The sequence below is a fragment of the Pseudooceanicola sediminis genome (genome assembly GCF_003575965.1).
GTDB classification, from domain to species: domain Bacteria; phylum Pseudomonadota; class Alphaproteobacteria; order Rhodobacterales; family Rhodobacteraceae; genus Pseudooceanicola; species Pseudooceanicola sediminis.
The window spans coordinates 57,306-150,911 of sequence record NZ_QWJJ01000014.1 but is presented as its reverse complement, the minus strand read 5'-3'; the positions used below and the strand labels follow the sequence as shown (position 1 = coordinate 150,911).

At 63.5% G+C, this 93,606-nt stretch carries 83 protein-coding genes, 2 tRNA genes and 1 pseudogene (1 of these 86 cut by a window edge); 53 read left to right on the top strand and 33 right to left on the bottom strand.

The features are described 5' to 3' along the window. Positions 1-251: 251 nt before the first annotated feature. Together DL237_RS15775 and DL237_RS15770 are read left to right on the top strand one after the other, a co-directional pair. The gene (locus tag DL237_RS15775; protein ID WP_119400045.1) at positions 252-1,301 is read left to right on the top strand and encodes a phage minor head protein; all 1,050 of its coding nucleotides are present in this window, start codon (positions 252-254) and stop codon (positions 1,299-1,301) included. Between the two features lies 1 nt (position 1,302). Then, positions 1,303-1,605 (top strand): hypothetical protein, encoded by a 303-nt coding sequence (locus tag DL237_RS15770; protein ID WP_119400044.1) that lies wholly within the window; start codon positions 1,303-1,305, stop codon positions 1,603-1,605. A 226-nt stretch (positions 1,606-1,831) separates the two neighbouring features. Here the strand turns inward: DL237_RS15770 and DL237_RS20625 are convergent. The 5 genes and pseudogenes from DL237_RS20625 to DL237_RS15750 form a co-directional block, all read right to left on the bottom strand. Next, positions 1,832-3,138: pseudogene (locus DL237_RS20625) on the bottom strand (IS1182 family transposase). Then, complete coding sequence (locus DL237_RS21085; protein ID WP_119400043.1) at positions 3,047-3,271, bottom strand: glycosyl hydrolase 108 family protein; 225 nt, start codon at positions 3,269-3,271, stop codon at positions 3,047-3,049. Before DL237_RS21085 ends, DL237_RS20625 begins: the two are co-directional and overlap by 92 nt. A 74-nt stretch (positions 3,272-3,345) precedes the next feature. Further along, entirely contained in the window at positions 3,346-3,657 is a 312-nt protein-coding gene (locus DL237_RS15760; protein ID WP_147405366.1) for a hypothetical protein, read from the bottom strand. Positions 3,658-4,253: 596 nt separating this feature from the next. Next, on the bottom strand, positions 4,254-4,517 hold the full coding sequence (locus DL237_RS15755; RefSeq protein WP_119400041.1) for a hypothetical protein: 264 nt from the start codon (positions 4,515-4,517) through the stop codon (positions 4,254-4,256). Between the two features lie 91 nt (positions 4,518-4,608). Continuing rightward, entirely contained in the window at positions 4,609-5,112 is a 504-nt protein-coding gene (locus DL237_RS15750; protein WP_119400040.1) for a hypothetical protein, read from the bottom strand. A 140-nt stretch (positions 5,113-5,252) separates the two neighbouring features. Here DL237_RS15750 and DL237_RS15745 point away from each other — a divergent pair, with 140 nt between their 5' ends. Then, on the top strand, positions 5,253-6,020 hold the full coding sequence (locus DL237_RS15745) for a rhomboid family intramembrane serine protease (protein WP_119400039.1): 768 nt from the start codon (positions 5,253-5,255) through the stop codon (positions 6,018-6,020). 155 nt (positions 6,021-6,175) lie between these two features. On the opposite strand, the gene DL237_RS15740 is transcribed toward DL237_RS15745, so the two are convergent. Further along, on the bottom strand, positions 6,176-6,964 hold the full coding sequence (locus DL237_RS15740) for an inositol monophosphatase family protein (protein WP_119400038.1): 789 nt from the start codon (positions 6,962-6,964) through the stop codon (positions 6,176-6,178). A gap of 65 nt (positions 6,965-7,029) precedes the next feature. Beyond that, a complete protein-coding gene (locus DL237_RS15735) occupies positions 7,030-8,004 on the bottom strand; it encodes a LysR family transcriptional regulator (protein ID WP_119400037.1) in 975 nt (324 codons plus the stop codon). 93 nt (positions 8,005-8,097) lie between these two features. Between DL237_RS15735 and metF the strand changes: the two genes are divergently transcribed. Further along, positions 8,098-8,964, top strand: coding sequence for a methylenetetrahydrofolate reductase [NAD(P)H] (metF, locus tag DL237_RS15730; RefSeq protein WP_119400036.1), 867 nt, complete (start codon positions 8,098-8,100; stop codon positions 8,962-8,964). A 66-nt stretch (positions 8,965-9,030) separates the two neighbouring features. Beyond that, positions 9,031-9,477 carry a PaaI family thioesterase gene (locus tag DL237_RS15725; protein WP_119400035.1) on the top strand — a complete coding sequence of 149 codons (447 nt, stop codon included), beginning with the start codon at positions 9,031-9,033 and terminating at the stop codon, positions 9,475-9,477. Positions 9,478-9,704: 227 nt separating this feature from the next. Here the strand turns inward: DL237_RS15725 and DL237_RS15720 are convergent, their stop codons facing one another. Both DL237_RS15720 and DL237_RS15715 read right to left on the bottom strand, forming a co-directional pair. Further along, positions 9,705-10,766 carry a DUF2235 domain-containing protein gene (locus DL237_RS15720; protein WP_119400034.1) on the bottom strand — a complete coding sequence of 354 codons (1,062 nt, stop codon included), beginning with the start codon at positions 10,764-10,766 and terminating at the stop codon, positions 9,705-9,707. Further along, complete coding sequence (locus DL237_RS15715) at positions 10,747-13,056, bottom strand: xanthine dehydrogenase family protein molybdopterin-binding subunit (protein WP_119400033.1); 2,310 nt, start codon at positions 13,054-13,056, stop codon at positions 10,747-10,749. Before DL237_RS15715 ends, DL237_RS15720 begins: the two co-directional genes overlap by 20 nt. 383 nt (positions 13,057-13,439) lie before the next feature. Between DL237_RS15715 and DL237_RS15710 the strand changes: the two genes are divergently transcribed. After that, positions 13,440-16,367, top strand: coding sequence for a valine--tRNA ligase (locus DL237_RS15710; RefSeq protein ID WP_119400032.1), 2,928 nt, complete (start codon positions 13,440-13,442; stop codon positions 16,365-16,367). 127 nt (positions 16,368-16,494) lie between these two features. On the opposite strand, the gene DL237_RS15705 is transcribed toward DL237_RS15710, so the two are convergent. Continuing rightward, entirely contained in the window at positions 16,495-16,716 is a 222-nt protein-coding gene (locus tag DL237_RS15705; protein ID WP_119400031.1) for a DUF2842 domain-containing protein, read from the bottom strand. A gap of 94 nt (positions 16,717-16,810) precedes the next feature. Further along, positions 16,811-18,106, bottom strand: coding sequence for an adenylosuccinate synthase (locus DL237_RS15700; protein ID WP_119400030.1), 1,296 nt, complete (start codon positions 18,104-18,106; stop codon positions 16,811-16,813). Between the two features lie 343 nt (positions 18,107-18,449). Here DL237_RS15700 and secG point away from each other — a divergent pair, with 343 nt between their 5' ends. The 3 genes from secG to DL237_RS15680 all read left to right on the top strand — a co-directional run bounded on the left by secG (position 18,450) and on the right by DL237_RS15680 (position 22,837). After that, positions 18,450-18,827 (top strand): preprotein translocase subunit SecG, encoded by a 378-nt coding sequence (gene secG, locus DL237_RS15695; RefSeq protein ID WP_119400029.1) that lies wholly within the window; start codon positions 18,450-18,452, stop codon positions 18,825-18,827. A gap of 284 nt (positions 18,828-19,111) precedes the next feature. Next, positions 19,112-20,755: a CTP synthase gene (locus DL237_RS15690; RefSeq protein WP_119400028.1), complete on the top strand. Its 1,644-nt coding sequence runs from the start codon at positions 19,112-19,114 to the stop codon at positions 20,753-20,755. 1,047 nt (positions 20,756-21,802) lie between these two features. Then, the gene (locus tag DL237_RS15680; protein WP_119400026.1) at positions 21,803-22,837 is read left to right on the top strand and encodes an HWE histidine kinase domain-containing protein; all 1,035 of its coding nucleotides are present in this window, start codon (positions 21,803-21,805) and stop codon (positions 22,835-22,837) included. A gap of 447 nt (positions 22,838-23,284) precedes the next feature. Here the strand turns inward: DL237_RS15680 and DL237_RS15675 are convergent, their stop codons facing one another. Beyond that, positions 23,285-24,583, bottom strand: coding sequence for an MFS transporter (locus tag DL237_RS15675; RefSeq protein WP_119400025.1), 1,299 nt, complete (start codon positions 24,581-24,583; stop codon positions 23,285-23,287). Between the two features lie 308 nt (positions 24,584-24,891). On the opposite strand from DL237_RS15675, the gene ppk2 reads away from it, so the two are divergent. The 12 genes from ppk2 (at position 24,892) to DL237_RS15615 (ending at position 37,409) form a co-directional block, all read left to right on the top strand. Continuing rightward, positions 24,892-25,809, top strand: a complete 918-nt coding sequence (gene ppk2 / locus DL237_RS15670) for a polyphosphate kinase 2 (RefSeq protein WP_119400024.1) — start codon at positions 24,892-24,894, stop codon at positions 25,807-25,809. 173 nt (positions 25,810-25,982) lie between these two features. After that, on the top strand, positions 25,983-26,426 hold the full coding sequence (locus tag DL237_RS15665) for a tellurite resistance TerB family protein (protein ID WP_119400023.1): 444 nt from the start codon (positions 25,983-25,985) through the stop codon (positions 26,424-26,426). Positions 26,427-26,507: 81 nt separating this feature from the next. Continuing rightward, on the top strand, positions 26,508-27,254 hold the full coding sequence (locus DL237_RS15660; RefSeq protein WP_119400022.1) for a phosphate/phosphite/phosphonate ABC transporter substrate-binding protein: 747 nt from the start codon (positions 26,508-26,510) through the stop codon (positions 27,252-27,254). A gap of 96 nt (positions 27,255-27,350) precedes the next feature. Next, positions 27,351-28,127, top strand: coding sequence for an ABC transporter ATP-binding protein (locus DL237_RS15655; RefSeq protein ID WP_119400058.1), 777 nt, complete (start codon positions 27,351-27,353; stop codon positions 28,125-28,127). Between the two features lie 77 nt (positions 28,128-28,204). Next, complete coding sequence (locus DL237_RS15650) at positions 28,205-28,924, top strand: transporter substrate-binding domain-containing protein (protein WP_119400021.1); 720 nt, start codon at positions 28,205-28,207, stop codon at positions 28,922-28,924. A 296-nt stretch (positions 28,925-29,220) separates the two neighbouring features. Then, complete coding sequence (locus DL237_RS15645) at positions 29,221-30,096, top strand: ABC transporter permease (protein WP_119400020.1); 876 nt, start codon at positions 29,221-29,223, stop codon at positions 30,094-30,096. A gap of 13 nt (positions 30,097-30,109) precedes the next feature. After that, positions 30,110-30,949 carry an ABC transporter permease gene (locus tag DL237_RS15640; protein ID WP_119400019.1) on the top strand — a complete coding sequence of 280 codons (840 nt, stop codon included), beginning with the start codon at positions 30,110-30,112 and terminating at the stop codon, positions 30,947-30,949. 171 nt (positions 30,950-31,120) lie between these two features. After that, a complete protein-coding gene (locus DL237_RS15635) occupies positions 31,121-32,437 on the top strand; it encodes a glutamine synthetase family protein (protein ID WP_119400018.1) in 1,317 nt (438 codons plus the stop codon). Positions 32,438-32,562: 125 nt separating this feature from the next. Continuing rightward, positions 32,563-33,243 (top strand): type 1 glutamine amidotransferase, encoded by a 681-nt coding sequence (locus DL237_RS15630; RefSeq protein ID WP_119400017.1) that lies wholly within the window; start codon positions 32,563-32,565, stop codon positions 33,241-33,243. Beyond that, the gene (locus DL237_RS15625; protein WP_119400016.1) at positions 33,240-34,601 is read left to right on the top strand and encodes a glutamine synthetase family protein; all 1,362 of its coding nucleotides are present in this window, start codon (positions 33,240-33,242) and stop codon (positions 34,599-34,601) included. The genes DL237_RS15630 and DL237_RS15625 overlap by 4 nt, the downstream gene beginning before the upstream one ends. Positions 34,602-34,731: 130 nt before the next feature. Continuing rightward, the gene (locus DL237_RS15620; RefSeq protein WP_119400015.1) at positions 34,732-36,036 is read left to right on the top strand and encodes an NAD(P)/FAD-dependent oxidoreductase; all 1,305 of its coding nucleotides are present in this window, start codon (positions 34,732-34,734) and stop codon (positions 36,034-36,036) included. A gap of 155 nt (positions 36,037-36,191) precedes the next feature. After that, positions 36,192-37,409 (top strand): DegT/DnrJ/EryC1/StrS family aminotransferase, encoded by a 1,218-nt coding sequence (locus DL237_RS15615; protein WP_119400014.1) that lies wholly within the window; start codon positions 36,192-36,194, stop codon positions 37,407-37,409. 146 nt (positions 37,410-37,555) lie between these two features. Here the strand turns inward: DL237_RS15615 and truA are convergent, their stop codons facing one another. Continuing rightward, positions 37,556-38,338 carry a tRNA pseudouridine(38-40) synthase TruA gene (gene truA / locus DL237_RS15610; protein WP_119400057.1) on the bottom strand — a complete coding sequence of 261 codons (783 nt, stop codon included), beginning with the start codon at positions 38,336-38,338 and terminating at the stop codon, positions 37,556-37,558. A 123-nt stretch (positions 38,339-38,461) separates the two neighbouring features. Here truA and DL237_RS15605 point away from each other — a divergent pair, with 123 nt between their 5' ends. The 13 genes from DL237_RS15605 to DL237_RS15545 all read left to right on the top strand — a co-directional run bounded on the left by DL237_RS15605 (position 38,462) and on the right by DL237_RS15545 (position 52,602). Then, the gene (locus tag DL237_RS15605) at positions 38,462-39,880 is read left to right on the top strand and encodes a YcjX family GTP-binding protein (RefSeq protein WP_199672111.1); all 1,419 of its coding nucleotides are present in this window, start codon (positions 38,462-38,464) and stop codon (positions 39,878-39,880) included. Next, a complete protein-coding gene (locus DL237_RS15600; RefSeq protein ID WP_119400013.1) occupies positions 39,877-40,392 on the top strand; it encodes a GNAT family N-acetyltransferase in 516 nt (171 codons plus the stop codon). Before DL237_RS15605 ends, DL237_RS15600 begins: the two co-directional genes overlap by 4 nt. Next, positions 40,389-41,435 (top strand): YcjF family protein, encoded by a 1,047-nt coding sequence (locus DL237_RS15595; protein WP_119400012.1) that lies wholly within the window; start codon positions 40,389-40,391, stop codon positions 41,433-41,435. The genes DL237_RS15600 and DL237_RS15595 overlap by 4 nt, the downstream gene beginning before the upstream one ends. A gap of 680 nt (positions 41,436-42,115) precedes the next feature. Then, a complete protein-coding gene (locus tag DL237_RS15590; protein ID WP_119400011.1) occupies positions 42,116-42,865 on the top strand; it encodes a Crp/Fnr family transcriptional regulator in 750 nt (249 codons plus the stop codon). Between the two features lie 222 nt (positions 42,866-43,087). Beyond that, on the top strand, positions 43,088-44,539 hold the full coding sequence (locus DL237_RS15585; protein ID WP_119400010.1) for a glycosyltransferase family 2 protein: 1,452 nt from the start codon (positions 43,088-43,090) through the stop codon (positions 44,537-44,539). Next, complete coding sequence (locus DL237_RS15580) at positions 44,536-45,543, top strand: glycosyltransferase family A protein (protein WP_119400009.1); 1,008 nt, start codon at positions 44,536-44,538, stop codon at positions 45,541-45,543. The genes DL237_RS15585 and DL237_RS15580 overlap by 4 nt, the downstream gene beginning before the upstream one ends. Continuing rightward, positions 45,534-46,574, top strand: coding sequence for a glycosyltransferase family 4 protein (locus tag DL237_RS15575; protein ID WP_158585659.1), 1,041 nt, complete (start codon positions 45,534-45,536; stop codon positions 46,572-46,574). Before DL237_RS15580 ends, DL237_RS15575 begins: the two co-directional genes overlap by 10 nt. Continuing rightward, positions 46,571-47,647: an acyl-CoA dehydrogenase gene (locus DL237_RS15570; protein ID WP_147405363.1), complete on the top strand. Its 1,077-nt coding sequence runs from the start codon at positions 46,571-46,573 to the stop codon at positions 47,645-47,647. The genes DL237_RS15575 and DL237_RS15570 overlap by 4 nt, the downstream gene beginning before the upstream one ends. After that, a complete protein-coding gene (locus DL237_RS15565) occupies positions 47,644-48,390 on the top strand; it encodes a PIG-L deacetylase family protein (RefSeq protein ID WP_119400006.1) in 747 nt (248 codons plus the stop codon). Before DL237_RS15570 ends, DL237_RS15565 begins: the two co-directional genes overlap by 4 nt. Beyond that, complete coding sequence (locus DL237_RS15560) at positions 48,387-48,950, top strand: SAM-dependent methyltransferase (RefSeq protein WP_119400005.1); 564 nt, start codon at positions 48,387-48,389, stop codon at positions 48,948-48,950. The genes DL237_RS15565 and DL237_RS15560 overlap by 4 nt, the downstream gene beginning before the upstream one ends. Further along, positions 48,943-49,923, top strand: coding sequence for a glycosyltransferase (locus DL237_RS15555; RefSeq protein WP_119400004.1), 981 nt, complete (start codon positions 48,943-48,945; stop codon positions 49,921-49,923). The genes DL237_RS15560 and DL237_RS15555 overlap by 8 nt, the downstream gene beginning before the upstream one ends. Continuing rightward, positions 49,913-50,443: a sigma-70 family RNA polymerase sigma factor gene (locus DL237_RS15550; protein ID WP_119400003.1), complete on the top strand. Its 531-nt coding sequence runs from the start codon at positions 49,913-49,915 to the stop codon at positions 50,441-50,443. Before DL237_RS15555 ends, DL237_RS15550 begins: the two co-directional genes overlap by 11 nt. A gap of 95 nt (positions 50,444-50,538) precedes the next feature. After that, positions 50,539-52,602 carry a catalase gene (locus DL237_RS15545; protein WP_119400002.1) on the top strand — a complete coding sequence of 688 codons (2,064 nt, stop codon included), beginning with the start codon at positions 50,539-50,541 and terminating at the stop codon, positions 52,600-52,602. Between the two features lie 458 nt (positions 52,603-53,060). Here the strand turns inward: DL237_RS15545 and DL237_RS15540 are convergent, their stop codons facing one another. The 4 genes from DL237_RS15540 to DL237_RS15525 all read right to left on the bottom strand — a co-directional run bounded on the left by DL237_RS15540 (position 53,061) and on the right by DL237_RS15525 (position 56,328). Then, positions 53,061-53,348 (bottom strand): hypothetical protein, encoded by a 288-nt coding sequence (locus tag DL237_RS15540; protein WP_147405362.1) that lies wholly within the window; start codon positions 53,346-53,348, stop codon positions 53,061-53,063. A 683-nt stretch (positions 53,349-54,031) separates the two neighbouring features. After that, positions 54,032-54,107: transfer RNA gene (locus DL237_RS15535), tRNA-Thr, on the bottom strand. Between the two features lie 70 nt (positions 54,108-54,177). Further along, positions 54,178-55,851, bottom strand: a complete 1,674-nt coding sequence (locus DL237_RS15530) for an ABC transporter permease (protein WP_119400000.1) — start codon at positions 55,849-55,851, stop codon at positions 54,178-54,180. Between the two features lie 213 nt (positions 55,852-56,064). Next, a complete protein-coding gene (locus tag DL237_RS15525; RefSeq protein WP_119399999.1) occupies positions 56,065-56,328 on the bottom strand; it encodes a DUF2312 domain-containing protein in 264 nt (87 codons plus the stop codon). 165 nt (positions 56,329-56,493) lie between these two features. Between DL237_RS15525 and DL237_RS15520 the strand changes: the two genes are divergently transcribed. Then, complete coding sequence (locus DL237_RS15520) at positions 56,494-56,709, top strand: hypothetical protein (protein ID WP_119399998.1); 216 nt, start codon at positions 56,494-56,496, stop codon at positions 56,707-56,709. 262 nt (positions 56,710-56,971) lie between these two features. On the opposite strand, the gene DL237_RS15515 is transcribed toward DL237_RS15520, so the two are convergent. Further along, positions 56,972-57,196 carry a hypothetical protein gene (locus DL237_RS15515; protein ID WP_119399997.1) on the bottom strand — a complete coding sequence of 75 codons (225 nt, stop codon included), beginning with the start codon at positions 57,194-57,196 and terminating at the stop codon, positions 56,972-56,974. A gap of 243 nt (positions 57,197-57,439) precedes the next feature. Here DL237_RS15515 and DL237_RS15510 point away from each other — a divergent pair, with 243 nt between their 5' ends. Genes DL237_RS15510 through DL237_RS15495 form a run of 4 tightly spaced genes read left to right on the top strand, consistent with a single transcriptional unit; the run spans position 57,440 to position 59,617 of the window. Then, the gene (locus DL237_RS15510) at positions 57,440-58,336 is read left to right on the top strand and encodes an MBL fold metallo-hydrolase (protein ID WP_119399996.1); all 897 of its coding nucleotides are present in this window, start codon (positions 57,440-57,442) and stop codon (positions 58,334-58,336) included. Next, positions 58,326-58,751, top strand: coding sequence for a YeeE/YedE family protein (locus DL237_RS15505; RefSeq protein WP_119399995.1), 426 nt, complete (start codon positions 58,326-58,328; stop codon positions 58,749-58,751). The genes DL237_RS15510 and DL237_RS15505 overlap by 11 nt, the downstream gene beginning before the upstream one ends. Further along, positions 58,751-59,182: a YeeE/YedE family protein gene (locus DL237_RS15500; protein WP_119399994.1), complete on the top strand. Its 432-nt coding sequence runs from the start codon at positions 58,751-58,753 to the stop codon at positions 59,180-59,182. The genes DL237_RS15505 and DL237_RS15500 overlap by 1 nt, the downstream gene beginning before the upstream one ends. A gap of 9 nt (positions 59,183-59,191) precedes the next feature. Further along, a complete protein-coding gene (locus DL237_RS15495) occupies positions 59,192-59,617 on the top strand; it encodes a TIGR01244 family sulfur transferase (RefSeq protein ID WP_119399993.1) in 426 nt (141 codons plus the stop codon). Positions 59,618-60,128: 511 nt separating this feature from the next. Here DL237_RS15495 and DL237_RS15490 read toward each other — a convergent pair. The 5 genes from DL237_RS15490 to DL237_RS15470 all read right to left on the bottom strand — a co-directional run bounded on the left by DL237_RS15490 (position 60,129) and on the right by DL237_RS15470 (position 66,638). Next, complete coding sequence (locus DL237_RS15490; protein ID WP_158585658.1) at positions 60,129-61,325, bottom strand: FliM/FliN family flagellar motor C-terminal domain-containing protein; 1,197 nt, start codon at positions 61,323-61,325, stop codon at positions 60,129-60,131. A 120-nt stretch (positions 61,326-61,445) separates the two neighbouring features. Beyond that, positions 61,446-64,133: an ATP-binding protein gene (locus DL237_RS15485; RefSeq protein WP_119399991.1), complete on the bottom strand. Its 2,688-nt coding sequence runs from the start codon at positions 64,131-64,133 to the stop codon at positions 61,446-61,448. Further along, positions 64,133-64,777: a hypothetical protein gene (locus tag DL237_RS15480; protein WP_119399990.1), complete on the bottom strand. Its 645-nt coding sequence runs from the start codon at positions 64,775-64,777 to the stop codon at positions 64,133-64,135. The genes DL237_RS15485 and DL237_RS15480 overlap by 1 nt, the downstream gene beginning before the upstream one ends. Continuing rightward, on the bottom strand, positions 64,774-65,142 hold the full coding sequence (locus tag DL237_RS15475) for a response regulator transcription factor (RefSeq protein ID WP_119399989.1): 369 nt from the start codon (positions 65,140-65,142) through the stop codon (positions 64,774-64,776). The genes DL237_RS15480 and DL237_RS15475 overlap by 4 nt, the downstream gene beginning before the upstream one ends. Before the next feature lie 155 nt (positions 65,143-65,297). Next, a complete protein-coding gene (locus tag DL237_RS15470) occupies positions 65,298-66,638 on the bottom strand; it encodes a helix-turn-helix transcriptional regulator (RefSeq protein WP_119399988.1) in 1,341 nt (446 codons plus the stop codon). A 215-nt stretch (positions 66,639-66,853) separates the two neighbouring features. Between DL237_RS15470 and DL237_RS15465 the strand changes: the two genes are divergently transcribed. The 10 genes from DL237_RS15465 (at position 66,854) to aat (ending at position 78,192) form a co-directional block, all read left to right on the top strand. After that, entirely contained in the window at positions 66,854-68,197 is a 1,344-nt protein-coding gene (locus tag DL237_RS15465; protein ID WP_119399987.1) for a substrate-binding protein, read from the top strand. Positions 68,198-68,353: 156 nt separating this feature from the next. Then, positions 68,354-69,385, top strand: a complete 1,032-nt coding sequence (locus tag DL237_RS15460; protein ID WP_119399986.1) for a branched-chain amino acid ABC transporter permease — start codon at positions 68,354-68,356, stop codon at positions 69,383-69,385. Positions 69,386-69,388: 3 nt separating this feature from the next. Further along, a complete protein-coding gene (locus tag DL237_RS15455; protein WP_119399985.1) occupies positions 69,389-70,591 on the top strand; it encodes a branched-chain amino acid ABC transporter permease in 1,203 nt (400 codons plus the stop codon). 9 nt (positions 70,592-70,600) lie between these two features. After that, positions 70,601-71,362 (top strand): ABC transporter ATP-binding protein, encoded by a 762-nt coding sequence (locus tag DL237_RS15450; RefSeq protein ID WP_119399984.1) that lies wholly within the window; start codon positions 70,601-70,603, stop codon positions 71,360-71,362. Between the two features lie 57 nt (positions 71,363-71,419). Beyond that, positions 71,420-72,175 (top strand): ABC transporter ATP-binding protein, encoded by a 756-nt coding sequence (locus DL237_RS15445; RefSeq protein WP_119399983.1) that lies wholly within the window; start codon positions 71,420-71,422, stop codon positions 72,173-72,175. 120 nt (positions 72,176-72,295) lie between these two features. After that, a complete protein-coding gene (acs, locus tag DL237_RS15440) occupies positions 72,296-74,248 on the top strand; it encodes an acetate--CoA ligase (RefSeq protein WP_119399982.1) in 1,953 nt (650 codons plus the stop codon). A 218-nt stretch (positions 74,249-74,466) separates the two neighbouring features. Then, positions 74,467-75,105 (top strand): PRC-barrel domain-containing protein, encoded by a 639-nt coding sequence (locus DL237_RS15435; protein ID WP_119399981.1) that lies wholly within the window; start codon positions 74,467-74,469, stop codon positions 75,103-75,105. Between the two features lie 367 nt (positions 75,106-75,472). Further along, entirely contained in the window at positions 75,473-75,973 is a 501-nt protein-coding gene (gene accB, locus DL237_RS15430; protein ID WP_119400055.1) for an acetyl-CoA carboxylase biotin carboxyl carrier protein, read from the top strand. Positions 75,974-75,981: 8 nt separating this feature from the next. After that, on the top strand, positions 75,982-77,331 hold the full coding sequence (gene accC / locus DL237_RS15425) for an acetyl-CoA carboxylase biotin carboxylase subunit (RefSeq protein ID WP_119399980.1): 1,350 nt from the start codon (positions 75,982-75,984) through the stop codon (positions 77,329-77,331). 195 nt (positions 77,332-77,526) lie between these two features. Further along, positions 77,527-78,192, top strand: coding sequence for a leucyl/phenylalanyl-tRNA--protein transferase (gene aat, locus DL237_RS15420; protein WP_119399979.1), 666 nt, complete (start codon positions 77,527-77,529; stop codon positions 78,190-78,192). A gap of 60 nt (positions 78,193-78,252) precedes the next feature. On the opposite strand, the gene DL237_RS15415 is transcribed toward aat, so the two are convergent. The 5 genes from DL237_RS15415 to DL237_RS15395 all read right to left on the bottom strand — a co-directional run bounded on the left by DL237_RS15415 (position 78,253) and on the right by DL237_RS15395 (position 82,052). After that, complete coding sequence (locus tag DL237_RS15415) at positions 78,253-78,726, bottom strand: DUF2155 domain-containing protein (RefSeq protein ID WP_321186052.1); 474 nt, start codon at positions 78,724-78,726, stop codon at positions 78,253-78,255. Further along, positions 78,723-79,181, bottom strand: a complete 459-nt coding sequence (gene mlaD, locus DL237_RS15410; protein WP_119399978.1) for an outer membrane lipid asymmetry maintenance protein MlaD — start codon at positions 79,179-79,181, stop codon at positions 78,723-78,725. Before mlaD ends, DL237_RS15415 begins: the two co-directional genes overlap by 4 nt. A gap of 158 nt (positions 79,182-79,339) precedes the next feature. Beyond that, positions 79,340-79,723 carry an NADH:ubiquinone oxidoreductase subunit NDUFA12 gene (locus tag DL237_RS15405; RefSeq protein WP_119399977.1) on the bottom strand — a complete coding sequence of 128 codons (384 nt, stop codon included), beginning with the start codon at positions 79,721-79,723 and terminating at the stop codon, positions 79,340-79,342. A 269-nt stretch (positions 79,724-79,992) separates the two neighbouring features. Next, positions 79,993-81,258: an ATP-dependent Clp protease ATP-binding subunit ClpX gene (gene clpX, locus DL237_RS15400; RefSeq protein WP_119399976.1), complete on the bottom strand. Its 1,266-nt coding sequence runs from the start codon at positions 81,256-81,258 to the stop codon at positions 79,993-79,995. Positions 81,259-81,419: 161 nt separating this feature from the next. Then, positions 81,420-82,052 (bottom strand): ATP-dependent Clp protease proteolytic subunit, encoded by a 633-nt coding sequence (locus DL237_RS15395; protein ID WP_119399975.1) that lies wholly within the window; start codon positions 82,050-82,052, stop codon positions 81,420-81,422. 322 nt (positions 82,053-82,374) lie between these two features. On the opposite strand from DL237_RS15395, the gene DL237_RS15390 reads away from it, so the two are divergent. After that, positions 82,375-83,085, top strand: coding sequence for a DUF1045 domain-containing protein (locus DL237_RS15390; RefSeq protein WP_119399974.1), 711 nt, complete (start codon positions 82,375-82,377; stop codon positions 83,083-83,085). A 340-nt stretch (positions 83,086-83,425) separates the two neighbouring features. On the opposite strand, the gene DL237_RS15385 is transcribed toward DL237_RS15390, so the two are convergent. From DL237_RS15385 to DL237_RS15365, 5 genes are all read right to left on the bottom strand, one after another. Then, positions 83,426-84,310, bottom strand: a complete 885-nt coding sequence (locus DL237_RS15385; RefSeq protein ID WP_119399973.1) for an acyl-CoA thioesterase — start codon at positions 84,308-84,310, stop codon at positions 83,426-83,428. 244 nt (positions 84,311-84,554) lie between these two features. Continuing rightward, the gene (locus tag DL237_RS15380; protein WP_119399972.1) at positions 84,555-85,745 is read right to left on the bottom strand and encodes an MFS transporter; all 1,191 of its coding nucleotides are present in this window, start codon (positions 85,743-85,745) and stop codon (positions 84,555-84,557) included. A 557-nt stretch (positions 85,746-86,302) separates the two neighbouring features. Beyond that, entirely contained in the window at positions 86,303-86,986 is a 684-nt protein-coding gene (locus DL237_RS15375; protein WP_119399971.1) for a Fe2+-dependent dioxygenase, read from the bottom strand. Positions 86,987-87,135: 149 nt separating this feature from the next. Next, positions 87,136-89,379 (bottom strand): TonB-dependent receptor, encoded by a 2,244-nt coding sequence (locus DL237_RS15370; protein WP_158585657.1) that lies wholly within the window; start codon positions 89,377-89,379, stop codon positions 87,136-87,138. A gap of 415 nt (positions 89,380-89,794) precedes the next feature. Next, positions 89,795-89,881 (bottom strand) — tRNA-Leu (locus DL237_RS15365). A 532-nt stretch (positions 89,882-90,413) separates the two neighbouring features. Between DL237_RS15365 and lipB the strand changes: the two genes are divergently transcribed. From lipB to ctaD, 3 genes are all read left to right on the top strand, one after another. Then, entirely contained in the window at positions 90,414-91,067 is a 654-nt protein-coding gene (lipB, locus tag DL237_RS15360; protein ID WP_267897031.1) for a lipoyl(octanoyl) transferase LipB, read from the top strand. 329 nt (positions 91,068-91,396) lie between these two features. Beyond that, positions 91,397-91,804, top strand: coding sequence for a c-type cytochrome (locus DL237_RS15355; protein ID WP_199672117.1), 408 nt, complete (start codon positions 91,397-91,399; stop codon positions 91,802-91,804). A 736-nt stretch (positions 91,805-92,540) separates the two neighbouring features. Then, positions 92,541-93,606, top strand: the 5' portion of a protein-coding gene (gene ctaD, locus DL237_RS15350; RefSeq protein WP_119399967.1) for a cytochrome c oxidase subunit I. 605 nt of this gene lie beyond the right edge of the window; 1,066 of the gene's 1,671 nt are visible here — the first part of the coding sequence; the start codon lies at positions 92,541-92,543; its stop codon lies beyond the right edge, outside the window.

The window sequence follows — 93,606 nt, the reverse complement described above, 5'->3', positions numbered from 1 at the left end:
GTCTTCGGTAAATCTGCTGCGTTTCATCTCTGGTCCTTTCGGTGGGGCCAGAGTCTATCTCAAACTGGATTAGCTCCTGGAGGCAACGTCAGCGGCTTTGAGCCCGAGTAACCGATGCTGCGAAACGCATGAATGTCCGGTTCTGACGCGAGCGGAGTGAGTTGCTTTCCTCTAGAGCGTTGCGAACGGTGATGTTGGGCTTTCTTTACCAATTGTGAATAGAACCTGTTCCACACTTGCCGGGAGGTTTCATGCAACACAGTTTCAGCGACTTCCTTAGACACGGCGGCAACGGCTATTATGTTCTCGCACGGCGCGATGGCCGCATCGTTGGTCGCCGCGCGGGGCTATCGCTCAAATCGACTTTCCCAAACTATTCAGCTTTACGGGCCGATTTCAGCGAAAGCCTCGATCAGGCGATTTCCGAAAACACCCTGATGCTGCTGAGCACGCTGACGCCGCCTGACACAGTGCCAACTGTTTCGGCATCCGATTTGCGAGATGTGTCCGATGCAAAGGTGGAAGCGCTAAACGCATGGGACGCGCGGCTTGAGAGCATATTCAGCGAATATCAAAATCACCCGCAACGGCTTCGACCGCTTCGAATGGCTATGGAAGAACGCCTTTTGCGGGCCTTCGCCGGGCTGATCAATCCGCTCCGGCAAGAAGACCTTGGCATTGAGAGGTATATTTGGCGCTCGCAGGACGATGCCAAGGTGCGCGATAGTCATGCAGAATATGACGACCTAGTGTTTCGTTGGGATGATCCCCCGGCGAGCGGGCATCCTGGCGAAGCGCATAACTGTAGATGTTATGCGGAACCGATTGCGCCAGCACCTCAAAGCAACGTAATTCTAGCCGGTTCCGATGGCAGCATTCCTTCACAAGACCTTTCAGTCCATGAGGCGGGCGGTGGTCACACCATTGCCCTGCATGTCGGAAAAAGTGAAGCCTTCCTAATCGGATCGGTTAGCACCCCGCGCGGGAGAACGCTTTTCTTTAGCCTTTATCGTTGGCGGCACGGGACGTTTCCATCCCTTGAAGCGGCCCAAAAGCTTACGAATTCCAATCTTGCTCAGAACTCTGAAATCGTAAACGCTGTTGCACGTGGGGAGCTTCCAGATGCGTTTGTTACAAGCACATTCAATTCCGTTACAGGAACAGAGGCTTACAAGATAACTCAAAGGACTTCCTCACCGGTCCGGGTGCGTCGGACCTTTGATGTCGGAACGTTCATTCGGCACGCACCTGAAATGCCAGACGGTTTTGTCATTGTCACATCATATCCGAGGGTTGACTGATATGAAGCCCCCACAATCATTCTATGACTTCACCCTGCAATTTCATCAGGACCTTGATGTCGTTCATCCTGGTTGGGCCGACACCCCGCACGGGCGCAGGGAGCTCTATGAGAGTTTCGCCATGCGATACGGTGATCAAGCAGTGCGGGAATTAGTCACATACTGCGAGAAACTCTTAGCAAACAACGAGACTGATCTAGGCTCACTATGGTTTAAAGAGTCGAAGGGCGACTGGGTAATTCCAGACGAGGGCGTTCGTTTCCTCTTTGAGGATTTTTTGGGCTGGGCGGCCTCGCTGTCTTAGGCCGCTTCTGAACGAAGGAACTCTGAAAGCAGCCATTGGCTCAGCCGCAGCGAATTCACACTTCGTCCCGCATCTTACTAGTTCGCGACCCGCGCAGCGAAGGTCAGCTATCGCAAGTCGGCGTCTGGTGCCTTGGGTTCGTTCAGGGCTTATTTCGTTGAAAAACTCGCCCCAGCATCCCCGTTGATTGTTTTGCGAGATTAAGCGCGTCCAGATCTGTCCCCGGTCAGCACGCGGTTTGTGGTGGCGGCAGGAGCTTTGCGAGCTTCCGGAGGTTCTGGGCGGTGGCTGCGAGGTGGAAGTCGTCGCGCGCGCCGAGAGGGCCACGCAATCGAAGACGGTTCAGCCCAGGATCCGCTTCAGAAGGGCGAACAGCATCTCAACCTTCTTCCTCAGTTTGCAGGATATCGCGTATTCCGTGGTCTGAGCGATCGCACGGGCCCGATCGCGGGATGGCTCGTAGATCGACCGGAGCACCTTGCGTGCAGGCGCCTTCGGGCAGCAGCGTGTTTTCAGTTCGCAGACATCGCAGTCGGCCTTGATGGCCCGGTAGCGCAGCATCCCATTCTCGTCAGGCTTCTGCTCTCTGGCCGTCCTGAAGGCCCGGCGGTTTTGCTTCAGTACTTTGCCGCCCGGACAGGTGTAGGTGTCCTGCTCGGCATCGTAGGTGAAGTCAGCACGTTCGAATGTTCCATCTCGGCGCGCCGACTTGTCAAACACCGGGATATGAGGCGCGATCCCGCGTTGACGATCCAGCCAGTCCAGCATCTCACCCGTGCCGTAGGCAGTGTCGGCGATCAGGCGTTCTGGTTGTAGGGCGAAGGTATCGCTCACACGATCGATCATCGTCCGCACCGATCCAACCTCGGCCTGGCGGATCGAGCGTGTGGCCTCCACGACGAGGATCACGCCGCTGTCGGTATCGATCAAGTAATTGGTGGAATAGGCGAAATAGGCTGGACCACCCCGTGCCCCGCTCCATTGCGACGCAGGATCGGAATGCGAGGTGAACTTCGGCTCGACCGGGCTGGCCGCGCCGAACGCCGCATCATCGAGCGTTGCCAGGTATTCCCTTACCGCCCGCGGCGCTTCCTCGGGATCGATCTTGTCCGGTTTCCAATCCGCCTTTTGTGTCGAGTTCTGCCGGTTCGCGTCTGCTTGAATGATGCTGGCGTCTGCCGCAAATCGCTGGCCGCTTGCCAATCCCTCCGCGATGCAGCGGGCAACCACCGTCTCGAACAGATGGCGCAGCAGATCGCTGTCACGGAAGCGGCCGTGCCGGTTCTTGGAGAAGCTCGAATGGTCTGGCACCGGGTCGGTCAGATCGAGGCGGCAGAACCAACGGTAGGCGAGGTTAAGATGGACCTCTTCGCAAAGCCGACGTTCCGAACGGATACCCATGATGTAGCCAACCAGCAGCATCCGGATCATCAGCTCGGGGTCAACCGACGGTCGCCCGGTGGAGCTGTAAAACGGTGCCAGATGCTTCCGGATCCCGGCCAGATCGACAAACCGGTTCACCGCCCGGAGCATGTGGTCGGCCGGGACATGCGTCTCGATCGAGAACTCGTAGATTCGTCGCGCCGCCAGGATCGTCGGGATGATGCACATAGCCCCCCTCCGACAGGCCGATCCAGGATTGGATAAGCTGATAGTTCTTCCGCATTTCTGTCTCCTTCAAAGCAAAAGGCCCCGGAGTTTCCGGGGCCTTGGGTCAGGGTGTTGCGCGGGCCGGGTGTATCAGGGCGGTCGGTCCAGAAGCGTCGCTGCCGCCGCGACCAGACAGCCCGCGATCAGCCAGATCGCCTTGTCGAGCGCACGAAAGAAGATCCCGCGTCCGATGCTGAGACGTTCCAGCAGCACCACTTTCTCCGTCAGGAGCGCCTGCTCTTGCTCATGCTTGCGGGCCAGCAGGCCCTGGTCCCGGTCATAGCGCTCCATCCGCTTGAACAGCGTCACCAGCTGTTCCTGCATCCGGGCCTGCTGGACCACCACGTCAGACAGCTTGTCGAGCGTCTGTTCGATCCGTTCCAGCCTCTGCTGATCTGACATGCACATGCCCCCAAGTGTCTGCTGAGTGTCTGGGCGGTAAGGCTTGCGCCATCCTCACCGGTGAAGTGATACGCGGGTCGCGCGGCGACCTCCGTATAGGTCTGCCAATCCGCAGGCCGGGACTGCACACCGGCATGGAGAGCAAGAGACCTGACAGCCATGACGTCGCCCACTGGTGCGAGCGGGACCCGTGGCGGGATCGGGCTTCCTGCCACCCGTGATTGCGTTCTGCTTCTCCCCCGATTTCAACCGAAGGAAGAATTTTCTAGTGACAGTTCAGTGACAAACTGTGATGTTGCGGCCCAAGGGGAGAATATAATGCCAAAATTCACGATCAGACGCGCGCTTGACATGAGGGGGCACGCTGTCTCCCAATCGGACACACCTCAGTCACACTCTGACGCCGCGTGATCCGCCGTCTGATGGCCAGGTGGCAGGCCAAACGTTCACAATCTTATTCAGAATGGCATCCGCACATGTCGTGGTTCGGCACGAAGCGGATGCGACGCTGGCACAAGGGCGCATGGCAATATCGGCCGTTTCAGGGGGAGGAATATGACTCCCGCGACTTCGACGCGATGTGAGGTCAGGGGGTCTCAGACTGAGACCCCCTCTTCGGCCATGATCCCCTTGATCTGCTGATAGGCCTGCGCGACCTCTGCGTCGGTGAACAGGACGTCATGGATCTCGGCCAGCGCGACCTTGGCATTCGAGGTAATGACGCTGGAGGGTGTCGCCCCGACGATCAGCTTGTTGCTGGCATGAACCGCCATCGGATAGGCGGGCGTGTTGGAATAGCGCAGCCCCGCACCGCCAGCCGCCCCAAGAATATCAGCGGCGCGCCGGTGACCGTAAACCATTCAAACAGCGCCTGTGCACGCGGCGGAAAGGTGGCGGGATCGCCTTCGGAGGGCAAAAGGCCGGTGAAGGGGGTAAACTCGGGAACGGGCATCAGGCCACTCCTGTGATGGTGAAGGAATATTCGTACTCATCCGGCAGGTCCTCGCCCCACTTGACGGGGCCGAGGATGCCGAACTGCACGCTGGAGGCGCGCGTGGTGGAGCCGATGGCCGCCACCAGCGAGCCGGAGTTGCGATCCAGCTCGGGCTTGGTCTGGTCCCAGAGGCTCTTCGAGGCGACGACGCGATAATCCATCTCGACCCGCGTCGGGCCCTTGGCCAGGGTCAGACTGCCATAGTCGTTGAAGCTGTAGCGGCTGCCGCTGATCGAGCGCCCTTCGGTGCTGCCCACCTGGGCCGCGCCAATCGGGAAACTGGTGCCGAGGAAGATCTCGCCCAGGCGCACCTGCCCGCCCTGCAAGGCGATCAGGATGCGCCGCGTCGGCCCCGGAATGTCGAGCGCGATGAACTTGTCCGAGTAGGCCGAGAACGGCCCGAAGAACCACTCCCACCAATTACCTACCTGCCGACCAGAGATATTGCTCGTGCGGGCCACCGCTTGTCCCTGGCGCACCGCATGCGGCCCGCCAGGGACAAGCCACCGGACCATAGCCGCAAAACCCGCCGTGTAAAGACGGCCCGAAACCGTCCCCAAAGCCGCTTGACCTCGCGCGTCTTTGCCCCCAGCGTCGCGCGATGTTCCCCCTGCGCGATCACAACCCCTCCCTTGGCCGCCCCCTGGTCACCTACGCGCTGATTTTCCTCAATATTCTGGTGTTCTTTTACTATGTCGGCCCGTTTCAGGACCCGCGCAGCATCCAGACCATCTTTGCCCGCCATGCGATGATCCCGGCGAACATCACGGCCGGTGAGGCGCCGCTGACACTGATCACGTCGATGTTCCTGCACGGCGGGATGCTGCACCTGGCCGGAAACATGCTCTTTCTGTGGATTTTCGGTGACAACCTCGAAGATGAGATGGGCCACCTCGGGTTTCTCGGCTTCTATCTCGCCGCAGGCGTGGGCGCAGGCCTTGCCCAGGCTCTCGCCGCCCCCGCCTCCACGGTTCCCACCGTCGGAGCCTCGGGCGCCATCGCCGGCGTCCTCGGTGGCTACCTCTTGCTGTTCCCCCGCGCTCGGGTCGATATCCTGGTGATCCTGCTCGTCTTCTTCCGCAGTATCACGGTTCCGGCCTGGATCATGCTGGGGCTGTGGTTCGCGCTGCAACTCTTCAATGGACTAGGCTCCGACCCGACGACAGGCGGCGTCGCCTACTGGGCACATGCCGGCGGCTTCCTCCTCGGCCTGGTACTCACCCTGCCCCTGTTCGTGCGGCGCGGCGGGCCAAGGTTCTGGAGCCGCCATCACGGCAAGCCGCCACATCCCGACGCAGCCTATCGAGTATCCCGCAGCCACATCCCCTGCGTCCCCCGTAACAAGCAGGACCAACGCCGGCAGGACTGACGCAAACAAGACCGCAGCAAGCAGGACCACAGACCAGCCCCCACCACATCCCACGACCACAAACGCGAAACGGCCGCGCATATCGCGCGACCGGGCTCTCTCATCTGGCCTCAAATACCCCCGCCGGAGGCAACCTCGCCATGGCGGGCAAAGGCTCAGCTGTTGCGGATGATCTTGGAAAACTTGTCGAACAGCGGCTCGTTGGCACAGATCACTTCGCCATCGGCCAGGATGTCGCCCTCGGGGTTCAGCGGCTGGATGAACCCACCCGCCTCCCGCACGATGACGATGCCCGCGGCCATGTCCCATGGCTTCAGGCGGCGCTCCCAGAACCCGTCATAGCGACCCGCCGCGACATAGGCCATGTCCAGCGATGCCGCGCCCCAGCGGCGCACACCGGCACAGGCCGGCAGCAGCCGTGCCAGATCCTGCAGGGTCGCCGGCAGATCGGCACGTCCGGCAAAGGGCAGGCCTGTCGCATAGATCGACTCGATCATCTTGATCCGGCCCGAGGCGCGAATGCGGCTCTCGTTCATCCAGGCACCTTCGCCCTTCTCGGCCAGGAACATCTCGTCCTTCGCGGCGTCATAGACCACGCCGGCGATGATCTGGCCCTTGTGCTCCAGGCCGATCGACACCGCCCAATGGGGCAGACCGTGCAAAAAGTTCGTCGTGCCGTCCAACGGATCGACGATCCAGCGCCGTGTCGGATCTTCACCGGGTTCCTCGCCACCTTCCTCGGCCAGCCAGCCATAGGTCGGGCGGGCCCCCATCAGTTCCTCCTTGAGGATCTTTTCCGCCGCGAGATCGGCGCGGCTGACGAAATCGCCTGCCCCCTTCATCGAAACCTGAAGGTTCTCGACTTCGCGGAAGTCCTTCACAAGGCTGCGGCCAGCCTTGCGGGCGGCCTTGAGCATGATGTTGAGGTTGGCACTAAAGGGCATGTTGGGGCGGCTCCTTGATCCGAAGTTGCGCGTATAGACCGCAAGGCCCCGCTTGCCAAGGGGCGCTAGGGCGTGGTTTGGCCCCGCCCTGCCGTCGCTGTCAACAGCGGTGGCGGCGCGACGGCGACAGCCTGTCGTCCGCGTTGCAACTTGACCGCTTCGGTCCGCGCCAGCCGGGTGAAATGCGCCATGAACGGCTTGGCCGTATCCTCGGCGCGACAGGCCGCGAACATGCGCCGCGTCAGCCCCTTTTCGGTGATCGGCTTGGTGATGTAGTCGGAATGATATTTCACCTCTCGCAGCACCCAGTCGGGCAGCACCGTCACCCCCCGCCCCGAGGCCACCAGCAACAGGATCACCTCGGTCAGCTCGACCCTGCGGATCGCCGCAGGCTCGATCCCCGCAGGCTCCAGCAACATCGAGAACACGTCAAGGCGGCTGCGCTCCACCGGATAGGTCAGTAGCGTCTCGCCCAGGAAATCTTGTGGTTCCACAAAGGGTTTATCGGCCAGCGGATGCCCCGCCGCCGCCACGAAGACCGGCGAATAATCGAACAACGGCGCGAAGGTGATCCCCGGAATATCCTCGGGATCCGAGGTGATCACCACGTCCACCGTCTCGCGCTCCAGCGCCTCGATGGCGGTAAAGGCCAGGCCGGGGCGGATATCGACATCGACATCGGCCCAGGTGTGGCGGAACAGTTCCAGCACCGGCAGCAGCCATTCGAAACAGGCGTGGCACTCGATGGCGATGTGCAGCCGCCCCGCGCTGCCGTCGCGCAGGTTGTCGAATTCCACCTCCAGCGCCTCGATCTCGGGCAGCACCCGCTCGGCCACCCGCAACAGGCGCAATCCGGCAGCGGACAGGCGCATCGGCTTGGTGCGCCGCCCGAACAGCTCCATCCCGACCTGGTCTTCCAACCCCTTGATCTGGTGGCTCAAGGCGCTTTGCGTGATGCGCAACAGGTCGGCGGCCTTGGCCAGACCGCCTGCCTCGTGAATCGCACGGATCGTGCGCAGGTGGCGAAGCTCGATATGCATATCGTCTCGGACTCATGAAGATCGTGAATATTATGAAGTTGTCTCATGTCAGCGCCTTTGCGACAAGAGATCAACTGACATGAGGCTGTTCCAATGACCGTTCCCGCCGTTTCCTTTGAATTTTTCCCGCCGAAGAACCTCGAGGCTTCGTTCAAGCTCTGGGATACCGTGCAGGTTCTCTCCCCCCTCGCCCCGCGCTTCGTTTCCGTAACCTACGGCGCGGGCGGCACCACGCGCGACCTGACCCGCGATGCCGTGGCGACATTGCACAAGCACATGGGCCTGAACACCGCCGCGCATCTGACCTGTGTCAACGCCACGCGCGAAGAAACCCTTGCGGTGGCCGACAGCTTTGCCGCGGCCGGGGTGACCGAACTGGTCGCCCTGCGCGGCGATCCCCCCAAGGGCGCGGGCGCCTTTTCCGTTCACCCCGGCGGCTTTGCCAATTCGGTTGAGCTGGTCGAGGCGCTGGCCGACAAGGGCAAGTTCACCATCCGCGTCGGGGCCTACCCCGAACCGCACCCCGAATCCCCCGACACAGCCGCCGATGTGGCCTGGCTCAAGCGCAAGTTCCAGGCCGGTGCGGACGAGGCGATCACCCAGTTCTTCTTTGAAACCGAAACCTTCCTGCGCTTTCGCGATGACTGCGCCCGCGCGGGGATCGACAAGCCCGTCGTCCCCGGCATCATGCCGATCGAGAACTGGAAGGGCATGCGCAAGTTTGCCGCCGGATGCGGCGCGCATTTCCCCGACACGCTGGTCGACGCGTTTGAAAAGGCCGACCGCGACGGTCGCGCCGATCTTCTGGCGACCGCGCTGTGCACCGAAATGTGCGATCGTCTGCTGTCCGAAGGCGTCGAGAACCTGCATTTCTACACGCTGAACAAGCCTGAGCTGACGCGCGATGTCTGCCATGCCCTTGGCGTGACGCCGCAGGCGCGGTTCGAAAACGTGGCGTAAAAAGTCCGCATTGCGGTTGCCGATTTCACCCTGCGGGAATAGCCTTCCCCGCAGGGAGGATCATCGATGACCGAAACGACAGAAAAACCGCTCAGCGGGCTGGAATTGCTGCGTGCCATGATCGCAGGCAAAGGCCGCGCCCCCGCCATCTCTGCCACGCTGAATTTCAAGGCCGTCGCGGTCGAGGACGGCGTTGTCACCTTTGCCGGCACGCCGCTCGAAGGGTTCACCAACCCCATCGGTACAGTCCATGGTGGCTGGTACGGCGCGATTCTCGACAGTTGCATGGCCTGCGCAATTCTCAGCAAGCTGCCTGCCGACACCCATTACACGACGCTTGAATACAAGGTGAACGTCATCCGCCCGATCCCCCTGGGCACCGAGGTCACGGCCACCGGCACCGCCCAGCATGTCGGCCGCTCGACAGGGGTTGCCGTGGGCGAGATCCGCGACAGTGATGGCCGCCTGTATGCCACCGGCTCCACCACCTGCATCGTCATGCAGCAACGCTGACGGTCGCGCGCCCTGGCGCCGCGCCCGCTGGGGTTTCTTCGGCAAGGCGCGGCACCGGGCCTGTTCCTGCTGCCCTGTTCCTGCTGGCCGGTCATGCCGTACCTCGGCGCGCCTGTTCTTAGCTCAGGCCGCGCGCCAGGGCGCTCCGACCTCTCATTTTCTCTTCATTTGATATGGCCCTGCGCTGGCAATGCGCTGGCCCTGTTCAGGCCCTGCGCTTGCCCTGCTCAGGCCAATTGCCCCTGTGTCGGATAGGCGCCTCGGGCGATGGCACTGTCGTGCAGCCGCTCCGACGGGTCCGTGCCCACGTGGCGGGGCTTGCGCAGCAGGAACAGCTTGGAAATGCCCCGCCACTGCCCGACCGAGGGCGCGTCGACATCCATCACGAACCGGTCGCGCCACCCGACCGGCAGCGGCAGCTTGCGCATCTCGGCCTGCCCCAGCATCCAGACCAGCGGGATGTTGGCCAGCGGTCGCGCGGCCTCGAACCCGCCCAACTGTCCCCCCACATCGCCGTGCGTGCCCGCGAACCAGACCTGTTCCAGTCGACCGGCCCAGTCCGGATCGCTTTCCCACATCACCGGGGCATAGACCTGGCGCGTTTCCTCCAGCGCCAGCGCGTGAAACCCCGATTTGACGCAGGCCGACAGCGCGTGATTGTGAAAGCCATGCTTGTTCTCGGCCAGCCGCCACAGGAACGGCAACCGCAGGCCCAGCGATTTCACCGTATCAAAAGCGCCGATCATCTCGATCTCGACCGAGGGGTGGCAATATCCGCTGGCAAACCGGTCGATCAGCGTCTGGTCGTAACACTCCTGATACAGCCGGTAGGCCTGCCGCACATTGCGCTCGGTCGCCTGGGGCGCGCGCAACAGCCCGATCCGGTCGATCACCCCGGCCAGGGACCGCGCCGCATAGGCGCCGCGCGAATAGCCGAACAGAAAGATCCGGTCACCGGGACGATAGCGCGAGGCGAGATGGCCATAGGCCCGCTGGATCTGGCGGTTGATGCCGCGTCCCAGCAAAACATCCATGGTGCTGCGCCAGCTCGTCCACTGGATGCCCGCCTCGTAGTAGACGGTCATGCCCGCACCAGCCTTTTCGGCCACCAGCTTGTAGATCAGACCGGCGTTCGTCTCTTCTCCGATATCCAGTGACGACATGGTGCCGTCCAGGATGATCACGTGGTTTACACTGCCGCGTTGCGGGCGCGCAGGCACCCGTTTCGTGCGGCGCAGCCAATCTGGCCGCGCCTTCGCAAGGAACCGTTTAAGCCGCCCGGTCCGCATTTTCCCTGTCCGCCTCTTGCAGCAGCGCCCAGACGCGCGCGGGGGTAAAGGGCATATCGGCCCGACCCACACCGCGCGTCGCCAGCGCATCCATCACCGCGTTTGCCGCTGCGGCCATCGACCCGACGGTCCCGGCCTCGCCACAGCCCTTCATCCCCATCGGGTTGGCTGTCGAGGGGACGGGCGCGGTATCGAACCCGATCATCGGCACGTCGCTGGCGCGCGGCATCGCGTAATCCATGAACGACGCTGTCAGCAACTGGCCGTCCTCGTCATAGGTCACGTTTTCCATGAAGGCCTGACCGACCCCTTGAACGACACCGCCATGCACCTGACCTTCGGCCAGTACCGGGTTGATCATGTTGCCGAAATCATCAACGACCGTATAGCGTTCCAGCGTCACGCCGCCGGTCTCGGGGTCGACCTCGACCTCGGCGACATGGGCCCCGTTGGGATAGGACCGCCCGGGCAGCGTCGCCTTTTCTTCCTGCACCAGCAGTTCTAGACGCCCGGCTTCGCGCGCCATGTCGGCGACGTCCAGCATGGTTGGCGCGGCGTTGCTGCCCTTGATGCGGAAACTTTCGTCATCAAAGCTGACGTCCTCGACCTTGACGCCCATCTTCTCGGCGACAAAGCCCGTAAACACCTCGACCAGCGTCTTGACGACGGCCAGCGTCGCATTGCTCTGCGTCGTGACGGATCGCGACCCGCCGGTGCCGCCGCCGGTCGCGATGCGGTCGCTGTCGCCCTGGATGACCCGGATCATCTCCATCGGGATACCGGTCTGATCGGCCAGGAAACGGGCGTACACCGTTTCATGCCCCTGTCCGTTGGATTGTGTACCGACATAGATATTCACCGTGCCATCCGCATTGAATTCGACTTTCGCCGTTTCCGAAGGATCGCCGAGGATGCTTTCGATATAGTAACAAAGTCCGAGGCCGCGCAATTTTCCTGCCGCTTCCGACTCCGCGCGGCGCGCGGCAAAGCCGTCACGGTCTGCCGAAATCGCGACCTTGTCCAGCAAACCGTTGAAATCGCCCACATCGTACAACTCGCCCGAAACCGTCCTGTAAGGGAACGCATCCGCGGCGATAAAGTTCTTGCGCCGCAGATCCCAGGGATCGACATTCAGCGCCCGTGCGGCGTAATCCATCGTGCGTTCCAGCAGATAGATCGCCTCGGGGCGCCCGGCGCCGCGATAGGCATCTGTCGGCGTGGTGTTGGTATAGTACCCCTCCGCCTCCAGCAGTGCCGTCTTGATGTCGTAGACCCCGGTCAGGACCCGCGCGAACAGATGGCTCTGGATGATCTGCCCGAAGTTTGAGTTGAACGCCCCGAGGTTGTACCGCGTCTTGACGTGATAGCCGGTGATCTTCATGTCTTCGTCGAAACCCATGGCGACCTCGTGCACCAGATCCCGTGCGCCGTTGTCGCTCAGCATCGATTCCGTGCGATCCGCGATCCAGCGCACCGGGCGGCCCAATGCGCGCGCGGCAAAGGCACAAAGCGCATATTCCGGGTACAGCTTGGCCTTCATGCCGAATCCGCCACCGACATCGGGGTGCGTCACGCGCACGTCCTCGACCGGCAGATCCAGCAGACGCGCCAGTTCGGTGCGCGGACCCCAGACCCCCTGACCGCCAAAGGACAGGTGCATCCGCGCCCCGTCCCATTCCGCGAAACAGCCGCGCGGCTCCATCGCCACGACCATCACCCGGTTGTCCGTCACCTCGGTGCGCACGACATGCGCGGACCCCGCCAGCGCCTCTTGCAGCGCAGCGTCGTCGCCCAGCACGTAATCCACGCCGCGGTTGCCCGGCACATCGTCATGCAGATCCGCATTGCCGCTGCCGGGCACGACCTCGACCTCCAGGTCATCGTAGTCCAGTTCGATCATCTCGGCCGCGTCACGCGCCGCCGTCAGGCTTTCCGCCACGATCAGCGCGACGGCTTCCCCGACAAAGCGCAACTTGCCCTCGGCCAACAGCGGATAGCGCGGATTGGCCCCCTTGCCCCCGTCCCGCGTGGCCACCAGCGTCGCCGACAGACCCTCGGTCAGCCCGGCGGCCTTCAGATCGTCGATCCCCGCGACCAGGTGCACACCCTCGGCCGCCCGCGCCTCCTCAAGGTTCAGCGTGGTGATCGTCGCATGCGCCACGGGCGAGCGTAGAAGATAGGCGAACAGCGCGCCTGCGGGGGTGATATCATCCACGTACCCGCCCCGGCCCGACACCAGCCGTACATCCTCGACCCGTTTCACCGGCTGACTGCGTCCGAATTTTTCCATGACTGGTGCTCCCCTGGTTTCGCATCTGGCCGCGCCGCGCGCATGGCCGCTGTATCGCATCAGGGCGACACTACCCCCTGACCCGCCACTGTCCAGAGGGGCCGGTTCACTTCGCCTTGTCCCAAGCCGGTGCAATCGTTGCCCGAAGCTGGCCCGACCGTAGCCTGACCGTTGCAAGATCAGCCCCCGACACCCGCCAGCGCGCCACAATATAAGGCAGACAGGGGGCCGCTGCGCCCCCTCTTCCCCTTTGCGCCCCAATTCGCTATTTCCTCGCGCAAGGCCCGGCGTACGGGCAATTTCATCGCAAGGCCCGGCTTCACGGGTGCTTTCAAGTCAAAGACGGCGGCCCCTCGCGGGCCGCGAACACGGAAAGACCGACCATGGCCATGGAAAAGACGTTCAACGCCGCCGAGGCGGAAAGCCGCATCTACGCCGCATGGGAAACCTCTGGCGCCTTCAAGGCCGGGGCCAATGCGAAACCGGGTGCCGAAACTTTCAGCGTCATGATCCCGCCGCCCAACGTCACCGGGGCCCTGCACGTCGGCCATGCCTTCAACAACACGCTTCAGGACATCCTGACCCGCTGGCACCGGATGCAGGGGCACGACACCCTGTGGCAACCGGGGCAGGACCACGCCGGCATCGCCACGCAGCTTCAGGTCGAAAAAATGCTCGCCGCGCAGGGCCTGCCCGGCCGCCGCGACATGGGGCGCGAGAAATTCCTGGAAAAGGTCTGGGAATGGAAAGGCCAGTACGGCGGCACCATCGTCGAGCAGCTGAAACGCCTCGGCTCCTCCTGCGACTGGTCGCGCAACGCCTTCACCATGGCCGGGGCCGATGGTGACCCCCGCACCGGGCACGAGAATTCGCCCAACTTCCACGACGCGGTGATCCGCGTCTTTGTCGACATGTACAACAAGGGCCTGATCTATCGCGGCAAGCGCCTGGTCAACTGGGACCCCCACTTTGAAACCGCCATCTCGGATCTTGAGGTCGAGAACACCGAGACCCCCGGTTTCATGTGGCATTTCAAGTACAAGCTCGCCGGCGGCGAAACCTACACCTATGTCGAAAAGGACGAGGACGGCGAGGTTCTCTTCTCCGAGGATCGCGATTACATCTCGATCGCCACCACCCGGCCCGAAACGATGCTGGGCGACGGCGCCGTCGCCGTGCACCCCGATGACGCGCGCTATGCGCCCATCGTCGGCAAGATGGTGCACCTGCCGCTCTGCGACCGCCTGATCCCGATCGTCACGGATGAATACCCCGAAATGGACTTCGGCTCGGGGGCGGTAAAGATCACCGGCGCGCATGATTTCAACGACTACCAGGTCGCCAAACGCGCAAACCTGCCGATGTACCGCCTGCTCGACACCCGTGGCGCGATGCGCGCCGATGGCGAGGCTTACGAAACCTGCGTCCACCGTGCCCGCGAAATCGCCGCCGGGGCCGAGGCGAGCGAGATGGAAATCGACGCCCTCAACCTCGTGCCCGAAAAATACCGCGGCCTTGATCGCTACGAGGCCCGCAAGCTGGTGGTCGATGACATCACCGCCGCCGGCCTCGCCGTCATGGTGCCGCAGAACGACGAACGCCTCGGCCATAACGCCGTGCCCCCCATCGCCTCCGAAGAAGGCGGAGAGGAACCGGAATTGCAGCTGGTCCCGCTGGTCGAACCCAAGATGATCATGCAGCCCTTCGGCGACCGCTCCAAGGTGGTGATCGAGCCGATGCTGACCGACCAGTGGTTCGTCGACACCGTGAAAATCGTCGAACCCGCGCTGGACGCGGTGCGTTCCGGCCGCACCAGGATCATGCCCGAGTCGGGCGAGAAAACCTATTTCCACTGGCTCGAAAACATCGAACCCTGGTGCATCTCGCGCCAGCTCTGGTGGGGTCACCAGATCCCGGTGTGGTTCGACGAGGATGGCAAGCAATACTGCGCCGCCTCCGAGGCCGAGGCTCAGGCCCAGGCCCCCGGCAAGGTTCTGACCCGCGACCCCGACGTCCTCGACACCTGGTTCTCCTCCGGCCTCTGGCCGATCGGCACCCTCGGCTGGCCGAACTGGGACGAAAGCACCTCGAAATATTTCCCGACCTCGACCCTGATCACCGGCGAAGACATCCTGTTCTTCTGGGTCGCCCGGATGATGATGATGCAGCTTGCCGTCGTCGACAACATCCCCTTCGACACCGTCTACCTGCACCAGCTGGTGCGCGACGAGAAGGGCAAGAAGATGTCGAAAACCACCGGCAACGTCATCGACCCGCTCGAGATCGTCGATGAATACGGCGCCGACGCGCTGCGCATGACCAATGCCTCCATGGCGGCCATCGGCGGCGTGCTGAAACTGTCGGAAGAACGCATCAAGGGGTACCGCAACTTCGGCACCAAGCTCTGGAACGCCACCCGTTTTGCCGAAATGAACGGCGTCTACGAACATGGCGCCCCCTCGCCCGAGATCCCTGTCGCCACCGCCACCGTGAACAAGTGGATCATCGGCGAAACCGCCCGGATCCGCGAAACGGTGGATACCGCACTTGCAGCCTACAAGTTCAACGACGCCGCCCTCGGCCTCTATGCCTTCGTCTGGGGCAAGGTCTGCGACTGGTACGTCGAGCTCGCGAAACCCCTGCTGTTCGACGAAGCCTCCGAACGGGCCGAGACGCAAAAGGTCATGGGCTGGGTGATCGACCAATGCCTGATCATGCTGCACCCCATCATGCCCTTCATCACCGAAGAGCTTTGGGGCACCACAGCCGCGCGCGCCAAGATGCTGGTGCACGCAGACTGGCCGACCTACACGACCGACCTGATAGACACCGACGCAGACGCCGAGATGAACTGGGTCATCGCCCTGATCGAAGACATCCGCTCGGCCCGCGCGCAGATGCACGTGCCCGCCGGCCTTCAGGTGCCGCTGGTCGTGACCGGCATGAACGATACGGCGCAGGGCGCCTGGGATCGCAACGTCACGCTGATCACGAAACTGGCCCGGATCGACACGCTGACAGCGGTGACCGAAATGCCCAAGGGCACCATCACCATCCCAGCCGACGGCGCGACGTTCGGGCTACCGCTGGCAGAAATCATCGACGTCGCAGAAGAAAAAGCCCGGCTGGAAAAATCCCTCGCCAAACTCGCCAAGGAGATCGGCGGCTTGGCAGGTCGTCTCAAGAACCCCAAGTTCGTCGAAAGCGCGCCGGACGAGGTCGTCGAGGAAACCCGCGCCAACCTGGCCGCCCGGCAGGACGAAGAGGAAAAGCTCAAGGCCGCCCTCGCGCGAATGCAGGAACTCGGCTGAGGCAACCACCTCAAATGAATACGGGACGCGCGCATCTTGCGGGCGTCCCGAAGCCTCCGGCGGGGATATTTTGCACAGGGAAACATGTCATGGCGCGCACTTGTTCAATCGGGCGCCATGAGACGCGTCAGCTTTCCTCGTCCGGATCCGCCTGGCCGATGCCCTTGAAGACAAATTTGAACGGCACGGCCCAGATCACGCCGAGCGCGATATAAATCAACAGTTCCAGCCAGATCGGCGGCCGCCCCAGCATTCCCATGATCGTCACTGCCGCGACGATATACAGCGGCAGACCTATCACCAGAATGATCAACGACCAGCGCCTGCGCGCCTTGTAACTCAGCGCCATAACGGTCCCTCTCCCATGTTTCCCTGTACCCAAATATCCCGGGTGAATTGCGCCAGGGGCGCAAGAGGGCAGCGCCCTCCTGCACCGGGGCATCTCAATCCGCGAAGGGGTCGGTAACCAGGATGGTATCTTCCCGTTCCGGGCTGGTCGAGAGCAGGGCCACCGGACAGTCGATCAGTTCCTCGACCCGGCGCACGTACTTGATCGCGTTCGCGGGCAGCTCTGCCCAGCTGCGCGCGCCCTCGGTCGATTCGCTCCAGCCCGGCATCTCCTCGTAGATCGGGGTGCAGCGCGCCTGAAGTTCGGCCGCCGTCGGCAGGTAATCGAGGCGTTCGCCGTCAAGGTCATAGGCGACGCAGATCTTCAGCGTCTCGAAGCCGTCCAGCACGTCCAGCTTGGTCAGCGCGATGCCGTTCATGCCCGAGGTGGCGCAGGTCTGACGCAGCAGGGCCGCGTCGAACCAGCCACAGCGGCGCTTGCGCCCCGTGACCGTACCGAACTCATGCCCGCGTTCGCCCAGCCGCTGGCCGTCGTCGTCCAGCAGCTCGGTCGGGAACGGGCCTTCACCTACGCGTGTGGTATAGGCCTTGACGATGCCCAGCACGAAATCGATCGCGCCCGGCCCCATGCCGACCCCTGTCGCCGCCTGCCCTGCGATCACGTTCGACGACGTGACAAAGGGATAGGTGCCAAAGTCGATGTCCAGCAGCGCGCCCTGCGCCCCCTCGAACAGGATCCGCTTGCCCGCCTTGCGCTTTTCGTTCAGCACCTTCCAGACCGGCGCGGCATAGCTCAGGATCTCGGGCGCGATCTCTTTCAGCCGCGCCAGCAGCGCATCGCGGTCGACCTCGTCGATGCCCAGGCCCCGGCGCAGCGCATTGTGGTGCTCCAGCGCGCGGTCGACGCGGGTTTCCAGCGTCTTGTCATCCGCCAGATCGGCAACGCGGACGGACCGGCGGCCGACCTTGTCCTCATAGGCCGGGCCGATGCCACGACCTGTGGTGCCGATCTTGGTGCCCTTGCTGGCGGCGTCTTCGCGGGCGCGGTCCAGCTCTCCGTGGATCGGCAGGATCAGCGGCGTGTTCTCCGCGATCATCAGCGTCTCGGGCGTGATTTCGACGCCCTGTTCGCGGATCTTGGCGATCTCGCTGACCAGGTGCCAGGGGTCCAGCACGACGCCATTGCCGATCACCGACAGCTTGCCGCCGCGCACGACGCCTGAGGGCAGCGCGTTCAGCTTGTACACCTTGCCGTCGATGACAAGGGTATGGCCCGCATTATGGCCGCCCTGAAAGCGCGCGATGACATCAGCCCGTTCGCTGAGCCAATCCACGATCTTGCCTTTCCCCTCGTCGCCCCACTGGGCGCCGACAACGACGACATTGGCCATATCCGGTCCTTTCGGTTCTGGTCGGTATTGGTCTGTATCTCATGCCCCGCCTGAAAACGCCGCCGGTGGCGGTGTGACATGGCAGGGAAACCCGCGCCCGTATATCGAAGGGCACAACCATGCGAAACCACAATCTCGGGGCAATCGGGCCGACACGGACCGGTTTCACGGTCTTTTTGCGACCAGCCGTTGCCATCTCGGGCGCCATACCGGGCGGCCCTCAGGCCCGCGCGCCTGTCACGCGACGCCGCTGTGCGCCCTTTCGGCTTGCGACCTGTGCCAAGCTGTCTTAGAAACCGCCCATCCTGCGCCAAGCAGCCGCACAAGTTCGTATAGGTCCAAGATGGAAAACGTCGTCCTCATCATCCACCTGATCCTGGCGCTCGCGCTGATCGGCGTGGTCCTGCTGCAACGCTCCGAAGGCGGTGGCCTCGGCATGGGCGGCGGCGGCGGTGGCGGCGCGATCTCGGGTCGGGCGGCGGCAACGGCGCTGGCCAAGTTCACCTGGATCGTTGCGGGCCTGTTCATCTGCACCTCGCTGGCCCTGACCATCATCGCGGCGGAAAAATCCTCCGGGGCATCGGTTCTCGACCGGCTCGGCCCGGTCAGCGTGCCCGCCCCCAGCGAAACCGCCCCCGTCGACACCCCCGAGAGCGGCTCTCTCCTGCCGCCCCCCGCGGGCAGCTCGGACTCGGGCAACCTGACACCCTCCGCCGACTAAGCGGTCCCGACACAAGCGGAAAAGGCACGGCCCGGATCACCGGGCCGTCGGCCATTGCTCTTGCTTCCACCATCCGGGGCGCGCGCTCGGCCGCCCTTCCGGCAAAACCATATACCTACAACACCTTGAGGGAAGCCCACCCCCCAAGGGCAGCATCTTGCGGAGCCATTGCCGGATCGCTCCGAATCTGTTATCGGTCAAATCCCGTGATGCTGCGGCCTGATTGGCCGCTTTGGGCATTGTTATTTGCGCTTTCGCGCCGACCACTCACGGGAGCCTGATCCATGGCACGGTATATCTTCATCACGGGCGGCGTCGTGTCGTCCCTGGGTAAAGGCTTGGCATCCGCAGCCCTTGGCGCCCTGCTTCAGGCCCGCGGCTTTTCCGTCCGCCTGCGCAAGCTCGACCCCTACCTCAACGTCGATCCGGGCACGATGTCGCCTTTTGAGCATGGCGAGGTCTTCGTCACCGACGATGGCGCGGAAACCGATCTCGACCTCGGCCATTACGAACGCTTCACCGGCGTCGCGGCCCGCATGACCGATTCCATTTCCTCCGGCCGGGTCTATTCCAACGTGCTGGAAAAGGAACGCCGCGGCGACTACCTCGGCAAGACCATCCAGGTCGTCCCCCACGTCACCAACGAGATCAAGGATTTCCTGCACGTCGGGGATGACGAGGTCGATTTCATGCTTTGCGAGATCGGCGGCACCGTCGGCGACATCGAGGGCCTGCCCTTCTTTGAGGCGATCCGCCAGTTTTCCCACGACCGCCCCCGCGGCGAATGCATCTTCATGCACCTGACGCTGCTGCCCTACCTGGCGGCCAGCGGCGAGCTGAAGACAAAGCCGACCCAGCACTCGGTCAAGGAATTGCAGAGCATCGGCATCGCGCCCGATATCCTGGTCTGCCGTTCCGAACAGCCGATCCCGGAAAAGGAACGCGAAAAGATCGCGCTCTTCTGCAATGTCCGCAAAGAGGCCGTCGTCGCCGCCTATGACCTGAAGTCGATCTACGAGGCACCGCTGGCCTATCACCGCGAGGGCCTCGATCAGGCGGTTCTGGATGCCTTCCAGATTTCCCCCGCGCCCAAGCCGGACCTGACCATCTGGCAGGACGTGCAGGACCGCATCTATCACACCGACGGGGCGGTCAATATCGCCATCGTCGGCAAGTACACGCAGCTTGAAGACGCGTACAAGTCGATCAAGGAGGCGCTTATCCACGGCGGCATGGCCAACCGGATCAAGGTCAATGTCGAATGGGTCGATGCCGAAATCTTCGATCACGCGGATGCGGCGGACCACCTCGAAGGCTTCCATGCCATCCTGGTTCCCGGCGGTTTTGGCGAACGCGGCACCGAGGGCAAGATCAAGGCGGCCGAATTCGCCCGCACCCGCAAGATCCCCTATCTCGGGATCTGCCTCGGCATGCAGATGGCGGTGATCGAGGCCGCCCGCAACCTTGCCCATATCGAAACCGCAGGGTCCGAGGAATTCGACCACGAGGCGGGGCAGAAACGCTTTGAACCCGTCGTCTACCACCTCAAGGAATGGGTGCAGGGCAACCACGCCGTCAAACGCAAGGTTGGCGATGACAAGGGCGGCACCATGCGCCTCGGGTCCTACGACGCGACACTGAAAGACGGCTCCAGGGTGGCCGAGATCTATGGCAACACCGCGATCGAGGAACGCCACCGTCACCGCTATGAGGTCGACGTGAAATATCGCGAGCAGCTGGAAACCTGCGGGCTGACCTTCTCGGGCATGTCCCCCGATGGCAAACTCCCCGAGATCGTCGAGATAGACGACCACCCCTGGTTCATCGGCGTTCAGTTTCACCCCGAACTGAAATCGAAACCCTTCGCCCCACACCCCCTGTTCAAGGATTTCGTGCGCGCCGCCAAGGATGTCTCGCGTCTGGTCTGATCCGGCAATCGCCTGATTTTCCTGACCCGGCGGGCCGAAAACTGTCCCGAAGCTCAAGGCCCCGACCCGCTGGTCGGGGCTTTTTCACGTTTTGGTGACGGACGCGTGGAACTGAACGGCCCCGACCCTCGTTGAATGACTGACACAACGACAGAGCGGGGATGCCCCCCACTCCCGTCAAAGCAAACTTAGGAGAGCAGTTATGAACTCGATCATCTACCTCGTCGGCCTGGTTGTCATCGTCCTTGCAATCGTCGGCTTCGTGCTCTGATCAAGGTCGACAGACCGCACGGGCCCCCACGGCCCTGCCCTGACGGGCGCTGAGCGGTCGGACAAAAGATTTGCGGGCCTTCAGGCCCACACCAGAACCGGCACTGCGTCCCTCCCTGCGCAATTGCCGGTTCTGCTGTATCTGGCACCTGTCCCGCGCCCCGGTCGTTCGCGAAACCGCTTCCCCCTGAATTCTCTGAATTCTCCTCCGCACCGCACCCGGCAACCCAGACAAGAGACGTTGCGTTATAAACTCAACTCTTGGTTTTTGTCGCCTCCCGCTCCACATAATGTGCAGCAAACGCGATGTATGCGCCTGCCCCCCCTTGGGTTCGCGCATCACCGCTCCGCTATCGCAACCGCCCATCAGGATCACGGGCATACCAGTATCCCGCCTTTCAACGGTCCCGTCGAAACAGGCTCAGTCGAAACGGAAATTTGTCATGAACTCGATCATCTACCTCATCGGTCTCATCGTCATTGTTCTGGCCATCATGAATTTCGTTACCTGATCCGCGCCAGCGATACCGCCATCCAACGCCGCCCGCCACGCGCCAATCCGTTCGGTGCCGCGGCCCATGCGACCGCCCCCGCCCCGCGCGCCTGCGGCGGGATATGCGCCTGCCTGCACTCACCATGGGGTACTGACCATGGGGTCCACAAGGTTACTCCTCAGACAGCGAAATTTCAGTCGCCACATCGCCCCTGACCCGTTAACATTCGTAAATGTCAGACCCCTTATAGTGAGGGGCCGCGCCCTGCGGGGCCAGTCACAAGGTGACCGTTATTCGACCCACGGACGATTTGAAGTACGATCTGCTTTTCAAGAACCTCCCTGCCCCTTGCCTTGTGCTGGATCAGGACATGCGCATTGTTACCGCGACCGGGCGTTATCTGGCCACCGTCGAACGAACCCTCGACGATCTGGTCGGTCAATACGTCTTTGACGCCTTCCCCGAAACCGGAGAGCGGCTGGAACGGTTTCAAGACGCCTTTCGTCGGGCGCTGAACGGCGAAGAGAACACGCTGGTCAAGGTGCCCTACTCGCTGCCGGTCGTCGACGCCGACGGACACCCGGTGCTCGACGCCGATGGCCGTGAAAAAACGCGCGAGGTCTGGTGGACCTGCCATCATACGCCGGTCAAGGACAGCGATGGCACCGTGCTCTGCATGATCCAGAACGCCCAGGACATCACCCAGCAGGTCAAGGCCGAGACGCTGAAAGATGCCATCGCAGCCGAACTCCAGCATCGCGTCGGCAATATCCTCGGGCTGGTGTCGGTCATTGCGCGCCGCACCGCCGGCACCTCGGACAACCTGACCGATTTCCTGACCAAGTTCGATGGCCGGGTACAGGCGCTGTCACGCACGCATTCCTACCTGACCGGCACCAACTGGAACCGCATGACCATCGAAAAGATCGTCTCGCGGCAATTGTCCGACTACTTCGAACTGGACGGCGACCAGATCACCCTGGTGGGGGCCGATATCGCCCTCAACCCGAACGAAGCACAGATCCTGACGCTGGCGATCCACGAGCTGACCACCAACTCCGTCAAGTACGGTGCACTCAAGACCCCCGGCGGGCGTCTGAATGTCCAGTGGTCCCGCCTCGGCCCCACCGGCTATGACCTCGAATGGCGCGAAGGCGGCCTGACCGGGACCCCCACCACCACCGGAACGCGCGGTTTCGGCTCTCTCATCCTCGATGACATCGTGCCGATGCAATTGCAGGCCAAGGCGCGCCGCGACTTCGGGCAATCCACCTTCCTCTACCACCTGTCCGTGCCGGAACGCTCTGTTCCGGCCTGATCCTCACACTGCCACATTCTGCGCAGGGTGCCGGGCGGGCGGGCGGCTCGGCACCCTCACCCGCCCAACCGGTCACTGTCAGGGCGATGCACCAGCCGGCGGCCCGCCCCACTCTGCGCCCTGCCGCAACTTCTGCCTTGCCGCAAATTCCGCATGTTCGCCCCCGCCTTTGCGGGCCTCTCCCGCCCTGCCCCGTCCCGCCGTGCGCGGCGGTCGGTGCGTTAACCATGCCATACCACCGCTGCCAAACACCGCTCAGATACCGTACCGATACCGTTCGGATACCGACGTTGCGATTTGGCCGGTTTTCCCTGTTAACACTGGTGTGCGGGGGGCCGCGCCGGGTCAGCACACCGACACGGGGGGCGCGCCGGGTTTACCCATCGTTCACATGCAAAAAGGGCCGCCCATCGGGCGGCCCTTTCGCATCCGGCCTGGCGCAAGGTATCAGACCTTGTCGCGGCCCATCGCCAGCACGCACAGCAGCGTGATCCCCGAGGCGATCAACATGTAGTATCCCACGTAGGCCATGCCATAGCTCGCTTGCAGGTAGGTCGCGATATAAGGCGCCAGCGACGCGCCGACGATCCCGGCAAAGTTGAACGCCAGCGACGATCCGGTATAGCGCACTGCCGTCGGGAACGGGGCCGCCAGCGCCGCGCCGATCACGCCATAGGTGATCCCCATCAGCATCATCCCCACGGTGACAAAACCATAGACGCCCGCCAGGCTGCCCGACAACAGCGGGTCCAGCGCAAAGGAAAATGCGCCAATTCCGATGGTCACCCAGACCAGCAGCGTATAGCGGCTGATCCGGTCTGCCAGCTTGCCCGCCAGCGGGATGAACACGCCAAAGACGACCGCGCCCCACAGCTGTACATGCAGCGCCTCGGTCAGCGACATCTCAAGCACTTTTACGTTGTAGCTCAACAGGTAAGCCGACCCAATGTAGAACAGCACAAAGGTCGCCAACGCCACGAACGTGCCCAAGAACAGGCTGCGCTTGTGGGTGCGGAAAACTTCGACAAACGGCACCGAAACGCGCTCTTCCTTGTCGATGGCCTTCTGGAACGCGGTCGTTTCCGCCAGCGACAGACGTACCCAAAGGCCGATCACGATCAACAGGATCGACCCCAGGAACGGGATACGCCATCCCCAGGCCAGCAGGTCGTCGCGGCTCATGAACGTCAGCAGCAGGGTGAACAACCCCGACGACAGGAACAGGCCCAGCGGCGCGCCCAGTTGCGGGAACATGCCGTACCAGCTCTTCTTGCCCTCGGGGGCGTTTTCCGTCGCGATCAACACCGCGCCGCCCCATTCGCCCCCCAGGCCAAAGCCCTGGCCAAAACGGCACAACGCCAACAGCGCCGGGGCCGCCACGCCGATACTGGCATAGGTCGGCAGCAACCCGATGACGACGGTGGAAATGCCCATCGTCAGCAACGCCGCGACCAGCGTCACCTTGCGCCCGACCCGGTCGCCGAAGTGGCCAAAGACCACGGCACCCAGCGGTCGCGCGAAAAAGGCAATGGAAAAGGTCGCGAAACTTGCCAGCAGCGCCGTGGTGGCGTCCTCTCCCGGAAAGAACAGGCTGGGAAACACCAGAACGGCGGCGGTCGCGTAGACGTAAAAGTCAAAGAATTCAATGGTGGTGCCAATCAAACTGGCCAGCAGCACGCGGCTGGGCTTGTTCAATGGCGTCGTGGCTGCCGCCGGCATCGCGGCGGTCTGAGAGGTCTGTGTCATGTTATTCGTCCGGTTGATTTCGGCTGCGGTCAGGGGGCTGGCGCACGGGGTAAAAAGGCGCTCTGGCAGGCCCGGCCGCCGGGTTCGGCGGGCCTAACGCAACAAAGATGCGCCCGAAAGGTGATTATTGAAATTTTAGGTGACAACATGACGGGTTTGACGAAACTGCATGGCTTCCACTCCCGCCCCCTGTCAGTCTAGGCTGGCATAAAACCGTTACATGCCGATGCGATACACCGGATCCGACGTGTTGCGCGCCGCCGCGCGCGCCCGCTTTTGCACGCCCTTGCCAACCCGAAGGAGCCTTCATGCCCGACGACGATTACGCCCCCTCCGAAGACTGGCTCGAGGCCGAGCTGCGCGATACCCTGGACGAGGACTTCGAGATCGAGCTGGAAGATGCCATCCTGTCGATGAAGATCCGCGAGATCTACAACAAGGCCCATCCGCCATCGCTGCCAAGCGCGGATTACTTTCGCAATCTCCTGCGCTTGCAGGCCGAACTGATCAAGCTTCAGGATTGGGTCGTGCATCATCGCGAAAAGGTCGTGGTGATCTTCGAGGGGCGCGACAGTGCCGGCAAGGGCGGCGTGATCAAGCGCATTGCGCAGCGGCTTAATCCCCGCGTCGTGCGCACCGTCGCCCTGCCCGCGCCCTCGGACCGCGAAAAAACCCAGTGGTATTTCCAACGCTATGTGCCGCACCTGCCCGCCGGGGGCGAGATCGTCTTGTTCGACCGCTCATGGTACAACCGCGCCGGGGTGGAACGGGTGATGGGCTTTGCCACCGACTCTCAGGTAAATCAGTTCTTTGACGACGTTCCCGAGTTTGAACGGATGCTCGTGCGTTCCGGTATCCGGGTGGTGAAATACTGGTTCTCGATCACGGACGAGGAACAGCAGATGCGCTTTCTGATGCGCATACACGACCCCCTGAAGCAATGGAAACTCTCTCCGATGGACCTGCAAAGCCGCGTCCGCTGGGAGGATTATACGAAGGCCAAGGAAGAGATGTTTGCGCGCACCAACATCGAAGAGGCACCGTGGTACATCGTTCCCGGCAACGACAAGAAGCGCGCGCGCCTGAATTGCATGGACCACCTGCTGACGCTGTTCCCCTATGCCGATGTCCCTCACGAAGAGGTCGTCTTGCCCAGCCGCGTCTATAACGGCGATTACGAACGCGCGGTCCTGCCACCCGACCTTTACGTTCCCTCGAAATACTGACCCAATCGAACATTCGGGGATCACGCGCACATTTCACGGCTTGGCGGCCTGTTACACGGCACGATTTCACGGTCCTGATCGGTCAGGCGCAAAACCGGTCAGGCGCAAATACGTGAACGGCTGACGTATCTTCTGCATTGGCGGCGCGGCGTGCGCCGCCTATATACCTTTACATGTTTGCAGATTTCCTCAACCGCCTCATCGCGCCACAGCCCGATCCCCTTGACGACGGGGATGCCCGGCTGGCGCTTTCTGCCCTTCTGGTGCGCGTGGCGCGATCGGATGGCATCTATGACAAGGCCGAGCGGGCGATGATCGCGCGCATCTTGTCGCAGCGCTATGCCCTGTCCGTGCCGGAATGCGAGGCGCTGCTGCAAGATGCCGAAACGCTTGAAACCCAGGCCCCCGACACCGTGCGCTTTACCCGCGCGATCAAGGAGGCCATTCCCTACGAAAACCGCCTGGCCGTGGTCGAGGAACTGTGGAAGGTCGTTCTGGTCGACGGCGAACGCGAGGCCGAAGAAGACGCGGTGCTGCGTCTTGTCAGCAACCTGCTGGGCATCTCGGACCCCGACAGCGCGCGCGCCCGCCAGACCGCGCAGGGCACCGCACCGTGAACCTGCGGCGCCGCGCCCCTGTGACATGATCCCGCCATCTGCCCCCGTACCAGCCCCGCAGAAAAGGTACAACATACTGGAATGATTGTCTCTTTTCAGATGTACGATCGTCCCGAAACCGCGCCCGTCTATGATCGGCTGTGGCAGGCAACCCGTAACGCCCTGGGCTATGGTCCCGCCAAGGTGACGCGCGACAGTGACCTTTGGCACACCTGGCAGAACCCTGACCTGCTGATTGCGCAAACCTGCGGCCTGCCTTTTCGCTCACGCCTCAAGGATCGCGTCACCCTGATCGGCACGCCCGACCCCGGCCTTCCCGGCTTGCCGCCCGGCCAGTATCACAGCCTGATCGTGGTGCACCGCGATGCCCCTGCGCGCAGCTTTGCCGACCTGGCTGGCCTGCGTTTCGCTTATAACGAGGCCGGCTCGCAATCGGGCTGGGCCGCGCTTGCCGCCCATGCCGCGCTGCATGACATCCCCCTCGGCCCACTGCTGCCGACGGGCAGTCACGCCGCCTCGGCCCGTGCCGTGGCGGACGGGGGTGCCGACGCGGCCGCGCTTGATCGGCTGACATGGCACCTGCTTGAGGCTTTCGAGCCCTTCGCCGGGTCCCTGCGGGTGATCGCCCGTACGCAGCCCACGCCCGCCCTGCCCCTGATCACGGCCCTCGGGCGCGATCCCGCGCCGCTGCGAACGGCACTTTCTGCCGCGATTTCCGTGCTTTCGCCCGCCGAACGCACATTGATCGGGTTTCAACGGCTGGTGGCGATCCCCGACGCCGAATATTTCGCCATTCCTCTGCCGCCGGTCCCACCGACGGCCCGCTAACGTCAAGTCAGATTGCAAAGCGGTCGCGAAGCTGTTGATTTCCGCCCGATTCTGCGCCCTACTCTCGCGAAAGCAAAACCGGAAATGCACCCTGACGTGAGCCAGACCCCATCAGTCCTAGAGATCCGCGATCTGCACAAAGCCTACGGCGCCCTGGAAGTCCTCAAGGGTGTGTCCCTGCGTGCCCAGCGTGGCGATGTGATTTCCCTCATCGGTTCGTCGGGGTCGGGCAAATCCACCTTGCTGCGCTGTGCCAACCTTCTGGAAGACAGTCAGCAGGGTGAAATCCTGTTCAAGGGGGAAGCCGTCCATTGGAAGGGCCATGGCGGAATGCGCCGTCCGGGCAACGCCCGCCAGGTGCTGCGCATCCGCACGAACCTGTCGATGGTGTTTCAGCAGTTCAACCTGTGGTCGCACATGACCATCCTGCAAAACGTGATGGAGGCCCCTCTGACCGTGCTGGGCCGTGACCGTGCCGAGGTCGAACCCAAGGCCCGCGCCTATCTGGACAAGGTCGGCATCGCGGACAAGGCCGATGCCTGGCCTGCCCAGCTTTCGGGGGGTCAACAGCAACGCGCCGCCATCGCCCGTGCCCTCTGCATGGAACCCGAGGCCCTGCTTTTCGACGAACCGACCTCGGCACTGGATCCGGAGCTTGAGCAGGAAGTCGTCAAGGTAATCAAGGCCCTGGCAGCCGAAGGTCGCACCATGCTGCTGGTCACCCACGACATGCGCCTTGCCGCGGACGTGTCGGACAAGGTGGTCTTTCTGCATCAGGGGAACCTGATAGAGGAAGGCCCCCCGTCCGAGATTTTCGGCAACCCCAAGACCGAGCGCCTGCAACAATTTCTCAGCGCGACGCAAACTGCCTGACAACCTTTCGCCCTCCGAAACGGGGGCCAATCCGGGTGGGATCAACCCGCCCAAACTGAAGAAACGGGAGAAATTTCATGAACAAACTCATCCTCAGCACTGCCCTTCTGGCGCTGACCGCCGGCGGCGCGCTGGCGCAGGACACCATCCGCATGGGCACCGAGGGCGCATACCCTCCGTACAACTTCATCGACGACAACGGTGAAGTCGCCGGTTTCGAACGCGAGCTTGGCGATGAGCTCTGCACCCGCGCCGAACTGACCTGCACCTGGGTCACCAATGATTGGGATTCGATCATCCCCAACCTGGTTTCCGGCAACTACGACACCATCATGGCGGGCATGTCGATCACCGACGAGCGCGACGAAGTCATCGACTTCACCCAGGATTACTATCCGCCGACCGACTCGATCTACCTCGCGCCCGAAGGTGATATCGACCTCGAAGGCGCCGTCGTGGCGGCTCAAACCGGCACCATCCAGGCGGGTCACGTTGCAGAAACCGGCGCCACCCTGCTGGAATTCGCGACCGGCGACGAAACCATCGCGGCCGTCAAGAACGGCGAAGCCGATGCGGTTTTTGCTGACAAGGATTTCCTGCTTCCCTACACCGACGACGGTTCGCTGGTCGTCGTGGGTGATCCGGTCCCGCTGGGCGGCGGCATCGGTATGGGTCTGCGCGAAAGCGACACCGAGCTGAAAGCCAAGTTCGACACCGCAATCACCGCGATGAAGGAAGATGGAACGCTGAATACCCTGCTCAAGAAGTATTTCGGCGACGAAACCTCGACCTACTGAGGGAAACCTTGCAGGGCCTTCGGGCCCTGCATCCCAATAGCGAATGACCCGCACCCCAGTTCATAAAAGAGCCGCCCCCCGGACGGCCCACTCGGCCCGTTTGGCCGCGCCCGCCGCATTTGGCGGGATTGCCGGGCACGGGCACTGGTACGGGTATCGCAGCCTGCAATCATTGGCGTGCCGTTCCTGTCTCGTGCGTCCGTCTGGACGCAGGCTGCAAGCGCCGCAGCACCGCGGGCGCCCTGTCGGGCCGCGCCTGCCCAGCGTCCCCCCCATTTTGCGCGCCGAGGGCCCCGATGTTTGACTTCTGCGCCGACCCTGCCCTGCTCGATACCTTGCCGTGGATGGCCTGCTATCTGACGACGGCCAAGCAGGTCATGTTCTACCAAAGCTTTCTGGTCGTCATCGCCCTGCTTGCCGTCACGGCCCCCATTGCGCTTGCCGTCGGATTTTGCGGGGCGCTGGCACGCCGGTCGCATCTGGCTCCGCTGCGCTGGATCGGGGTCGGCTATACATCGATCGTGCGCGGCGTCCCCGACATCGCCTTCTTCCTGTTCGTGCCCCTCGCCCTTGACCAGGGCCTCGAATATCTGCGTCACAAGGTCAAATGCCCCGATTGGGACATGCCGATCCGCCAAGGCAACGATTTCGTGGTCTGCGCGGCAGCAAAGCTGCCGCAATCGGGCGCTGCGCCCCTGGTGCATGACCTTTATGCGATTGCGCTGGCCATCGCCGCCTACGCCTTTGTTTTCGGGGCCTTTGCCGCCTTTGTGCTGTCCGGCGCAATGAATGCGGTGCCCAAGGCCCAGCTTGAAACGGCCGAGGCTTATGGCCTGTCCCGCCGCCAGATCACCTGGCGCATTCTGGTGCCGCAGATGTGGGTCTATGCCCTGCCCGGCCTGTCGAACCTGTGGATGGTGCTTATCAAGGCAACGCCGCTGCTGTTCCTGCTGGGCATAACAGATATCGTGTACTGGGCCCGCGAACTGGGCGGGATGAAGACCACCGCCTATGCCTATCCGCACGGCGACTGGCGTCTTTGGTATTTCATGGCGCTGTTGGTGTTCTACCTGGGCATGACAAAACTGTCGGAAATCGCGTTCGAACGCCTCGGCCAGCGCCTCTCGCGCGGGCAGGCGACGCTGGCCGGCATGACGCAGGCAAAATCATGATCGGGGTCCACGGATGAGCTGCATCGACGTCATCCAGACCTATGGTCTGCGCTCCATCGGTCTGGGCGAACGCCTGTTGCCACGCAGCGATTTTACCCTGTGCGACCAGTTCGTGCTCATCGGATCGGGGATGGTGTGGAACCTCTATTTCGGCATTGCGGCGTTGTTCCTCGGCTTTTTTGCGTCGATCGCCCTGGCCTGCGCGCGCAACGTCTCAAACCGTTTCATCCGCAAACCTGCGGACTGGTTCATCTTTTTCTTTCGCGGCTCACCGCTGTTCATCCAGTTCTTCTTTTTCTACGAGGCTTTCACGCTATTGCCGCGCGAAGGTCTGTCGCTGAACCTCGGGCTGGTCACCCTGACCGCCGACACCAGCTGGCTGACCCGCGCCTGGGCGGGGGCGCTGATCGTGCTGTTCCTCAACACCACGGCCTACGCGGGCGAAATCTTTTACGGGGCGCTGCGGTCGGTCCCGAAGGGTGACCTGGAGGCCGCTGATGCCTATGGGTTTTCCGGCTGGAAAAAGTTTCGCCACATCACCTTTCCGACCATGCTGCGCCTCGGCTGGCCCGCCTACACGAACGAGGCCATCTTTCTGTTCCACGCCACGACATTGGTCTATTTCAGCTCGTTCCCCGCGCGCCAGCAAAAGGGCGATGCGCTGTATTACGCAAACTACTTTGCCGACAAGACCTTCAACCCCTTCATCCCCTATCCCATCCTGGCGATGTATTTCATCCTGCTGACGGTGGCGGTCGTGCTGATCTACGGTGCCGTCTATCGACGCCTCAATCGCCATTTACCCTCCAACGCGAGACGCAGGCTGCGCCCACGGCCAGCCATGCTAAGATAGGGTATGACTCAGGCGTATCTCTCACCGGACACCCCATCCTCTGCCAATCGGCAGGCCCGCCCTCCCTGGGCGTCCTGAGCGTTTGACACGATGTCCCGCCGCCCGCCAAGCCAGGGCTGCGAAAAGGTTTCCAGTGTGCCGGTCCATCGGCATGCGCAGACAGAGTCCCCTATGCAATTTGACCAGTTTCGCACCTTCCGCGTTGCCGCCGCTGACCTGAACGGCCAGATGCGCGGCAAGCGCGTGCCCCAAAGCGCCTACGCCAAGCTTGATACCGAAGGGTCGCGGATGCCGCTGTCCGTCCTCAACGTCGATATCTGGGGGGCCGACATCGAAGATTCCCCCCTCGTGTTCGAAACCGGTGACGAAGACGGCGTCCTGAAACCGACCGAGCATGGCCCGGTGCCGATGCCCTGGCTCGACAGCCCCTCGGCGTTGGTGCCGATGTGGATGTTCCACGACGACGGCCGCCCCTTCGCGGGCGATCCGCGCCACGCTCTGCGCCGCGTTCTGGATCGCTATGCGGAGCGCGGCTGGACCGTGCAGGCGGCGGTCGAGATGGAGTTCTACCTTGTCGACGATACCGGCCATCAACTCTCGGCGCCGCAGAACCCGATCTCGGGGCGGCCCGTGTTTGGCAATGCCATTCTGTCGATCCGCCAGCTCGATGCCTTCGACAGCTTCCTGACCGACCTCTACGAGGCCTGCGACGCGATGGACATCCCCGCCGATTCCGCCTCTTCCGAGGCAGGGTTGGGGCAGTTCGAAATCAACCTCGCACATCGCGACGCCATGGCTGCCGCCGACGACGCCTGGCTGTTCAAAAGCCTGGTGCGCGGCATGGCGCGGCGTCACGATATGGCGGCGACCTTCATGGCAAAGCCCTTTCCCAACGATTCCGGGAACGGCATGCACGTGCACTTTTCCGTGCTCGACGAGGATGGCAACAACGTCTTCGACGACGGCGGCCCAAGGGGCACAGACCTGTTGCGTCACGCCGTGGCCGGCTGCATCGCAGGGATGCCCGGCGGCACCCTGCTCTGGGCGCCTCACGGCAATTCCTACGCCCGTTTTGCCCCCGGTGCCCATGCGCCGACTGGCGCCTGCTGGGCCTACGAAAACCGAACAGCCGCCATTCGCATCCCTTCGGGCCCCCACAAGGCGCGGCGCATCGAACACCGCGTCGCCTGTGGCGACATCAACCCGTACCTGACGCTCTCGGCCATTCTCGGGTCGGCCCTCGCCGGGATCGAAGACGCCATGGTGCCCCCCGAACCGATCACCGGCAACGCCTACGAACTGGATCTGCCCGGTATCATGCCTGACTGGGCCTCTGCCATAGATCGCTTTGAAACCGATCCCCTGATGGCGCGTATCTTTACGCCGGACCTGATCCAGAACCTGACGATGACGAAACGTCAGGAGGTCCGCCGCCTGGCCGAACTGCCGCCCGAAGAACACTGGATGGTCTACCTCGAAACGGTCTGAGACGGATCGGCGCAACCGTCGCACGGCGCGATGGTCGCGCCGCCAAATGGCACGCAGCGCGAGGCGCGCCCCTTGCCGCCCCTCTTCCGCTCCACTACCCTCCGCAAGACAAGCATCGGTGTTTCATGAAAATCGGCATCCTCCAGACCGGCCATGCGCCAGACGACCTGCGCGCCACGATCGGTGACTATCCGAAACTGTTTGCCCAGCTTCTGGACGGGCATGGTTTCACCTTCGAAACCTACGCGGTGGTCGACGGGATCTTTCCCGACGGGCCGCTGGCCTGTGACGGCTGGCTGATCACCGGCTCGCGCCATGGCGCCTATGAGGACCACGACTGGATCCCCCCGCTCGAGGATCTGATCCGTGCCATCCGCGACACCGGGCGCCCGATGGTCGGGGTCTGTTTCGGGCACCAGATCATTGCAAAGGCGCTCGGCGGGAAAGTCGAAAAGTTTTCCGGTGGCTGGTCCGTCGGGTCGACCCGCTATAGTGGAGAGTTGGGCGAAGCCACGCTGAATGCCTGGCATCAGGATCAGGTGACACAGGTGCCGCAGGGCGCGCGCGTCGTTGCCTCGTCTCCGTTCTGCGAAAACGCGGCGTTGCTGTACGGCGACCAGATCTACACCGTACAGGCGCATCCCGAATTCACCGCTCCGGTCGTCGCCTCTCTGCTCGCGACCCGCGCGCCCGGCGTCGTGCCGCCCGATCTGATCGAGGCCGCTACCCGCGCCGTCGACACCCCTACAACGGCTCAGGCCGAGGCCGATCGCATGGCCGCCCTATTCAAAGGTACAGCAAAATGACTGACGACTGGACCACACAAATCCCGCAAAGCGCCCAGGAATACCTGGAGAACCGCCGCCTGGACGAGGTCGAGTGCATTATCTCGGACCTGCCCGGCATCGCGCGTGGCAAGGCCGTGCCGGCCACCAAGTTCACCCGGCAGAAATACTTTCATCTGCCCAACTCTATCTTCTTCCAGACGATCACCGGCGACTGGTCCGATGCCGCGGGGGCCGAAGGCTTCACCGAACCGGACATGATCCTCAAGCCTGATTACTCTACCGCGACGGCCGCCCCCTGGACCGGCGACTGGACCCTGCAGATCATTCACGACGCCTATGATCGCAAGGACCGCCCGATCCCCTTCAGCCCACGCAACGTCCTGAAACGGGTCTGCGACCTCTACGCCGCCCAAGGCTGGAAGCCCGTGGTTGCCCCCGAAATGGAATTCTACCTCGTCGCGCGCAACATCGACCCGGCCAAGCCGATCGAGCCGATGATGGGCCGCTCGGGTCGCCCCGCCGCCGCCCGACAGGCCTATTCCATGACGGCGGTCGACGAATTCGGCCCCGTCATCGACGACATCTACGACTTTGCCGAGGCCCAGGGGTTCGAGATCGACGGCATCACCCAGGAAGGCGGCGCCGGCCAGCTGGAAATCAACCTGCGCCACGGCAACCCGGTGAAACTCGCGGACGAGGTTTTCTATTTCAAGCGACTGATCCGCGAAGCTGCGCTGCGCCACGATTGCTTTGCCACCTTCATGGCGAAACCCATCGCGGGCGAACCCGGCTCGGCCATGCACATCCACCACTCGGTGATGGACATCGAAACCGGCAAGAACATCTTTACCGGCCCCGCAGGCGGCGAAACGGATGCGTTCTACACCTTCATCGGTGGCTTGCAGAAACATCTGCCCGAGGCGATCCCCCTGCTAGCACCCTACGTCAATTCCTACCGCCGCTACGTCAAGGATCACGCAGCACCGATCAACCTGGAATGGGGGCGTGACAACCGCACAACCGGCATCCGCGTCCCGATTTCCGCACCGGAGGCCCGGCGCGTCGAAAACCGCGTCGCCGGGATGGATTGCAACCCCTACCTCGGCATCGCCGCCTCGCTCGCCGCGGGTTATCTTGGTCTGATGAACGAGGAGCGGGCCGAGAAACAATTTCGCGGCGATGCCTACGAGGGAGAGGGAGACTTCCCCCGCACACTTGGCGAAGCCCTCGACGTGATGGATGGTGCCACAGCCCTGGGCGAGGTGCTGGGACCCGAATTCCTGCGCGTCTACTCGATCGTGAAGCGCACGGAGTACGAAGAATTCCTCAACGTGATTTCACCGTGGGAGCGCGAGCACCTGCTGCTGAATGCCTGAGCCACGCCAGATTTGAGCGGCCGCGGGATGGCCCATTTGCCATCCTGCGCGCACCGCCCTCAGAATTCCGTCACCGATACTTTTGCCGAAGTCGCCGCCCGTGAAGGCGGCCAGCAACCGGAGGCCGACAATGAAACTCCTTTATGCCAACGATGCCACAGGTGCCTACCCACCCAGCTGGTACGCGGCAACGGCGACGCTGCTGCCCCCCTTTCCACCGCTCGAAGGCGATGCGCGCGCGGATGTCGCAATCGTCGGCGGGGGGTATACCGGCCTCTCCGCCGCGCTCCATGCCGCCCAGGCCGGGCTTTCGGTTATTCTTCTCGAAGCACAGCGCGTCGGTTTCGGGGCCTCGGGTCGCAACGGGGGCCAGCTTGGATCGGGGCAACGTCCATATCAGGACGACCTCGAAAAATGGCTCGGCGCGGAGGATGCGGGCACGCTCTGGCAGCTGGGCGAAGATGCGAAGAACCTCGTCAAATCCCTGATCCGCGACCATGATATCGATGCGGATCTGAAGCCCGGCGTTGCCTGGGTCGGCTGTTCCGCCGGTGATGCCAAGCACCTGCACGACTACGCCGATCTGTTGCAGGACCGGTATGGCTATACCCAGATGGAACGTCTGGACGCCGCCGCGTCGCATGCACTTTGCCCGTCACCCGCCTATGCTGGCGGCATCCTTGATCACGGCGCAGCGCATCTGCATCCCCTCAGGTTCGCGCTCGGCCTCGCCCGCGCTGCTACCGCAGCAGGTGTGCGGATCTGCGAGGCATCCGAAGTTCTTTCCCTGGATGAGGGTCAGCCTGCCACGTTGCACACTGCCCAGGGCAGGGTAGTGGCGGATCATGTCATCCTTGCCGGGAACGGCTACATGACGCGGCTGCACAGGGAACCCTCGCGCCGGGTCATGCCGATCAACAATTTCATTGCGGTCACCGAGCCTCTTGGCGACGACGTCGACCGGGTGCTGACACGCGACGTTGCAGTTGCGGACAGCAAGTTCGTGGTCAACTACTTCCGCCTGACCCCAGACCATCGTCTGCTGTTCGGCGGCGGCGAAAGTTATGGATACCGTTTTCCTGACGATATCGCCGCCAAGGTGCGCGCGCCCATGACGCAGATATTTCCGCACCTCAAGGATGTCGCGATAGACTATGCGTGGGGCGGCACTCTCGGCATCACCATGAAGCGTGCTCCCTTCCTTGCCCGGCTTTCGCCCAATATCCTCACAGCTTCGGGATATTCGGGGCATGGCCTCGGCACGGCGACACATGCCGGGCAATTGATGGCCCTCGCCATCCAAGGTCAGGCCGCGGGTTTCGACACCATGTCGAAAATGCCAGCACCGCCCTTTCCAGGGGGCCCGGCCATGCGTTCACCGCTGCTGGTTCTCGCGATGACATGGTTTGCCATCCGCGACCGCCTCGGCCTCTGACCTCGCACACGGGATCGGGTCTATCCCGCCCGAACAGCACAAAATCGGTGACAAGCGGCGCGCAGCCTTTCCGCGCCGTTACACAGATTTCATTTTGCATCCCGGCGGGTTTCGTTTAACTTTCCCGAATACCACCTTCAGGAAAGCCGAACATAATGTCCCTGCCGCCGAACGTCTATGACGCCGAACCGATCCCAGAAGCCGCCCGCGCCGAGATCGAGCGGCTGCTGACCTCCGGCGACCTGTTTCGTTACACGGCTCCTGAAAACGCGCCCGTTACCCTGCTGGAAACCGAATTCGCCGAGATGATGGGCAGCCGTTTCGCGCTGGCTGTTTCCTCCTGCTCCGCTGCACTTTTCCTGTCGCTCAAGGCACTGAACCTGCCGCGCGGCGCGCGCGTGATGATCCCCGGCTTTACCTTTGCGGCAGTTCCTTCCGCGATCGTACATGCCGATTGCATTCCAGTGCTCTGCGAAGTCGGCGATAATTACCGGATCGATATCGATGATTTCACGATGCGCCTCGACGATGTTCAGGCGGTCATAATCTCTCATATGCGCGGCCATACCTCTGACATGGACGCAATCATGGCGCTTTGTGACGCGCGCGACATTCCGGTCATCGAAGACGCCGCACATTCCCTCGGCACCACCTGGGCAGGCCGGAATATCGGCACGATCGGGCGGATCGGCTGTTTCTCGTTTCAAAGCTACAAGATGATCAATTCCGGCGAAGGCGGGATCATGGTCACTGACGACGCCGACCTGGTGGCCCGCGCAATCATCATGTCGGGCGCCTATGAACACATGTGGAAAAAGCACCAGGCCCGCCGAGGCGAAAACTCTGACGAACTTGTGACGGCCCTGCAGCGCTGGCAGAACCAATTGCCACTCTACAATCTGCGCCTGTCGAACATGTCTGCCACCATTGCACGCGCCCAGCTGCCCGAGGTCGCCCGCCGCATCAGCGATGGCCGTCGCAACCACGACCACACGGCTGCGTGCATCTCGCAAAGTCCCTGGATCGACGTTCCCGCGAAACTTGCGCCCGAGGAACGCGCGCCTGACAGCCTGCAATTCAACCTGATCGGTATGAGCGACGAGGAAACCCTCGCCTTTCAGGCCGCCGCAGCCAGCTATGGGATCAAGGTTCAGGTCTTTGGCATGTCGACCGACAATGCTCGTGCCTTCTGGAACTGGCAATTCATCGAAAACCTGCCGGAGCTGCCGAAGACGCGTGCGATGTTGATGCGCGCCTGCGACTGCCGGTTGCCTGCCCGCCTGACACTTGCTGACTGCGACAGCATCGCAGCCGCCCTTGTCTCGGCGGCGGCAGACGTGATGCGACCGGCGGAAATCGCGTACGGGACCTGATCTCCACCTCGCGCGGGCAGAGCTTGCTGTCGAAGGGCAGCAAATGCCTCTGACGTGAGCGTATCAAGCAAGATGACGGCCAGCCAAAGGTCTGTCATCTTGCAGAACGCGATTGGCGACAGACAGCAGGCAGGAGACGGAGCGCCTTATTCCCCGGAGATCCCGGCAAACGGATCTTCGGGATACCGGACACTTTCGAGGTACAACCCGTGCGGCGGACTGACCGGTCCGCACGCCGCCCGATCCCGCGCCTCCAGTGCCCTCGAGACGTCCTCGGGGTCCCATGCCCCGACGCCGACCTTTTCAAGCGTGCCGACAATCGATCGAACCTGGTTGTGCAGAAAGCTGCGGGCGCGCACATAAAGGCGCATCTCCGGTCCGGACGCGCCGTCGAACTCCTCGATCCGAATTTCATCCAGCGTTTTACATGGGCTTTTCGCCTGGCATATCGTGCTGCGAAACGTCGTGAAATCGTGGTGCCCAATCAGTCGGGCCGCCCCGGCACGCATCCGTTCGATATCCAATGGCCTTTTGACCTGCCAAACCAACCCGGCCTCATGCGTCACCGGGGGGCGGCGCATGACGATGCGAAACATGTAATGACGCTCCTGCGCTGAAAAGCGCGCGTGCCAGTCCGGTGCGACCGGGGCGACATCGACCAGCGCAATCGGATGTGGCTTGAGGTGAAAGTTGACGGCCTCTTGCAGACGGAAGGGCGTCCATTCGCGCGTCGTGTCGCAATGAGCCACCTGACCAAGGGCATGCACTCCGGCGTCCGTTCGCCCCGCCGCCGCGATCTGGTGCTCGCCTGCCTCCAACCGGTCCAGAGCGGTCTCGATTGCCCTCTGGACTGAGGGCAACTCGGCCTGCTTCTGCCAACCGGCGAAGGGCGCTCCGTTATATTCGATTTTCAAGGCGTATCTGGGCATGTCCGGCAAATACTTAATCCGCGCGACACGGGCAATGCCTTCCTGCACAGCCACGCAACCTTGGAAACCGCGCGCACCCCGTCTATCTATGTAAAAACCCAACAGACTGGCAGGGCAACACGTTTGGCATTTGGCATTACCTCGCTGACCGATGGCATAACACGACAGATTGAAACTGTTGGTGACACGTTATCCGAGACGTTCTTTGAACCGGTCATTCGCCTGGGCGTGACGGGTATGGCACGTGCCGGCAAGACCGTGTTCATTACCTCTCTTGTCGCCAACCTGTTGAACCGTTCAAGAATGCCGCAGTTGCTGGCAGAGGCTGACAACCGCATCCTTGCCGCCTACCTGCAACCCCAACCTGACGACACCCTGCCCCGTTTCGACTATGAGGCTCACCTCGCCGCGCTGACCGGTCCTGCGCCACACTGGCCGGAAAGCACGCGCACCATTTCCGAATTGCGCCTGTCATTTCGCGTGCGTCCTGCGGGTCTGATCGCCGGTCTGTCCGGGCCGCGCACCGTGCACCTGGACATCATCGACTATCCCGGCGAATGGCTGCTGGATCTGCCCCTGATGGACAAGACCTACGCTGAGTGGTCCCGCGAAGTTCTGGCGCGCATGGACGCGCGCTCCTACGGCTCCGACTTTCTCGATGCTGCGCGGGCTGCTGCCGCCACCGGGACCTGGCAGGAACCAGACGCCCAGGCGCTTGCCCGCAGCTATACGGCCTACTTGCGTCAGGCGCGGCTTGAAGGCATGTCCGATGTGACCCCGGGTCGGTTCCTGCTGCCCGGTGAAATGGAGGGCTCGCCCGTGCTGACCTTCGCACCGCTGCCGCCACAGGACAGCGCGCCGCGCAAAAGCCTGTGGCGAGAGATGGAGCGTCGGTACGAGGCCTATAAATTCCGCGTCGTGAAGCCGTTCTTTCAGCAACACTTTGCGCGGATCGACCGTCAGGTCGTCCTGGTCGATGCGCTTTCGGCAATTCATGCGGGACCCGCAGCCGTCGATGACCTCAACAGGGGGCTGGAGGGGATCCTGTCGGCCTTCCGCCCCGGCCGCAACGCCTGGGCGTCACGTCTGCTGCTGGGTAAACGCGTTGAAAAGATCCTGTTCGCGGCCACCAAGGCAGATCATCTGCATCACACTCAGCACGCGCGCCTGACCGCAATCATGGAAGCCCTGGTCAGCAATGCGATCTCACGTGCCGATTTTGCCGGTGCCAGAACGCAGGCCATGTCCATCGCGTCGCTACGCGCCACAGTCGAGGAGACAATCCGGCATGAAGGTGCCGCCCTGCAGGCGGTTCGTGGCCGTCTGCTGGACACCGGGAAGCAGGCTGCCATGTATCCCGGCGCCTTGCCGGAGGATCCCAGCCGCATAACGCGCGGACATTTGTCCGGCGATCAGTGGCTGGACGAGGATTATTCCATCATGTCCTTTGCACCTGCCGATATATCGTTGAAGCCCGGCGAAGGGCCGCCACACATTCGCCTGGACCGTGCCGCCCAATTCCTGATCGGGGACAGGTTGTGATCGCGCGCGCGTTGCGTCCCTTCGCCGCTGCCACGGATCGTACCCGGCGCGACGTCGTGCCACGGCCCGCGCGCCTATACAATGTGCCCGCGCTTGCCCGCATCCTGTGGAGCTTTACCCGTGACACCGATTGGATGCCGCAGGTCCGCCATCGGGGGATGGATGTGCTTTTGCTGGTCCGGCTGGTACTGCGCGGCTCCGTCCGCCTGATCTGCGACGACGATGGCCCTTGCGCCTTTATCGCGCGCGAAGGCGATCTGATCCATGCTCTCTATGTCCATGCACGCGCGCGCCGCCGTGGACATGGCCGCGCCCTGTTGTCAGAGGCAAAGGCGACCCGCACGCTGCTCGCGCTCTGGACACCAGTAGAGAGCAACACGGCGCGACGTTTTTACGCCGCCGAAGGGTTTTCAACGGCCGCCTATGGCGATGGCAGCGGCAATGACGAAGCCTTGCCCGAAGTTTTGATGATCTGGCAGAAACCTCAGGTTCACAGGCAGGATACGGCATGAGCGATACCCCTTCGAAACAGACGGAACCACGCGCACGCGGACCCGTTTTGATCGAATATGGCAACGAGGACACCATTCCGGGTCCCGATGCGGCCCCGCCAGTGCCCGAGCACGAGCCAGGGTATGGGACACGCGGGAACGCAATGCGCTCGGCCGCCGTCCTGGCGAGCCGCAAGCCCTCGCGTCTGGCCCGATGGTTCTGGTCCCTGCTTGCTGCGCTGATCGGTGTTGTCATCTCCACCGCCGCCTGGAATTTCGTCATCGGCCTTGTCACCAGCACGCCCTGGCTCGGCTATGGTGTCGCCGCCCTCATCGCGGCATTCCTGCTCGTCGCGCTCGCTATCGTGGTAAAGGAACTGTCTGCCTTCGCGCGACTGGCGCGCATGGATCATCTGCATGTCCGCGCGACCGAAGCTGCGGCACTCGACGATCTTTCGAAGGCACGCGATTTTTCCAAGAGCCTTTCAGCGCTCTATGCCACGCGACCCGAGTTGAAGTGGCATGTCGAGCGTCTTTCGGAGCGGCGGGACGAACAATTCGATGCCACCGCGCTGCTGGCCCTGACGGAAACGGAGCTTCTTGCCCCTCTCGACCTTGCCGCGCGCCGCGAAGTCGAGGCGGCTGCCCGCCAGGTTGCCACTGTCACCGCGCTCGTGCCCCTGGCGTTTGCCGACGTCATTACCGCGCTCAGTTCTAATGTGCGCATGATCCGCCGCATTGCCGAAGTATATGGCGGGCGATCCGGGACGCTGGGCAGCTGGCGTCTGTTGCGGGCCGTGATGTCCCACCTCGTCGCGACGGGTGCTGTGGCCATGGGCGATGACATGCTGCATTCGGTCCTTGGGGGTAACCTGCTGGCACGCCTGTCGCGGCGGTTCGGCGAAGGCGTGGTCAACGGCGCCCTGACAGCCCGCGTCGGTGTCGCCGCCATGGAGGTTTGCCGTCCAATGCCGTTCTCACCGGGTCGACGCCCCCGTGTGACCTCGATCATCCAAACGGCCCTGACGGGCTTGTTTGCCAAGGCCGAGGAGACGGCCCCTTAACAAACGGACCAATGCGCCTTTCCAACGACGGTTGCGCCCGGGGTTTCGGTCGGGTCGGGCATCACCGTTCACCTGCTGCGCCATACCAGCATCAGCCTGGAAATCCGCGGGGTCCTTCGCAAGACAGCCGGCGATCGAGATGTCCAATCTCGGGCAACTCTCCTGCCAAAGCGCCGCCTTGACCACAACGGGCGTGGCCCGTCACCTTGCGAAATCCGCAGAACGAGGTGCTGCGGCGTGCATTCAAATGGCCAACGCAACAGTTACCCTCGCCGCGCCATGCACTTGGCGCGGCGGCCATTGGACCGAGGTTAAACGTCCCCCGCACCATCAATGGTTAACTGGAAGAGATGCGTCCGCGGCGTACGAAGGCCCCACTTGTTCGCGGCAGCGCGGCGCGAACCATGTCCCTCTTCTCAGCACAGCCGACTTGCGAAGTTCGCTTCCCTCGCGCATCCCTCTGCTGGGCGACCAGCCGGCCGCATCGATTATGGATGATGCCCCGCAGCACCGCCCTGACGCATTTGCCCACACATACATGCCAATTTGACCGACTGAACCGAATGCCCTCTCAGGGGTTTAACGTGCAGCTGAACATGCACCACTAGCCTTGGCATGGACACGACAGATCAGCCGCGCCTGCACAGTCCTCCGCAACCTGACACAGACTAGGAAGAAGAATGCAAAAGACATCAAGCTGCCTCGTCACCAAGCTGCAGCATTACGTCCCCCTCAGCGAAACCGACCGCGCCTTGTTGCGAGAGATCGAGAAGTCCGAGCGGAATTACCAGGCTGGGCAGGAAATCTATCAAGGCGGCGATACCAACAAGGAGCTGTTTGTCGTCAAGCGCGGCTGGCTTATCAGCTATGCCGACATGCCGGACGGCAGACGACAGATCGTGAAAATTCATCATCCCGGCGACATTGTCGGCTTTACCGATATCGCACTGAAGGATGTTTCAACCTCGTTGTGTGCCGTCGAAAATGTGGTCCTTTGCCCGTTCGCCAAGCAGGCGATGGACGAGGTCTTTCGTACGTCTCCGCGTCTGACTGCACTTCTGATGTCCCTCGCCCTGCGCGATCAGGTCGTTTTGATCGACCTGCTGCGTGCCATGGGCCGGATGAGCGCGCTCGAACGCATCGGCTACATGTTGCTGGATCTGATCGCGCGGCTGCGGATTACCAGCTCCGAGCTGACAGACAGATTCCGCCTGCCGCTGAACCAGACCCAGATTGCCCAATACCTCGGCCTGACGAATGTCTATATCAGCAAGACATTTTCGCGGATGGAGGTTGAAGGCTACATTCGCCGTGACGGTCTCCACATACAAATCCTTCGCGAAGACCGCCTTCGCGAGATGACTGACTTTCATAATCGGTACGACGACATCGATATTTCCTGGCTGCCGAGCGACGGCACGCAGGCGTGATACCGCGCATCGGTACCCAAATCATCATCCGCCTAAATCCAGTTTAAAGCGCGACCGTCCCCGACGGCATACCCTCTCAGCGACGAGCGTTCTGTTTCCCGCGACCATTGGTATGGCGCGGGAGACTGCACGCGTCGTCTGTTGCCTGAGGCGTGTGCCTGCCTCCTTTTCAAGAGTGATGCTGAGGTATTGCAGCGATAACAACACCTAAGGGGGTGGAGGATGTTCGTTGGCCTTGCCAGCTTTTCGGTGTTCATCTCGAACGCGGCGCTACTGATCACTTCACTTGTGTTCGCATTGCAAGTTGTCCTGATCGCGCTGCGTCTCGCTGGCGAAATCTGCAAGCCCGACCGCAGTGGTCGCACCCTGCCCACCTGGCAATCAGGTACCCCTGTCTTCTCGATTCACGTCGCGATCCACAGCGAACCGCCCGCCATGGTGTGCCAGACCCTGCGCACGCTCCTGGCGCAGGACTGGGCCGAGGCGGATTATGAGATCATTGTAATAGACAACAACACCGCCGATCCCGCGCTGTGGCAACCCGTGGCAGAGTTCTGTGACGGCCCCCGCAACATCAACTTCATACACCGCATGGGCGTAGGCGGCGCAAAGGCGGGGGCACTGAACATCGCGCTTTCGCTGACCCGTCCCGATGCCACCCATATCGTCACCGTCGATGCCGACTACCGGGTCGCGCCACATTTCCTGAGCGCCGCCGCCCGCGCCTTGGCCGACACAGGTGCAGACTATGTACAGTTTCCACAGGCATATGATCTATCCTCCGAAATCGCGCCTGGCGTCGATGCCGATCTGGAGGAGTATTTCCGCACCGCCGCCCAGCTTGCCGACGGGGCCGAAGCTGTTCTGCTTACCGGCACGCTCTGCGTCATATCGCACCCCGCGCTGCTGGCAATCGGCGGCTGGTCCATGGCCACCACCACCGAGGACGCGGATACTGGCGTCTACCTTTGCCGGGCGGGCTATACGGGGCACTTCATCTCGCAAGTGGTCGGCAAGGGCCTTTTGCCTCTCAGCCTGCGCGGCCTGGAAAAGCAGCGCTATCGCTGGGCCAGCGGCAACCTTCAGACGCTGCTGCATCATACCGCACTTTTTGCCACGCGGCGCTGCGGGCTCAGCCTGCCAAGACGTCTGGCCGTTCTGTCGCAATTGACAGCCTGGCTGAACCTCTCGCTTTTGCCCGCGGTCATACTCATCCTGTGCCTGCTCAGCGGGCTGGGCAGCTTGCCGATTATGTTGCTCAGCGCAGCGACGATATTGCTCAGCCTCTATGACCTCGGTTGGCGGCTGATCTACCGCGGCATCCGCGACGGTTTGTCGACGCGCCATATCGCCAGCGCGCTGGCCAGTCGCCTGGCGCTGACCCCGGTGGCGGCACTGGCCACGCTTGCCACGCTGCTTGGTCGCCGCACGGGCTTTGCCGTCACCGACAAATCACCCCGCACCGCAAGACGCGGCCACGACATCTCGGCGCATCACGTCCTGCCCATGGTTGCCGCACTGCTCGCGCTTCCGACAGCCCTGCATCTCGGGCCGCTGATCGGCGCTGCGACGCTGGCGCTGATACTGCCGCTGCCCGCCGCACTGCTGACCGCCCGCCACCTGCACAGTTACCGCCGCGCGGTCGACTGCGCCCTTCAGAAAGACATGCCATGACACAGCCGGAACTTGCTCCCTGCGTCGACATCATCATCCCCACCTACAACCGGGCGCACATGGTCGTGACAGCCGTGCGTGCGGCGCTGGAACAATCGTGGTGGAATCGCCGCGTAACAGTCATCGACGACGCCAGCAACGACGACACCCGCGCGGCGCTGATGCCGTTCTTTGATCGTGCGGATTTCAATTACATTCGTTTGGCCCGCAACGTTGGCACGGCGCAGGCCAAGAACGCCGGGCTACTGCTGACCGATGGTCCCGCCGTCACCTTTCACGATTCCGACGACATTCCACACCGCGACAAGCTGCTGCACCAAGTTCGCGTACTGACACGCCAGGACATCGGTGCCGATGCCTGCCTGAACTGGCAGCTGATCGGACGGCAGGCCGATACCCGCCTCCAAGTCGGCGTGGCGCTGGTGCATCACGAGCTGATCCTGCCCGATGGTCAGCGCGTGGCGATTCGGCGTGATCTGTCATTGTTGGATGACGTCTTTCCCAACCTGCAAATGGGCGCGCGCGTGCCGGGTGAATGGACCCATATCAATTCTGGCCTGTTCCACACCGATGTGCTGCGCCGTAACGGCGGCTTCGACGACATCATCGAGGAGGATCGCGAACTGCGTAATCGTCTGATGTTGAACGGCGAAATCATGTGGGTCATCCCCGAATTGCTGCTGACGAAGATCGAGACACCCGACAGCCTGACACAGTCCGCCGCGTCGGATTACGACAGCGACCGCCGTCGCGCCGACCGCCAGCGCGTTTGGGCCAAGGTGCGCGGATGGCGCGCAACCGGCACCATTCCCCCAGTGCAGATCGACCTGCCCGGTCTGGCGCTGGCCGAGGTTACGAACCCCGCGCAGCTCGCGCGGCGCGATATTCCCACCACACAGGCAACGCACCAAAGCATCACCCGGCTGCTGGCGGAATTCGCCCAAGGGCCCGCGCTTGTCTCCCCTCCGCTCTCCGCCCCCCAAAAGGCTGCCGTATGCACCTGATGTCCCGCCCGCACCGGTCCCGCCCGCGGATCGCCATCGTCGATCCGTGCTGCGGCGCGCCCTATGATCCACTGTCGCTGACCCGTGGCGGCCTGGGTGGGACCGAGGCGACCGTGCTGCGCGTCTGCGCCACGCTAACCCGCGACTTTGAAGTACGCCATTACCAGGCCACCCGGCGCGAGCCGCTGGCCACCTCAGCAGGGCTGATGCTACCTCTTTCTGCGGGGCCGGCCGGGGCGGACGTGATAATCGTGCTGAACACCTGGAAGGTCGCGGTCAAGCTGCGCAAGCTGCACCCCGAAGCCGCGATCCTGCTGTGGCTGCACATTCGCCCGGGTCGCCACAACCGCAAGATGGGTCCGGCGCTTCATGCCGCCGGGGTCCGTATCATCTGCGTCTCGCGCAGCCACATGGACTGGCTGCGCGCCTTTCTGGGCGACGGCGCCCTGCCCCGTACCGGCTTCATCTACAACCCTATCGCCGACACGCTGGCGCCTGACGCGACCCGACGCGATCCCAACCGCCTGCTGTTTGCCAGTTCTCCGCACAAGGGCCTGGCCGAGGTTTTCGGCCGCTTCGATGCCCTGCGCGCGGTGCTGCCTGACCTCACGCTTGCCGTCGCCGATCCGGGTTACCTGCGCTGGAACACCGGACCCGTGCCCAAAAACGTCCGCTTCCTCGGTACGCTTTCGCACGGCGCGCTGATGCGCCAGATGCGCCGCGCGCTTTGCCTGTTCATGCCCCAGACAAGCTTTGCCGAAACCTTCGGCCTCGTGATGGCCGAGGCCAATGCGGTTGGTACGCCGGTCCTTGCAAGCGCCGCCCTTGGCGCCAACGAAGAGGTGCTGACGCCCGGCCAGTACCTGAGCACCCTTGACACCGCGCACCTTGCCCAAGTCATCCAGCGTTGGCAGACGACACCCCCCGACGTCCAGGCCAACCCGCAGTTCCGCCTGCGCAACGTCGCCGCACAATGGTCGCAACTGCTGCACGAAACCGCCCTTTGCCCTCAGCGCGCGGTGACCGCATGACCTCGCCATTGCGCCCGACCTCTGCCCCCCGTACCGAGCTTGTCGATATCCTCGACACCCTCGCCCTGAACGCCGAGCAAGAGGACGCGGGCACAGCCGCCATCGCCAGATCCGTCGCGCTGCTGCACCGCGCTGGCCTGATGCTTGACGATGGCCTGCGCACGCCGGACGCGACAGCGAACCGATTGATGCGCATCGGCGCCGTCAACCTTTCGCTCGGGCGGCTGTGGGAAGGGCACGTCAACGCGCTGGCCCTGTTGCGTGCCCACGCCAGACCAGCGCAGCAAAACCGCATCGAAAGGCTGATCTTGGCCGGCGGACTGCTGGGCGTCTGGGGCGCCGATGGCCCTGATCCCGTCACCTGGGACAGCGCCCGTGGTTGCCTGACCGGGGCCAAGGTCTTTGCCTCGGGCCTTGGCACCGCTACCCATGCGATCATCACCGTGAACTCCGGCCCCCAGGTGCGCCTGGCCCTGATCGACGCCAGCGATGCCGCGCGTTCCGATGCCAGCGCCTGGCAGATGCCCGGTATGCGCGCCACCACCTCGGGCCGCTTCGACTGCGACGGGCTGACGCTGTCGGCCTTTGATTGGATCGGCGGACCCGGCGACTATCTGCGCGAACCACATTTCGTCGGCGGCGTCTGGCGCATCGCGGCGCTGCAACTGGGCGCGGCGCTCGGGTTGCTCGATACTGCCGCCAAGACCCTGCGCGGACGAGACCGCATGGCCGCCGAGGCGCAGAAGACACGCCTTGCCACCCAGTTGACCCGCGCCCTGGCGGCGGCCACGCTGGTCCGCCACGCCGCGCAATGCGCCGCCAGCGAGGCCGCGCAGGATAGCGTCGCCACCTCCATAGCCACGCGTCTGATGACCGAAGAGCTGGGCCTCGACACCGTCCGCGCGGTCGAACAAAGCCTCGGGCTGGGCCATTTCGGGCCCGGTTCCACCACGCTGCGGATGGCACAGGACCTGTCGGTCTACATGCGCCAGGCGGCGCGCGACGCAATGCTGATGCGGCTGGCCGACCATGCCTTCACGCGCGATGGCGCCCTGTGGGACCTGGTCGGATGAGTGTGCATGACCTTCCTCAGAACCGGCCCCGCGCCACCACCTTGCCCGGCCGCCATGTCAGCGCCGCCACGCTGACCGGCACCCGCCCGACCGTCGTGCTCGCCCCCCACCCGGATGACGAATCCCTTGGCTGCGGCGCTCTGCTGGCCCATGCCTTTGCTGATCGCGGCGCCCACGTCATCTGCGTCAGCGATGGTGCCGCCTCGCACCCGGGCTCCCAGGACTGGCCGCCACAGCGCCTGTCCTGCCTGCGTCGGCAGGAACTGGAACAGGCCATCGTGCACCTCGGCGGCTGGCCGACGGACCTGACCTGGCTCGGCCTGTCCGACAGTCGGCTGTACCTGTCGGACAGGGTCGCCGTCGCGCGCAGCATCGCCGAAATCTGCCGCACCCTCGGCGCGCACCGCCTCTTTGCCCCCGCCGAGGAAGATCACCACGCCGATCACAAGGTCACCGCCGACATCGCCCGCCGCGTGCTGGCGTTCTGCCCCGGTCTGCGGCTTTACAGCTATCCGGTCTGGTCCCGCTGGGACGATCCGAACTTCGCCCGGACCATCGCGCGGCACCGCCCGTTTCTGCTGCGTACTGCCCCCGCGCACGCGCGCAAACGCGCAGCCATCCAAGCCCACGCCAGCCAGCTTGGCCAACGCGTCTTCGACGACCCCGACGGGTTCACCATCGCCCCCGGCTTTGTCGAAAAATTCCTGACCGAGGACGAGATTTTCTGGAGAATCCGAGCATGAGTGTTACCGCCAGCGCCTTACAAGCGATCTATGCCAATGGCGATGACCCGTGGCATTTCGCCACCAGCCCGTACGAGCAGGAAAAGTTCCGCGCCACCCGTGCCGCCCTGTCGCATGACCGCTACGAAGCGGCGCTGGAACTGGGCTGTGGGAATGGCGCTCTGGCCAGGCATCTTGCGCCGCTTTGCAACAGCTACACCGGGCTGGATGCCGTTGAGACCGCACTGCTGGCCGCGCAAAGCGCGCTCCCGCAGGGGCGTTTCATACAAGGGTTTCTGCCTTGCGCCCTGCCCACCACCAGATTCGACCTGATCGTGCTGTCCGAGATCCTGTATTTCCTCGACGCCGACGAAATCACCGACCTTGCGCGCGACATCGAGGGGCGCTGGCCAAGGGCCGAGTTGCTGTGCGTCAGTTACCTCGGCAACACCAGCCATGCGCTCAGCGGCGAGCAGTCGCTGGCCTGTTTTACCGCCGCGATGCCGACCCGCCGCTTTACGCTCCTGCGCCGCACCCAAGGATACCGCATAGACCGAGCCACGGGGGCCGATCATGCCTGACCTCCTCTGCCCCACCGCCATCGTCATCCCGGCGCGAAACGAATCCGCGCGCATCCTGCTCTGCCTTCAGGCCCTGGTTGCGCAATGCGGCACCCGCGCCGCGATCCATGTCGTGGTCAACAACACGGCCGGCGAGAGCGCGGACGACACCGCCGAGCGTGTGCGCGCCTTCGCCGACCAGACCGCCGTGCCGATCCTTGTGCAGACCCTGCGCCTGACACCCTCACAGGGCGTCGGAACGGCCCGGGCCCGCGGTGCCGCCGCCGCCCTGCGCACCCAACCCAGACTGGCCCATATCCTGACCACCGACGCCGACTGCATAGTCGCTCCCGACTGGCTGGAGCGGAGTTTGAGCCATCTGTCAGAAGTCGAAGCCGTTTGTGGCCACGTTACCCCGATGGTCAGTGAAGCCGCGATCTTGGACCGGATGGACGCACAACTTGCCACGATGGAGGGCCGCTATCGCGCGCTGGTGCTGGCCTTCTACGCCGCCCACGCGCCCGAAACCACCAGCCCATCCGATCACCATGGCGAAGCCGCAGGCGCCAGCCTTGCCCTGCGCGCCGCGACCTACCTCTCCGTCGGCGGCTTCCGCGCTCTTGCCACGGGCGAGGACCGCGATCTTGTCCGCCGCCTGAAAACCGCCGGTCATAGCGTGCGTCATGCGGGCGACGTGCGGGTACAGGCGTCATGCCGCCTTGCAGGTCGCGCCAAGGGTGGCATGGCAGCAGCGCTTCGTGATCGCACCTGCGGCAGTGACTACCTGATCGACGATGCCCTGCCGCCGCCGGACTGGCTGGTGAAGCACCGCGCGCAGGGCACACTTGGTGTCTGGCCGCCGCATCTGCCGCCCGACCAGCGGCTCCGCGCGAGCGAGCTCGCGCCCCACATCCGCCGGCTGGAAGGCATTCTGGCAGGTGACACACGGATCTCCCCTTTTGGACTGCCCCAAATCGCTACGCATGACGCATGACTCCCAGACCCAGTCGGTCTCTCTCGACCCGGATCTCGTGGTCCAGATGATCCCGGCACTGCGCGCCTTTGCCCGCTCGCTGACCCGCAACCGCGACGATGCCGACGACCTGGTGCAGGAAACCCTGCTCAAGGCGATCCGCTATCGCAACAAGTTCCACCAAGGTACCAACCTGCGTGCCTGGCTGTTCACCATCATGCGCAACACCTTCTACACCAATATCCGCAAGCGTACGCGCGAACCCACCGGTGTCGAGGATTGCGTCGCCAGCACGGTTATCGTCCAAGCCACGCAGGACTGGACCGTCGCAGGAAACGAACTGATGGCCGCCGTCGACCGTTTGCCAGATCATTTTCGCCAAGCCCTGCTCCTGGTTGTCGCGCTAGGCGAAAGCTACGAAGACGCCGCGCGGATCTGCGGCTGCGCCACCGGTACGATCAAAAGCCGCGTCAGCCGTGCCCGCGCACTAGTCATGGCCGACCTTTCGCCCGAACCACCCGAACCGGAGGCTCCACCGTAACCCGGCGGTTTTCCGCAGTCAGGCTCTGCCCCGAGGAACAATCGGAACAGGGCCTTGTTCTCCCAAATGCACCCCAACATCAAAGGTAGGCCCAGATGACCGATACCCCACGCGATACCGTCTCCTCCGGAGGCGAGACCCACCAATCCGCCGGTGGCGAGCGTCCCCAACTGACCACCCAGCAGGGTGTGCCAGTGGCCGACGACCAGAACTCGCTGCGCCAAGGCAGCCGTGGTCCCACCCTGATGGAAGATTTCCATTTCCGCGAAAAGATCTTCCACTTCGACCATGAACGCATTCCCGAACGGGTCGTTCACGCGCGCGGCTACGCGGCCCATGGCTACTTCGAAACCTACGACTCCCTCTCCGACCTCACCTCAGCCGACATCTTCCAGCGAAAGGGCGAAAAGACGCCGGCCTTCGTGCGCTTTTCCACCGTGGCGGGCAACAAGGGTTCGGGGGACCTGGCCCGCGACGTGCGCGGCTTTGCGGTCAAGCTCTATACCCAAGAGGGCAACTGGGACATCGTCGGCAACAACATCCCCGTCTTTTTCATTCAGGACGCGATCAAGTTCCCCGACCTGATCCACTCGGCCAAGGCGGAACCCGACCGCGATTTCCCGCAGGCGCAGACGGCGCATGACAACTTCTGGGACTTCATTTCGCTGACGCCCGAAGCCGTCAACATGGTCATGTGGACCATGTCCGACCGTGCCATCCCGCGCTCCTTCCGCTTCATGGAAGGGTTCGGCGTGCATACGTTCCGCCTGATCAACGCCAAGGGCAAATCCAGCTTCATCAAGATCCACTGGAAGCCCAAGCAGGGCCTGCAATCCGTCACCTGGCCCGAAGCCGTGGCGATCAACGGTGCCGACCCGGATTTCCACCGCCGCGACCTGTGGAACGCGATCAACTCCGGCGACTTCCCGGAATGGGAAATGGGCCTTCAGGTGTTTGACGAAGATTTCGCCGACAGCTTCGATTTCGACGTGCTCGACCCGACCAAGATCATCCCCGAAGAACTGGTGCCCGTGCAGATCGTCGGCCGCCTCGTGCTCGACCGGATGCCCGACAACTTCTTTGCCGAAACCGAACAGGTCGCCTTCCAGACCGGCAATATCGTGCCCGGCGTCGATTTTTCCAACGACCCGCTGCTTCAGGGGCGCAACTTCTCCTACCTCGACACGCAACTGAAACGCCTTGGCGGGCCGAACTTCAACCACATCCCGATCAATGCGCCGAAATGCCCCTTCCACCACTTCCAGCAGGATGGGCATATGGCGATGCACAACCCCAAGGGGCGCGCCAACTACGAGCCCAACTCCTGGCCCGGTGCCGAAGGCGGCCCGCGCGAAGATCCCGAGACCGGGTTCAAAAGCTATCCGGCCGAGGAAACCGGCCCGAAACAGCGCGTGCGTTCGGAAACCTTCGCCGATCACTATTCCCAGGCCCGCCAGTTCTTCGTCAGCCAGACGAAGGTGGAACAGGACCACATCGTCGACGCACTGGTGTTCGAACTCTCCAAGGTGGAGCGTCCCGACATCCGCACGCGTATGCTGGGCCACCTGATCCACGTCCATGACGACCTTGCCAATGGCGTTGCCGACGGTCTGGGCATGGACCTGCCCGACGCGCCGACACCCGCGCGCGAACCGATCACCGATCTGCCTGCCTCCGATGCGCTCAGCATTCTGAAAAACGGCCCCGACAGCTTCAAGGGCCGCAAGCTGGGCATACTGCTCAGCGACGGCGTCAGCGCCGCCGAGGTCGAGGCGGTCAAGGACGCAGTGACCAAGGCAGGCGGCATCTGCGCCGTCGTCGCGCCCAAGATCGGCGGGGCCAAGGCCGATGACGGCTCGAACATCCCCGCGGACGAAAAGGTCGATGGCGGGCCGTCGGTGTTGTTCGATGCGGTGGCGATCCTGACATCCGATGACGGGGCCAAGATGCTGGCGGGCATGCACCCGGCGAAATCCTGGGTCGCGGATGCCTTCGCGCATTGCAAGTTCATCCTGTTCAACGACGCCTCGCAGCCGCTGTTGAAGGCCGCTGGCCTGCCCGACGATCCCGACGATGGCATGATGAAGATGACGAAGACTGCCCCCGGCAAGTTCGTAAAGGCCTGCGGCGCGCTGCGCTACTGGGACCGCGTCGCCTGATGCGAAACGGGTCCGCGCGCGTTCTACACGGTGCGCGCGGACCTCTCTCCCTTGGGATCCGCGAACAGTGGTCGATATTGCCCCGCTCGCGCCCCTGACCTTCGGCATGCCAACGCCATTGGCTCTGCTTCCTGTCATGACGTCTCCGCGCCCATCGACCAGTGCGAAGCCCGGCAGAGTGATGATCCAGATCGCCCAGCGGATCGACGCTACCTGACGGCACCATCTCGACGCGAGCGCCAATGCCACGGGCTGCAAAAACACCAAGCAGGGAGTGACCCTTGAGCAGACCTCTCCGGAATTTCGAAGGTTGGCTGACAACAGAAAGAACCTCACCCCCCGTCCGGTCAGGCTTTGTTCAAAGGCCGCGCATATGGAAACAGCTGCTTTCGTACCGGTCACTTCGGGTGCGCCGAGATTTTCAGATTGCCCCCCGAGGGAACAGACCGGGCTCGCCTTCAGGCAGCCCAGATCGCCTGCGGGTCGTCGCCGAAGTGCGCCACCCCCAGTACCTGCCCGCGCGCCGGGCCCATTATCCGCTCGAGCGCCTCGGCCATGGCTTCGGTGCAGCTGCGCCGCGCGGTCCAGCTCAGCGCCCAGTTCGCCCGTTCCAGGATCTCCGACGCCATCCTTTCTCTCAGGCAGACCTGGTTGAACAATTTTCGGTCCTGCAGGTCGAGCCGCTCGCCGCACACAGAAGGAAGCACCCGGGGCACCGTCAGGCTGAGGCCGCTGCCGATCCGCACGTGCCTGCGCCTCATGGGCCGATAGTCCGCCGAAAAGGCGGTTTCCCTCGGAGCCGTCCGCGTTGGCCTCGACGAAAGCTTCTCTGTCGAAGCAAAAGAGCGGGTAAGCGCATCACATCCAATATCCAAAATGCCTAACGGAAGTTGGACAGGCACCAGGCTCTATGTAGGAGAAAGACTCCCGTTACCTGCCCCAGCGGAAGACGTAAGGGCCGATACGCCGCCATGTTCGCGTCGAGGGAAGGACGTCGCGGCGCATCCAGGTTCCTATCGGCCCGGTATAGCAATATTCACCGAGCATAATTGCGCTGTGCGTCATGGTCACTCGCCGGAAGAGCCGGTCATCCACTACACATCTCGGCATTACTGCACAAAAGGCTACGCCGATTGATCGCCGGAGTTGAAGAGGAAGGTCTAAGCCAGCATGGCTTGTTCAATGCTATGTTTGAGATTCTGACCGAAGCCGGGGGCACTCAACAACCGATCACGTGGGCGATGGTACATGCTTAGCCAGCCACAACGGTAATCTACACCGAAAAGGCGGCTTGCCACAGAAGAGCGACGGCCGCCTCGGATTCTGCCAAGGAATTTTCAATCGGACGACACCTGAGATGCACCACACCATTTTTTCAGGTGGGGCAAAACTGAAAGGTTACTGAATGTCTTAATGAGTTTCTTGAAAGTGGTGCCCCCACACGGACTCGAACCGCGGACCTACTGATTACAAATCAGTTGCTCTACCAGCTGAGCTATAGGGGCATTTCCTGCCATTTACGCGGTGCGACAACGACGATCAAGGCTAATTTCAACCTTGTGCACCACAAAACCTTCAGCGGTTCGTCCGTGCCAGCAACCCTACCGCACACAGTCCGACCAGGATCACAAGCACGGCGGCTGGTGCGGCCTCACCCAGGCGCTCAAGGCTGGCTTTTTCAAAGACACGCGTTGCGAGCGTGTCGTAGTTGAAAGGACGCAGCAAAAGTGTCGCTGGCAGTTCCTTCACGCAATCCACGAAGACCAGCAGCAGCGCCGAAGCAAGAGAGCCGCGTATAAGGGGAAAATGCACTTCGCGCAGAGTGGCCGCCCGGTTTCGCCCCAACGACCGCGCCGCCATCGGCAAGGATGGCGGCACCCGCCCCATGGCACTGTCTGCGGCGCCCTGTGCGATGGCAAAAAACCGCACGCAATACGCAAGCACGACGGCAAAGGCGGTGCCTGTCAGAACCAGCCCGGGATCGTGACCTGTCACTGCGGCCACCGCATCGGCCAGGCGGTGATCCATCAGCGCCAACGGGATCAAGATACCCACGGCCAACACCGCACCCGGTGCGGCATAACCTATTGTTGTTACCGGCATCAGGAGTTTGGGCAGGCCCGCGCCGGAGACCCGCACACCGTAGACCAGGAACACCGCAGCCAGCACCGTGACCACAGCCGCAATGCCGCAGACGGTGACCGTATGCACGAGGGCGCGCAAAAGGCCCGGATCGCTCCACCCGCCCGATTGCGAAAGGGCATGCGACAGGATCACTCCACAGGGCAGCACAAAGCCGAGTACGAATGGAAAGGCGCACAACACCGTTGCAACCCGGCCCTGCCAGCCAGGCAGGTGCACGCGCGTCACTGGACGATGCCTGCTTGAGAGCGTGTAGAAATGCAGACGGCGGCGGCTCGATTTTTCAAGTAGGACAAGGGCCACCACCAAGCCGAGGATAACACAGGCAATCTGCGCCGCGCCGCCGGCATTGTAGCTCTGCAACCACACCGAAAAGATCCCCGTCGTCAGCGTCTGCACCGCAAAGTAATCGACCGTCCCAAAGTCGTTGACCGTCTCCATCATCACGATGGCAACCGCTGCGGCGATGGCAGGACGCGCCATCGGCAGACCTATGCTCCAAAATCGCGCGAATGGCCCCTTGCCCAGCGACATCGCGACCTCTTCCGCGCCGCCCGATTGCTCGCGGAACGCCGCGCGCGACAAAAGGTAGACATAGGGGTAAAGCGAGGCTGAAAGCACGATGATCGCGCCGGTTTTCGACCTGATATCAGGAAACCAGTAGTCCCGCGCACTGGACCAACCGAAAAGTCCGCGCAAACCGGTTTGCAGCGGCCCGGCGTATTCCAGAAAGTCGACCAGCGCGTAGGCGCCAATATAGGCCGGGATCGCCAGCGGCAAAAGCAGCAGATATTCCAGCCAGCGCGAGGCGGGAAAACGATAGCGTGTGATCAGCCAGGCCGCCCCGGTGCCAGTCGCCGCCGTCAGTGCCCCGACCGAGGCCATCAGGATCAGCGAATTCGAGAGGTAACGCGGCAAGGTTGTGGCGACCAGATGCGGCCAGATGTTCTCTTCAGGCCAGAGCGCCGTCCAAAGCACCGAGAGGATCGGCCCAAGAACGACAAGCGCGATCAGAGCCGCCCCAATGGACCACAGTCCGGTGTTCCGAAGCCATCTGCGCGCGGCGCCGATCGCGGGAAAAGAGGAAGAGGAGGCGTTGCGCTGCATGGCCGACTGGTTGCCCTAAACCGCCCGGCCTGTCCAGATCTGCGATGATCCGACACAACGGGTTCCATCCGCTGACCTCTGGACGCCCGCGCTGTCAATCTCGCCAAAGGACGTAATAAAAGCGCGCCCCGCCATAAGGCGGAGCACAGTAATCGCGGCAGAACAAACGAAGTGGCCCGCCTTGCGCTTGCGACGCAGGCCGGGCCGACCGTCTCAGCTCATCCCGAGCGCTTCTTTATACATCTCGAGCACCGCCTCTTCCTCGGCAATATCGTCGGGCTCACGCTTGCGCAGTGCAATGACCTTGCGGATGACCTTGGTGTCGTAGCCACGGCCCTTTGCCTCGGCCATGACCTCTTTTTGCTGATCAGCGAGGTCTTTCTTCTCCGCGTCGAGACGCTCGATCCGCTCGATGAACTGGCGCAACTCGCCAGCAGTTACGCGATAGTTGGAATCGGCACTGGTTTCGTCTTCCATGGTCTTCCTTGCGTCTTCGGATAGGTGTTGATCGGCAGCAGGCCCCTTGCTAGCCGCCCCCGCCCCCTGCCGCAAGAGGTGAGAAGCCCTTTGCCCGAGGCTTGCAACACTGACGTGACTGGATTACGCGCAGTTGCATATCGGACAATCGGGAGGCGCCGAAACATGGAATGGATGATCTGGATCGGAGCCTGTGTTTCGCTCGTCGGGCTGGCATCGCTGGTCTGGTCGATCGTCATGGTCGCCCGAGCCAAACGCAGCGCCGCCGACGACGATGCTCTGCGCGCGGCAATTAGGGCAGCGATGCCCTACAACATGGGCGGTATGTTCCTGTCGGTTCTGGGCCTGATGGCGGTCATCGCCGGGATCTCTCTTGGCTGAAGTGCCGTATACATTCGCAGCGCAGCTACTGCGCCCTGCGACAATTTATGCCAGCAGCCAAGGCAGCGATCGGCCCTTCATCGCGCACTAAAACGGCGGATTTCGGCCCAACAGCGCTCGAATCGAAGGTGCGCAAACGGTGCTGCAAAGCAGCGAAACTCATTGGTACCAATACGAAAAACCCGCCGCGATATCTCTGCGCGCCGGGCTTCGTGGTCAAACGTCCTAGGGACTGCGCGCACTTCAGATGCGCCGAACGGTCTCAAACAGGCATATTGTCGAAACGTGATTCAATCGCCTCGTTGGTCAGGTCTTCCTGCATCTGGCGAAGCGTTGTTGGCACGCCCACCCCTTTGCGGGCAAAATCTCCAACAAGTTCATGCAGTTTGGGCAGGTGTTGATGTCTTGCGCCCGGCCGTGTCCCCGAGATCAGATCCGCGATATCAGCGAATTTTCTCTGCAACTCTTGCGTGGTCGTAGGCGTCATACCTTCTCCTCCTCGACTAACGGGAATGCAGGCCTGTGTGGTGGCACACAGGGCGTAACCCGAAGATTTAACGATTGGGCCGGGCGCTCCTCCATCCGCGATCCAGCTTGGTTTGATTATAACCAAGCCCCCTCTCGCATGCCAAACAAAACGACACGTGCCCCTGCAAGGTCGAGGCTTGCAATACATTCCGTTTTTATTATATGTATACCGCGTGATCTGGTGCAACCAATGAGGCAGGACATGAAACCGGACGTGACAGCATTCTTCGACGTCGCAACCAACACGATTTCCTATGTTGCAAGCGACCCGACGGGCGACGCCTGCGCCGTGATCGATTCCGTGCTGGACTTTGACTATGCCTCGGGCCGTACCGATACACGCTCCGCGGACGCGATCATCGCATTCATCACCGATCATGACCTGCATGTGAACTGGCTGCTGGAAACCCATGTCCATGCCGATCACCTCTCAGCCGCACCCTATATCCAGGAACACCTGGGCGGTAAAATCAGCATCGGTGATCAGATCACAGAGGTGCAGGACACGTTCGGCAAGGTCTTCAATGAAGGCACCGAGTTTCAGCGCAATGGCAGCCAGTTCGACCAGCTCTTCAGCCAAGGCGACGTCCTGAACATCGGCGCCTTGCAGGCGCAGGTATTGCACACGCCTGGGCACACTCCGGCCTGTCTGACCTATGTGATCGGTGACGCCGCCTTTGTCGGTGATACTCTTTTCATGCCGGATTTTGGAACGGCACGCTGCGATTTCCCCGGCGGTTCCTCCAGCGTCCTGTTCAACTCGATCCAGAAAATTCTGGCGCTGCCGGACTCGACCCGGATTTTCGTCGGGCATGACGACAAGGCGCCCGGCCGCGACACCTATGCCTGGGAAACCACGGTCGGCGAGCAGAAGGCGCTGAACATCCACGTCGCCACCGGAAAGTCAGCCGAAGATTTCATCCTGATGCGCGATGCCCGCAACGCCTCGCTGGCCATGCCCAAGATGATCATACCGTCGCTTCAGGTGAACATGCGCGGCGGCCGGATGCCCGCGCCGGACAAGGACGGCAACGTCTTTCTCAAGGTTCCGATCAACAAGCTGTCACAGAAACATCAAGGGATAAGCGATGCATATTGATTGGATTTTAGGGCTGATCGGAGGCCTGCTGATTGGCACCGGCGGCGCCGTCTACCTGCTGGGCAACGGTCGGATCATGGGCGCGAGCGGCCTCATTGGCGGTGTGGTCGACGGATCAGGACGCGGCAACCTCGGAGAGCGACTGGCATTTCTGGCAAGCATGCTCCTCGTGCCGTTGCTGCTTGGCCTGTTCACCCAGCTCCCGGACACGCACGCCACGGCGAACGTGTGGGCGTTGATCGCGGCCGGACTGCTGGTTGGCACCGGAACCCGTATCGCCAATGGCTGCACCTCCGGTCACGGTGTTTGCGGCATATCGCGCCTGTCGCTGCGCGGGATCGTCGCTACGGTGTTCTATATTCTGGCGGGCGGTCTCTCGATTGTTTTCTTTCGGCATCTCCTGGGGTGGATCTGATGAAAAAGCGGATCGGCGCATTGGCTGGCGGCCTTTTCGGCGCAGGCCTTTTCATTTCCGGCATGACCGACACAAGCAAGGTTCAGGGCTGGCTCGATGTTTTTGGCGACTGGGATCCGACATTGGCCTTTGTCATGGGGGGGGCGATCCTGCCGATGGCGGTCGCCTGGCAGATCGCACGACGGATGGCGCGGCCCTATGCTGGACAGGCCTTTCCGGTACCCAACAGATCGATTGATCGCAAACTGGTGATAGGCTCGGTCCTTTTCGGAATCGGCTGGGGTCTGGTCGGCCTCTGCCCTGGCCCCGCTGTCGCGTCACTTACCTATGGTGGAACAAGCGGCGCGGTTTTCCTCATCGCGATGTTGATCGGCATGGGCGCGGCGCCGAAGCTGCGGAGCTGGCTGGACAGGTCGGTTCCGGCGGACTAAGGATCAGTCATGGATATTCGTCAGATCACCCCCGCATACGCCGTTTCGCCGCAGATCGAGCCGTCTGATTTCACGGCCCTCAAGGATGCCGGGTTCGCCCGTGTGATCTGCAACCGGCCCGACAGCGAGAACCCCGAACCCTTGCAGGCCGCCGCCATGGCGGAGGCCGCAAAGGCCGCAGGTATCGACTTTTTCGTCCTGCCTCTGACCCATGACACCATGACTTCTGACAACATTTCCAAGCAGATGGACGCCGCAGCTTCGGCGGGTGGGCCGGTTCTGGCCTATTGCGCATCGGGCACCCGCTGCACGGTAATCTGGTCGCTGGGACAGGCATCGGCGGGCGGGGATGTCGACGAGATCCTGTCGACCGCGGCCAAGGCCGGCTATGACCTGTCCGGTTTGCGGCCCCGTCTGGCACAGCTGGCCGAATAGAGTCGACGCCACGAAACGGCGCAAATTCGCGGCGGTATTCACGTCGGTATTTGGGCGGTAACAAGGCGGTGTCTGTCGCCTGAAGTGCCCCATCAAAGACACGCCAGCAGGCGCCCCGGATCACGCCCGTGACGCGGGGTGGCCAAGGCGCGACCAAAGGCGCAAGCCCCAGATGAGGGTCGGCGTGGCGGTGCGAGGTCTGATGGGACGGTCCCCCGGCCCCATATCCGGCGGGCGCGTTCGCAACGCACCGGGTGACCACCAAAGGCAAGAGCCTCTTGCGATGGCCGGAACAGTCCGGGGCGGGACGACGCCTTTGCGCAGCCCGGCGCCGAACCTCGCCTCCAAGGTGCCCCGAGCGCGGGAAATCTGGCGGGTCAAATTGGCGGGTCGCTGATCCCTGATCATCGGACAGCCGCCATGACAGGGGCCATGCGCGCCAGCACCGCGGTCGTTCAGCGGTGGGGCGACAATCGCTCGGCTTGCTGGGACATCACCCGATGCGCGCCATCTAGGGTTCGAGGTCTGGCAGGTCGCCCATGGACATCATCGGAAAGCCGCCGGCGAATCCGCCATCTTCTTCGTCCGTGTCGTCGCCGCCGGACAGTTCCGGCAGGTCGGACAGGTCCGGCAGGTCGGGAAGGTCGCCCATCGCGGGAAAATCGCCGAGTGCGGGCAGATCGTCGGTCTCTGTTTCCCCGACAGCGGCGTCGGCGGAAAAATCGCCCGGATCGGGCAGATCATCCGCGCCCGGCAGACCGCCCAGCATCGGCAGTTCGTCGGCATCGTCCGCATCTGCGCCAAGGCCACGCCCGCCGCCAAAGGCAGAGGTGCCCAGGCCATCGCCCTCGCCCGCCTCGATCGCGGAGCGCGCTTCGGCCAGGCCATCCATGGTCAGGCGCACCGCACGAAATCCGTTGACCTGCCCCAACCGCACCTTGCCCAGGCATTGCCCACGGCCCGTTTCCAGGCGCGTCGACGACAGCGCCTCGCGCGAAATCGGGATCATGTCGCCAGGTTTGAGGCGCGTGACCTGCGCCAGCGGCATCGACAGGCGATGCAGCACGGCGTCGATGACAGCCGGGGCCGACATGACAGCCGCACTGATATTGCTGCGGTCCCGATCCGCGCCTTCCTGCAAGGCGGCCTCGTCCGGGATCGCCTCGCGGTCGGGAAGGGCAAGCAGGATGCGGCCCTGTTTCAGCCCGGCCAGGTCGATCTGAATGCGGAAGACGTGAAAGTCGGTCGCGCGCAGCGCCAACCCCAGCAGCCGCTTGTTTTCGATGCGCACGCCAAAGCAATACCCGGTGAGCCAGTCCGCCGCCGGGTCGCCCTCCAGCATCATCGCGGCGCGCAGCAACACATCGTCAAGCAAAGGAGCGACCAGCGCGGCGTCGGTCGCGGTGGTTGCGCGGGGATCGGCGGCCAGCGGGCTGACACGGCCCATCGTGCTTTGTTCGACCAGTGCCGAGGTTGCCTGAAGATCCAGCGACACCGCACCCGCGGTCCCGCCGTGCCCATCCAGCAGCATCAGCAGCTCTTCATCGCTGAGCATGGCGCTGAGTGCTTCGGCCGCGATGAATTCGTACTCGGTCGACATCACGACAAGCGGCAGATCCAGCAGATCATCCGCGCTTTTGGACAGGGCCAGACGCAAGGCTTTTTCAGGCGACATCGCACGGGCCTGATAGACCTCGCGCGCAGCCACCGCCTTTCTGCGCAGCACTGCATTTGAATTGCCGTTTACCATACGCTCCGCCACCGCCTCATGCGGACAATCCCCTCGGTTGTAGGGGCCAGAAGGTTACCATCGCCTTTAGAGCCGACGCTATTGCGCAGCAATTGCCGCCTGCAACGGCAGGGTGACACGGAATGCCGCCCCCCCCTGCCCGGGCAGATAGGTGATCGACCCGCCGAGGCGCGACATGATCTCGCGGCAGATGGCAAGGCCGAGGCCCGCGCCGCCTGCCTTCTGATCACCGATGCGCGAAAACTTCTCGAATATCAGGCCCTGTTGTTCGGTTTCGATGCCCGCGCCGTTGTCGATGAAATCGACCATCAGGGCGGCGTCGGCGCGGCGCACCGCGATGCGCAGTTCCGGGGTGCGGGCGTCGCAATACTTGCCCGCATTCGCGATCAGGTTGATGAAGACCTGGGCCAGGCGGTCGCTGTCGGTCTGTAGCCAGATCGCTTCTTGCGCACGGTCGCGGCGCAGTTTGATCGTGCTGTGATCGCCGTTCGCCGCCGCCACCGCATGATCCAGGATATCACCGAGCCGGGCGCGCGTCAGGTTCAGGCTGACCTGGCCGTTTTCAAGCACCGCAAGGTCCAGCAGATCATCCAGCAGGCGCGTCAGGCGCACGGTTTCGTCGTGGATGATGTTTGCATATTTATGCTTTTGCCCCTCGGTCAGGCCGGGGGCGTCGCGCATGATTTCGGAAAAGGCGCGAATCGAGGTCATGGGGGTGCGGAGTTCGTGGCTGATCTGGCTGAGGAACGCGTCTTTTTGCACCGAAAGCTGGGTCAGCTTGGCGTTGGCGACGCGCAGCTGGCGGGCCGTGCGCACCAGTTCATCCGACTTCGCCTCGAGCTGGCTGGAATATTCCATGATCTGCGCGGTTTCATCGGCCACGGCCATCAGGTCTTCGACGGACACGGCCGCACCGCCGACGATCTGACCGACCATGGCATGCGCGGTGGCCGCCCCGACCGAACCGGAAAGCTCTCTCTCAAGCCGTTGCAGGAAGGCGGCGTTGGGATCGGGCAAATAGCCCTGCACGCCCTGGCGCGCGGCCTCGGACTGGAACAGTTTCTGCGCCTCGTGCGCCCCGAGGAGGCGCTGCGCCATGATCATCAGGTCCTCGCTTTGCGCGATGCCGCCGGACCAGCCACGCGGGCTGGCGGAATGCTGGTAGACGTTGACGAACTGCGCGCCTTGCAGCCGCTCCATCGGGGAGGGGAAGGAAAAGATCGACAGGCCGAGAAAGGCAAGCGTGTTCAGCAGGATGGACCAGAGGACCCCATGCACCAGCGGGTCGAGGCCCGTGATGCCGAACAGCGCATAGGGGCGCAGCCAGCCGATGCCCCAGGGGCCGTGGGCCAACACCCCGGCAGGCAGGACGACGCCATCCCCGAAGGACGGCAGGAAGAGGCACCAGAGCCAGGTCGCAAAGCCCAGGATCAGCCCCGCCAGCGCGCCGTTGCGCGTGGCGCCGCGCCAGAAGATGCCGCCCAGCATCGAGGGCAGAAACTGCACCACGCCCGAAAACGAGATCAACCCGATCGCCGCAAGCGCCGTGCCCCCACCGGACAGGCGGTAATAGAGGTAGCCCAGGAACAGCACCCCGATGATCGAGACGCGGCGGGCCATGATGACGACGTGGCGCACGTCGCCCGACACCATCGCGCCCTTGCCGTTGAGCGACAGCCAGATCGGCATGACGATATGGTTCGACACCATGGTCGAGAGCGCGATGGCCGCGACGATCACCATCGAAGTGGCCGAGGAAAAGCCCCCCAGGAAGGAAAACACCGCCAGCCCCGTGCGCCCCTCGGACAGCGGCAGGGTGAGGACGAACATGTCGGGGTTGGCGCCGTCGGGCAGCATCGACAGGCCGGCGACGGCAATCGGCATGACAAACAGGCTCATCGCGATCATGTAGGCGGGAAAGGCCCAGGAGGCGGTGCGCAGGTGGCGCTCGTCCTCGTTCTCGACCACCAGGACCTGGAACATGCGCGGCAGGCACAGCAGCGCCGCGCCGGACAGGAAGATCAGGCCGGACCAGCGCCCCGGCGCCATCTGCCATTGGCCCAGCTGGGCCGAGGCATCGATGCGCGCCAGAGTCTGGCCCACCCCGCCGCCGATGCCCCAGACGGTAAAGATGCCGACGGCCAGCAGCGCGCAGAGCTTGACCACCGCCTCGAGTGCGATGGCCATGACGACGCCGTGATGGCGTTCGTTGGAATCGAGGTTGCGCGTGCCGAACAGCACCGTGAAGGCCGCCAGCCCCGCCGCCACCCAGAGCGCGGTGGCGCGGTTGTCTGCGGGGATCACCACCGAAGGGTCGGCGGCCGCAAAGGCCGCGACGCTTTGCGTCACCGATTGCAGTTGCAGCGCGATATAGGGCGTGGTGCCGACAACCGCGATCAGCGTCACGGCGACGGCCAGCAGGTTGGATTTGCCGTAGCGGGACGAGATCAGGTCCGCGACCGAGGTGATGCGCTGGCTGCGGCCGATGCGCACGATCTTGCGCAGCGCCCAGACCCAGCCGATCATCACGATCGAGGGACCTATGTAGATCGTCAGATATTCCAGCCCCGAGCGGGCCGCGTACCCGACCGCGCCATAAAACGTCCATGCGGTGCAATAGATCGACAGCGACAGCGTGTAGACGACCGGAGAGCGCAGCCACCCTGCCCGCCCCTTCATCGCCGCCCGTTCCGCGCCGAAGGCAACGGCGAACAGGAAGGCCACGTAGATGAGGCTGACCGCAACCAGCAGGTTGAGCGAGGCCATCAGCGCCCCCCGGTATCATGTGACGGCGCAGTTCCGTCGGGAAGCGGGCGTTCCGAAGCCGGATCATCAGGCGACATTGCGGCGGCAGGTGCCGTGCGGTCGGGGGTGGGCACCGCCGCAGCTGGCGTGCCTGCGGCCTCTCCTTGCCGTGTCGCCGCATCGGGGCGCGCGTGTCCGCCTGCGGCGGCATCGCGCCCGGCGTCGGGTGGGCGGGGTAGCGCGTCGGGGTCAAAGATCGCCTCGTCCGACAGGCGGCTGACCAGGATTGCAGAGGCCAGCGCCAGCAACGCCCAGACCCCGAAGATGTAGATCATCGCGTGCGATGTCGCCATGACCTGCGGCGCAGCCAGTCCGGTGGCCACATCCGCCCCGGCAAAGGCCGTATCCACCCCACCACCTGCCGTAAACGCATCGGCCCCCGCCGGGAACGCATCGGCCCCCGCCGGGAACGCATCGGACGCGAGATCGGACCCGACATCGGACCCGACCGCGACAGCGCGCGATGTCCCGTCGCCCTGCGGCCAGAGCAACGGCATGGCCAGCAGCACCAGACCCAGCATCGGCAGCACGCGCGCGGCATCGGTCATGCGGCGCTGACGATACCCGCGCCGCTCCAGGAACAGGGGTCCGGGACGCGGGCTCATGCGCGGATCAGGTCGTTGACGGCCTCCAGCACCTCGGCGTTGGAAAACGGTTTCGTCATGAAGCGACTGGCGCCGATCTGCTCGGCCATCGCGCGGTCCTTTGGCTGGCCGCGCGCGGTCAGCATCAACACCGGCAATCCGCCGGTTTCCGGCCCCGCACGCAATTCCCGCAGAATGTCGTAGCCAGAGCGGCCCGGCAGCATGACATCCAGGATCACCAGATCGGGACGCCGCGCGCGCACCGCCTCGACGGCGTCGATGCCGTTGGAATGGGTCGCGACATGCCACCCATCCCGCGACAGGATAAAGCTGATCGCCTCGATGATATTGGGTTCATCCTCGATCACGAGAACAGATTTGCCCATTCGTTCCTCCCCCTCCCAGAAGAGCGATTGGCCATTTTCGCCACGGAAATCGGCACCGCGCGGTACAGCAATCGGCGTAGTGGTAGCAGCCTTTGCGCGAGTGGGGAAACATTCACATGCCTGTGGGCTGTATTTTTACCCGACACAGCCGCGGATCAGAGCGCCTCGGCCATGATCGAGGGCTCGCGCCGCCCCCGACACCCGGCTTTGGGGCAGATCCGGCAGGTCACGCCGACGCGCGGCAGATCATCCGACGCCGGATCCTGGGCGGGGTCGACCGTGGTGGGCTGGATCAGCATGTGCGCCTCGAACATCGGATCGCGGTTGGGCACCTGCGGGCCATAGGGCTGGGCGATGGCATGGGTCAGGAACACCCCCTCTGACCGCCCGGCCAGCCGGATCACCTGGCGCAGCGGCATCATCGGCCGGCTGAGGGCCTGGAACAGCGGCCAGAGCGGACAGGCCGCCCCGACGCGCGGCAACGGGAACGGCGCGAGCGGCTTGCGAAAGGTCAGCGTACCCGAGGCATCGCAGGCCACCAGACCCAGGGGCGGCTGTCCCAGATCGGCCAGAACCGCGCCGGGCAGCGTCGCCAAGCGCCGCATCATCCGCCCCGGATCGACGCCAAAGCGGGTGGCGAGCTGTGCCGGATCAAGCCGCGCCGGGGCCTCAGGAATGGCCTGCGCGACCGTGTCCAGCGGCAGCGCGCGGGCATCGAGCGCATAGAGATCCAGGAAACGGCGCGCGATCAGGCGGGCCGAGGCGGTGGAGAGGCGCCCACCGGCCTGGGCCAGCACGCCCTCGACCGCGTCCGGGGTGGGGGTCTCTTCCAGCAGGGGGATGTGAAAGTCATGATCGGACAGGAAGGCCTCGACCTCGTCCTGGGGCGAGGAGAGGGTCGCATCGCGCTGACCTCCGGCCTCGATCTCGTCCACCAGGCGGCGGGCCCCTTCGGCGAGCCGCGCCGAGTCCTCCGCGATGTTGCGATGAAAGCGTTCGCGCCATTCCGGTTCGATCCGGGTTTCCGCGACAAGGATTTCTGCCGAGGCATGGATGGCCGTGACGGTCGAGAGCACCTCGTGCATCGAGGCGGCAAGGTGGGGGTCATGCGCCAGCCGGTCGGTCAGGGCTTCGACCGCCTGTTCCAGCGCGCCAAGGCGACGTTGCTGTGCGGCCAGCAATTGCGCCCAGCCGGGAAAGCGGCCGACGAATTCCTCGACCTGGGTCAGTTCGGCGCCCGCTTCGGCGCGATCGGCGGCCGCCTGGCGCAGGGTCGCCAGCAAGGCCGCCTCGGCCCCTTCGGACAGGGCCGAGGGTTCGACGTCCAGCGCGGCGGCGATGGAGAGCAGCAGCGAGCCGCCGATTCTGCGTTTGTTGTGTTCGATCAGGTTCAGGTAGCTGGCCGATATGCCCGACAGGCGCGCCAGATCCGCCTGACGCATCCCGCGCATCGTCCTTCGGTCACGAATGCGTGTGCCGGTCAGCGTTCGGGCCATGCAAATTCCCCTGCTATTTCAACGAATTTCTGCGGTGCGATAGAATTTATTTACAGACCTCACGGCTTCATTGTTTATTTATTTACAAAAAAATCAAGCAATCAAAAGGAGTTGTTGCAGAATTTTCGCCACCGGTGCGATGATCCCTTTGCACGTTCGTGCACGCGACCAGCGCGGAGGAGGCGCTGCCGCACCAAATCCAAGGGAGGATTTTCATGTCGAAATTACTGACACGCCGAGGGCTGCTGAAGTCCGGTGCCGTGGGTGGCGCGGGGTTGGCCCTGCCGACCATCTTCACCGCGTCCTCGGCCTCGGCCTTTACCAATGAACCGACGGGCGGCACCGTCACGCTGGGCTTCAACGTTCCCCAATCCGGCCCCTATGCCGACGAGGGCGCGGACGAGCTGCGCGCCTACGAACTGGCGGTCGAGCATCTGAACGGCGAAGGCGACGGCGGGATGCTGAACACCTTCAGCTCCAAGGCGCTTGGCGGCAACGGCATCATGGGCAAGAAGGTCGCCTATGTGACCGGCGACACCCAGACCAAATCCGATGCGGCGCGCGCCAGTGCCAAGTCGATGATCGAAAAAGATGGCGCGATCATGATCACCGGCGGTTCGTCGTCGGGCGTGGCGGTGGCCGTGCAGGGGTTGTGCCAGGAAGCGGGCGTGATCTTCATGGCCGGGCTGACACACTCCAACGACACCACCGGCAAGGACAAGAAGGCCAACGGTTTCCGGCACTTCTTCAACGCGTACATGTCGGCGGCGGCGCTGGCGCCCGTGCTGGAAAAGCTCTATGGCAGCGACCGTGCCGCCTATCACCTGACGGCGGATTACACCTGGGGCTGGACGCAGCAGGAATCGATCCAGGCCGCGACGGAGGCCCTTGGCTGGACCACGGTCAACAACGTGCTGACCCCGCTGGCGGCGACCGACTTCTCGTCCTACATCGCACCCGTGCTGAACTCGGGTGCCGACGTTCTGGTCCTGAACCACTACGGCGGAAACATGGTGAACTCGCTCACCAACGCCGTGCAGTTCGGGCTGCGTGAAAAGCAGGTCAACGGCAAGAACTTCGAGATCGTCGTGCCGCTGTATTCCGAGCTGATGGCCAAGGGTGCCGGTCAGAACATCAAGGGCATCGTCGGATCGCAGAACTGGGACTGGAAGCTGAGCGACGAGGGCACCGCCGCCTTTGTCAAAAGCTTTGGCACCAAGTACGGCTTTCCGCCAAGCCAGGCTGCACAGACCTGCTATGCGCAGACACTGCTGTACGCGGACGCGGTCGAGCGTGCCGGGTCGTTCAACCCCTGCGCCGTGGGCGAAGCCCTTGCAGGGTTCGAGTTCGACGGCCTGGGCAACGGCAAGACCCTGTACCGCGCCGATGACCACCAGTGCTTCAAGGACGTGCTGGTCGTGAAGGGCGCCGAGGACCCGCAGGACGAATTCCACCTGGTGGAAATCGTCGAGGTCACGCCGGTTGATCAGGTCACCTACGACCCCGAGCATCCGATGTTCGCGGGCGGCGCCCTGGGCGAGTGCAACCCCGGCGCATAACGCGCCGATCCTGACCGGCCGCGCGAGGGAACCGCGCGGCCGGTCTTTGCGGCCGGCTGCCGGCCCCTTTTCGATTTCGATGCCGAACGACCAGGACAGGGGCCAGAGGCGGCCCCTGTGGTGCATCGCAACTTCCAAGAAACGCGAGTGGTGACAATGGAAGCGATCCTTCTGCAAATCCTGAACGGGCTGGACAAGGGCTCGGCCTACGCGCTGATCGCGCTCGGGCTGACGCTGATCTTTGGCACATTGGGCGTGGTGAACTTTGCGCATGGTGCGCTGTTCATGATCGGGGCCTTCTGCGCGGTAACGGTGCAGAAAGTCCTGACACTGTCGAAAATCACGCTGGACCCGACCAAGACCGACTTTCTGGGCAATCCCGCGCAGATCAAGACGCCTTACGTCGAGAGCTGGTTCGGCCCCGACATAGGCGCGGCCCTGATCGACTGGTCGGTGCCGCTGGCCATCCTGTTCGCGATCCCGATCATGCTGCTGATCGGCGTGATCATGGAGCGGGGCCTGATCAAGCATTTCTATCGCCGCCCCCACGCCGACCAGATCCTGGTGACCTTTGGCCTGGCCATCGTGCTGCAAGAGCTGATCAAGCATTATTTCGGCGCCAACCAGATCGCCACCCCTGCCCCGGACGCCTTTCGCGGCAGCTTCGATTTCGGCGCGATGCTGGGGATGGATCCGAACGTTGTGATCTATCCCTACTGGCGGCTGGTCTATTTCGCCTTTGCCGCCGTGATCATCGGCGCGGTCTTTGCGTTCCTGCAATTCACCACCTTCGGCATGGTCGTACGCGCCGGCATGGCGGACCGCGAGACGGTCGGCCTGCTGGGCATCAATATCGACAAGCGGTTTACCATCATGTTCGGCCTGGCCGCCGCAGTCGCGGGCATGGCGGGCGTGATGTACGCACCGATCAATTCGCCCAATTATCACATCGGCATGGATTTTCTGGTGCTGAGCTTTGTCGTGGTCGTCGTCGGCGGCATGGGATCCCTGCCCGGTGCAGTGCTGGCGGGGTTCCTGCTGGGCATCCTTGAGAGCTTTGCCTCGATGAACGAGATCAAGTCCATCATTCCCGGCATCGACCAGATCATCATCTACCTGGCCGCCATCATCATTTTGCTGACACGTCCGCGGGGCCTGATGGGCCGCAAGGGCGTGATGGAGGAGTAACCCATGCTGGGTATCAAAGGAAAAGACCTGACCCTACTGGGTGTCGTTGCCGTGCTGGCACTCTGCGCCCCCTTCATCCTGAACCCGTTCCCGCAGGACAGCGCCATGGCGCAGTTCAACGCGGGCTATCCCGACCTGATGCAACGCTTCGTGATCTTCGGCATCTTTGCCGTCGGGTTCAACATCCTGTTCGGGCTGACCGGCTACCTGTCATTCGGACACGCCGCCTTTCTCGGGGTCGGGTCCTATTCCGCCGTCTGGATGTTCAAGCTGCTGAGCATGAACGTCATCCCCGCGATCATCCTGTCGGTCATCGTGGCGGGGCTGTTCGCGCTGCTGATCGGGTTCATCAGCCTGCGGCGATCGGGCATCTACTTTTCGATCCTGACGCTGGCCTTTGCGCAGATGAGCTTCAACCTCGCCTATTCGGTGCTGACACCGATCACCAACGGCGAAACCGGGCTGCAACTGTCGCTGGACGATCCGCGCGTCCTCGGGACCTCGGTCAGTGACACGGGCGGCATTCCCGTAACCAACCTGTTCGGCCTGGAGATGCGCGAAACGACGACGATGTACTTTGGCGACTGGGCCTTTCAGTTTTCCAACGGCTATTACTTCTGCGCCGTGCTGTTGCTGGTGTCCTTCTACATCTCGATCCGCATCTTCCGCTCGCCCTTCGGGCTGATGCTGCGGGCGGTGAAGTCGAACCAGACGCGGCTGAACTATACCGGGCTGAACACGCGGCCCTATACGCTGGCGGCTTTCGTGATTTCGGGCATGTATGCCGGTCTGGCCGGGGGGTTGCTGGCGTCGATGGACCCTCTGGCGGGGGCCGAACGGATGCAGTGGACGGCGTCGGGCGAGGTGGTTCTGATGACCATCCTTGGCGGGGCCGGTACGCTGATCGGGCCGGTGCTGGGCGCGGGCTTCATCAAGTACTTCGAAAACATCTTCTCCAAGATCAACGACAACGTGCTGCACCAGTGGTTCGGCGGTCTGCCCGAGGGGCTGGAGAATGGCCTGGTCTGGGTGGCCGAACATTTCGTCGGCTCGGGCTGGCACCTGACGCTGGGCCTGCTGTTCATGCTGGTCGTCACCTTCCTGCCCGGCGGGCTGGTCGAGGGCGGCACGCGCATCGGTCGGCTGATCCGTGGCAAAACCAGGCGGGCCGACGAGAAATCCGCGCAATCCAAACCCGCTGAATAGGAGCGCACAATGGGAATTCTAGAGGTCAAGAACGTCAACAAACGCTTTGGCGGGTTGCAGGCCCTTGGTGACGTGAACCTGAGCGTGGCGGAAAATTCGGTCCACGCGATCATCGGGCCGAACGGTGCGGGCAAATCGACGCTGCTGAACTGCCTGGTGGGCAAGCTGATCCCCGACACCGGCTCTGTCATGTTCGACGGCCAGTCGGTGCTGGGGCGCACGCCGTACGAGATCAACCAGATGGGGATCAGCCGCGTGTTTCAGACGCCCGAGATCTTTGGCGATCTGACGGTGATGGAAAACATGATGATCCCCTGCTTTGCCAAGCGTGACGGGGCCTTCAAGCTGAACGTGATCCGCAGCGTCGAGGGACAGGGCGACATCCGGGACCGGGCCGAGGCGATGCTTGTCGACATGAACATGGCCGACAAGCGGCACATGCACGCCGCATCCATGTCGCGCGGAGACAAGCGGCGGCTGGAGATCGGGATGTGCCTGGCGCAGCAGCCGCGCCTTTTGCTGCTGGATGAACCGACGGCGGGCATGGCGCGGGCCGACACCAACAACACCATCGACCTGCTGAAGCAGATCAAGGCCAGCCGCGACATCACCATCGTCATCATCGAGCACGACATGCACGTCGTCTTTTCGCTGGCGCAGCGGATCACGGTGCTGGCCCAGGGCACGCCCCTGGTCGAGGATGTGCCGGAAAAGATCAAGGGCCACCCCAAGGTGCGCGAAGCCTACCTGGGCGAAAGCACGCCCGCCTGACCCCGTATTCCCCCTCTGTCGCACGCGCGGCAGGGCGGGGCAAAAGGAACCAATGCGATGAACGTCAAACCCGATTTCAACAAGGGCAAGAACTACGCGGAAAGCGCGCCCGCCTTTCTGTCGGTCTGGAACATGGAGAGCTATTACGGCGAGAGCTATATCGTCCAGAACATCTCCTTCAACGTGCACGAGGGCGAGATTCTGGCGCTGCTGGGGCGCAACGGCGCGGGCAAGACAACCACCCTGCGCTCCATCGCGCGGATGAATGCGCCACAGGTGACGGGCGGCGAAATCTGGTTGGACCACCAGCCGCTGCACAAGATGGCCAGCTATGAGGCCTCGCGCGCGGGGATCGGGCTGGTGCCGGAGGACCGCGCCATCATCCCCGGCCTGACGGTAGAGGAGAACCTGCAACTGGCGCAGATCGCCCCGCCCGTCGGCTGGTCTCTGGAACGGCTCTATGAACTGTTTCCGCGCCTTGGTGAACGCCGCAAGCAGGAGGGGGTGACCCTGTCGGGTGGCGAACAGCAGATGCTGGCAATCGCCCGCGCGCTGGCGCGCGACATCAAGGTCCTGCTGCTGGATGAACCCTACGAGGGCCTCGCGCCGGTGATCGTGGACGAGATCGAAAAGACCCTGCGCATCATCAAGGAACAGGGCATCACCACGATCCTTGTCGAACAGAACGCGGTGCGTGCGCTGGAACTGGCCGACCGGGCGGTCATCCTGGATACCGGGACCATTGTGTTTGACGGCGCGGCGGCAGAAGTTCTGGGGAATGAAGAGTTGCGGTCGGAATATCTGGCGATCTGACGCCCGCAGCACTTTGCAAAGATTGCGCTTTTTGCCCGACCTTGCGGGCATGCGCCGAAAGGACGGGTTGCGGCTGGCCGCGCCCGCGCCCTAAGCTGACCGCGCGATGAGGAGACCGCGATGACTGAAAAGATGTACCCCCCTTCCGACGATTTCGTGGCAAAAGCGCATATCGACGCCGCCACCTACGCGTCGATGTACCAGGCCTCGGTCGATGACCCGGATGCGTTCTGGAGCCACGAAGCCCGGCAACGGCTTGATTGGATCGAGCCATTCTCGGTCGTCAAGAACACCAGTTTCGATCTGGGCAAGGTGTCGGTGAAGTGGTTCGAGGATGGCGTGCTGAACGTCGCCTACAACTGCATCGACCGCCACCTTGAGACACGCGGCGACCAGACCGCGATCATATTCGAGCCCGACGACCCCGAGACCCCCGCCCAGCACATCACCTATACCGAGCTGCACGAAAAGGTCTGCCGGTTTGCCAACGTGCTGCTGGCGCAGGGCGTGATGCGCGGCGACCGCGTCGTGATCTATCTGCCGATGATCCCCGAGGCGGCCTATGCGATGCTGGCCTGCGCGCGGATCGGGGCGATCCATTCCATCGTTTTCGCGGGCTTCAGCCCAGATGCGCTGGCCAACCGGATCAACGATTGCGGCGCCAAGGTGGTGATCACCGCCGACACCGCCCCGCGCGGCGGACGGCGTACCGGGTTGAAATCCAATACCGACGCCGCCCTGCTGCATTGCTCGGACAAGGTGCGTTGCCTGGTGGTCAAGCATACCGGCGACCAGACCACATGGATCGACGACCGCGATGTCGACGTCAAGGCGATGATGGCGCAGGTCGCGCCCGATTGCCCGATCCGGCCCATGGGGGCCGAGGACCCGCTGTTCATCCTCTACACCTCCGGTTCAACCGGCAAGCCCAAGGGCGTGGTGCACAGCTCGGGTGGCTATCTGCTCTATGCCGCGATGACGCAGCAGCTGACCTTTGACTACCACGACGGCGATGTCTTCTGGTGCGGGGCCGATGTCGGCTGGGTCACCGGGCACAGCTATATCGTCTACGGGCCGCTGGCGAACGGGGCGACGACCCTGATGTTCGAAGGCGTGCCGACCTATCCCGATGCCAGCCGGTTCTGGCAGGTGATCGAAAAGCACAAGGTGGCGCAGTTCTACACCGCCCCCACCGCCATCCGCGCCCTGATGGGCCAGGGCACCAAGTTCGTCGAGGGGTCGGACCTGTCCTCGCTCAAGGTGCTGGGCACGGTGGGCGAGCCGATCAACCCCGAGGCCTGGAACTGGTACAACGACAATATCGGCAAGGGTAAGCTGCCGATCGTCGACACCTGGTGGCAGACCGAAACCGGCGGTCACATGATCACCCCCCTGCCCGGCGCGATGGCGACGAAACCCGGTTCGGCCACCAAGCCGTTCTTTGGCGTGCAACCCGTCGTGCTGGATCCGACCAGCGGCAAGGAACTGACCGAGACGCAGACCGAGGGCGTGCTGGCCATCAAGGACAGCTGGCCGGGGCAGATGCGCACCGTCTGGGGCGATCACGAACGCTTCGAGAAGACCTATTTCAGCGACTACAAGGGCTACTACTTTGCCGGGGATGGCTGCCGGCGCGATGCGGATGGATATTACTGGATCACCGGGCGGGTCGATGACGTGATCAACGTCTCGGGGCACCGCATGGGCACGGCCGAGGTCGAGAGCGCGCTGGTTGCCCATGCCAAGGTGGCCGAAGCGGCGGTCGTCGGATACCCGCACGAGGTCAAGGGCCAGGGCATCTATGCCTATGTCACCCTGATGAACGACCAGCAGCCCTCGGAAGAGCTGCGCCGCGAGCTGGAAGCCTGGGTCCGGACCGAGATCGGCCCCATTGCCAAGCCCGACCTGATCCAGTGGGCCCCCGGCCTGCCCAAGACACGCTCGGGCAAGATCATGCGGCGCATCCTGCGCAAGATCGCTGAAAACGACTATGGCGCGCTTGGCGACACCTCGACCCTGGCGGACCCTTCGGTGGTGGACGATCTTATCGAAAACCGCATGAACAAGGTATAAGCATACAAAATCAGTCTGTTGGAACGGCCCCGGCGCAATCGCTCCGGGGCCGTTCGCATATGCGGCACCATCCTCCCGCCGGCGTCCCCATGTCTGGAACAGGGGCCCAGGCGATGGCGGGCCATTAAAATTCGTTGGAACTTCCGACGGGTGCGCAGGGTTGGGTGAGCAGACGACGACACGATACGTCGAACGAAACAAAGTTAAGGAGACCCGAGATGACCACGATGAAAACTCTGCTGTCCGGTGCCGCCGCAATCGCCCTGCTGACCACCCCCGTGATGGCCGAAACCACCAGCACCAAAGTCGATGCCGAAGCCTCGACCAGCGTTCAGGCCGACCCGCAGGTCGACGGCGTTGGCGAAGAGCTTGGTGATGTTGCAGACGCAACCGGCAATGCCATTGCCGACGGCGCGGACGCCACGGCCGAAGCTTTCGATGACGCGACCGACGAGGTTGCCGAGGAAAGCACGGAAATGGCCAACGACACCGAGGCCACCGTGGACGAAGCCACTGACGAGGTTGCCGAGAACGTCGGTGAAGACGTCGCCCCGATGACGATGACCGCCGAAGATCTGGAAGGCTACTCCGTCAAGACCACCAATGGCGATGACATCGGCGAGATCGACAGCGTCGTCCTGATCAACGGCAACGCCATGGCCGTGGTCGGTATCGGCGGCTTCCTGGGCCTGGGCGAACATGACGTCGCGCTGCCCCTGTCCGATCTGACCTTTGACGGCACCGACGTCTGGGCCGAGGGCTATACCAAGTCCGAGCTTGAGGCGATGGCCGAGTTCGACGACGACAACGCCACCGAAGTCAATGACGACGAACCCGTCATGCTGGGCAAATCCTGATCCGACGCTGCGGCCTGCGGGCCTGTAGCCGGACCTGATAGCCGGACCTGACCATGGGCCGCTCCTGATCGGAGCGGCCCATTTTCGCTTTGCCCCGTACGCTTTGTCCCGTCCGGTTTGTGCCGCCCCCGCCTCGGCGCACGGCGAGAGTCGGATTGCGTCGGTGAGGATCGCTTGAAGGCACCCCCTGAAGGCCCTGCGTCAGCGCTACCGCCATGGGAACCCCACCGCATGAACGGCGGGAAACCGATTCCCCAGCCTGCGCTGACATCGACGCCTTTTCACTCGGAACGGCTTTCTCTATAAGCGGTGCAATCATATGAGTGCCTCCGGGTATGGGGGGGCGGTATATCCGATCGAGGGTGCAATGACTGACAAGACGCATGAAGCAGACGTGGCCTTTATCAAGGCATTGGCAGAACTGCTGCGCGAGAATGATCTGACCGAACTTGAGGTCAAACGCGAATACGCCAAGGATGACGGGCTGAACGTCCGGGTCAGCCGCAAATCCGAAGTGACCGCCACCATGGCGATCCCGGCCCCTGCCGCCCCGGCACCGGCCCACGCGCCCGTCGCCGCACCGGCCCCCGCGCCCGTGGCAGCCGCGGCCGCGTCGGACGATCCTGCCGATCATCCCGGTGCTGTTACGTCGCCCATGGTGGGCACGGTCTACCTTCAGCCCGAACCGACATCGCCCGCTTTCGTCAAGGTCGGTGACACGGTATCCGAAGGCGACACCCTGCTGATCGTCGAAGCCATGAAAACCATGAACCATATCCCCGCGACCCGCTCCGGTGTGGTCAAGCGCATCCTCGTCGAAGACAAGGCCGCAGTGGAATACGGCTCGCCCCTGATGATCATCGAGTAAGGCATCCCATGTTCGAAAAGATCCTGATCGCCAACCGCGGCGAAATCGCCCTGCGTGTCATTCGCGCCGCGCGCGAGATGGGCATTCGCAGCGTCGCCGTCCACTCGACTGCCGACAGCGACGCGATGCATGTGCGCATGGCCGACGAAAGTGTCTGCATCGGCCCCCCGTCGAGCACCGAAAGCTACCTGTCGATCCCCGCGATCATGGCCGCCGCCGAGGTGACCGGCGCGCAGGCGATTCACCCCGGATATGGCTTTCTGTCGGAAAATGCCGCCTTTGTGCAGATCGTCGAAGACCACGGGCTGAGCTTTATCGGCCCGCGCGCCGAACACATCCGCATCATGGGTGACAAGATCACCGCCAAGGACACGATGAAGGCGCTCGGCGTGCCCTGCGTGCCCGGTTCGGATGGGGGTGTGCCGACGCTGGCCGATGCCCGCCGCATCGGCGAGGAAATCGGTTATCCCGTGATCATCAAGGCCACCGCTGGCGGTGGCGGTCGCGGCATGAAGGTGGCCCAGACCGCAAGCGAGATGGAAAGCGCCTTTCATACCGCGCGCTCCGAGGGCAAGGCGGCGTTCGGCAATGACGAAGTCTATATCGAGAAATACCTGACCACTCCGCGCCACATCGAGATCCAGGTCTTTGGCGACGGCAAGGGCAAGGCCGTTCACCTGGGCGAACGCGATTGTTCCCTGCAACGGCGCCACCAGAAAGTGCTGGAAGAGGCCCCCGGCCCCACCATCACCCAGGAAGAGCGCGACCGCATCGGCAAGGTCTGCGCCGACGCCGTCGCCGCGATCAACTATGCCGGCGCCGGTACGATCGAATTCCTGTATGAAAACGGCGAGTTCTATTTCATCGAGATGAACACCCGTCTTCAGGTCGAACACCCCGTGACCGAGGCGATTTTCGGTGTCGACCTTGTGCGCGAACAGATCAGGGTAGCCGAGGGCCTGCCGCTGTCCTTCACCCAGGACGATCTGCAAATCAACGGCCACGCCATCGAGGTGCGCATCAACGCCGAAACGGTTCCGGCCTTTGCCCCGCGCCCCGGCAAGATCACCGCCTACCACGCGCCCGGCGGGCTGGGTGTGCGGATGGATTCGGCGCTCTATGACGGCTATTCGATCCCTCCGTATTACGACAGCCTGATCGGCAAGCTGATCGTGCATGGCCGCGACCGCCGCGAGGCCCTGGCCCGTCTGGACCGTGCCCTGGGCGAACTGATCGTCGATGGTGTCGAAAATACCGTGCCGCTGTTCGTGCGCCTGCTGCAGGACCCCGATATCCACGCCGGGACCTACAACATCCACTGGCTGGAAAAATGGCTGGAGCGGACCTACGCAAGCTGACACCGGCCGGGGCCCGTCACCTCGGCGGGGCAGGATCGCGCTGATGATCCTGTCCCGCCGCGTGACCGGGCCCCGGTTCATCGGCCCATCTGGGCCCCGGGTGATCTGGTCCCTCATGACGCACGGTCGGATCCGGGCCGCGCAACGCGATCTTTACCCGACGGGCGCAGGCTGGCCCGCAACGATGGGTGCCACATGAAAGATCAAGACGACGAACGCATTACGCCCGAACTGCTGCTACAGGCCTACATGTCGGGCATCTTTCCGATGGCCGAAAGCCGCGACGATACCGAATTGTTCTGGGTCGACCCACGCCGTCGGGGCATCTTTCCACTCGATCAATTCCACATCTCGCGGTCCCTGGCGCGGGCATTGCGCCGACCGGACCACCGCGTGTCGGTCAACACGGATTTCGCCGGTGTGCTGGAGGGGTGCGCAGACCGTGCGGAAACATGGATCAACGACGAGATTGCAGACCTGTACCTCGATCTGCACCGCCGCGGCTATGCCGGATCGGTCGAGGTCTGGGACATGGACGACACCTTGGTCGGCGGGGTCTACGGCGTGACACTGGGGCGGGCATTCTTTGGAGAGAGCATGTTTTCACGCCGCACCAACGCCTCCAAGATCGCACTGGCCTGGCTGGTGGATCGGCTGAACCTGACGGGCTTTACCGTCTTTGACACGCAATTCCTGACAACGCACCTCGCCTCTCTGGGCGCGATCGAGGTCAGCCGGGCGAGGTATCATGCGATGCTGGCCGAAGCGCTGCAGGGCGCGGCGGAATTCGACCCTCCCGGCCTCGTCCAGACGGTCGAGGGCCTGCTTGCACGAAACGCGGGGCTGTCGCACGGCGGCTGAGCTGGGCGGACAGCCAGGCCCTGAGGCAGATCAGGGACCTTGGCAGCTCCGGGCAATTAATTAGTCGACGGGTGCCGCTTCGCTATCGGGGGGCAGGTCGTCTTCGCCCGGTGGCGGCGGGGCGGTCTGCTGCGCCGGGTCCTGAACACCGGCGGGAACGGTGCAACGCAGGACCCAGATATCATAGCGAAAATGATCCAGCGCGTTCAGCGCGGGCGATGACGCGATCATCCAGCCGTCGAACAGCACCTTCTGTTCGCCTGCGTCCGTTTCCTGAATCGTCAGGCTGGCAAAGGCATCGCCCGACGGGTTGCCAACCGGGTAACGGCAATCACGCAGCCCGATTTCAAGACTGCCAAAGCGCGCGACCTCGCCATTGCGAATTTGCAGGTCGGTGGTGTCGCCGTCGATCTTGTCCAGCCCCCGCAAAAGAACCCCGGTGCCCAGGCTGACATCTTCCTGTGCCTGGGACGTACCAGCGAGGCCGGTGGCCGCGAAAACGGCGGCGGCGAGTGCGAGGGCATAACGCATCATTGGCTCGAACTATCCCCGCTGCCGGCAACAAATTTCAACAGCAACGTGATCAGGCTGACCGACCCCTGGGTATCCAGGATCTCGTCCCCCGCGGCATAGTTGAAGGTCGATCCGCCAGGCATGATTTCGACATAATTGCCCCCCAGCAACCCCTCGGACGAGATGATCGCCTGGCTGTCGTCGGGCACGTCGATGCCGTCGCGCAGGGTGAAATCGGTGCGCGCGCGAAACGTCGTCGGGTCCAGGGAAATGCCTGTGACCGTCCCCACCTTGACCCCCGCCAGGCGCACGTCGGTGCCAACGTTGACCCCTTCGGCAGAACGGAAGGACGCGAACAGGGGGTATCCCCCGGTGCCGCTGCCGATACCGCTCATCTGTGCTGCATAGATCAGGAACGCCGCAGCGATGGCCAGAACGCCAGCGCCAACGACGACTTCGGTGGTGTTTTCGGACATATCCCGTGGTTTCCCGTTCTGGTCCCAAACCGGATCAGGCCATACGCGGCCGGCCCGTGTTCCGTTCCGACAATCTGGTGTGCAGCCCGGCCATGTCAACGTCGGGATGCTGGCGGCGCGGCGGCACCTTGCCGGCGGCGGTGCCGCCGGTCACACGCTTATTCCGGCGACCACGCCTGGTAATCTTCCCGTGCGACAGGCACGGGCCGGCGCAACGACCCCGCAGGCGCATACGCCAGAGGAGAGCCGGTCAGGTTTTCCTGGTGCGGCTTTTCCCAGGTCTTGTGCACCAGCGGGCGATCAGCGGGCGTGGTGTCGAAGGTGTGATGCAACCAGCCGTGCCAGTCGGGGTTGACGCGGCTTGCCTCGATCTCGCCATTGAACATGACCCAGCGGCGTTTGCCGTCCGCGCTCTGATAATAGACGTTGCCCTGGTCGTCTTCTCCGACCTTGGTGCCCTTGCGGCGGGTATAGAGCGCGGTGTTCAGAGTGGAGCCGTTCCACCAGGTTGCCGCGCGCAGTAGAGTGTTCAGAACGCCCATCAAAGCCTCCGATGTCTGTTGCTTCCGATATGGCCCATTCGGGCGCGAAGGTCCAGAGCCGCGCAGCGGTATCGCGCCGTCAGACGCCGCCAAATTCCGATGATTCTATCAAAATGCACAAGGCCGACGCCGGACCCAACCGCCCCCGGCGGCAGATTGATGCCACTCCGTCGCCGCCCCGGCAGGGAAAAGCGACCCCGGAAAAGCGAAAAGGCCCCACCGGGTCGGGCGGGGCCTTTTGAAATCTGCGTTGCGGGTCGCCGTCTGCGTCAGCCCGCGGTCGCCTCTTCCTTTTTGGATTCGGAATAGATCATCAGCGGCTGCGCATCCGAATTCACCGCTTCCTCGTTGACCACGACCTCTTCGACCTCGTCCATCCCCGGCATCTCGAACATGGTGTTCAGCAGGATATCCTCGAGGATCGACCGCAACCCGCGGGCACCGGTCTTGCGTTTGATGGCCCGTTTGGCAATCGCGCTCAGCGCGTCGTCGGTAAAGGTCAGCTGCACGTCTTCCAGCTCGAACAGGCGCTGGTACTGCTTTACCAGCGCGTTCTTGGGTGCCGTCAGGATGGTGACAAGCGCGTCTTCGTCCAGATCTTCCAGCGTCGCCAGAACCGGCAGGCGCCCCACGAATTCCGGGATCAGGCCGAATTTCAGCAGGTCTTCCGGCTCAAGCTCCTGAAAGATCTCGCCGACGCCACGGTCGTCGTTATCACGCACATCGGCACCAAAGCCCATGGCGCTGCCCTTGCCGCGCTGCGCGATGATCCGGTCAAGGCCGGCGAAGGCCCCACCGCAGATGAACAGGATGTTCGTCGTGTCCACTTGCAGGAATTCCTGCTGCGGATGCTTGCGCCCGCCCTGCGGCGGTACAGAGGCGACAGTGCCCTCCATCAGTTTCAGCAGCGCCTGCTGGACGCCCTCGCCCGACACGTCGCGGGTGATCGAGGGGTTCTCGCTCTTGCGGGTGATCTTGTCGACCTCGTCGATATAGACGATGCCGCGCTGCGCCTTTTCGACGTTGTATTCGCTCGATTGCAGCAGCTTTAGGATGATATTCTCGACATCCTCGCCCACGTAACCGGCTTCGGTCAGCGTGGTCGCATCGGCCATGGTAAACGGCACATCCAGAATGCGCGCCAGCGTCTGTGCCAGCAGCGTCTTGCCGCAACCCGTCGGGCCGATCAGCAGGATGTTGGATTTCGCCAGCTCAATATCGCCGCCCTTGGCGGAATGGTTCAGCCGTTTGTAGTGGTTATGTACGGCCACCGAAAGAACCCGCTTTGCCGTCATCTGACCGATCACGTAATCGTCCAGCACACCACAGATCTCTTTTGGGGTCGGCACACCTTCGGAGGATTTCAGACCGGTCGACTTGGTCTCTTCGCGGATGATATCCATGCAAAGCTCGACGCATTCGTCACAAATGAAGACCGTCGGCCCTGCGATCAGCTTGCGCACCTCATGCTGGCTCTTGCCGCAAAAGCTGCAATAAAGCGTGTTCTTGCTGTCTCCGCCGGAATTCGTCGCCATCTTACGTTCTACCTTTCGCCCGCTCGTGGGGCCTTTCTCTCGCGTTCGGGGGCGCCGTCCCCCTTGGCTTGCAGGACAGACTAAGTCAGCCCCTGCGTGGCCACAACGCCAAAGTTACGCTTCGGCCCCTCCCCTCCTATCGGGCAAGGGGCCAGGCAAATTTACTTGGCAGCGTCGGGAAGTGCGTCGCGGCTTGCCACGATCTCGTCGATCAGGCCCCAGTCTTTCGCCTCTTCGGCACTCATGAAGTTATCGCGTTCCAGCGCGTCCACCACCTTTTCGTAGCTCTGCCCGGTATGTCTGACATAGATACGGTTAAGCCGCTCTTTCAGTTTCTTGGTATGTTCGGCGTGAATCATAATATCCGTCGCCTGCCCCTGATAGCCACCAGAGGGTTGGTGCACCATGATCTCGGAGTTGGGCAGGGAAAAGCGCATCCCCTCGGCGCCACCGGCCAGCAGCAGCGACCCCATCGACATCGCCTGACCGACAACCAGCGTCGATACCTTCGGCTTGATGTACTGCATGGTGTCGTAGATCGACAGACCAGCGGTCACGACACCGCCGGGGCTGTTGATATACATGGAAATTTCCTTCGACGGGTTCTCCGCCTCAAGGTGCAGCAACTGCGCCACGATCAGGCTCGACATGCCGTCGTGCACCGGACCGGAGAGGAAGATGATCCGCTCTTTCAGCAGCCGCGAGAAGATGTCGTAGGCCCGTTCGCCACGGCTTGTCTGCTCGACAACCATCGGCACCAGATTGTTCATGTAAAAGTCTACCGGATCTCGCATGCTCGCCCTGCTCTTGATGTTCTCATCCGATCCCTATCGATCAGACCCTAACAGAGTCTTAGTATTGCGCCGGATCAGCCGCAAGGGCAGGTGGCGATTTTGCCACGGCATGGTTGACGGGGGCCGTGCCGCTGCCGCGCGAAACCTCAGCAATTGCGCGGCTTCGGGGCGCCGCGACCCACATCGGGGGCAATCGCTCGGACCGTTTTGGGCACGCGAAAAATTGATCGCCCGTTTGCCGCCGACGCTCCGTCATTTCCCTGTCGTGCTGGCTGCGCTATCAGACGCACATGCCACCGTGGCCCCGGATCAGGACCCATCAATGACAGATTTCAGCCGCTACGCCCTCTATTACATGCCCGATCCCGGCCCGCTGGCCGATTTCGGGGCCGCATGGCTTGGCTGGGATGCGCAGGCCGGGCGTGTGACCCCGCACCCCGACATCGCAGGCCTGCCGCGCCCGCTTGACCAGATCACCGCGACTCCGCGCAAATATGGGTTTCACGGCACGATCAAGCCGCCGTTCCGCCTGGCGGACGGGCACAGCGTCGCCGCCCTGCGCAGCGCCGCGCGGGCGCTTTGCGCGACGCGCCCCCCGGTTCGCATGGCGGGATTGCGCCTGCATCGTCTCGGCGCCTTCCTGGCCCTGACGCCAGAAGGCGACGCCGGACCTCTGGCCGACCTGGCCGGCACCATGGTGCGGGGCCTGGACAATTTTCGCGCCGCCGCCCCCGAGGCAGAGCTGGCCCGCCGCCGAAAGGCCGGCCTCAGCCCCAGACAAGAGGCGCTGCTGCGCGACTGGGGGTATCCCTATGTGCTTGAGGAATTCCGCTTTCACCTGACCCTGACAGGTCGCCTTGCCCCCGACGAGGCCGAACAGACGGCGCAGGCCCTTGCGCCGCACCTGGCCGCGATCGACATGGCCCCGTTCAACATCACCAGCCTGTGCCTTGCCGGGGAAGATACCGATGGGCGGTTTCACCTGATCGAACGCCTGCCCCTGCTGGCCGCACCCGATCCGCACCTGACATGACGCGCGCGTCAGGCGGCACCACCCGGGCGGCCGACGGCGAACGGCGGATGCGCGGGCGTCGGCCGACGCGGAACCGCGCAGGCCTGTCCGGGGGGCAAAAGGTCGCCCGGGGATCAATGTCACCCAAGCGAATGCCAAGGATCATGGCAGCGACACGGCGCTGACATACCGCTGTCACCTGCGGCGGATAGACAAGGATCAATTCCTTTTGCAGCACGAAAACGGGCGGCAGGTCTGCGACCTCCGCCCGAATTCGTTCTTGCTGTTTCGCGTGGGCCGGTGTCGCACGATATGCCCGGGCAGATGCAAACGCCCCCGGCACCGGTCGCACAACAGGGGGTCAGCCCGCCGCGTCCTCGACCCGCAGCATCCCTTCCTGCGCGACCGAGGCGACTAGCCGCCCGTCGCGCGTGAAGATCTTGCCGAATGTCATGCCGCGCGAATTGCCCGCCCAGGGGCTGTTCATCGCATACAGCAACCAATCGTCCATGCGGAAATCCCCGTGCAGCCACAGCGCATGATCCAGAGAGGCGACCTTGGCACCGGGGTCGATCCAGCTGCGCCCGTGCACCGTCAGCGCCGCCTGCAACAACCCCAGGTCCGAGGTATAGGCCAGCGCCGCGCGGTGCAGGATCGGATCGTCCGCCAGGGGGAACCGGGTGCGGATCCAGCGATACTGCGTGCCCTCGCGCGGGGCCATGTCGAAGGGCGGTGTCGGGCCGACCGGGCGCACCTCGATGGGGCGGTTCAGCCGTAGAAAGGCAAGCGTTTCTGCGTTCAGCACCTCGGGATGACGCTCTGCCAGCTGCAATTCGTTTTCCAGCTCCTCCGGCGGGGTGATCGTGTCGGGAAACGCTTCCTGATGCGACAGGCCCGCATCCTCGACCTGGAACGACGCCGCCATCGTCAGGATGGGCTTGCCCCCCTGGATGGCGACAACGCGCCGGGTCGCAAAGCTGCGCCCGTCCATGTCGCGCGACACCCGGTACAGTACGGGTTCGACCGCCTTGCCGGGCCGCATGAAGTAGACGTGCAGGGAATGATTGCGCCGCTCCGGCCCCACGGTATGGCTCGCCGCCATCAGCGCCTGGGCGATGACCTGTCCGCCAAAACTGCGACCACGGCCGCCCGGAGTGGCGATTCCGCGATAGAAATCCTCCTCGATCCGCTCGACCGTCAGGATGGGCGTCAGGGTGTCATCGACCTCGGGGGGGTCTACATTCATGGCTCGGCCTCCGGGTTGTTCAGACTGCACGCCCCGCCTTGGGGCTCGGCGCACCAAAATCGCGAAATGCCGCGACATTGCAAGACCTCTTGGCCCGCGCACCCGCCAGGGCACCCGTAGCGCCGAGGTAGCCTTAGTGTCCGGCGACCAGTGACCAGTGTCCGGCGACCGGCGGAAAACACGCCAGCGCGCCTTTGGATCACGCCCGAAAAGCCGCCCGTCGCCCAGGCCTGCGCGCGCCGGTTCAGCCCGGCACGACCCCGCGACGGCGCGGCGCATCGTCGATCATCGCGATCGCCCAGACCCCCAGCCCCGCCAGCGACAGCCCCATGCCGACCAGCCCGACCGAAGGCCAGCCGAACCCGGCAGCCAGCGCCATGCCCCCCATCCAGGGGCCAAGCGCGTTGGCAAAGTTGAAGGCGCTGTGGTTCAGCGCCGCCGACAGCGTCGGCGCATCCGCCGCCAGGTCCATCAGGCGGGTTTGCAGGATCGTGCTCAGCCCGCCGGTGATGCCGATCACCAGCAGCACCGGCGCCATCAGCCAGATGTTCCCCGCCACCGCCCAGAACACCACCATGGCAATCGCGCTGACCACAAGGCAGACCGCCGCCGACCCCATCAGCGACTTGTCCGCCGCCCAGCCAAAGATGAACTGACCTGCCGTCATGCCCACGCCAAAGATCATCAGCATCAGCGGCACCACGCTCTCCGGCGCCCCGGCATGCTCCATCACCAGCGAGGCGAGGTAGGTGTAGACGCAGAACATGCCCCCGAACCCGACCGCCCCGATCCCCAGCGTCAGCCAGATCTGCCGGCTTTTCAGCGTCGACAGCTCTCGCATCGGGCTGGCGTCCGCCGGTGTCGGCAGTTTCGGCGCATACAGCCAGACCAGCGTGGCACAGGCCGTCGCCAGCACGGTGACCAGCGCGAAACTCCACCGCCACCCCAGTTGCGCACCAAAGATATTGGCCAGCGGCACGCCCAGGATGGTCGACACCGTCAGCCCCAGCATCACCCGCGACACCGCCTGTGCCCGTTTGCCCTTTGGCGCCATCGACGCCGCCATCAGCCCGGCGACCCCGAAATAGGTGCCATGCGGCAACCCGGCGAAAAAGCGCGACGCGGTGAACCCGCCCCAGCCCGGCATCAGCCCCGAGGCCGCGTTGCTGAGGGCATAGAACGCCATCAACGCCACCAGCAGGCCGCGCCGCGACACCCGCGCCCCCAGCAGCGCGATCACCGGCGCGCCGACGCAGACGCCAAGCGCATAGGCACTGATCGCCCGGCCCGCGGCCGCCTCGGTCACGCCGAACTCGCGCGAGAAATAGGGAAGGATGCTCATCGTGGCGAATTCCGCGACGCCGATGGCGAAACCGCCAAGGGCAAGGGCAAGCATGACAAGCCCGCGGCGCGTGGCGGTCGTATCGTCTGACATCTGGCTACTCCGAGGTGCGGACCCGTCCGCACGCAATCTATGGCCCGGTCGCTCTGCCCTCCCGGCCGCGCCCCTGTGGGTCGGCTGATGTGGCACGCACGATCCGGCGCGGGTGACTTTGACGGGGGGAGGCGGCACGGCACGGCTGACCCATTCACCAGACCGACAGCCCCAGACTCGCCTTTCGTCCTGTTTCGGATGCATTCCTGCCGGGCGCAAGACCCCGGCCCGCCCGGAAAGTCTTCCGCCAGCGCATAGCCGCCATGTCGCAAAAGAAAGCGCAGGCTTTCTGCGCAGTTGACCCGTTCTGGCTGGCGTTTATGAAAAAGCGGTTATGCGTCAATCGCGCCTTTTCCGGCGGCGCCGGGCCTCCGCAGCTCGCCGATCGCAGGCCCGCCCCGCGTCATGCCGTTCGCGCGGGCCCACTCACCTTCCCTGCAATACGCCCGCCGCCACCTTGCCCGCGCGCATTGCCCGCCCTTGCGGGCCCGCCCTCGGTGTCACATCCACATCCGCGTCGCGGCAGCGCAGGTTTTGCTGCCTGCGCGCCCCGGGGATCACAGCTCGGACCATTGCCGGATCATGTTGTGATAATGCGATGTGATCCCGGTGACGCCGGGGTCGTCGTCGGGCAGCATCGACCGGATTCGCATGATCGATTGGTCGAGGTCGTACAGCATGTGGCGCTGCCAGTCGTCGCGCACCATCGATTGCGCCCAAAAGAACGACCCCCAGCGCGATCCGCGCGTCACGGGCGTGACCGAATGCAGGCTGGTTGCGGGATAGATCACCGCCTGCCCTGCAGGCAGCTTGACGCGGTGTTCGCCGTAGGTGTCATGCACCACCAGCTCGCCCCCATCATAGTCTTCGGGCGGGGTCAGAAAGATCGTCGTCGACACATCCGTGCGCAGCCGTTGCCCGCTGCCCGGCGCGACCCGGATCGACCCGTCGACGTGCGCGCCAAAGGTCATGCCCTCGTCATAGCGGTTGAACATCGGCGGCAGCACGTGCAGCGGCAGCACAGCCGAGGAATAGGTCGCGTTGCGCCCCAGCGCGCGCAGCACGATGTTGCCCAGCTCGCGCGCCTCGTCGCTCTCGACCGGGACCTGCAGGTTGTGCTTGACCTTGCCGGCCTGATCGCCGGCCGTGCGCCGCCCGTCGACCCAGTCGGTCCCCTCCAGCACCTGGCGGATAAAGGCGACTTCCTCCGGGGTCAGCAGATCGGGAATCGTGACAAGCATGGCAGGCTCCATTGTCTCTGGCGCGTGTATCTGGCGCGACGCTACCCGCTGCGCCGCGAAAAGTTAAGTGTTTCTGTCAGGAATTATTCAACCACCCCCCGACGAAAAAAGGGCGGCCAAAGCCGCCCTTTCCCTGCTCCGAGGCGCGCTCAGAACGAATGTTTCAGCGTGATCGCAAAGTTGCGGCCCGGCTCGGTATAGACGTGCTGGGTGACGTGGGAATCGCCATACACATGTTCGTCGAACACGTTGTTGACGTTCAGTTGCAGCGACGTGTCCTGGTTGAACTTGTAGGACACCATCAGATCCGCCTGCCAGCTCGACGGGATCAGCCCCGCGACCGATCCGTCGGTGGAATAGCTCGCCACACGCTCGTCCACATAGCTCGCCCCGGCGCCAAAGGTCAGGGCGTCGTTGACCTCGTAGGTCGTCCAGAGCGAGAAGGTGTTCTTGGGGATCTTTGTCAGCTGCTTGCCGTTGCCGGGGTTCGGATAGGGCGTGCCGCCCCCGCGTGGCGTGCTGTAACCGCCATCCACCAGCTTGACGTCCTGGTAGACATAACCGCCGGAAATCCCCCATTGGTCGGTGATCTGCCCGGCAAAGCCCAGCTCGACACCCTGTGCACGGGTCTTGCCGATGTTCTCCTCTTCGCCCAGCTCCGTCGTGACGCGCGCATTGTCCTTTTCCGTGCGGAACAGGCTGGCCGACAGCATCAGCTGATCGTTGAACATCAGCCACTTGGTCCCGACCTCGTAGGTGATCGTCTGTTCGGGATCGAGGTCGTTCAGGCTGTCATCCGCCGATTCACCGCCCGTGCCCGCGCCCTGCCCGCCGGGGGTCGAGGCGCTGTTGATCGAGGCATAGATGCGCCCCTGCTCGGTTGGTTTGTACACCAGCCCGAGCGAACCGTTCACCAGGTCGGATTTCGTCGTGTCGCTGGTGGTCTCGGTGTCGCTGGTCACGTCATAGCGGTTCAGGCTCAGCCCGAAGGACGCCTCGAACTGCGGCGACAGATCGACGGTATCAAAGGCATAGAGCGTGGTCGACCGCGTCGTATGCCACTGGTTCGCGTCGCCCGCCGTGATCGTGCCGGTCCAGTTGCCCAGATCGGGGTTCACATAGGCCACGTTGCCCGGCGTCGGCGAATAGCTGTAGCCGCCAAACCGTGTCGCGTCGGATTTCGACACGTCGAGGCCGAACGCAAAGCTGTGGTTCAGACCCAGGATATCGCTCTCGCCCTTGATCTGCGCGTTGAAGGCCAGCGTGTCGTTCTCGCGGTTGCCGGATTTTGCGCCCCGGCTGATCTCGTCCGTGCTGGAAATGCCCGGCTGCGTCACCAGATAGCGGGTTTCGTCATGGGTCGCCCGCAGCGTCGCGGCAAAGCTCAGCCCGCTGGCAAAGTCGTGATCCAGCCGCACGTAGGCGCTCTGGGTTTCGTTGTCGGAAAAATCGCGCCCCGGCGTGCCATAGAATGTATCCGTCGGCACATCGATCGGCTGCCACGGATCTTCCGCGGTGCCCGACCCGACGCGATAGGCGTCCGGCACGTTGTCGTTGGACATCCGCACACCGTAATCGGGCATGTCCTCGTTCTTGTAGTAATACAGACCCGCGGTGACCTTGGTATCCTCGTCGATCTGATAGCTCAGGCTGGGCGCGATGCCATAGCGTTTGGAGGTCTTGCCCTCCTTGCCGCCCAGGTCGTCGGCATCCTGGTACATCAGGTTCAGCCGCACGCCCAGATCGCCGATCTGACGGTTCGAATCCAGCGTCGCGCGCTTGTAGTTGCCGGTGCCATAGGTCAGCGACACGTCGTCGAACGTCCCCGGCTGCGGCACCTTGGAATTCAGGTTGATCGTGCCGCCCGCAGCGCCCGCACCAGCCGCGCTGCCATCCGAGCCCCGGGTGATCTCGACCGTTTCCAGGTTGAAGGATTCGTAGCTGGTGCGCGACGAATTGCGCAGCCCGTCGACCAGGATATCGTCACTGGCGTCAAAGCCACGGATCTGCGGGATATCGCCGGCGGGGGTGCCGCCCTCGCCCGCGCGCATCGTGATGCCCGGCGTCGTGCGCAGCACATCGTACAGCGATGTCGCGCCGCGCTCTTCCATCTCCTTGCGGGTGATGACGGTGACGGATTGCGGCGTGTCGATCAGCGGCGCGGTCGCCTTGCCCGAGGCACTGTTGGTCACGGTGTAATTGTTGGCGGCTTCACCCTCGACATCGCTTTGCACGGTGATCGGGTCCAGGTCGACAGTCTGGGCAAAGGCCGGGCCGGACACGGCGGCAGTGATCGCGATGATCGGCAACAAGCCAAGCGTCGGTGACGGGCGCACAGCGGTATGGCGCGCAGGCGAAGGCCCCGCGCCGGGTTTCGGAGTGTCGAATGTCATTTTGCAAGCTCCCCAGCTATAAGAAAAAGGCCGCCCAATCGGCTGACAAGGGCCGGGACGGTCGGATATTGCTGGCTTTTGGCTTGCGAAGTGATGGCGATCGCGTGCCGCACTCGGGGCGCGTGATCGCATGCGACATTTCCAATTACAGCTTGCAACCGATGTCAATCTGCGAACCGCCGATCGATGCGTATTCCCGCGCGGCGTTGCCAAAGCCCCGCACAAAGCCCCCCACAAAGCCGCCCCACGGGCAGGCACCATCGCCCGGCGGACACGGCCCGCCCAACGGCAAGACCACGCGCGACTGCATCGCGGACCGTCCCCGGGGCCGGCGCGTTCGATCAATGGCAAGAATGAAGGGGGGCGTCGGATGCGACATGATCACTGTCGCCGGATCAGGCACCAGGGCCTGAAATGGTGCGGTCGAGAGGACTCGAACCTCCACGGGTGTTACCCCACAGCGACCTCAACGCTGCGCGTCTACCAATTCCGCCACGACCGCACGTGATCAGGTAGGTAGCGGGCGTATACCCAGCGCCCCTGCCAATGTGAAGACCCAAATTGCGCTGTTCGCGCGATTTTCCCGTCAGGGCATTCTTACCGGGTCCGCCGCATTTTTCAGCCGGGCCCCGGCATCGCCCTCTTCCCGCGCGTGTTCCATTCCGGACCCGTGGTTTCGGGTCGCGACCCGCCATGCACACGGCCCCCTGCGAAACTTTCCCGCGAAAGATGCGCCGTCCTAAGCCGCCATGGACAGGGACCCGTTGGCAGGGGCAGCACTGCACATGTCGACGGCGTTGCATTCCCCACGGCAATGGCGGAAAACTGTGCCTCCGACAGCCCGCTTCGGCTGGCTTCCCGGCCTCTGCCCTCCGCCACCTGCCTCAACAATCGCCACCCCGCCTTCGCCCCCCCCTTTCTCCCTGCCAATCTTCGCCCCAAAATGCCGGAGTCCTGCCTTGTCTGCCCCCAGTTCCGCCGCCAACCCCACCCACGACGCCACGCCATTTGCGGATGGATCCGGCCCGGAATGGATCATCACGGATGGGCTGACGGGCTATGAAGAGGCGCTTGCCTTCATGGAGGCCCGCGTCGAAGCGATTGCCCGTGGCGAAGCCCGCGAAGCGATCTGGCTGCTCGAACACCCCCCGCTCTATACTGCGGGGACCTCGGCCAAGGTGCAGGATCTGGTCGACCCGGATCGGTTTCCGGTCTTCGATGCCAGGCGTGGCGGGCAATACACCTACCATGGGCCGGGTCAGCGCGTGGCCTATGTGATGCTGGATCTGACCCGGCGCGGTCGCGATGTGCGGGCCTTCGTGCTGGCCCTGGAAAACTGGGTCATTGCCACCCTGGCCGAGTTCAGCATCACCGGAGAGATCCGCGAAGGCCGCGTCGGCGTCTGGGTTCCGCGCCCCGACAAGGCCCCCCTGCCCGACGGCACCCCGCGCGAAGACAAGATTGCGGCCATCGGCATCCGCCTGCGCAAATGGGTCAGCTTTCATGGCATCTCGATCAACGTCGAACCGGATCTTGAGCATTTCTCGGGCATCGTTCCCTGTGGCATCACAGGCCATGGCGTCACCAGCCTTGTCGACCTCGGCCTGCCGGTCGGGATGGATGATCTGGACGTCGCGCTGATGGCCACCTTTGCCAAGGCCTTTCCCGAACCGGCCGCCGAGGCATAAGCAAAGACCGAGAGGGAGCCGTCCAGACTGGCCCGGGCGCGCTTCCGTCGCCCCCCGCCCGCCCGACAGCCTGCACCAAACCCGAGGCCGGGGGGCTGGCGCACCGGCCCTGTCTGCCCGGCACCGCACCGTCATCGGCCTGCGCCCAACACGCCGCGCACCGCACGCCGCATTTTCATGAGGTGGTGCAAGACGGTTGGTGCCGCCCCGGCGCTGGTGCCTGCGACAAAAGACCGGCCCCGCGCCCCCTTTGGCCCGACACCGCAATGCCCTACAACAAGCGACGTAGCCAGACGCCACCCCGGAGGACCGACGTGACCCGACTGATGATGACGGCAACAGCCCTGCTTTGCCTCGCCACCCCCGCCCTTGCCGACATGGGCGATGCCGCAGTGGGCGAAAAAGAGTTCCGCAAGTGCAAATCCTGCCACCAGATCGCCTCGGCGGACGAGGTGATCGTCAAGGGCGGGCGTACCGGCCCCAATCTTTATGGCATCATCGGGCGTCAGGCGGGGATTGAGGATTTCCGCTATGGCGCCGACCTCGTGACGGCAGGTGAACAGGGTCTTGTCTGGAACGCCGACACCCTTCAGGCCTATATCACCGACCCGCGCGGATTTCTGCGTGAAACGCTCGGGGACGACAAGGCGCAGGTCAAGATGACGTTCCGCCTGCGCGATCATCAGGCCGACGTGGCCGCCTACCTCGCTCAGTTCGGGCAGGACTCCGGCTCCTGATCCGCTCCAACAGGCCACCCGGGGCGGATCGCTGCGCCGGCTCGCCTGACCAGCCTACCACGCCGGATCGCCAGGCGGATCACGCCATCAGACCGCGCCGACAGGCCCCCGCGCCCGACAGCCACGCCAGACAGCCACGCCAGACCGCAAGGCAGACCGCAGGCCAGACCTCAAGCCTGACCTCGCGCCTGACCAGCCTGCGCGTCTGCAAGCCACGTCGCCTCACCGCCCGGTCGTCTGCAAGCCACACCGCCCGGCCCGGCTGCAAGGCATATCACCTGACCAGCCTGCGCGTCTGCAAGCCACGCCGCCTCACCGCCTCACTGCCTCACCGCCCGGTCGTCTGCAAGCCACACCGCCCGGCCTGCAAGTCATGCACCCGACCAACCGCGCCCCGATTCGCGGCGCGGTTGCACGCCCTCCCGATCCCGCTCTCCCCGTATACGTCGCGCGCCGCGGCAACACCGCGCCTCTCCCCGCCAGCGCGGCGCGCGCCCGACCCTCTCGCCCCCTGTCGACGCCCGGTCCCCGCCGGGGTTACGATGGCGAAACCACCATGCAACCATGCCGAAAGCGTCATCCGGGCCTCACGCGACCTCGCGCGTTGACAAAAATATTTGATCTGCGTCAATACCGGCCATTGCCCCGAAGGGGTGGCTCTTTTAAAAAGCCTGTAATTTCCGGCGCGCGGGAGGAGTCCCCACTCAGGCGCTACAACTTCTAGCAGGAGGCAGACATGGCCGACGCAGCCGTTCATGGCCACGGGCATGAAGACAACCGTGGGTTTTTCACCCGCTGGTTCATGTCCACCAACCATAAGGATATCGGGATCCTGTATCTGGTCGTCGCAGCATGCGCCGGCCTGATCTCGGTTCTCTTCACCGTCTACATGCGGATGGAGCTCATGCATCCCGGCGTGCAGTTCATGTGCCTTGAGGGCGCGCGTTTCTGGCCGTCCTCGGCAGAGTGCACGCCAAACGGGCACCTCTGGAACGTCATGATCACCTATCACGGCGTGCTGATGATGTTCTTCGTCGTCATCCCGGCCCTGTTCGGCGGTTTCGGCAACTACTTCATGCCGCTCCAGATCGGCGCCCCGGACATGGCCTTCCCGCGCCTGAACAACATGTCGTTCTGGCTCTACGTCGCCGGCCTCTGCCTCGGCATTGCCTCGCTGTTTGCCCCCGGCGGCAATGACCAGGCCGGTTCCGGCATCGGTTGGGTGCTCTATCCGCCCCTGTCGACGTCCGAGGGCGGCTATTCCACCGACCTCGCGATCTTCGCGGTACACGTCTCCGGTGCCTCCTCGATCCTCGGCGCGATCAACATCATCACCACCTTCCTGAACATGCGCACGCCCGGCATGACGCTGTTCAAGGTGCCGCTGTTCGCCTGGTCCGTCTTCGTCACCGCCTGGCTGATCCTTCTGGCCCTGCCCGTGCTGGCCGGCGCCATCACCATGCTGCTGACCGACCGCAACTTCGGGACCACCTTCTTCAACCCCGCAGGTGGCGGCGACCCGATCCTCTATCAGCACATCCTGTGGTTCTTCGGTCACCCCGAGGTCTACATCATCATCCTGCCCGGCTTCGGCATCATCAGCCACGTCATCTCGACCTTCGCGCGCAAGCCCATCTTCGGCTACCTGCCGATGGTGCTGGCGATCATCGCGATCGGCGTGCTGGGCTTCGTCGTCTGGGCGCACCACATGTACACCGTGGGCCTCAGCCTGACACAGCAGAGCTACTTCATGATGGCCACCATGGTCATCGCCGTCCCGACGGGCGTCAAGGTGTTCAGCT

What these genes read in the sequence shown, in the direction of transcription:
- aat (WP_119399979.1), top strand. Translation starts at nt 77,527, where the DNA reads ATGAAAGATCAAGACGACGAACGCATTACGCCCGAACTGCTGCTACAG.
- DL237_RS15615 (WP_119400014.1), top strand. Translation starts at nt 36,192, where the DNA reads ATGTCCCTGCCGCCGAACGTCTATGACGCCGAACCGATCCCAGAAGCC.
- DL237_RS15560 (WP_119400005.1), top strand. Translation starts at nt 48,387, where the DNA reads ATGAGTGTTACCGCCAGCGCCTTACAAGCGATCTATGCCAATGGCGAT.
- DL237_RS15735 (WP_119400037.1), bottom strand. Translation starts at nt 8,004, where the DNA reads ATGCATATCGAGCTTCGCCACCTGCGCACGATCCGTGCGATTCACGAG.
- DL237_RS15565 (WP_119400006.1), top strand. Translation starts at nt 47,644, where the DNA reads ATGAGTGTGCATGACCTTCCTCAGAACCGGCCCCGCGCCACCACCTTG.
- DL237_RS15370 (WP_158585657.1), bottom strand. Translation starts at nt 89,379, where the DNA reads ATGACATTCGACACTCCGAAACCCGGCGCGGGGCCTTCGCCTGCGCGC.
- DL237_RS15775 (WP_119400045.1), top strand. Translation starts at nt 252, where the DNA reads ATGCAACACAGTTTCAGCGACTTCCTTAGACACGGCGGCAACGGCTAT.
- DL237_RS15620 (WP_119400015.1), top strand. Translation starts at nt 34,732, where the DNA reads ATGAAACTCCTTTATGCCAACGATGCCACAGGTGCCTACCCACCCAGC.
- DL237_RS15770 (WP_119400044.1), top strand. Translation starts at nt 1,303, where the DNA reads ATGAAGCCCCCACAATCATTCTATGACTTCACCCTGCAATTTCATCAG.
- DL237_RS15470 (WP_119399988.1), bottom strand. Translation starts at nt 66,638, where the DNA reads ATGGCCCGAACGCTGACCGGCACACGCATTCGTGACCGAAGGACGATG.
- DL237_RS15435 (WP_119399981.1), top strand. Translation starts at nt 74,467, where the DNA reads ATGACCACGATGAAAACTCTGCTGTCCGGTGCCGCCGCAATCGCCCTG.
- DL237_RS15395 (WP_119399975.1), bottom strand. Translation starts at nt 82,052, where the DNA reads ATGCGAGATCCGGTAGACTTTTACATGAACAATCTGGTGCCGATGGTT.
- DL237_RS15745 (WP_119400039.1), top strand. Translation starts at nt 5,253, where the DNA reads ATGTTCCCCCTGCGCGATCACAACCCCTCCCTTGGCCGCCCCCTGGTC.
- secG (WP_119400029.1), top strand. Translation starts at nt 18,450, where the DNA reads ATGGAAAACGTCGTCCTCATCATCCACCTGATCCTGGCGCTCGCGCTG.
- DL237_RS15525 (WP_119399999.1), bottom strand. Translation starts at nt 56,328, where the DNA reads ATGGAAGACGAAACCAGTGCCGATTCCAACTATCGCGTAACTGCTGGC.
- DL237_RS15515 (WP_119399997.1), bottom strand. Translation starts at nt 57,196, where the DNA reads ATGACGCCTACGACCACGCAAGAGTTGCAGAGAAAATTCGCTGATATC.
- DL237_RS15675 (WP_119400025.1), bottom strand. Translation starts at nt 24,583, where the DNA reads ATGACACAGACCTCTCAGACCGCCGCGATGCCGGCGGCAGCCACGACG.
- DL237_RS15630 (WP_119400017.1), top strand. Translation starts at nt 32,563, where the DNA reads ATGAAAATCGGCATCCTCCAGACCGGCCATGCGCCAGACGACCTGCGC.
- DL237_RS15375 (WP_119399971.1), bottom strand. Translation starts at nt 86,986, where the DNA reads ATGCTTGTCACGATTCCCGATCTGCTGACCCCGGAGGAAGTCGCCTTT.
- DL237_RS15545 (WP_119400002.1), top strand. Translation starts at nt 50,539, where the DNA reads ATGACCGATACCCCACGCGATACCGTCTCCTCCGGAGGCGAGACCCAC.
- DL237_RS15355 (WP_199672117.1), top strand. Translation starts at nt 91,397, where the DNA reads ATGACGGCAACAGCCCTGCTTTGCCTCGCCACCCCCGCCCTTGCCGAC.
- DL237_RS15385 (WP_119399973.1), bottom strand. Translation starts at nt 84,310, where the DNA reads ATGAATGTAGACCCCCCCGAGGTCGATGACACCCTGACGCCCATCCTG.
- DL237_RS15755 (WP_119400041.1), bottom strand. Translation starts at nt 4,517, where the DNA reads ATGGTTTACGGTCACCGGCGCGCCGCTGATATTCTTGGGGCGGCTGGC.
- DL237_RS15555 (WP_119400004.1), top strand. Translation starts at nt 48,943, where the DNA reads ATGCCTGACCTCCTCTGCCCCACCGCCATCGTCATCCCGGCGCGAAAC.
- DL237_RS15390 (WP_119399974.1), top strand. Translation starts at nt 82,375, where the DNA reads ATGACAGATTTCAGCCGCTACGCCCTCTATTACATGCCCGATCCCGGC.
- clpX (WP_119399976.1), bottom strand. Translation starts at nt 81,258, where the DNA reads ATGGCGACGAATTCCGGCGGAGACAGCAAGAACACGCTTTATTGCAGC.
- DL237_RS15660 (WP_119400022.1), top strand. Translation starts at nt 26,508, where the DNA reads ATGATTGTCTCTTTTCAGATGTACGATCGTCCCGAAACCGCGCCCGTC.
- acs (WP_119399982.1), top strand. Translation starts at nt 72,296, where the DNA reads ATGACTGAAAAGATGTACCCCCCTTCCGACGATTTCGTGGCAAAAGCG.
- accB (WP_119400055.1), top strand. Translation starts at nt 75,473, where the DNA reads ATGACTGACAAGACGCATGAAGCAGACGTGGCCTTTATCAAGGCATTG.
- DL237_RS15550 (WP_119400003.1), top strand. Translation starts at nt 49,913, where the DNA reads ATGACGCATGACTCCCAGACCCAGTCGGTCTCTCTCGACCCGGATCTC.
- DL237_RS15520 (WP_119399998.1), top strand. Translation starts at nt 56,494, where the DNA reads ATGGAATGGATGATCTGGATCGGAGCCTGTGTTTCGCTCGTCGGGCTG.
- DL237_RS15700 (WP_119400030.1), bottom strand. Translation starts at nt 18,106, where the DNA reads ATGGCCAATGTCGTCGTTGTCGGCGCCCAGTGGGGCGACGAGGGGAAA.
- DL237_RS15495 (WP_119399993.1), top strand. Translation starts at nt 59,192, where the DNA reads ATGGATATTCGTCAGATCACCCCCGCATACGCCGTTTCGCCGCAGATC.
- ppk2 (WP_119400024.1), top strand. Translation starts at nt 24,892, where the DNA reads ATGCCCGACGACGATTACGCCCCCTCCGAAGACTGGCTCGAGGCCGAG.
- truA (WP_119400057.1), bottom strand. Translation starts at nt 38,338, where the DNA reads ATGCCCAGATACGCCTTGAAAATCGAATATAACGGAGCGCCCTTCGCC.
- DL237_RS15380 (WP_119399972.1), bottom strand. Translation starts at nt 85,745, where the DNA reads ATGTCAGACGATACGACCGCCACGCGCCGCGGGCTTGTCATGCTTGCC.
- DL237_RS15640 (WP_119400019.1), top strand. Translation starts at nt 30,110, where the DNA reads ATGAGCTGCATCGACGTCATCCAGACCTATGGTCTGCGCTCCATCGGT.
- mlaD (WP_119399978.1), bottom strand. Translation starts at nt 79,181, where the DNA reads ATGTCCGAAAACACCACCGAAGTCGTCGTTGGCGCTGGCGTTCTGGCC.
- DL237_RS15575 (WP_158585659.1), top strand. Translation starts at nt 45,534, where the DNA reads ATGCACCTGATGTCCCGCCCGCACCGGTCCCGCCCGCGGATCGCCATC.
- DL237_RS15510 (WP_119399996.1), top strand. Translation starts at nt 57,440, where the DNA reads ATGAAACCGGACGTGACAGCATTCTTCGACGTCGCAACCAACACGATT.
- DL237_RS15690 (WP_119400028.1), top strand. Translation starts at nt 19,112, where the DNA reads ATGGCACGGTATATCTTCATCACGGGCGGCGTCGTGTCGTCCCTGGGT.
- DL237_RS15720 (WP_119400034.1), bottom strand. Translation starts at nt 10,766, where the DNA reads ATGCGGACCGGGCGGCTTAAACGGTTCCTTGCGAAGGCGCGGCCAGAT.
- DL237_RS15475 (WP_119399989.1), bottom strand. Translation starts at nt 65,142, where the DNA reads ATGGGCAAATCTGTTCTCGTGATCGAGGATGAACCCAATATCATCGAG.
- DL237_RS15635 (WP_119400018.1), top strand. Translation starts at nt 31,121, where the DNA reads ATGCAATTTGACCAGTTTCGCACCTTCCGCGTTGCCGCCGCTGACCTG.
- DL237_RS15570 (WP_147405363.1), top strand. Translation starts at nt 46,571, where the DNA reads ATGACCTCGCCATTGCGCCCGACCTCTGCCCCCCGTACCGAGCTTGTC.
- DL237_RS15585 (WP_119400010.1), top strand. Translation starts at nt 43,088, where the DNA reads ATGTTCGTTGGCCTTGCCAGCTTTTCGGTGTTCATCTCGAACGCGGCG.
- DL237_RS15645 (WP_119400020.1), top strand. Translation starts at nt 29,221, where the DNA reads ATGTTTGACTTCTGCGCCGACCCTGCCCTGCTCGATACCTTGCCGTGG.
- DL237_RS15485 (WP_119399991.1), bottom strand. Translation starts at nt 64,133, where the DNA reads ATGGCCTCGCTCAACCTGCTGGTTGCGGTCAGCCTCATCTACGTGGCC.
- DL237_RS15705 (WP_119400031.1), bottom strand. Translation starts at nt 16,716, where the DNA reads ATGGCGCTGAGTTACAAGGCGCGCAGGCGCTGGTCGTTGATCATTCTG.
- DL237_RS15595 (WP_119400012.1), top strand. Translation starts at nt 40,389, where the DNA reads ATGAGCGATACCCCTTCGAAACAGACGGAACCACGCGCACGCGGACCC.
- DL237_RS15580 (WP_119400009.1), top strand. Translation starts at nt 44,536, where the DNA reads ATGACACAGCCGGAACTTGCTCCCTGCGTCGACATCATCATCCCCACC.
- DL237_RS15445 (WP_119399983.1), top strand. Translation starts at nt 71,420, where the DNA reads ATGAACGTCAAACCCGATTTCAACAAGGGCAAGAACTACGCGGAAAGC.
- DL237_RS15465 (WP_119399987.1), top strand. Translation starts at nt 66,854, where the DNA reads ATGTCGAAATTACTGACACGCCGAGGGCTGCTGAAGTCCGGTGCCGTG.
- DL237_RS15590 (WP_119400011.1), top strand. Translation starts at nt 42,116, where the DNA reads ATGCAAAAGACATCAAGCTGCCTCGTCACCAAGCTGCAGCATTACGTC.
- DL237_RS15665 (WP_119400023.1), top strand. Translation starts at nt 25,983, where the DNA reads ATGTTTGCAGATTTCCTCAACCGCCTCATCGCGCCACAGCCCGATCCC.
- DL237_RS15760 (WP_147405366.1), bottom strand. Translation starts at nt 3,657, where the DNA reads ATGTCAGATCAGCAGAGGCTGGAACGGATCGAACAGACGCTCGACAAG.
- DL237_RS15725 (WP_119400035.1), top strand. Translation starts at nt 9,031, where the DNA reads ATGACCGAAACGACAGAAAAACCGCTCAGCGGGCTGGAATTGCTGCGT.
- DL237_RS15530 (WP_119400000.1), bottom strand. Translation starts at nt 55,851, where the DNA reads ATGCAGCGCAACGCCTCCTCTTCCTCTTTTCCCGCGATCGGCGCCGCG.
- DL237_RS15500 (WP_119399994.1), top strand. Translation starts at nt 58,751, where the DNA reads ATGAAAAAGCGGATCGGCGCATTGGCTGGCGGCCTTTTCGGCGCAGGC.
- accC (WP_119399980.1), top strand. Translation starts at nt 75,982, where the DNA reads ATGTTCGAAAAGATCCTGATCGCCAACCGCGGCGAAATCGCCCTGCGT.
- DL237_RS15740 (WP_119400038.1), bottom strand. Translation starts at nt 6,964, where the DNA reads ATGCCCTTTAGTGCCAACCTCAACATCATGCTCAAGGCCGCCCGCAAG.
- DL237_RS15710 (WP_119400032.1), top strand. Translation starts at nt 13,440, where the DNA reads ATGGCCATGGAAAAGACGTTCAACGCCGCCGAGGCGGAAAGCCGCATC.
- DL237_RS15405 (WP_119399977.1), bottom strand. Translation starts at nt 79,723, where the DNA reads ATGGGCGTTCTGAACACTCTACTGCGCGCGGCAACCTGGTGGAACGGC.
- DL237_RS15505 (WP_119399995.1), top strand. Translation starts at nt 58,326, where the DNA reads ATGCATATTGATTGGATTTTAGGGCTGATCGGAGGCCTGCTGATTGGC.
- DL237_RS15455 (WP_119399985.1), top strand. Translation starts at nt 69,389, where the DNA reads ATGCTGGGTATCAAAGGAAAAGACCTGACCCTACTGGGTGTCGTTGCC.
- DL237_RS15480 (WP_119399990.1), bottom strand. Translation starts at nt 64,777, where the DNA reads ATGAGCCCGCGTCCCGGACCCCTGTTCCTGGAGCGGCGCGGGTATCGT.
- metF (WP_119400036.1), top strand. Translation starts at nt 8,098, where the DNA reads ATGACCGTTCCCGCCGTTTCCTTTGAATTTTTCCCGCCGAAGAACCTC.
- DL237_RS15715 (WP_119400033.1), bottom strand. Translation starts at nt 13,056, where the DNA reads ATGGAAAAATTCGGACGCAGTCAGCCGGTGAAACGGGTCGAGGATGTA.
- DL237_RS15625 (WP_119400016.1), top strand. Translation starts at nt 33,240, where the DNA reads ATGACTGACGACTGGACCACACAAATCCCGCAAAGCGCCCAGGAATAC.
- DL237_RS15450 (WP_119399984.1), top strand. Translation starts at nt 70,601, where the DNA reads ATGGGAATTCTAGAGGTCAAGAACGTCAACAAACGCTTTGGCGGGTTG.
- DL237_RS15650 (WP_119400021.1), top strand. Translation starts at nt 28,205, where the DNA reads ATGAACAAACTCATCCTCAGCACTGCCCTTCTGGCGCTGACCGCCGGC.
- DL237_RS21085 (WP_119400043.1), bottom strand. Translation starts at nt 3,271, where the DNA reads ATGCGGAAGAACTATCAGCTTATCCAATCCTGGATCGGCCTGTCGGAG.
- DL237_RS15460 (WP_119399986.1), top strand. Translation starts at nt 68,354, where the DNA reads ATGGAAGCGATCCTTCTGCAAATCCTGAACGGGCTGGACAAGGGCTCG.
- DL237_RS15415 (WP_321186052.1), bottom strand. Translation starts at nt 78,726, where the DNA reads ATGATGCGTTATGCCCTCGCACTCGCCGCCGCCGTTTTCGCGGCCACC.